108 protein-coding genes and 1 pseudogene (2 of these 109 only partly in view) are annotated in these 111975 nt (G+C 67.2%); 63 read left to right on the plus strand and 46 right to left on the minus strand.

Annotation, left to right across the window (positions count from 1 at the left end; all coding sequences use genetic code 11):
- From ACR9FL_RS10855 to ACR9FL_RS10890, 8 genes and pseudogenes are all read right to left on the minus strand, one after another.
- Positions 1 to 392, minus strand: the beginning of a protein-coding gene (locus tag ACR9FL_RS10855) for a YicC/YloC family endoribonuclease (protein WP_296177281.1). The gene continues 496 nt to the left of window position 1, outside the view; 392 of the gene's 888 nt are visible here — the first part of the coding sequence; its start codon is at positions 390 to 392; its stop codon lies off the left edge, out of view.
- Entirely contained in the window at positions 389 to 1588 is a 1200-nt protein-coding gene (gene mltG / locus ACR9FL_RS10860; RefSeq protein WP_436355584.1) for an endolytic transglycosylase MltG, read from the minus strand. Before mltG ends, ACR9FL_RS10855 begins: the two co-directional genes overlap by 4 nt.
- A gap of 1 nt (position 1589) precedes the next feature.
- Complete coding sequence (fabF, locus tag ACR9FL_RS10865) at positions 1590 to 2870, minus strand: beta-ketoacyl-ACP synthase II (RefSeq protein ID WP_436355585.1); 1281 nt, start codon at positions 2868 to 2870, stop codon at positions 1590 to 1592.
- 118 nt (positions 2871 to 2988) lie between these two features.
- Positions 2989 to 3228, minus strand: a complete 240-nt coding sequence (locus ACR9FL_RS10870) for an acyl carrier protein (protein ID WP_105564338.1) — start codon at positions 3226 to 3228, stop codon at positions 2989 to 2991.
- 183 nt (positions 3229 to 3411) lie between these two features.
- Entirely contained in the window at positions 3412 to 4152 is a 741-nt protein-coding gene (gene fabG / locus ACR9FL_RS10875; protein ID WP_297933777.1) for a 3-oxoacyl-[acyl-carrier-protein] reductase, read from the minus strand.
- Positions 4142 to 4219 (minus strand): annotated as a pseudogene (locus tag ACR9FL_RS10880) (methylated-DNA--[protein]-cysteine S-methyltransferase); the annotation flags it as partial. The pseudogene ACR9FL_RS10880 and the gene fabG, both read right to left, overlap by 11 nt.
- A 104-nt stretch (positions 4220 to 4323) precedes the next feature.
- Positions 4324 to 5268 (minus strand): ACP S-malonyltransferase, encoded by a 945-nt coding sequence (fabD, locus tag ACR9FL_RS10885; protein ID WP_436355586.1) that lies wholly within the window; start codon positions 5266 to 5268, stop codon positions 4324 to 4326.
- 86 nt (positions 5269 to 5354) lie between these two features.
- The gene (locus ACR9FL_RS10890) at positions 5355 to 6638 is read right to left on the minus strand and encodes an Nramp family divalent metal transporter (RefSeq protein ID WP_436355587.1); all 1284 of its coding nucleotides are present in this window, start codon (positions 6636 to 6638) and stop codon (positions 5355 to 5357) included.
- A 247-nt stretch (positions 6639 to 6885) separates the two neighbouring features.
- On the opposite strand from ACR9FL_RS10890, the gene rpsF reads away from it, so the two are divergent.
- The 9 genes from rpsF to alr all read left to right on the plus strand — a co-directional run bounded on the left by rpsF (position 6886) and on the right by alr (position 15291).
- Positions 6886 to 7266, plus strand: a complete 381-nt coding sequence (rpsF, locus tag ACR9FL_RS10895; RefSeq protein ID WP_296176949.1) for a 30S ribosomal protein S6 — start codon at positions 6886 to 6888, stop codon at positions 7264 to 7266.
- An 11-nt stretch (positions 7267 to 7277) separates the two neighbouring features.
- A complete protein-coding gene (gene rpsR / locus ACR9FL_RS10900) occupies positions 7278 to 7556 on the plus strand; it encodes a 30S ribosomal protein S18 (RefSeq protein ID WP_105564333.1) in 279 nt (92 codons plus the stop codon).
- Between the two features lies 1 nt (position 7557).
- The gene (rplI, locus tag ACR9FL_RS10905; protein ID WP_292082520.1) at positions 7558 to 8142 is read left to right on the plus strand and encodes a 50S ribosomal protein L9; all 585 of its coding nucleotides are present in this window, start codon (positions 7558 to 7560) and stop codon (positions 8140 to 8142) included.
- A 366-nt stretch (positions 8143 to 8508) separates the two neighbouring features.
- Positions 8509 to 10911 (plus strand): TonB-dependent receptor plug domain-containing protein, encoded by a 2403-nt coding sequence (locus ACR9FL_RS10910; protein ID WP_436355588.1) that lies wholly within the window; start codon positions 8509 to 8511, stop codon positions 10909 to 10911.
- Positions 10905 to 11549: a DOPA 4,5-dioxygenase family protein gene (locus ACR9FL_RS10915; protein ID WP_436355589.1), complete on the plus strand. Its 645-nt coding sequence runs from the start codon at positions 10905 to 10907 to the stop codon at positions 11547 to 11549. Before ACR9FL_RS10910 ends, ACR9FL_RS10915 begins: the two co-directional genes overlap by 7 nt.
- A gap of 71 nt (positions 11550 to 11620) precedes the next feature.
- Entirely contained in the window at positions 11621 to 11986 is a 366-nt protein-coding gene (locus tag ACR9FL_RS10920) for a hypothetical protein (protein ID WP_436355590.1), read from the plus strand.
- 101 nt (positions 11987 to 12087) lie between these two features.
- Positions 12088 to 12435: a hypothetical protein gene (locus ACR9FL_RS10925; protein ID WP_296176963.1), complete on the plus strand. Its 348-nt coding sequence runs from the start codon at positions 12088 to 12090 to the stop codon at positions 12433 to 12435.
- 119 nt (positions 12436 to 12554) lie between these two features.
- Complete coding sequence (locus ACR9FL_RS10930; protein ID WP_296176964.1) at positions 12555 to 14051, plus strand: replicative DNA helicase; 1497 nt, start codon at positions 12555 to 12557, stop codon at positions 14049 to 14051.
- A gap of 202 nt (positions 14052 to 14253) precedes the next feature.
- Positions 14254 to 15291: an alanine racemase gene (alr, locus tag ACR9FL_RS10935; protein WP_436355591.1), complete on the plus strand. Its 1038-nt coding sequence runs from the start codon at positions 14254 to 14256 to the stop codon at positions 15289 to 15291.
- Position 15292: 1 nt separating this feature from the next.
- Here alr and ACR9FL_RS10940 read toward each other — a convergent pair whose 3' ends face one another.
- A complete protein-coding gene (locus ACR9FL_RS10940) occupies positions 15293 to 15934 on the minus strand; it encodes a Yip1 family protein (protein ID WP_296176970.1) in 642 nt (213 codons plus the stop codon).
- Between the two features lie 161 nt (positions 15935 to 16095).
- On the opposite strand from ACR9FL_RS10940, the gene radA reads away from it, so the two are divergent.
- From radA to ACR9FL_RS10970, 6 genes are all read left to right on the plus strand, one after another.
- Positions 16096 to 17469, plus strand: coding sequence for a DNA repair protein RadA (gene radA, locus ACR9FL_RS10945; protein WP_436355592.1), 1374 nt, complete (start codon positions 16096 to 16098; stop codon positions 17467 to 17469).
- Between the two features lie 34 nt (positions 17470 to 17503).
- The gene (locus tag ACR9FL_RS10950; RefSeq protein WP_436355593.1) at positions 17504 to 18040 is read left to right on the plus strand and encodes a CvpA family protein; all 537 of its coding nucleotides are present in this window, start codon (positions 17504 to 17506) and stop codon (positions 18038 to 18040) included.
- A gap of 81 nt (positions 18041 to 18121) precedes the next feature.
- Entirely contained in the window at positions 18122 to 19627 is a 1506-nt protein-coding gene (purF, locus tag ACR9FL_RS10955) for an amidophosphoribosyltransferase (RefSeq protein WP_297933033.1), read from the plus strand.
- Between the two features lie 6 nt (positions 19628 to 19633).
- Positions 19634 to 19975: a VOC family protein gene (locus tag ACR9FL_RS10960; protein ID WP_436355594.1), complete on the plus strand. Its 342-nt coding sequence runs from the start codon at positions 19634 to 19636 to the stop codon at positions 19973 to 19975.
- A 43-nt stretch (positions 19976 to 20018) separates the two neighbouring features.
- Positions 20019 to 20780, plus strand: a complete 762-nt coding sequence (locus ACR9FL_RS10965) for an SDR family NAD(P)-dependent oxidoreductase (RefSeq protein WP_296175123.1) — start codon at positions 20019 to 20021, stop codon at positions 20778 to 20780.
- A 96-nt stretch (positions 20781 to 20876) separates the two neighbouring features.
- Positions 20877 to 22145 carry an O-antigen ligase family protein gene (locus tag ACR9FL_RS10970; protein ID WP_436355595.1) on the plus strand — a complete coding sequence of 423 codons (1269 nt, stop codon included), beginning with the start codon at positions 20877 to 20879 and terminating at the stop codon, positions 22143 to 22145.
- A 78-nt stretch (positions 22146 to 22223) separates the two neighbouring features.
- Here the strand turns inward: ACR9FL_RS10970 and der are convergent, their stop codons facing one another.
- The 6 genes from der to ACR9FL_RS11000 all read right to left on the minus strand — a co-directional run bounded on the left by der (position 22224) and on the right by ACR9FL_RS11000 (position 27623).
- Positions 22224 to 23852, minus strand: coding sequence for a ribosome biogenesis GTPase Der (gene der / locus ACR9FL_RS10975; protein ID WP_436355596.1), 1629 nt, complete (start codon positions 23850 to 23852; stop codon positions 22224 to 22226).
- A gap of 31 nt (positions 23853 to 23883) precedes the next feature.
- Positions 23884 to 25305 (minus strand): outer membrane protein assembly factor BamB family protein, encoded by a 1422-nt coding sequence (locus ACR9FL_RS10980; protein ID WP_436355597.1) that lies wholly within the window; start codon positions 25303 to 25305, stop codon positions 23884 to 23886.
- A 23-nt stretch (positions 25306 to 25328) separates the two neighbouring features.
- Positions 25329 to 26096 (minus strand): tetratricopeptide repeat protein, encoded by a 768-nt coding sequence (locus ACR9FL_RS10985; RefSeq protein ID WP_436355598.1) that lies wholly within the window; start codon positions 26094 to 26096, stop codon positions 25329 to 25331.
- Between the two features lie 145 nt (positions 26097 to 26241).
- Positions 26242 to 26667, minus strand: coding sequence for a hypothetical protein (locus tag ACR9FL_RS10990; RefSeq protein WP_436355599.1), 426 nt, complete (start codon positions 26665 to 26667; stop codon positions 26242 to 26244).
- Complete coding sequence (locus ACR9FL_RS10995; RefSeq protein ID WP_296175132.1) at positions 26657 to 27214, minus strand: RNA polymerase sigma factor; 558 nt, start codon at positions 27212 to 27214, stop codon at positions 26657 to 26659. Before ACR9FL_RS10995 ends, ACR9FL_RS10990 begins: the two co-directional genes overlap by 11 nt.
- A gap of 25 nt (positions 27215 to 27239) precedes the next feature.
- A complete protein-coding gene (locus ACR9FL_RS11000) occupies positions 27240 to 27623 on the minus strand; it encodes a DUF6249 domain-containing protein (RefSeq protein WP_292036253.1) in 384 nt (127 codons plus the stop codon).
- Positions 27624 to 27871: 248 nt separating this feature from the next.
- Here ACR9FL_RS11000 and ACR9FL_RS11005 point away from each other — a divergent pair, with 248 nt between their 5' ends.
- From ACR9FL_RS11005 to ACR9FL_RS11015, 3 genes are all read left to right on the plus strand, one after another.
- Positions 27872 to 28171, plus strand: coding sequence for a UrcA family protein (locus ACR9FL_RS11005; protein ID WP_296175136.1), 300 nt, complete (start codon positions 27872 to 27874; stop codon positions 28169 to 28171).
- Between the two features lie 110 nt (positions 28172 to 28281).
- Positions 28282 to 28776 (plus strand): hypothetical protein, encoded by a 495-nt coding sequence (locus ACR9FL_RS11010; protein WP_436355600.1) that lies wholly within the window; start codon positions 28282 to 28284, stop codon positions 28774 to 28776.
- Positions 28777 to 28786: 10 nt separating this feature from the next.
- On the plus strand, positions 28787 to 29026 hold the full coding sequence (locus tag ACR9FL_RS11015) for a DUF2188 domain-containing protein (RefSeq protein ID WP_436355601.1): 240 nt from the start codon (positions 28787 to 28789) through the stop codon (positions 29024 to 29026).
- On the opposite strand, the gene ACR9FL_RS11020 is transcribed toward ACR9FL_RS11015, so the two are convergent.
- Both ACR9FL_RS11020 and ACR9FL_RS11025 read right to left on the minus strand, forming a co-directional pair.
- Positions 29023 to 29376 carry an ArsC family reductase gene (locus tag ACR9FL_RS11020; RefSeq protein WP_436355602.1) on the minus strand — a complete coding sequence of 118 codons (354 nt, stop codon included), beginning with the start codon at positions 29374 to 29376 and terminating at the stop codon, positions 29023 to 29025. The two genes, ACR9FL_RS11015 and ACR9FL_RS11020, sit on opposite strands and share 4 nt — an antisense overlap.
- Positions 29377 to 29430: 54 nt before the next feature.
- Complete coding sequence (locus ACR9FL_RS11025) at positions 29431 to 29940, minus strand: hypothetical protein (RefSeq protein ID WP_436355603.1); 510 nt, start codon at positions 29938 to 29940, stop codon at positions 29431 to 29433.
- 31 nt (positions 29941 to 29971) lie between these two features.
- Here ACR9FL_RS11025 and ACR9FL_RS11030 point away from each other — a divergent pair, with 31 nt between their 5' ends.
- Positions 29972 to 30619 (plus strand): glutathione S-transferase family protein, encoded by a 648-nt coding sequence (locus ACR9FL_RS11030; protein WP_436355604.1) that lies wholly within the window; start codon positions 29972 to 29974, stop codon positions 30617 to 30619.
- Positions 30620 to 30782: 163 nt separating this feature from the next.
- On the opposite strand, the gene ACR9FL_RS11035 is transcribed toward ACR9FL_RS11030, so the two are convergent.
- Positions 30783 to 32102, minus strand: a complete 1320-nt coding sequence (locus ACR9FL_RS11035; RefSeq protein WP_436355605.1) for an Hsp70 family protein — start codon at positions 32100 to 32102, stop codon at positions 30783 to 30785.
- Positions 32103 to 32221: 119 nt separating this feature from the next.
- Here ACR9FL_RS11035 and ACR9FL_RS11040 point away from each other — a divergent pair, with 119 nt between their 5' ends.
- From ACR9FL_RS11040 to ACR9FL_RS11075, 8 genes are all read left to right on the plus strand, one after another.
- Positions 32222 to 33397: a DNA cytosine methyltransferase gene (locus ACR9FL_RS11040; RefSeq protein WP_436355606.1), complete on the plus strand. Its 1176-nt coding sequence runs from the start codon at positions 32222 to 32224 to the stop codon at positions 33395 to 33397.
- 311 nt (positions 33398 to 33708) lie between these two features.
- The gene (locus tag ACR9FL_RS11045; RefSeq protein WP_296175145.1) at positions 33709 to 34743 is read left to right on the plus strand and encodes a UDP-glucuronic acid decarboxylase family protein; all 1035 of its coding nucleotides are present in this window, start codon (positions 33709 to 33711) and stop codon (positions 34741 to 34743) included.
- 95 nt (positions 34744 to 34838) lie between these two features.
- The gene (locus ACR9FL_RS11050) at positions 34839 to 36281 is read left to right on the plus strand and encodes a glycosyltransferase family 2 protein (RefSeq protein ID WP_436355607.1); all 1443 of its coding nucleotides are present in this window, start codon (positions 34839 to 34841) and stop codon (positions 36279 to 36281) included.
- Positions 36282 to 36293: 12 nt separating this feature from the next.
- Positions 36294 to 37430: an NAD-dependent epimerase/dehydratase family protein gene (locus ACR9FL_RS11055; RefSeq protein WP_436355608.1), complete on the plus strand. Its 1137-nt coding sequence runs from the start codon at positions 36294 to 36296 to the stop codon at positions 37428 to 37430.
- Between the two features lie 93 nt (positions 37431 to 37523).
- The gene (bcsS, locus tag ACR9FL_RS11060) at positions 37524 to 38249 is read left to right on the plus strand and encodes a cellulose biosynthesis protein BcsS (RefSeq protein WP_436355609.1); all 726 of its coding nucleotides are present in this window, start codon (positions 37524 to 37526) and stop codon (positions 38247 to 38249) included.
- Positions 38250 to 38444: 195 nt separating this feature from the next.
- A complete protein-coding gene (locus ACR9FL_RS11065; RefSeq protein WP_436355610.1) occupies positions 38445 to 39587 on the plus strand; it encodes an endo-1,4-beta-xylanase in 1143 nt (380 codons plus the stop codon).
- A gap of 131 nt (positions 39588 to 39718) precedes the next feature.
- Positions 39719 to 41230 (plus strand): sensor histidine kinase, encoded by a 1512-nt coding sequence (locus ACR9FL_RS11070; protein WP_296175152.1) that lies wholly within the window; start codon positions 39719 to 39721, stop codon positions 41228 to 41230.
- Entirely contained in the window at positions 41227 to 41604 is a 378-nt protein-coding gene (locus ACR9FL_RS11075; RefSeq protein WP_296175153.1) for a response regulator, read from the plus strand. Before ACR9FL_RS11070 ends, ACR9FL_RS11075 begins: the two co-directional genes overlap by 4 nt.
- Here ACR9FL_RS11075 and ACR9FL_RS11080 read toward each other — a convergent pair.
- The 5 genes from ACR9FL_RS11080 to ACR9FL_RS11100 form a co-directional block, all read right to left on the minus strand.
- Positions 41591 to 43177 carry a phytoene desaturase family protein gene (locus tag ACR9FL_RS11080; protein WP_436355611.1) on the minus strand — a complete coding sequence of 529 codons (1587 nt, stop codon included), beginning with the start codon at positions 43175 to 43177 and terminating at the stop codon, positions 41591 to 41593. The two genes, ACR9FL_RS11075 and ACR9FL_RS11080, sit on opposite strands and share 14 nt — an antisense overlap.
- 36 nt (positions 43178 to 43213) lie before the next feature.
- Entirely contained in the window at positions 43214 to 46693 is a 3480-nt protein-coding gene (locus tag ACR9FL_RS11085) for a class I SAM-dependent DNA methyltransferase (RefSeq protein WP_436355612.1), read from the minus strand.
- 57 nt (positions 46694 to 46750) lie between these two features.
- Positions 46751 to 47965, minus strand: a complete 1215-nt coding sequence (gene hutI / locus ACR9FL_RS11090) for an imidazolonepropionase (protein ID WP_436355613.1) — start codon at positions 47963 to 47965, stop codon at positions 46751 to 46753.
- 199 nt (positions 47966 to 48164) lie between these two features.
- Positions 48165 to 49055, minus strand: coding sequence for an agmatinase family protein (locus ACR9FL_RS11095; protein WP_436355614.1), 891 nt, complete (start codon positions 49053 to 49055; stop codon positions 48165 to 48167).
- 5 nt (positions 49056 to 49060) lie between these two features.
- On the minus strand, positions 49061 to 49759 hold the full coding sequence (locus ACR9FL_RS11100; RefSeq protein WP_436355615.1) for a UTRA domain-containing protein: 699 nt from the start codon (positions 49757 to 49759) through the stop codon (positions 49061 to 49063).
- 83 nt (positions 49760 to 49842) lie between these two features.
- Between ACR9FL_RS11100 and hutU the strand changes: the two genes are divergently transcribed.
- The 3 genes from hutU to ACR9FL_RS11115 all read left to right on the plus strand — a co-directional run bounded on the left by hutU (position 49843) and on the right by ACR9FL_RS11115 (position 53782).
- Positions 49843 to 51507: a urocanate hydratase gene (gene hutU, locus ACR9FL_RS11105; RefSeq protein ID WP_436355616.1), complete on the plus strand. Its 1665-nt coding sequence runs from the start codon at positions 49843 to 49845 to the stop codon at positions 51505 to 51507.
- 161 nt (positions 51508 to 51668) lie between these two features.
- Positions 51669 to 53198 (plus strand): histidine ammonia-lyase, encoded by a 1530-nt coding sequence (hutH, locus tag ACR9FL_RS11110; RefSeq protein ID WP_436355617.1) that lies wholly within the window; start codon positions 51669 to 51671, stop codon positions 53196 to 53198.
- 95 nt (positions 53199 to 53293) lie between these two features.
- Positions 53294 to 53782, plus strand: a complete 489-nt coding sequence (locus ACR9FL_RS11115) for a hypothetical protein (RefSeq protein ID WP_436355618.1) — start codon at positions 53294 to 53296, stop codon at positions 53780 to 53782.
- Here ACR9FL_RS11115 and ACR9FL_RS11120 read toward each other — a convergent pair.
- The 3 genes from ACR9FL_RS11120 to ACR9FL_RS11130 all read right to left on the minus strand — a co-directional run bounded on the left by ACR9FL_RS11120 (position 53766) and on the right by ACR9FL_RS11130 (position 57476).
- On the minus strand, positions 53766 to 54527 hold the full coding sequence (locus ACR9FL_RS11120; RefSeq protein WP_296175435.1) for a peptidase: 762 nt from the start codon (positions 54525 to 54527) through the stop codon (positions 53766 to 53768). The genes ACR9FL_RS11115 and ACR9FL_RS11120 overlap by 17 nt on opposite strands.
- 63 nt (positions 54528 to 54590) lie before the next feature.
- The gene (gene fni, locus ACR9FL_RS11125; RefSeq protein ID WP_436355619.1) at positions 54591 to 55622 is read right to left on the minus strand and encodes a type 2 isopentenyl-diphosphate Delta-isomerase; all 1032 of its coding nucleotides are present in this window, start codon (positions 55620 to 55622) and stop codon (positions 54591 to 54593) included.
- An 18-nt stretch (positions 55623 to 55640) separates the two neighbouring features.
- Positions 55641 to 57476: a PPC domain-containing protein gene (locus ACR9FL_RS11130; RefSeq protein WP_436355620.1), complete on the minus strand. Its 1836-nt coding sequence runs from the start codon at positions 57474 to 57476 to the stop codon at positions 55641 to 55643.
- A 93-nt stretch (positions 57477 to 57569) separates the two neighbouring features.
- Here ACR9FL_RS11130 and folD point away from each other — a divergent pair, with 93 nt between their 5' ends.
- From folD to ACR9FL_RS11155, 5 genes are all read left to right on the plus strand, one after another.
- Positions 57570 to 58496 carry a bifunctional methylenetetrahydrofolate dehydrogenase/methenyltetrahydrofolate cyclohydrolase FolD gene (folD, locus tag ACR9FL_RS11135; protein WP_436355621.1) on the plus strand — a complete coding sequence of 309 codons (927 nt, stop codon included), beginning with the start codon at positions 57570 to 57572 and terminating at the stop codon, positions 58494 to 58496.
- Between the two features lie 111 nt (positions 58497 to 58607).
- Complete coding sequence (locus ACR9FL_RS11140; protein ID WP_436355622.1) at positions 58608 to 59282, plus strand: LemA family protein; 675 nt, start codon at positions 58608 to 58610, stop codon at positions 59280 to 59282.
- A 31-nt stretch (positions 59283 to 59313) separates the two neighbouring features.
- Positions 59314 to 60135 (plus strand): TPM domain-containing protein, encoded by an 822-nt coding sequence (locus ACR9FL_RS11145; RefSeq protein ID WP_436355623.1) that lies wholly within the window; start codon positions 59314 to 59316, stop codon positions 60133 to 60135.
- Positions 60135 to 60821 (plus strand): TPM domain-containing protein, encoded by a 687-nt coding sequence (locus tag ACR9FL_RS11150; RefSeq protein ID WP_436355624.1) that lies wholly within the window; start codon positions 60135 to 60137, stop codon positions 60819 to 60821. Before ACR9FL_RS11145 ends, ACR9FL_RS11150 begins: the two co-directional genes overlap by 1 nt.
- A gap of 44 nt (positions 60822 to 60865) precedes the next feature.
- The gene (locus ACR9FL_RS11155) at positions 60866 to 61606 is read left to right on the plus strand and encodes an endonuclease/exonuclease/phosphatase family protein (RefSeq protein WP_436355625.1); all 741 of its coding nucleotides are present in this window, start codon (positions 60866 to 60868) and stop codon (positions 61604 to 61606) included.
- Here the strand turns inward: ACR9FL_RS11155 and ACR9FL_RS11160 are convergent.
- Positions 61591 to 63075 carry a phospholipase D-like domain-containing protein gene (locus ACR9FL_RS11160; RefSeq protein WP_436355626.1) on the minus strand — a complete coding sequence of 495 codons (1485 nt, stop codon included), beginning with the start codon at positions 63073 to 63075 and terminating at the stop codon, positions 61591 to 61593. The genes ACR9FL_RS11155 and ACR9FL_RS11160 overlap by 16 nt on opposite strands.
- A gap of 137 nt (positions 63076 to 63212) precedes the next feature.
- Here ACR9FL_RS11160 and ACR9FL_RS11165 point away from each other — a divergent pair, with 137 nt between their 5' ends.
- The 3 genes from ACR9FL_RS11165 (at position 63213) to ACR9FL_RS11175 (ending at position 66831) form a co-directional block, all read left to right on the plus strand.
- A complete protein-coding gene (locus ACR9FL_RS11165; RefSeq protein ID WP_296175453.1) occupies positions 63213 to 63392 on the plus strand; it encodes a hypothetical protein in 180 nt (59 codons plus the stop codon).
- Positions 63393 to 63537: 145 nt separating this feature from the next.
- Positions 63538 to 66120, plus strand: coding sequence for a tipN (locus ACR9FL_RS11170; protein WP_436355627.1), 2583 nt, complete (start codon positions 63538 to 63540; stop codon positions 66118 to 66120).
- Positions 66121 to 66237: 117 nt separating this feature from the next.
- Entirely contained in the window at positions 66238 to 66831 is a 594-nt protein-coding gene (locus ACR9FL_RS11175) for a hypothetical protein (RefSeq protein ID WP_436358145.1), read from the plus strand.
- Positions 66832 to 66849: 18 nt separating this feature from the next.
- Here the strand turns inward: ACR9FL_RS11175 and ACR9FL_RS11180 are convergent, their stop codons facing one another.
- The gene (locus tag ACR9FL_RS11180; protein ID WP_436355628.1) at positions 66850 to 68016 is read right to left on the minus strand and encodes an MFS transporter; all 1167 of its coding nucleotides are present in this window, start codon (positions 68014 to 68016) and stop codon (positions 66850 to 66852) included.
- Positions 68017 to 68066: 50 nt separating this feature from the next.
- Here ACR9FL_RS11180 and ACR9FL_RS11185 point away from each other — a divergent pair, with 50 nt between their 5' ends.
- Together ACR9FL_RS11185 and pip are read left to right on the plus strand one after the other, a co-directional pair.
- On the plus strand, positions 68067 to 68438 hold the full coding sequence (locus ACR9FL_RS11185; RefSeq protein WP_296175459.1) for a DUF423 domain-containing protein: 372 nt from the start codon (positions 68067 to 68069) through the stop codon (positions 68436 to 68438).
- A gap of 31 nt (positions 68439 to 68469) precedes the next feature.
- Positions 68470 to 69444, plus strand: a complete 975-nt coding sequence (gene pip / locus ACR9FL_RS11190; RefSeq protein WP_436355629.1) for a prolyl aminopeptidase — start codon at positions 68470 to 68472, stop codon at positions 69442 to 69444.
- A 113-nt stretch (positions 69445 to 69557) separates the two neighbouring features.
- Here pip and ACR9FL_RS11195 read toward each other — a convergent pair whose 3' ends face one another.
- From ACR9FL_RS11195 to ACR9FL_RS11230, 8 genes are all read right to left on the minus strand, one after another.
- The gene (locus tag ACR9FL_RS11195; RefSeq protein ID WP_436355630.1) at positions 69558 to 70055 is read right to left on the minus strand and encodes a DUF6173 family protein; all 498 of its coding nucleotides are present in this window, start codon (positions 70053 to 70055) and stop codon (positions 69558 to 69560) included.
- A 28-nt stretch (positions 70056 to 70083) separates the two neighbouring features.
- Positions 70084 to 71241, minus strand: a complete 1158-nt coding sequence (rodA, locus tag ACR9FL_RS11200) for a rod shape-determining protein RodA (RefSeq protein ID WP_436355631.1) — start codon at positions 71239 to 71241, stop codon at positions 70084 to 70086.
- Positions 71238 to 73244, minus strand: a complete 2007-nt coding sequence (gene mrdA, locus ACR9FL_RS11205; RefSeq protein WP_436355632.1) for a penicillin-binding protein 2 — start codon at positions 73242 to 73244, stop codon at positions 71238 to 71240. Before mrdA ends, rodA begins: the two co-directional genes overlap by 4 nt.
- Complete coding sequence (locus ACR9FL_RS11210; RefSeq protein ID WP_436355633.1) at positions 73241 to 73759, minus strand: hypothetical protein; 519 nt, start codon at positions 73757 to 73759, stop codon at positions 73241 to 73243. The genes mrdA and ACR9FL_RS11210 overlap by 4 nt, the downstream gene beginning before the upstream one ends.
- Positions 73756 to 74976, minus strand: coding sequence for a rod shape-determining protein MreC (mreC, locus tag ACR9FL_RS11215; protein ID WP_436355634.1), 1221 nt, complete (start codon positions 74974 to 74976; stop codon positions 73756 to 73758). Before mreC ends, ACR9FL_RS11210 begins: the two co-directional genes overlap by 4 nt.
- Positions 74977 to 75091: 115 nt before the next feature.
- Positions 75092 to 76132, minus strand: a complete 1041-nt coding sequence (locus ACR9FL_RS11220; protein ID WP_105563262.1) for a rod shape-determining protein — start codon at positions 76130 to 76132, stop codon at positions 75092 to 75094.
- A 250-nt stretch (positions 76133 to 76382) separates the two neighbouring features.
- Positions 76383 to 76997 carry a glutathione S-transferase family protein gene (locus ACR9FL_RS11225; protein ID WP_436355635.1) on the minus strand — a complete coding sequence of 205 codons (615 nt, stop codon included), beginning with the start codon at positions 76995 to 76997 and terminating at the stop codon, positions 76383 to 76385.
- A 13-nt stretch (positions 76998 to 77010) separates the two neighbouring features.
- Positions 77011 to 77733 carry a TVP38/TMEM64 family protein gene (locus tag ACR9FL_RS11230; RefSeq protein WP_436355636.1) on the minus strand — a complete coding sequence of 241 codons (723 nt, stop codon included), beginning with the start codon at positions 77731 to 77733 and terminating at the stop codon, positions 77011 to 77013.
- A 121-nt stretch (positions 77734 to 77854) separates the two neighbouring features.
- Between ACR9FL_RS11230 and ACR9FL_RS11235 the strand changes: the two genes are divergently transcribed.
- Complete coding sequence (locus ACR9FL_RS11235) at positions 77855 to 79060, plus strand: pyridoxal phosphate-dependent aminotransferase (RefSeq protein WP_436355637.1); 1206 nt, start codon at positions 77855 to 77857, stop codon at positions 79058 to 79060.
- A 7-nt stretch (positions 79061 to 79067) separates the two neighbouring features.
- On the opposite strand, the gene ACR9FL_RS11240 is transcribed toward ACR9FL_RS11235, so the two are convergent.
- Both ACR9FL_RS11240 and ACR9FL_RS11245 read right to left on the minus strand, forming a co-directional pair.
- On the minus strand, positions 79068 to 79409 hold the full coding sequence (locus tag ACR9FL_RS11240) for a hypothetical protein (protein ID WP_436355638.1): 342 nt from the start codon (positions 79407 to 79409) through the stop codon (positions 79068 to 79070).
- A 65-nt stretch (positions 79410 to 79474) separates the two neighbouring features.
- Positions 79475 to 80449 (minus strand): polyprenyl synthetase family protein, encoded by a 975-nt coding sequence (locus ACR9FL_RS11245; protein ID WP_436358146.1) that lies wholly within the window; start codon positions 80447 to 80449, stop codon positions 79475 to 79477.
- Between the two features lie 143 nt (positions 80450 to 80592).
- Between ACR9FL_RS11245 and ACR9FL_RS11250 the strand changes: the two genes are divergently transcribed.
- From ACR9FL_RS11250 to ACR9FL_RS11260, 3 genes are all read left to right on the plus strand, one after another.
- Positions 80593 to 81363: a tRNA1(Val) (adenine(37)-N6)-methyltransferase gene (locus ACR9FL_RS11250; protein ID WP_436358147.1), complete on the plus strand. Its 771-nt coding sequence runs from the start codon at positions 80593 to 80595 to the stop codon at positions 81361 to 81363.
- A 144-nt stretch (positions 81364 to 81507) separates the two neighbouring features.
- Positions 81508 to 82119, plus strand: a complete 612-nt coding sequence (locus tag ACR9FL_RS11255; protein ID WP_436355639.1) for a TIGR02466 family protein — start codon at positions 81508 to 81510, stop codon at positions 82117 to 82119.
- A gap of 108 nt (positions 82120 to 82227) precedes the next feature.
- Positions 82228 to 83085, plus strand: a complete 858-nt coding sequence (locus tag ACR9FL_RS11260; RefSeq protein WP_436355640.1) for an alpha/beta hydrolase — start codon at positions 82228 to 82230, stop codon at positions 83083 to 83085.
- Here the strand turns inward: ACR9FL_RS11260 and ACR9FL_RS11265 are convergent.
- The gene (locus tag ACR9FL_RS11265; RefSeq protein ID WP_436355641.1) at positions 83082 to 84590 is read right to left on the minus strand and encodes a serine hydrolase; all 1509 of its coding nucleotides are present in this window, start codon (positions 84588 to 84590) and stop codon (positions 83082 to 83084) included. The genes ACR9FL_RS11260 and ACR9FL_RS11265 overlap by 4 nt on opposite strands.
- A gap of 177 nt (positions 84591 to 84767) precedes the next feature.
- Here ACR9FL_RS11265 and ettA point away from each other — a divergent pair, with 177 nt between their 5' ends.
- The 6 genes from ettA (at position 84768) to metH (ending at position 93627) form a co-directional block, all read left to right on the plus strand.
- On the plus strand, positions 84768 to 86435 hold the full coding sequence (gene ettA / locus ACR9FL_RS11270) for an energy-dependent translational throttle protein EttA (protein WP_436355642.1): 1668 nt from the start codon (positions 84768 to 84770) through the stop codon (positions 86433 to 86435).
- A gap of 269 nt (positions 86436 to 86704) precedes the next feature.
- The gene (locus ACR9FL_RS11275) at positions 86705 to 87634 is read left to right on the plus strand and encodes a 2-hydroxyacid dehydrogenase (RefSeq protein WP_436355643.1); all 930 of its coding nucleotides are present in this window, start codon (positions 86705 to 86707) and stop codon (positions 87632 to 87634) included.
- A 115-nt stretch (positions 87635 to 87749) separates the two neighbouring features.
- Positions 87750 to 88712, plus strand: a complete 963-nt coding sequence (locus tag ACR9FL_RS11280; RefSeq protein WP_436355644.1) for an ArsR/SmtB family transcription factor — start codon at positions 87750 to 87752, stop codon at positions 88710 to 88712.
- Positions 88712 to 89689, plus strand: coding sequence for a methylenetetrahydrofolate reductase [NAD(P)H] (gene metF / locus ACR9FL_RS11285; RefSeq protein ID WP_436355645.1), 978 nt, complete (start codon positions 88712 to 88714; stop codon positions 89687 to 89689). The genes ACR9FL_RS11280 and metF overlap by 1 nt, the downstream gene beginning before the upstream one ends.
- Before the next feature lie 189 nt (positions 89690 to 89878).
- Positions 89879 to 90961 (plus strand): homocysteine S-methyltransferase family protein, encoded by a 1083-nt coding sequence (locus tag ACR9FL_RS11290; RefSeq protein WP_436355646.1) that lies wholly within the window; start codon positions 89879 to 89881, stop codon positions 90959 to 90961.
- Complete coding sequence (gene metH, locus ACR9FL_RS11295; protein WP_436355647.1) at positions 90961 to 93627, plus strand: methionine synthase; 2667 nt, start codon at positions 90961 to 90963, stop codon at positions 93625 to 93627. Before ACR9FL_RS11290 ends, metH begins: the two co-directional genes overlap by 1 nt.
- Positions 93628 to 93849: 222 nt before the next feature.
- Here the strand turns inward: metH and ACR9FL_RS11300 are convergent, their stop codons facing one another.
- Positions 93850 to 96810, minus strand: a complete 2961-nt coding sequence (locus tag ACR9FL_RS11300; RefSeq protein ID WP_436355648.1) for a TonB-dependent receptor domain-containing protein — start codon at positions 96808 to 96810, stop codon at positions 93850 to 93852.
- Between the two features lie 268 nt (positions 96811 to 97078).
- Between ACR9FL_RS11300 and ACR9FL_RS11305 the strand changes: the two genes are divergently transcribed.
- Entirely contained in the window at positions 97079 to 97600 is a 522-nt protein-coding gene (locus ACR9FL_RS11305; RefSeq protein WP_436355649.1) for a hypothetical protein, read from the plus strand.
- Positions 97600 to 98004 (plus strand): TIGR01244 family sulfur transferase, encoded by a 405-nt coding sequence (locus tag ACR9FL_RS11310; RefSeq protein WP_296174323.1) that lies wholly within the window; start codon positions 97600 to 97602, stop codon positions 98002 to 98004. The genes ACR9FL_RS11305 and ACR9FL_RS11310 overlap by 1 nt, the downstream gene beginning before the upstream one ends.
- Here ACR9FL_RS11310 and ACR9FL_RS11315 read toward each other — a convergent pair.
- On the minus strand, positions 98001 to 98150 hold the full coding sequence (locus tag ACR9FL_RS11315; RefSeq protein WP_436355650.1) for a hypothetical protein: 150 nt from the start codon (positions 98148 to 98150) through the stop codon (positions 98001 to 98003). The two genes, ACR9FL_RS11310 and ACR9FL_RS11315, sit on opposite strands and share 4 nt — an antisense overlap.
- A gap of 101 nt (positions 98151 to 98251) precedes the next feature.
- Here ACR9FL_RS11315 and ACR9FL_RS11320 point away from each other — a divergent pair, with 101 nt between their 5' ends.
- The gene (locus tag ACR9FL_RS11320; RefSeq protein ID WP_296174321.1) at positions 98252 to 99160 is read left to right on the plus strand and encodes an MBL fold metallo-hydrolase; all 909 of its coding nucleotides are present in this window, start codon (positions 98252 to 98254) and stop codon (positions 99158 to 99160) included.
- Here ACR9FL_RS11320 and ACR9FL_RS11325 read toward each other — a convergent pair.
- Both ACR9FL_RS11325 and ACR9FL_RS11330 read right to left on the minus strand, forming a co-directional pair.
- Positions 99157 to 99852: a DUF1499 domain-containing protein gene (locus ACR9FL_RS11325; protein WP_436355651.1), complete on the minus strand. Its 696-nt coding sequence runs from the start codon at positions 99850 to 99852 to the stop codon at positions 99157 to 99159. The two genes, ACR9FL_RS11320 and ACR9FL_RS11325, sit on opposite strands and share 4 nt — an antisense overlap.
- Positions 99853 to 99869: 17 nt before the next feature.
- Positions 99870 to 101501 (minus strand): long-chain-fatty-acid--CoA ligase, encoded by a 1632-nt coding sequence (locus ACR9FL_RS11330; RefSeq protein ID WP_436355652.1) that lies wholly within the window; start codon positions 101499 to 101501, stop codon positions 99870 to 99872.
- 244 nt (positions 101502 to 101745) lie between these two features.
- On the opposite strand from ACR9FL_RS11330, the gene udk reads away from it, so the two are divergent.
- Complete coding sequence (gene udk, locus ACR9FL_RS11335; protein ID WP_296174315.1) at positions 101746 to 102390, plus strand: uridine kinase; 645 nt, start codon at positions 101746 to 101748, stop codon at positions 102388 to 102390.
- An 87-nt stretch (positions 102391 to 102477) separates the two neighbouring features.
- Entirely contained in the window at positions 102478 to 103092 is a 615-nt protein-coding gene (locus tag ACR9FL_RS11340) for a TetR/AcrR family transcriptional regulator (protein WP_296174313.1), read from the plus strand.
- A 9-nt stretch (positions 103093 to 103101) separates the two neighbouring features.
- Here ACR9FL_RS11340 and pdxH read toward each other — a convergent pair whose 3' ends face one another.
- Positions 103102 to 103764, minus strand: a complete 663-nt coding sequence (gene pdxH, locus ACR9FL_RS11345; RefSeq protein ID WP_436355653.1) for a pyridoxamine 5'-phosphate oxidase — start codon at positions 103762 to 103764, stop codon at positions 103102 to 103104.
- 142 nt (positions 103765 to 103906) lie between these two features.
- Between pdxH and ACR9FL_RS11350 the strand changes: the two genes are divergently transcribed.
- The 6 genes from ACR9FL_RS11350 (at position 103907) to ACR9FL_RS11375 (ending at position 108536) form a co-directional block, all read left to right on the plus strand.
- Positions 103907 to 104635, plus strand: a complete 729-nt coding sequence (locus tag ACR9FL_RS11350) for a DnaJ C-terminal domain-containing protein (RefSeq protein WP_436355654.1) — start codon at positions 103907 to 103909, stop codon at positions 104633 to 104635.
- A 10-nt stretch (positions 104636 to 104645) separates the two neighbouring features.
- Entirely contained in the window at positions 104646 to 105731 is a 1086-nt protein-coding gene (gene aroC / locus ACR9FL_RS11355; protein WP_436355655.1) for a chorismate synthase, read from the plus strand.
- Between the two features lie 220 nt (positions 105732 to 105951).
- A complete protein-coding gene (locus ACR9FL_RS11360; protein WP_436355656.1) occupies positions 105952 to 106647 on the plus strand; it encodes a pirin family protein in 696 nt (231 codons plus the stop codon).
- A gap of 200 nt (positions 106648 to 106847) precedes the next feature.
- On the plus strand, positions 106848 to 107120 hold the full coding sequence (locus tag ACR9FL_RS11365) for a hypothetical protein (protein WP_296174300.1): 273 nt from the start codon (positions 106848 to 106850) through the stop codon (positions 107118 to 107120).
- 93 nt (positions 107121 to 107213) lie between these two features.
- Positions 107214 to 107834 (plus strand): DJ-1/PfpI family protein, encoded by a 621-nt coding sequence (locus tag ACR9FL_RS11370; RefSeq protein WP_436355657.1) that lies wholly within the window; start codon positions 107214 to 107216, stop codon positions 107832 to 107834.
- 72 nt (positions 107835 to 107906) lie between these two features.
- Positions 107907 to 108536 (plus strand): hypothetical protein, encoded by a 630-nt coding sequence (locus ACR9FL_RS11375; RefSeq protein ID WP_436355658.1) that lies wholly within the window; start codon positions 107907 to 107909, stop codon positions 108534 to 108536.
- Positions 108537 to 108540: 4 nt separating this feature from the next.
- Here the strand turns inward: ACR9FL_RS11375 and queE are convergent, their stop codons facing one another.
- Together queE and queC are read right to left on the minus strand one after the other, a co-directional pair.
- Positions 108541 to 109176 carry a 7-carboxy-7-deazaguanine synthase gene (gene queE, locus ACR9FL_RS11380; protein WP_436358148.1) on the minus strand — a complete coding sequence of 212 codons (636 nt, stop codon included), beginning with the start codon at positions 109174 to 109176 and terminating at the stop codon, positions 108541 to 108543.
- Positions 109173 to 109892 carry a 7-cyano-7-deazaguanine synthase QueC gene (queC, locus tag ACR9FL_RS11385; protein WP_436358149.1) on the minus strand — a complete coding sequence of 240 codons (720 nt, stop codon included), beginning with the start codon at positions 109890 to 109892 and terminating at the stop codon, positions 109173 to 109175. The genes queE and queC overlap by 4 nt, the downstream gene beginning before the upstream one ends.
- 208 nt (positions 109893 to 110100) lie before the next feature.
- On the opposite strand from queC, the gene ACR9FL_RS11390 reads away from it, so the two are divergent.
- Together ACR9FL_RS11390 and ACR9FL_RS11395 are read left to right on the plus strand one after the other, a co-directional pair.
- The gene (locus ACR9FL_RS11390; RefSeq protein ID WP_436355659.1) at positions 110101 to 111717 is read left to right on the plus strand and encodes a response regulator; all 1617 of its coding nucleotides are present in this window, start codon (positions 110101 to 110103) and stop codon (positions 111715 to 111717) included.
- A 146-nt stretch (positions 111718 to 111863) separates the two neighbouring features.
- A protein-coding gene (locus tag ACR9FL_RS11395; RefSeq protein ID WP_296174293.1) for a PaaI family thioesterase crosses the window boundary here: on the plus strand, positions 111864 to 111975 show its beginning. It continues 371 nt past the right edge of the window; 112 of the gene's 483 nt are visible here — the first part of the coding sequence; the start codon lies at positions 111864 to 111866; its stop codon lies off the right edge, out of view.

The following is a 111975-nucleotide window of genomic DNA, read 5'->3' on the forward strand; positions in this document are numbered from 1 at the left end:
GCGTGGGCCTCGGGGTCCTCGACCGCCTCGGCCACTTCGATGACGCCGCGCAGGGACAGAAGCCCATCGGCCGAGGGCGGCGTCGCCCCCTCCTCAGCCAACTGGTTCGCCAGCTTCAGATAGGTGGCCAGGACGGCCTCATTGACGCGCGGGGCGGGCTCGGCGCCCTCGGCCCGCTTGGCCTGAACGCCGAGCGTCACCTGGCCCCGGTTCAGCCGTCCTTGAGCCGCCGCCTTGGTCAGCCGTTCCAGGTTCTCGAAGCTTCCAGGCCCGCGATAGCGGACCTCCAGCGAGCGCCCGTTGACCGAACGCGCCTCGACCGTCCAGGTCCAGCCGTCCAGCGCGCCATCGGCCCGCCCGAAGCCGGTCATGCCTGAAATGGAAGCGCTCATTGCGGCGCCGCCGGGGGCACCGAGATGACCTTGGCGCCCGGCGGGATGGCCACCGGCGCAGCCGCCGCCTCGCCCATCGGCGTCGGCGCCGCGCCGGGGACCGAGGCCGCCTGGCCGGGCGGCAGGCCCGCCTTGCGGCGCTCGATCTCGCGCCAGCGCGCCACGTTCAGCAAGTGCTCGGGATAGGTCCGCGCGAAGACGTGGCCGCCGGTGCCGTCGGCGACGAAGAAGACATAGTCCGAACGCGGCGGGTTCAGCACCGCCTTCAGCGCCTCTTCGCCCGGATTGGCGATGGGCGTCGGCGGCAGGCCGTCGATCAGATAGGTGTTCCACGGCGTCTGGGCGCGCAGTTCCGAGGCGCGGATGCCGCGGCCCAGCGGACGGCCCTTGGTCACGCCGTAGACGATGGTCGGGTCGCTCTCCAGCCGCATCCCCAGCCGCAGCCGGTTGGTGAAGACCGCCGCCACCTCGGGCCGTTCCGAGGCCAGGCCCGTCTCCTTCTCGACAATGGAGGCCAGGACCAGGGCTTCTTCCGGAGTGGTGACGATGCTGGCGGGCGAGCGCGTGGCCCACAGGGCGTCCAGCTTGGTCCGGGCGGCGCGCTGCATCCGGGCCACGACCGAGGCGCGGGTCTCGCCGCGCGAAACCTCATAGGTGTCGGGCCACAGGCTGCCTTCGACCGGCACCTCGACCTCGCCGGTCAGCACCGGTTGCTTCATCAGGATGTCGACCGCCTGGGCGCCGGACCAGCCTTCCGGCAGGGTCACGTAGTGGCGCACCGCTTTGCCGTCGACAAGCAGGCCGACCACGGTCGCCAGCGAGGCGCCCGACGGCACCTCATACTCGCCCGCGCGGATCTTGCGGTCGGCGCCGCTCAGGCTGACGGCGGCGCGGAACAGGTCGGTCGAGCGGATCACCCCCGCCGACTTCAGGCTCGCCGCGATGGCCGGCACGCCCGCGCCGGACGGCAGGGTGACTACGGTGGCGTCGCCCTCGACCGCCTTCGGCCCCGGTCCCCAATAGACCGCCCACAGGGCGATCAGGGCCGCGACCACGAACAGGCCCAGGGTCCCGGCGGCGGTGATCAGACCGACGCCGAGGCTGGACTTGCCGGCTCCGCCGCCGCCCCGCTTCGGCACGCGGTTCTTGGGAATGCGAACCTTGGGCGCGGAACGACGCGACGGAGCCTTGGCCAAATCAGTCGACCTTCTTGAAGATCACGGCCGCATTGGTGCCGCCGAAGCCGAAGCTGTTGGACATGGCGACATCGATCTTCATCGGCTTGCCCTTGTGCGGGACCAGATCGATCGGCGTCTCCATCTCCGGGTCGTCCAGGTTGATCGTCGGCGGCGCGATCTGGTCGCGGATGGCCAGAACCGAGAAGATGCTCTCGATCGCGCCTGCCGCGCCCAGCAGGTGGCCCGTCATCGACTTGGTCGAGGAGACGGCGACGTCCTTGGCGTGATCGCCGACCAGACGCTCGATGGCCTTCAGCTCGATCCAGTCGGCCATGGTCGAGGTGCCGTGGGCGTTGACGTAGTCCAGGTCCGACGGCTCCATCCCGGCGCGCTTCAGCGCCATCTTCATGGCCCGCAGGCCGCCGTCGCCGTCTTCCGACGGGGCGGTGATGTGATAGGCGTCGCCGCTCATGCCGTAGCCGACGACCTCGGCGTAGATCTTGGCGCCGCGCGCCTTGGCGTGTTCGTACTCTTCCAGCACCATGACGCCGGCGCCCTCGCCCATGATGAAGCCGGCGTGGCCGCGGTCATAGGGGCGCGACGCCTTCTCCGGCGTGTCGTTATAGGCGGTGCACAGGGCCTTGCAGGCCAGGAAGCCGGCGATGCCGATCGGCACGACCGAGCTTTCGGCGCCGCCCGCCACCATGACCTCGGCGTCGCCCAGGGCGATCATGCGGGCCGCGTCGCCGATGGCGTGGGCGCCGGTGGCGCAGGCGGTCACGACCGAGTGGTTCGGCCCCTTCAGGCCGTGGCGGATCGAGATCTGGCCCGAGGCCAGGTTGATCAGGGCCGAAGGGATGAAGAAGGGGCTGACACGGCGGACGCCCTGTTCCTTCAGCACGATGGCCGTGTCGGCGATGGGGCCGAGGCCGCCAATGCCGGAGCCGACCATGACGCCGGTGGCTTCCTTGTCGTCCTCGCTCTCCGGCTTCCAGTTCGCGTCGGCCAGGGCCTCGTCGGCGGCGGCGATGGCGTAGAGGATGAAGTCGTCGACCCGCTTGCGGTCCTTGGCCGACATCACCTGATCGGGGTCAAAGACGCCCGGCTGATCCGGCGCGCCGCGGCCACGGCCGTCCACCGACGGCACTTCCCCGGCGATGGTGCAGCCATAGCCCTCGGTGTCGAATGCGGTGATCGGACCGATGCCCGAGCGGCCCTCGACGATGCCTTGCCAGACATGCTCCACGCCCGAACCGAGCGGAGTGACAAGGCCGAGGCCCGTGATGACGACGCGGCGCATGGTTCGCGCTCCTTGGACTGCAGAATCGTGACCAAAAACAATAATGGCCGCCGGACGGTCCCGCTAGGGGCCCGTCACGGCGGCCATCACTTAGGAAGTGCGACGGATCGCAGCTGGATTAACCAGCCAGCTTCTCGTCGATGAACTTCACAGCGTCGCCGACGGTCTGGATGTGCTCAGCGGCGTCATCCGGGATCTCGACGTCGAATTCTTCTTCAAAGGCCATGACCAGTTCGACGTTGTCGAGCGAGTCGGCGCCCAGGTCGTCGATGAAGGAAGCCTTTTCCGTGACCTTGTCCGGATCGGCGTCCAGGTGGTCGATAACGATCTTGCGGACGCGTTCGAGGGTGTCGGACATGAGTGTCTCTCTGCCTGTTTGTTGGTCGCCGTGAAGGCGGGGTCTCAGTGTTCGCCGTGTCACGGCAGCCCCTTGGAAGCAAGACCCGAAGGGACTCACCGCCGCGAAGCGTTCCCGCCCTTTAGCACAGCCATCGGGGCGGGAAATAGATTGTTGCGCGTCGTGATCGCGACGCGCAACGCCTTAGATCATCGCCATGCCGCCGTTCACGTGCAGGGTTTGCCCCGTCACATAGGCGGCCTCGTCCGACGACAGATAGACAGCGGCGGCGGCGATTTCGTCGCCCGTGCCCAGACGGCCCGACGGAATCTTGGTCAGAATGGCCTCGCGCTGCTGGTCGTTCAGCACGTCGGTCATCGGCGAGGCGATAAAGCCCGGCGCGATGCAATTCACCGTGATCCCGCGCGAACCGACTTCCTGGGCCAGCGACTTGGAGAAGCCGATCATGCCCGCCTTGGACGCCGAATAGTTGGTCTGGCCGGGGTTGCCAGTCACGCCGACCACCGAGGTCACGCCGATGATGCGGCCCGAACGGCGCTTCATCATCCCCTTCACCGCCGCGCGGGTCAGGCGGAAATAGCTTTCCAGGTTGATCTGGACGACGGACTGGAAGTCCTCGTCCTTCATCCGCATCAGCAGGCCGTCCTTGGTGATGCCGGCGTTGGCGACCAGGATGTCCAGCGGGCCGCCGGCGGCTTCCTCGGCGCGCGCCACCAGACCGTCGACCGATTCCGCGTCCGACAGGTTGGCGGCGGCGAAGAAGGCGCGCTCCCCCAGTTCCTTGGCCAGATCAGCCAGCACGGCTTCGCGCGTGCCCGACAGCACTACGGTCGCGCCCTGAGCGTGCAGCGAGCGCGCGATGGCCCCGCCGATGCCGCCGGTCGCGCCGGTCACCAGGGCGATCTTTCCCGAAAGGTTGAACATCATGATCTCCTCTTCCTTCTCCCCTTGCGGGAGAAGGTGGCCCGAAGGGCCGGATGAGGGGTCGCACCGGACCCCACCACTATTAACTCCGAGAAGCTTCGTCGGACCCGTCCGTGAAACCCCTCATCCGTCTCGCTACGCGATCCACCTTCTCCCGCAAGGGGAGAAGGATCAAAGGCTTTTCGCGAAGGCTTCGAGGTCTTCCGGCGTGTTCAGCGCCAGGCTCTCGGCGTCAGGGGCGATGCGCTTGGCCATGCCGGTCAGGACCTTGCCCGAGCCGATCTCGGCGAAACGAGTCACGCCGCCCTCGCCTGCCATCCACTCCATGCTCTCGCGCCAGCGCACGCGGCCCGTGACCTGCTCGACCAGCAGGCGGCGGATCACCTCGGTGTCCGTTTCCGGGCGGGCGGTGACGTTGGCGACCACCGGCACGGCCGGGGCGAGGATCTTCGCGTCGGCCAGGGCGGCGGCCATCTCGTCGGCGGCGGGCTGCATCAGCGGGCAATGGAAGGGCGCCGAAACGTTCAGCGGAATGGCGCGTGCGCCCAGTTCCTTGGCCTTCTCGATAGCGCGGTCCACGGCGGCCTTGTCGCCCGAGATGACGACGTTGCCGTTGTTGTTGTCATTGGCGACAACGCAGACGCCGACTTCCGAACCCGCAGCAGCGGCGGCTTCGGCCAGGGCTAGGTCGGTCTTGGGGCCGATCAGCGAGGCCATCGCGCCCTTGCCCACCGGCACGGCGCGCTGCATGGCCTGACCGCGCAGCTTCAGCAGGCGGGCCGTGTCCGACAGGCTGATCGCCCCGACCGCCGCCAGGGCCGAATATTCGCCCAGCGAGTGACCGGCGACAAAGCCGGCCTTGGTCACGTCCACGCCGAACTCGACCTTCAGCACCCGCGCCGCCGCCGCCGAGACGGCCATCAGGGCCGGCTGGGCGTTTTCGGTCAGGGTCAGCTGGTCTTCCGGGCCTTCGCGCATCAGGTCGAACAGCTTCTGGTTCAGCGCGTCGTCGACCTCGGCGAAGACGTCGCGGGCGCTGGCGAAGGCCTCGGCCAGGGCTGCGCCCATGCCGACGCTCTGGCTGCCCTGACCGGGGAAGAGAAGCGCGAGGGTCATAGAGGAACGATCCGTGGTCCGTTGATTCAAGGCGCCGAGGGGTAGGCGAAACCCTCCCCTACGGCAAGCAGACGCTGACGGAAGGCTCAGAACAGGCCGATCAGCTCCTTGCCCGCCAGCACGGCGAACAGCAGGGCCGCCGCCGCCAACAGGGCGTTCGACAGGCCGTGGCTGCGCCATTCGCTCGGCACGCGGTCGCTGTTCAGCAGCCACAAAAGGGTCCCCGCCAGGAAGGGCATGAACAGGCTGCCCAGCACCCCATAGGCCACGATCAGACCGAACGGCCGCTCCATGAACAGCAGGGCCATCGGCGGGAAGGTCAGCCACAGGGCATAGGCGCGGAACGCCCGGCTCTTGTCGCCGCGCGCCGTCGGATCGTCGGAGCGGCCCCGCACATGGGCGGTGAAGTCGGCGAACATCAGGCTAACGCCCTGCCAGACGCCCAGCAGGCTGGAGAAGCTGGTGGCCCAGAAGCCGACCAGGAACAGGATGGAGACCGGCCGCCCGAAACGCTCCCGCAGCACCTGGTCCAGGTCCAGCAAGCCCCGGTCGCCGCTCTGCAGCGCGATGCCCGCCGCGTGCAGCAGTTCGGCCCCGACGATCAGCATGGCCACCACAAAGACCCCGGTGACGACGTAGGCGACCCGGTTGTCCAGCCGCATCACCGACATCCAGCCCGGCCCCTTCCAGCCCTTGGCGTTCAGCCAGTAGCCATAGGCCGCCATGGTGATGGTTCCGCCCACCCCGCCGATCAGACCCAGGGTATAGAAGACGGACCCCTGCGGCAGGGTCGGCCACAGGCCGGTCAACAGGACCGGAATATCCGGCGTCACGATCACGGCCAGACCGACCACGGTGACGAACATCACCCCGACGCAGGCCGTCATCACCTTCTCGAACAGGCCGTAGCCGCCGAACCAGACAAAGATCAGCCCGATGACGCCGCTCAACATCCCCCAGGCCTTCAGGTCCAGCACCGGGAACAGGGCCGCCAACGGCAGGGCCGTCGCCGTCATGGCCGCCGCGCCATAGACAAAGCCCCAGATGACGACATAGAGGCCGAAATAGAGCCCGGCCCAGTTCAGCCGCCCGCCGATCGCGCCGGGCAGCAGGCCCCGCCCCAGGCTGGACCAGCCGTCAAAGATGGTCCGCTCGCTGGCCAGGGTCCACCGCCCCACGGCCTCGGCCAGGGCGATCTTCAGAACCGTGCCGATGATGGCCGCCCACAACAGGGCATAGCCGAAGCGCGATCCGGCGATCAGGGTCGCCACCAGATCCCCCGCCCCTACGCCCGTCGCCGCCACGACGATGCCCGGCCCGATCAGGGACCAGCGCCTTTTCAGGGCGGCGTTCGGCTCGGACGAGGTCATGCGGCGTCTCCGGTCAGGCGGGAACCCTCCGCTGTTTCGGCCGCGCTTGGCAACACAGCCCGCCAGCCTTGCTCCGTCCTTGCTCTTTGGGGCTTTTTCGCCTATACGCGCCGCCTTTCCAGGGCTTCGGTCCTGTTGCGGAACGCCAAAGGGTTTCGGGAAGTCATCCCGGCCGCCGCTTCAGGAGCCATCGTGGACAGGACTACCCGGTCCCATTCACGCCGATGCCCACAAGGGAGACTACCGCATGGCTCTTTACGAGCACACGGTCATGACGCGCCAGGATATCTCGGCGCAACAGGCCGAAGCGCTGAACGACACCATCAAGGCTCTGATCGAAGAAGGCGGCGGCAGCGTCGCCAAGATCGAGTACTGGGGTCTGCGCAACCTGACCTACCGGGTCAAGAAGAACCGCAAGGCTCACTATTCCCTGCTCGCCATCGACGCCCCGGCCGCCGCCGTGGCCGAAGTCGAGCGTCAGCTGTCGCTGAACGAAGACGTCCTGCGTTGGCTGACCGTCCGCGTCGAGGAACTCGACCTGGAACTGTCGCCCCTGCTGGCTCGTCGTGAACGTGAGCGCGATCGCGATCGCGGCCCGCGCGCCGACGAAGCTGCGGCCTCGGAATAAGGAACCGGATCATGACCGACACCACCGCTCCCATCCCGGGCGCCCCGGCCGGCTCCGGCTCCGCCGGCCGTCGTCCCTTCTACCGTCGCCGCAAGGTCTGCCCGTTCTCGGGCGCCAATGCGCCGAAGATCGACTACAAGGACGTGAAGCTGCTGCAGCGTTACGTCTCCGAACGCGGCAAGATCGTGCCCTCGCGCATCACCGCCGTTTCCGCCAAGAAGCAACGCGAACTGGCCAAGGCCATCAAGCGCGCTCGCTACCTGGCCCTCCTGCCGTACGTGGTGAAGTAAGATGAAGGTCGTTCTGCTGGAACGCGTCGAGAACCTCGGCGCCATCGGCGACGTCGTCACCGTCAAGGACGGCTTCGCTCGTAACTACCTGCTGCCGCGCGACAAGGCTCGCCGCGCGACCTCGGCCAACCTGAAAGCGTTCGAACTCGACCGCGCGGCTATCGAAGCCCGCAACGAGAAGAACAAGGCCGAAGCTCAGAAGGTCGCCGACAAGATCGACGGCCAGACCTACGTCATGATCCGTCAGGCCGGTGAAACCGGTCACCTGTACGGCTCGGTCGCCGGTCGCGACGTGGCTGAAGTCATTCAGTCCGAAGGCGGCAAGGTCGAGCGTTCGCAAGTCGTTCTGAACGTCGCGATCAAGGCCCTGGGCGTCCACGAAGTGCCGGTTCGCCTGCACCCCGAGGTCCGCGCCACGGTCAAGATCAACATCGCGCGTTCGGCCGAAGAAGCCGAGCGTCAAGCCAAGGGCGAGGATGTCATCCGCGCCCAGTTCGACGACGAGCGTAACGCCGCCGAACAAGCCGCCCAAGAACTGATCGAGGGCGGCGCCGGTCAACAAGAAGGCTTCGGCGACGAAGCCTGATCTGTCGACTGACGGTATCGATCAAGGGGCGCGTCCTTCAGGACGCGCCCCTTTTTCTTTGGCCGGACCCTTTAGCTTTTCTACGTGTTCAGCGACATATTCTCGATATCCCGCGCCGTTTTCGCACCGCAATATCGTCACAGCTCATCCTCCTCGATGGGCGGGAGATGAAGATGCGAATGCGCCTTTACGCCACCACGCACCGCCCGGTCGTTCGACCGGCGCGATGTCCAGCCCGCCGCTGATAGCCCCCTGACCGGTCCGCCGCCGGCCCAGACCACCCAGACAATCGACGCCGCCTCCGCGACGCCGCCTGACGGCGTCGCCTGAGCCTGTGCGTCCAATCAGAAAAGCCGACCTCTCGAGATGACCTTCGCCTACCGTTCCAGTCTGTTCCTCGCGGCCTCCGGCGCCGCCCTGCTGATCGCCGGCGCGACCTCCGCCCAGGAAGCCCCCGCCGACGCCGACGCCACCTCCATCGACGACATTGTCGTCACCGGCAGCCGCGTGCCCAGCCGCTCGCGCCTCGACACCCTGGCCCCCGTCGATGTCGTGACCGCCGAGACCCTGTCCACCCGCGGCACCACCGAGTTCGCCGCCGCCCTGGCCCAGACCGTTCCATCGCTGACCTTCGCCCGCCCTTCGGTCGTGGACGGCACGGACTCCATCCGCCCGGCCACCCTGCGCGGCCTGTCGCCGGATCAGACCCTGGTGCTGCTGAACGGCACGCGCCGCCACGCCTCGGCCCTGGTCAACGTCAACGGCTCGATCGGACGCGGCTCGGCCGCCGTCGATCTGAACGCCATCCCGACGGGCGCCTTGGATAGGGTCGAGGTCCTGCGCGACGGCGCCTCGGCGCAATACGGTTCGGACGCCATCGCCGGGGTCATCAACCTGCGCCTGAAGGAAGCCCGCGAGGGCGGCGGCGCCAGCGTCACCTACGGCCAGTATTTCACCACGGTCGAGACCGCACGGGGCGAGCGTGACGAGACCGACGGCGGCACGGTCACCGCCTCGGCCTGGCAGGGATTCGGCCTCGGCTCGGACGGTTTCCTGACCCTGTCGGCCGAATACCTGAACCGCGAGCCGACCAACCGTTCGGACTATGATCCCCGCGTCACCCCGACAGCCATCACCGCCCGCGCCGGCGATCCCAAGGTCGAACAGTGGACCGTCTTCGCCAACGCCGGCAAGCCGCTGAATGCGGATTGGGAAGCCTACGGCTGGGCCGGCTATCAGGACCGCGACAGCCAAAGCGCCGCCTTCCCGCGTCTGGCCAACAACGCCAACAACGTGCCCGCCGTCTATCCCAACGGCTTCCTGCCCAAGATCGCCGTCAACTCGCAGGACCTGTCGCTGGCGGGCGGCGTGAAGGGCGAGATCGCCGGCTGGAGCGCCGACATCAGCCTGGTCTATGGCCGCAACGCCCTGGACTTCCGCACCGAGGATTCACTGAACTCGACCTATGGGGCGGCTTCCCCGACCAGCTTCGATTCCGGCGGCCTGACCTATGACCAACTGGTCTTCGGCGCCGACTTCGCCCGTCAGTTCGAGGTCGGCCTCAGCGGCCCGCTGAACTTCGCCTGGGGTCTGGAAGCCCGTCGCGAAGGCTACAAGATCGACGCCGGTCAGCCGGAGTCCTGGAACCGCGGTCCGCTAGGCGCCAACACCGCCCTGGCTGGCGGCGCGCAAGGCTTCGTCGGCTTCCAGCCTTCGAACGAGGTAGACGAGGACCGCGACGCCGTCGCCCTCTACGCCGATGTGGAAATCCCCCTGACCGAGAAGTTCACGGTCGAGGGCGCCTTGCGCATCGAGGACTATTCCGACTTCGGCGACGCCCAGACGGGCAAGCTGGCGGCGCGCTACGATTTCAGCCCCAACTTCGCCTTGCGCGGCTCGGTCTCAACCGGCTTCCGCGCCCCGTCCCTGCAACAGAGCTTCTTCACCTCGACCTCGTCGGTGATCCAGAACGGCGCCGTGGTCGAGACCGGCACCTTCCCGGCCACCAGCGCCGTCGCCACAGCCCTGGGCGCGCGTCCGCTGAAGCCCGAGACCTCGACCAACTATTCACTGGGCGCGGTCATTCGTCTGGGCGATTTCGACCTGACGGTGGACGCCTACCGCATCGAGATCGAGGACCAGATCGTCCTGTCCGAGCTGATCAACCGCAGCTTCTCGCCCCAGGTCGCCGGTCTTCTGGACCCGCTGGGCGTTCAGGCGGCCCGCTTCTTCCTGAACGGGGTGACGACCGAGACCGAAGGTGTCGACATCGTCGGCCGTTATCGCCTGCGCACCGAAGGCGCCGGGAACTGGGACTTCACCGTCGCCGCCAACGTCAACGACGTCAGCGTGACCAAGCTGCCGACCTCGTCGTCGGTGCTGAACCCGGTGCCGACCCTGTTCGCCCGCAGCCGTATCCTGACCATCGAGGAGGGAACGCCGGACACCAAGGTCTCGACCTCGGCCGACTGGAGCCTGGGCCGCTGGGGCGCGACGGCGCGGGCGACCTACTACGCCGACGTGCTGCAGCCTGGCTCGACGGCGGCCAGCGACTACTCGACCGGGGCCAAGACCACGGTCGATCTGGAAGGCCGCTTCCAGGTCACGGATCGGATCGGCGTCGCCGTGGGCGTGGACAACGTCTTCGACGAATACCCGGACTTCGTCCCCGAGGCGCTGAACAGCAACGGGGTTCTGGGCTTCCCCTACTACTCTCCGTTCGGCTTCAACGGGCGCTATGGCTACGCCCGTCTGAGCGTGAAGTGGTGACGGCGGCAGGGGCCGGGTGCGAGGGAGCTCTCCTCTCCGCGTCGCGCCGGGCCCTGCTGGTCGGGGGCGGCGTGGCGGCTGCGGCGGCGACCGCCGCGGCCGCTGCGTCCCGTCCGGCAGAGGCGGCGGTTCAGGTAGGCGACGAGAGCACCCTCAGCCCCTGGGGCGCTCGCCCCAAGGGACCGCCCCAGCCCCTCCCGCGCGGGATCGACCTTCCCGCCGATCCGCGCGCCTATACCGAGATCAGCAGCTATCACGCCCATATCTATTTCAACGAGGACACGGCCTATCGCGCGGCCCAGTTGCGCGACTGGGTGATCCATCGCTTCAAGGTCGAGCTGGGCGAGTGGAACGAGGGGCCGCGCGGCCCGCACACCACGCCCTCCTTCTATTTCGGCTTCGCCAACGAGCTGGTCCCGATGGTCATTCCCTGGCTGATGCTGAACCATCTGGGACTGAAGATCCTGATCCACCCCAACACCGACGATCCTTACGCCGACCACCTGATCAACGCCCTGTGGATCGGCGAGACCCAGCCGGTGAACGCCTTCCGCATGGCGCGCTCGGCCACGGCGGCGGGCGGCGACATCGAGCGGATCTATCCCAACACCCTGCCGACGGTTCCACTGGAGACCTGACCGCGTTCGGCGGCCATTGTTCCGCCACAGCCGCCAAGGCAAGCTGGGCCGTTTCCATCGGAGGGGCCCGCATGAAGAAGACCACGCTCATCCTCGCCGCCGCCGCCAGCCTGTGGGCGAGCGGGGCCAGCGCCATGACGGTTCAGGAGTTCCTGACCTCGGCCAATCGTATCCCGCGCAATCCTACCGCCCTGCTGCGGTCGGACACGCGGCGGCTGATGAACGAGGTGAAGCAGGCCTTCTCGACCGTTCGCAGCGACCAGACGGCGGCTCAGGCCGCAGGGCGCCGCCCGGCCACCTGCATGCCTGAAAAGGTCAGCCTGTCCGCAGACGCCCTTCTGGCCCGCTTCAACGCCATCCCGGCGGCGCGCCGCAACATCAGCGTGACCCAGGCGGTGCGCGAATGGATGGCGGCGGAGCATCCCTGCCCGGTTTGACCCCGCCGCCCCCGAACAGCCTTGCGTAACGGCCCGAGGCGGCACATCTAGCCCCCATGTTCCGTGCCCCTGCATTCTGCGCTGTGCTGGCTGGCGTCGTGATGACGCTCGCCGTTCCCCACCCGGCCCTGGCGGCGGACATGACCGTGCAGCAGTTCCTGAACCTCGGCGCCAATGTACCGCGCAATCGCGTCGCCGCCATGCTGCGACCCGAAACGCGTCGCCTGATCGGAGAGGTCACCGGCGCCGTCAGCACGGTCAAGGCCGAACAGGCCGAGGCCGTCTCTTCGGGGCGTCGCCCTGCCCACTGCATCCCCCCGTCCGGCACCGGCATCACGCCGGAAAGCCTGGTCGTGCGCTTTGAATCCCTGCCTCAGGCGCAGCGGAGCCTGACCGTCACCCAGGCTGTCCGCAACTGGATGGTCGAGCGTTACCCCTGCCGCAACTGATCCGCCGCCACTGATCGGACAGCGCTTTTCCGGACGGTCCACAGACGCGCGGCGATGGTCCACGGACAAGGCGGCGCCCGCGTCTGACGCAGACCGCGCTTAGGGCTATGCCTATTTCAATGAACGCCTTTGCTCCCATGCCCTACGGAAACGATCAGGTCTCCGTCTCGTCCATGCCCCACAACCTGGAGGCGGAGCAGGCGCTGCTGGGCTCGCTGATGTTCGACAACGCCGTGTTCGAGCGGCTGTCGGACCGTCTGCGCGGCTCGCACATGTACGAGCCCTTCCATCAGCGGCTGTTCGAGGCGATCGAGGATCACATCCGCCAGGGCCTGCTGGCCGAGCCGACCATCCTGATGGAGCGTTTCAAGCAGGACCCGGCGTTTCACGAGTTCGGCGGCTTGCGCTACCTGGCCGATCTGGTGGACCGCGCGCCTCCGGCCGCCAATGCGCCCGACTATGCTCGCGTCATCTATGACCTGGCGCTGCGCCGCGACCTGATCCGCATCGGCGGCGAGATGATCAAGGAGGCGCCCAACCCCGATACGCCCGCCGACGAGCAGATCGAACAGGCCGAACAGACCCTCTATTCCCTGGCCGAGACGGGCAAGCCTTCGTCGGGCTTCGTCAACTTCTCCACCGCCCTGGCCGGCGCCGTGGAAATGGCGGGCGAGGCCTATCAGCGCGAGGGCAAGCTGGCTGGTCTGGCCACCGGCCTGATCGACCTGGATCGCAAGCTGGGCGGCCTGCACCCGTCCGACCTTCTGATCCTCGCCGGCCGTCCGTCGATGGGTAAGACCGCCCTGGCCACCAACATGGCCTTCAACGTGGCCCGCGCCTATCAGTGGGAACCGACGCCGGAGGGCCGCAAGACGGTCAACGGCGGGGTCGTGGCCTTTTACTCTCTGGAAATGAGCGCCGAACAGCTGGCCATGCGTATCCTGGCCGACGCGTCCGGCGTGTCCTCGGACAAGCTGCGCAAGGGCGAGATCGACGCCTCGGACTTCGGCAAGCTGCGCGACGCGGCGGTCGAGATCGGCGAGAGCCCGCTTTATATCGACGCCACCGGCGGCATCTCCATCTCCAAGCTAGCGGCGCGTGCGCGACGCCTGAAGCGGATGGAACACGGCCTGGACCTGATCATCGTCGACTACCTGCAGCTGGTGACGACGGGCGAAGGCGGCGGCCAGAAGAACCGCGTGCAGGAAGTGTCCGAGATCACCGGCGGTCTGAAGGCTCTGGCCAAGGAACTGGGCGTGCCGATCATAGCCCTGTCGCAGCTGTCGCGTCAGGTCGAGCAGCGCGAAGACAAGCGCCCGCAACTGTCCGACCTGCGGGAATCCGGCTCGATCGAGCAGGATGCCGACTGCGTCATGTTCGTCTATCGCGAGAGCTACTATCTGGGCCGGGCCGAGCCGCGCGAAGGCACCGAAGAGCACCTGCAGTGGCAGCAGGACATGGACCGCCTGCAAGGTCAGGCCGAGGTCGTCATCGGCAAGCAGCGTCACGGCCCCATCGGCATCGTCAAGCTAGCCTTCGACGCGGACACCGTCCGCTTCGGCAACCTGGCCCACGACGGTCGCTATGGCGACGCCTTCGCGGATATTCCCGAGTAATTCGGCTCAACACGCCGTAGCCTCGCGCTTCGTCATCCTCGGGCTTGACCCGAGGATCGGGCGATCCGCCTGCTCGACGGCAGAAAGCGCCAGCGCGCCGCTACACTCGATCCTCGGGTTAAGCCCGAGGATGACGGCGGGAAGCTAGCGCAGGGCCACAAAAGCCGCTGGCGCCGCACGAAACTTGCGGCATAAGGGCTCCATGTCCCTCCCCGCCTCCCTCACCGTCGATCTCGGCGCGCTTGCGCGCAATTTCCACACCCTGCAGGGCCTGATCGGCGTGCCGGTCAATCCGGTCGTCAAGGCCGACGGCTACGGCCTGGGCGCCGCCGCCGTGGCCAAGCGGCTGATGGCTGAAGGGGCGCGGACCTTCTTCGTGGCGCGGGCGGCCGAGGGCGTGCTGCTACGCGAGGCCATCGGGCCTGAGCCGGTCATCTATGTGCTGGACGGCTGCCACGGCCAATCGGCGGCCATGATCAAGGCGGCCAACCTGCGCCCCGTGCTGAACCAGCCGAGTCAAATCGAAGCCTGGACGGCGGCGGGCGGCGGCGCCTGCGGCCTGCAACTGGACACCGGCATGAACCGCCTGGGCTTCCGCGTCGAGGACGCGCCCGAGCCGTTCGAGGGGCTTGAGCTGGTCATGACCCATCTGGCCTGCGCCGACGAACCGTCCAATCCGCTGAACCGCGCCCAGCGCGACGCCTATGCGGCGGCGGTCACGCGCTATCCGGGCGTGACGCGGTCCTTCGCCAACTCGGGCGGCTGTTTCCTCGGACCCGACTTCGCCTTCGACGTGGCGCGCCCCGGCATCTGCCTGTTCGGCGGCGGCCCCGAGGGCAGGCCCGACAGCCGCATCGTCCCGGTGGCGACCCTGAACGCCCAGATCATGCAGGTGCGCGACGTGCCGGCGGGCGAGACGGTCGGCTATTCGCAAGGCTATCGCGCCGAGGCGCCGATCCGCGTGGCCACCTGCGGCACCGGCTATGCCGACGGCGTCATGCGCAGCAACAGCCCGCGCGGTCAGGTCTGGGTGGCGGGCGAGCTTCGCCCCATCATCGGGCGGGTGTCGATGGACGTGCTGGCGGTCGACGTCACCGGCCTGGACGTGGCGGCCGGCGACACGGTCGAGATCTTCGGCGCCAACCGTCTGGTGGACGACGCGGCGACGGCGGCGGGAACCATCAGCTATGAAATGCTGACCTCGATCACGCCGCGCGTGCCGCGCCTCTACGTCGGTTGAGTTAGCTCAGAGCCATCGCGCTCATGCCGATCGCGCCGACCACGAAGCTGGCGACCACGGCGGCGGCGATGGCGCTGACCACCATCCACAGCACAATGGCCGAGATGACAACGACGGCGGTGTAACCCAAGGCCTTGTCCTGCGGCGCCTTCATCACGGTCGGCAGGCCCAGATACAGCAGGTAGAAACCGTAGAGGCCCAGCAAGCCGCCCAGCCAGGCCAGAGCCGGGAACAGATTGAAGATGGATGCGACCCAGGCCGCCGTCATCGAGTAGACGGCGACCTTCATCGACTGCACCTTGTCCTTGGTTCCGTTGAAGGTCGGGGCCAGGGCGTCGATGATCAGGCCCAGCACGAAGACCGACACCAGCGACAGGCCCCAGGTGACGATGGCGCCCAAGAGGCCGCCCACCATCGGAGTGCGCATCACCGAGCCGAAGATGGCGATCGGGAACAACTGTCCGCCGATCAGGCCGGCGACCGGACCGATGGCGGCCAGGATCATGGCGTAGCGGGCGAACAGGCTGCGCGGCGTGGCGTATTCGGCCTCGATGACCGGCCATTCCAGCTTGGGTCGCATCAGAATGTTCTGCACGCGGGCGACGAGGCCCGGATCGATGGCGGGCGGGTTCGGAGCGGTCATGAAGGCCTCGGGCGGGGGTGAGTCGTAACGACGCTATAGCTTGGCAGGATGACGGGCATATGAGGGCCAATGCAACCCGTCCGCGCCACCCTGCGTCAGACCCGGACGCAGGGTGCTGCATGCCCCCTCGCCCGCGCCGCGATTCCTGCTAGGTCAGGGTCATGGCGCGCGACACTCTTCTCTATGTCTGTCAGTCCTGCGGGGCGGTTCACAACAAGTGGGCGGGGCAATGCTCGGCCTGCGGCGAATGGAACAGCCTGGCCGAGGAATCGAAATCGGCGCCGCCCGGCGCGATGAAGCCCGCCTCGACGGCGCGCGGACGCGGCCTGCAGTTCGAAACCCTGCAGTCGGACACGCCCGAGCCGCCGCGCATCGTCACCGGCGTCACCGAGTTCGACCGCGTCTGCGGCGGCGGCGTGGTGCCGGGCTCGGCCATCCTGCTGGGCGGGGACCCTGGCGTGGGCAAGTCCACCCTGCTGCTGGAGGTCACGGCCAAGGCCGCCAGAAACGGCGCCCGCGTGGCCTATATCTCAGGCGAAGAAGCCATCGAGCAGATCCGCGCCCGCGCCAAGCGCATGGGGGTGGCCGACGCCGCCGTGTCGTTGGCCTCCGCAACGGCCCTGCGCGAAATCCTGACCACGCTGAAGCGCGACAAGTTCGACATCGTCATCATCGATTCCATCCAGACCCTGTGGTCCGACGCCCACGAGGCCGGGCCGGGCTCCGTGACGCAGGTGCGAGCCTGCGCCGCCGAACTGGTGCGGCTGGCCAAGGACGGCGGCCCGGCCATCATCCTGGTCGGCCACGTCACCAAGGACGGCCAGATCGCCGGGCCGCGCGTGGTCGAACACATGGTCGACGCCGTCCTCAGTTTCGAGGGCGAGCGCGGCTATCCCTTCCGCATCCTGCGCGCGGGCAAGAACCGTTTCGGCGCGACGGACGAGATCGGCGTGTTCGAGATGAGCGACGTCGGCCTGCGCGAAGTGACCAACCCGTCTGCCCTCTTCCTCGGCGAAGGCAAGGACCGCGCGCCGGGCGCCGCCGTCTTCGCGGGCATCGAGGGATCACGCCCCGTTCTGGTGGAGATCCAGGCCCTGGTCGCGCCTTCTGCATACGGCACGCCTCGACGTGCGGTCGTGGGCTGGGACAATGGCCGTCTGGCCATGCTGTTGGCCGTGCTGGAGGCGCGCTGCGGCCTCGGCTTCGGCGACAAGGATGTCTATCTGAACATCGCCGGGGGCCTTCGTATCAACGAGCCGGCCGCCGATCTCGCCGCCGCCGCCGCCCTGATATCCTCGGCCCTGGACAAGCCCCTGCCCCAGGGCTGCGTCGTCTTCGGCGAGATCGGCCTTTCGGGCGAGGTCCGCGCCGTCAATCGCGCCGAGGCGCGGCTGAGAGAGGCGAAGAAGCTCGGCTTCGACCGCGCCCTGGCCCCAGCCCAGGCCAAGGACAAGGTCAAGAAGGGTGACGTGGCCCTGACAACCGCCAGCCTGCTGACCGAAGTGGTCGAGCGAATCTCGCAAAACCGCTATTGAGGCGGCCTCTCTGGCTTCAACGATTGCAACGCGCGTGACCGGCTACGACGTCTTCGTCATCCTTGTCCTTCTGGCCTCCGGCGCCGCCGGCTGGTTCCGGGGCGGCGTGCGCGAGCTGACGGCCTTTTTCAGCTTCTTCCTGGCGGGCTTGCTGGCCCTGATCACCCTGCCCTGGACCGCGCCGTTCGGACGGTCGCTGGTCGATCCCGACTGGGCCGGGTCGGTGCTGGCCGTGGGGCTGACCTTTCTGATTCTCTATTTCGGCCTGCGCTTCCTCGGCGCCGCCATTTCCAAGGGCGCGCGGGGCAATGCGCTCGGCGCCTTCGACCAGACCTTCGGCCTGGCGCTGGGCGCGGTGCGAGCCCTTGCCCTGATCGGAGCGGTTCACCTGATCATCATGGGCGCCATGTCGGACAATCCCCCGCGCTGGCTGACGGGAGCGGCCCTGTCGCCCGTCAGCGAAGGCTCTGCCAAGGCCATTCAGGTCGTTCTGCCGACGCTCGGAAAGGGCGCGGACGCCCTGACGCCGGTCGTCGGTTCTTCCGTCCGCGAAGGGTTTTCCGATCAATGAGCCTTGCCCTCGACGCAATGGCGGACTACGTGCGCGGCGCCGCCGCCTGAGTTATCCTGTCCCGGTCATCGGAGCCTGACGATGCGCCACCATATCGCCGATCCCATCGTTCACCGCGAACACTGGCGCGAGCCGGAGGATGACCAGCTGCGGCTGGAATGCGGCGTCTGCGGCGTCTGGGGCGCGCCTGAGAACGAGGCCTCTTCCATCGTCGCGCTCGGCCTGCACGCTCTGCAGCATCGCGGCCAGGAAGCCTGCGGCATCGCCAGCGTCAGCGACGAACGCTTCTACACCGAGCGCCATCAGGGCCTCGTCGGCGAGGCCTTCGGCAACGCCGAGCTGACCACCCGCCTGCCCGGCGGCGCCGCGGTCGGCCACACCCGCTATTCCACCGCCGGCGGCAGCTTCCTGCGCAACATCCAGCCGATGTTCGCCGATCTGGACCAGGGCGGCATCGCCATCGCCCACAACGGCAACCTGACGAATTTCAAATACCTGCACAGCCAACTGGTCTCGGAAGGCGCGATCTTCCAGTCCACTTCGGACTCCGAGGCCATCCTTCACCTGATCGCCCGGAGCCGTAAGGCCAAGATCGTCGAACGCTTCATCGACGCCCTGGGCCGGATCGAGGGCGGCTACGCCCTGGTGGCGCAGACCCGTTACAAGATGATCGGCGCGCGCGACCCGCTGGGCATCCGCCCCCTGGTGCTGGGCAAGGTCGGCGAGGCTTGGGTGCTGGCGTCCGAGACCTGCGCCCTGGACACCATCGGCGCCACCTTCATTCGCGATGTCGAACACGGCGAAGTGGTCGTGATCGACGAGGACGGCCTGACCTCGCTCAAGCCCTTCCCGGCCCGCGCCGCCCGCCCCTGCCTGTTCGAGTATGTCTACTTCGCCCGCCCCGACAGCGTGGTGAACGGCCGCTCGGTCTATAACGTCCGCAAGGAAATGGGCCGCCGCCTGGCGCGCGAGTTTGAGGTCGAGGCCGACATCGTGGTGCCGGTGCCGGACTCCGGCGTGCCCGCGGCCCTGGGCTATGCCCAGGAAAGCGGCATCCCCTACGAAGTCGGCATCATCCGCAGCCACTATCTGGGCCGCACCTTCATCCAGCCCAGCCAGGGCGCCCGGCAGAAGGGCGTGCGCATGAAGCACAGCCCCAACCGCTCGGCCCTGGAAGGCAAGCGCGTGGTGCTGATCGACGATTCGATCGTGCGCGGCACTACCTCGCTGAAGCTGGTCCGCGCCGTGCGAGCGGCGGGCGCCAAGGAGGTTCACCTGCGCTCGGCCAGTCCGCAGATCCTCTTCCCCGACTTCTACGGCATCGACATGCCCGAGCGGACGCAGCTGATGGCCGCGACCCACACCATGGACGAGATGCGCGCCATCCTGGAGGTCGACTCCCTGGGCTTCCTGTCCATCGACGGCCTCTATGACGCCATGGGCGCCGGCCCGCGCGATCCGGCCCAGCCCCAGTTCACGGACCACTACTTCACCGGCGACTATCCGACCCGGCTGCTGGACCGCGAAATCGCCGAGGGCGGCCGTGACGCCAAGGGCGGGCAACTTTCCCTGCTGGTGACCGCTTAAGGCGGTATGATCCAGCTCGGCTACTTCACGCTCGACACGCCCGACATCGAAAAGGCCCGCGTCTTCTACGCGGGTCTGTTCGGCTGGACCTACGACGAAGCCGCCTCGCACCCGACCTACGCCCACGTCAGCGGGTCCGATCCCGCCTTCGGCATCACCAAGGGCGAGCACCGGGCCTATCCGCATCTCTACTTCCGTGTGGACGACATTCACGCGACCTGCGCCCGTGTGAGAGAACTGGGCGGACACGCCGCCATGCCGGCGCAAAGCCCCTCCGGCCTGTCCGTCGTCGTCGCCGACGACCAGGGCGTCAGCTTCAGCCTGTGGCAGGCCGCGCCGGGGTATTGAACTGAGCCTTTCGTCCGACGACGGGGCGCGCTATCAGCGCACCATGTCCGAACACGCTTCCCTTCCCCTCGCCAACCGTATTGCTCTGGTCGTCGGCGCCTCGCGCGGCATCGGCTATGAGACCGCCCTGGCCCTGGCCAAGGCCGGCGCCCACGTCGTGGCGACCGCCCGCACGCAGGGCGGCCTGGAAGAACTGGACGACGCCATCTTCGCGGCCACCGGCCAGCACGCCACCCTGGTCCCGTTCGACCTGGTGGACGGCGGCGCCATCGACCGTCTGGGCGGCGCCCTGTTCGAGCGTTTCGGCAAGCTGGACATCTGGGTTCAGGCCGCCGCCACCATGGGACCGTCGGGGCTGACGCCGGTGGCCCACGCCGAGCCGCGCGAGTTCGCCAAGATCGAGAAGATCAACTTCACCGGCGTCTATCGCCTGATCCGCTCGCTGGAGCCGCTGCTGCGCGCCTCGGACGCCGGTCGCGCCGTCTATCTGACCACCAGCGTCGCGGCCAACCCGCGCGCCTTCTGGGGCATGTATGCGGCGACCAAGGCGGGCGCCGAGGCCCTGGTCAAATGCTGGGCCGACGAGATCGAGAGCACCCCGGTCCGCGCCGCCATCGTCGATCCGGGCCGCATGCGCACCCAGTTGCGCGCCCAGGCCTTTCCGGGCGAAGATCCCGAAGTCCTGCCTCACCCTTCGGAGATCGGCCCCCTGATGGTCGAACTGGCCCGCCCCGACCTCACGCCGCCCCTGACCGTCAGCTTCAAGGATTGGAAGCAGGGTCTGTCGGCGGAAGCCGCCGCCTAAGATCCCATGTCGATCCAGTCGCCGGGGGGCCGACTTTCAGGACCGACGACACAAACCGTTCGCACGACGGCAGACCGGACCGCGCGCTCCGGCCCGGTGACGCGCGCGACGCCCTATGCGGATATTCTGGCCTTCGCCGCCTCGGTGCTGCTGGTCCTGATCTACTCGCAGTCATGGGCCGCGCCGATGACCGGCTATGGCCAGCGCTCGGCCGACTTCCTGCTCAACTTCTTCTATCCTGCCTATGCCCTGGCGGTGGGACTGGTCCTGACCCGTCCCGGCACGGCCTTGCAGGCCCTGGCCCGATCGCCCTTGCTGCTGGCGCTGCTGGCGTTGGCGGCGCTGTCCTTCGTGTGGTCGATCAATCCGGACGTCACCCTGAGGCGCGTGATGGCCCTGCTGTTCACAACCCTGGGCGGGGTCGCCCTGGCCGTGCGCTGGCGCTGGACGACGCTGACCGAGATCTTCGCCACGGCCATGGCGATCATGATGATCGCCTCGCTCCTTCTGGCCGTCCTGGCGCCCGACCTGGGCCGGATGCAGACCATCTTCCCCGGCGCCTGGCGAGGTCTCTGGCTCGAGAAGAACTCTCTGGGCGAGAACATGGGCCTGGCCGCCATCTTCATGGTCGCCGCCGCCATCATGGTCCCCAAACGTCGGAGATTGTGGCTGGTGTTCGCGGCCGTCGCGGCGGCGCTGGTGGTCATGTCCACGTCAAAGACCGGCCTTGTTGTGCTGATCCTCGCGATGGCCAGCATGGTGTTCGTCGCCCTGGTGAAGGCCGGACGCGTGCGCGCGATCCTGGGCACCTGGATCACGGTCGTCGTCATCTGCGCCGCCCTGGTCGTCATCGCGACCCGTAGCGACCTGCTGTTCGAGCTTCTGGGCAAGGACGCCACCCTGACAGGCCGCACCGAGATCTGGTCCGGCATCCTGCGTCAGGTCGAGCATCGCCCGTGGACCGGGTTCGGCTATGGCGCGGTCTGGACCGACACCTCGCCGGGCGGACCGCAGTCCTGGATCGCCTATGAGGCCCGGTTCTCGGCCGCCCACGCCCACAGCGGCTGGCTGGAGGTCTATCTCAGCCTCGGTATTCCCGGCCTGATCCTGCTGGCCGCCTGGATGATCGAAATGTGGGCGCGGTCGTTCTGGGCCGCCTACACCCGCCTGTCCGGCTGGCTGCTCATCCCCATGATGACGGCCTATACCCTGACCATGTTGACTGAAAGCATCACCATGAACTGGCACAGCCTGCGCTGGGTGCTGTTCGTGACCCTGGCCCTCAAGGCGGTGATCGGCGATCAGGACGCCCCGGCCAAGGTCGTCACCCCCTTCGCCCGTACACGACGGCCGCGACCGCTCTAGGCGGTCCCGAAAAGCAAAAGGGCGGATCCGTCGTCGTCGACGGCTCCGCCCTTCAACCTGGCTGCCTGCAAAGGCGGCCTACTTCTTCGGCGCGTGCTTCTGGCCCGTGCGGATACGGCCCGAGCGCGACACCTGACGGGCGCCGCCGCGAGCGCCCTTTTGCACGGCGATGCTCTGACCGGCCTTCTTGCTGGAGCCGGCCTTGAGCCCGCCCAGGGCCTTCACCTTGGGCTTGATGCCCGACTTCTTCTGCTCCAGCGCCTTGCCGGGCAGGTTGGACAGGGCCTCGGCGGCCTTCTCGGCCTTCAGCACCTTGCGCGGCGCGGTCTTGGCGTCGCCCTTGTAGCGTTCGGGACCGGACTTGGAGCCGCCCTCGGCATAGGGGTTCGAGGTGCTGCTGGACTTGACCGTCAGGCGGATCGGCGTGCCCGGCAGGTCGAAGCTTTCGCGCAGGCTGTTCACCAGATAGCGCTGATAGTGCTCGGGCATGTCCGAGGCGCGGCTGGCCATCAGGACGAAGGTCGGCGGACGGGCCTTGGTCTGGGCCATGTATTTCGGCTTCACGCGCTTGCCGTTGACGGCGGGCGGCGGGTGCCTCTGGGTGGCCATGGACAGCCAGGTGTTCAGGTCCTTGGTCTTGACCTTCACCGACCAGGTTTCATAGGCCTTGATGATGGCCGGCATCAGCCGCTCGACGCCGCGTCCGTTGTGCGACGACAGGGCGACGAAGGGCGAGCCCTTCAACTGCGGCAGCTTGTCCTCGGCCAGGCGCTTCAACTCGGCCATCTTGGACTGGGGTTCTTCTTCCAGGTCCCACTTGGAGGCGACATAGACCAGGGCGCGGCCCTCGCGCTCGACCAGGTCGGCCAGTTGCAGGTCCTGGGTGTCGAAGGCGTCGTCCTTGTCCATCACCAGCACGACCACCTCGGCGAAGGTGATCGCGCGGATGGTGTCGGCGACCGACAGCTTTTCCAGCTTCTCCTGGACGCGGGCCTTGCGGCGCATCCCGGCGGTGTCGACAAAGCGGATCGCCTTGCCTTCGTATTCCCAGTCGACCGAGATGGAGTCGCGGGTGATGCCGGCCTCGGGGCCTGTCAGCAGCCGGTCTTCACCCAGCACGCGGTTGATCAGGGTCGACTTGCCCGCATTGGGGCGACCGATGATGGCGATGCGGATCGGCTTGTCCGGCTCGTCGATCTCTTCGACGAAGATGTCGGCGGAAGCCTCGACCAGCGCCTGATACAGGTCGGCCATGCCCTCGCCGTGCTCGGCCGAGATGGCCACCGGTTCGCCGAAGCCCAGGGCGTGAGCTTCACCCACGCCGCCGCCGCTTTCGCGGCTCTCGGACTTGTTGGCCAGCAGGATGATCGGCTTGTGCACCTTGCGTAGACGTTCGGCGAAGATGCGGTCCAGCGACGTCACGCCGTCGCGGGCGTCCATCATGAACATGACGACTTCGGCGTCGTCCAGCGCGGCCTCGGTCTGCTCGCGCATCCGGGCTTCCAGGCTGTCGTCGGTGACGTCTTCGTAGCCGGCCGTGTCGATCAGCGTCAGATCCATGTCGCCGATATTGCCGTCGGCATAGCGACGGTCACGGGTCACGCCCGGGCGGTCATCGACAAGCGCCAAACGCTTGCCGACGAGTCGGTTGAACAGTGTCGACTTGCCCACATTGGGCCGGCCGACGATGGCGACTTTTAGAGCCATGTCGGCTTTCTAACTCAAATCAAAGAAAAGATCAGCGGATGCTGACCAGTTGGCCCTTGTCGGTGAGGACGTAAAGGGCGCCGTTGTAGGCGGCCGGAGCGATGAAGGCCGCCCCGCCCAGCTTCAGGCTGGATTGCTGCGCGCCGGTCTTCGGGTCAAAGGCCACGACCTCGCCGTCCGAATTCACCAGCACCAGACGGTTGGAGGCCAGGATCGGGCCCGACCAGACAGGGCGGACCGTCTTGGAGCCGAAGCCCAGAACGCCGCCTTCTTTGCGAACACGGCCCTCGTTCAGATCGCGGGTCCAATAGACCTGGCCGCTGTCGCGATTGACCACGGTCAGTTCACCGGCCTTGGACACCACATAGACCACGTCGCCGACCGGCAGAGGCGCGTTGACGCCCGCGACCGGCAGGGACCATTTCGGCTGACCCGAACGGATGTCCATCGACTGAAGGACGCCCGACTGGCTGACGGCATAGACGAAGCCGCGGCTGATGACCGGACGACCGGCGATGTCGCGGATCTCGGACAGGGCGCTGGTGCGGCTGGTCCGCGACAGGACTTCCTGCCAGACCGGCTGGCCGTTCGAGGCGCGCAGCGCCACCAGTTCACCCGAGGAGAAGGGCGCGATGACGGTGTCGCCGCTGACCGCCGGGCTGGAGGCGCGCATGACGCGCGCGGGCTCGGTGATGCCGCGATAGGACCAGTCCTGACGACCCGTATTGACGTTGAAGGCCACCAGTTGGTTGTCGACGTCGATGACATAGACGCGCTGGCCGGCGACCGTCGGGGCGCCATGGATCGGGAGATCGACGGACGTCTTCCACAGTTCGGCGCCCGTCGCGGCGTCCAGCGCCGTCATGGTGCGATAGCCCGAGGAAACGAAGACCTTGCCTCCGCCGACGGCCACGCCGCCGCCGAAGCCGCCGCCGGCCGCGCCGCCGCCGAAGCCGATGCCCAGGATGCGAGAGCCGCGATCATGCTCGTCGACCTTGACGTTGGCCTTCCACAGGACCGAGCCGGTGCCGGCGTCCACCGCCGTCACGCCGGCCTCGCCGTCCAGAACGAAGATCTTGCCGCCGTCCGCGACGACCGGAGCCATCACCTGACGGGTGCGGCTGGAGCCGGCGCCGATGTCGCGGCGCCAGGCGATCGAGAACTCAGGCGCCGCGATGACATGCTCGACCGAGTTGTCGGCGTTGCCGCCCGGCTGGGTCCAGGCGGTGGCCGCCTGGGGACCCGGCAGGAAGAAGTCACGGCCAGACAGGGCCGCCGACGGCGCCAGCTGCTGCTCGAACTCCAGGATCGAGATGCGTTGCCCGTCGGTCGCCTTGGCGACGTCTTCCTTCTGGCCGCCCAGGCCGAAAGGCAGGGCGCTGCGCACGGTGCCGCAGGACGCGACGGTCATGGCCAGACCGCACAACAGGGCGACTTTCAGCGTTCGGTTCATGCGGGGCGTCCTGAAAGCGTCAATTACGGGCGAGCGGCGGCAGGCGCCGCTTCGGCTTGAGCGGGAGCCGCAACAGCGGCGGCGGGCGCGGCGGCCGGCGACGGCAGGGCGACGGCGGCGCGAACAATGGCGGCCAGACCGGCGGCCGTGCCCGAATCGATCGCCTGAACGCCGGCCTGGGCGCGCTGACGGACGTCGTCCGGCACGTCCTGCCCCAGTTGCAGCTGGACGAAGGCCTGACGCGCTTCGGCGGTCTTGCCGTGCTGCAGTTGCGCCATGGCCAGGGCTTCCTGCGCGAAGGCGTGCAGCGGGCGCTTGTCGTCAGCCAGGGGCTCAAGACGTTTCTGAATGTCTTCCAGCGAGGCCGTGTCCATCAGCAGGAAGGCGGCCTTGATGGCGGCGGCGTCGGCGATGATCGGATCACCGGCGGCCTTGGCGGCGTCGTCGAACAGCTTGACCGCGTCCTGGGTCTTGTTCGCCGTCACGGCGATTCCGGCCTGTTGCATCAGGGCCAGGGCCTTGTAGGCGCCGTTGCCCGACTTGGCCGCCTCGGCGAAGGCGGCGTCCGCGCCCGACGGGTTGTTGGCCTGAAGAGCCTCCATGCCGCGATCATAGGCGGCCGAGGCCTTGTCAGCCTGATTGGTCACATAGCTCTGCCAGCCCCACCAGCCCAGGGCGGCGACCAGGGCGACGACCAACAGGCCGGCCCCGATCGGCAGCCAGGTGCGGGCCATACGCTTGTATCGATCGGAGCGAAGCTCCTCCTCGACCTGTTCGAAGACATCAACCACGAAACGTCGCCCCAAAAACCGCTGCCAAGACTGGTCGCTAAACCGGCGCGACCCTAGAGGGTCGTCGTCCTGCCCGCAACGCAGGCGTTCGCGCCGCGACCTGAAATTTCAGCAGTAGGTCGCGACTTCGGCAGGAAAACGGCGCTCAGATTTCCTGCGACAGCTTCACAACCCCGGCCGCCAGCAAGGCGACCAGAACCCCTGCCGTGGCCCAGAACAGCTGCATTCCGCCCATGGAGCTCATGTCGAACCCGCTCAGCCCCAGCCTATCCAGCAAGGACTGAACTGCCTGAGCGCCGTCCACGCCCGCCATGCTCAGCCCCTGCGCGACAGGTTGAGAGCCCGTCGATGCGGACGCTGACGACTCGGTGAAGTTGAAGTTGACGTTCAGGACCTCGCGCACGGCGATGACGCCGCCGATCAGGCCCGCGCCGGACAGGGCCACCGTGCGGAAGCGTGAGGTTTTCGACAATTTCGCCGCCACCCCGGCCTCGAACTGGGCCGAATCGGCAAAGCTCGGCGCGCGTGCGAACAGACGCTCGATGGCAGGGTCGAACTCATCAACCGACATGGGACGCGCTCCCGTGAGCAACCGGTTCCGGCTGGAGCCGGGCCCGAAGTTTATCCAGACCACGCTTGACATGAGATTTCACCGTTCCAAGCGGCAAATTGATGGCGGCCGCGATTTCGGGATGGGACAGGCCCGCCCCGTGACACAGGGAGACGCACAGGCGCTCCGGCTCGGTCAGGCCCTTCATCGCCTCGTCCAGGTCCATGCGACCGGCGCTGTCAACATTGGGCGCGACCTCGTCGTTCTCGACCTCGGCCACATAGCGAGCGTCCTTCGAGCGGCGCTTCAGATAGATGCGTGCGGCGATCCGCTTGATCCAGGCGCCGAAGGTCCCCTCGCCGCGAAACTCGGCGCACTTCTCGAACGCCAGCAGAAAGGCGTCCTGGGCCACGTCGTCGGCCAGGGCGGGTTGCGCCCCCATCCGACGCAGCAGTCCGCGCACCGCCGGGCTGTGGCGACGCACCAGCTCCCCGAACTCGCGACGCCCGCCCGCCGCCGACAGGGCGGCGAGCTCGACATCGTGCAGATCGCGTAAAGGCTTGGCCATGACGGTTTCCCCTCCCCGTCGCCCCTCAGCCCTTGTTCTTGTTGAAGAAGCTCAGGACAATGAAGGCCAGACCGATCATGCCGGGGATCGCGGCGATGCCGCTGATCGGATAGAAGGCGTCCATCTCGGCGAAGCTGACCGCATAACCGAAGATGGCGATGCCCAGGCTGACCGCCAGCAGGATGACGCCGACCCGCAGGTCGCGCGCGGCCGTCGCCGGCGGCTTGATGTTGTCCTTGCTGAGCGAGTCGATCACTTCCGGCGGCAGCGGCTGACCTTTTTCAATCGCCGAGCGCAGGGTGGCCTGCATCTCCTTGCGCTCCTTGCTCTTCAGCCAGGCCGGCACGACCACGATCGCGATGATCATGATGAATGGCGCCAGAGGAATGAGAACTTCGAGTCCGTCCATGGGTGTCGCCCCTTCTTGAATACTGGAGCCGAGCGTGACGCTGCGGCCTTCTGATCACAAGAGGCGTTGATCGGCTCGATCAGATGCAGGATCGCGCATGAACTCTTTGTAAGGCGCGATTTTCCGGCCCGACCGGCGTTTCAGGCCCAGGGCATGACCGCGATTTAACAAGCGCTGCCGTAACTGCGCGCGCTTTGCGCCGTCTTCTTCCCTCGCCCGGCTTCGCCGGAACCCAGGGAGACACCATCATGATCATCGCCAGCCTCGCCCTCGCCCTATCGGCCGCCGCCGCGCCCGCGCCGGAGCTGAGGGTCCAGATAGCCGATCTGGATTTCAGCCGCCCCGAGCAGGCCAGGGTCTTTGTCCAACGCGTCAACGCCGCCGCCGACGCCTTCTGCGATCAGCATCGGGCCGTCGTCACGCCGCCCAGCCTGCAGGGAACCAAGGTCTGCGAGACGGAGATGCGCCGCTTCGCCATCAACCGCCTGGATCGCGAGCGCTGGACCGCCGCCCACCGCGCCGCCCTGGAGCTGCGTCGGGCGCGCTGACGTCACCACAGCGTGACTCGACAGCGGCTTCGGGTCGATCAACGGTGACGGTGCGACGTTGTTCGCGCGTGCAGTGGCCTTGATCCTTCCTCCTGACCTGAGGTGTCGCCATGCTGCCCCAACTGTCTGCGCTGGGCTGGTTTCATACGCTCGGCAGCCTGCCCGCCGTGCCCATCGGCCTGATCCTGCTGCTGATGCACGGCCGGATCGATCCCGCCACACGGCTGGGCAAGGCCTATCTGGTCTTCATGTTCATCGGCGCGATCTCGGCCATCTTCGTCATCAAGACCCCGCCGGGCGCCGCCGTGGCGGCGCTCAGCCTGATCTCGCTGACGGTCGGAGCGACGGTCGGCTTCATCAGGCCCCTGGCCCGCTATCGCTGGTCGATCGAGACCATCGCCCTCAGCGTCTCCTACTTCACCCTGCTGCTGCCCAGCGTCACCGAGACCCTGACCCGACTGCCGGCGGGCGATCCCGTCGCCTCGGGCGTCGAGGACCCTCTGGTCGTCGGTTTCCAGCTGACTGTCCTGGCCCTGCTGATCCTGGGCGTGACCCTGCAACTACTCTCCCGCCGTCGTCGCCTGTCGGCGGCGGCCCTCGCGTAAAGGAAACCGCGTGACCCGCATCATCTATCGCATCGTTCCGCACGACGGCGGCTGGGCCTACAAGCTGGGCGACAGCTTCTCCGAGACCTTCACCACCCACGACGCCGCGCGAGCCGCCGCCGTCGCCGTGTCGCGCGAGCAGCAGGTCCCCGACCGCACCTCGTGGATCGAGTTCGAGGACAGCGCGGGCCAGTGGATCACCGAACGCGCCGACGGCCACGACCGCCCGGAAACCGCCGTCGAAGATTAGACGGCGAAGGCCTCGGCGTAGCGCTCGGGCTTGAACCCCACCAGGGTCCGCCCGTCGCCCAGGTCCAGCACCGGCCGCTTGATCATCGACGGCTGGGCCAGCATCAGGGCGACGGCCTTGTCGGCGTTCAGGTCGGCCTTGTCGGCGTCCGACAGCTTGCGGAAGGTGGTCCCGGCGCGGTTCAGCACCGTCTCCCAGCCATGCTCCGCGATCCAGCGTTCCAGATCGGCCTTGTTCGCCCCCGCGACCTTGTAGTCATGAAAGGCGTAGTCCACACCCTGCCCGTCCAGCCAGACGCGCGCCTTCTTCATCGTGTCACAGGCCTTGATGCCGTACAGGGTGATGGTCATGGAGCGCTCCCTCGCTTGCTGAGGGCCGCGATCTGGCATCGGGAGGCGGAGGGGTCAAATTTCGGCTTCGCGTGGGCGCAAAATCTGTCTCGACGACCTCGGCAGAGTGGCCATCCAGAGGCCAAGACAAGCGATAGACAGCGTCAGGGCGTAATCTGCAAGCCAGGATGCAAGCAGCCACGGATACATTGAAGGCTGCGCAAAATAGGCCCAGAATTCGCCATCTTGGCCGCCCCCGAACCTATGGAAAAGCTCCAAAGCCAGCCAACAGATAGGCGTAACCGCAAGGATCACTACGGAGGCGTAGCCAATGAGCGTTCCTCGACCGCGAAGGAGGAACGCCACGACACTAGTAATGGTGAGAAACAGCCTGAAAATGTGAAAACCATCGTCCGTGGCGATGCTCATCCTCCACGCCGTCGCCAATAGTGGGGGATGCTCGGAGAACGAGGCGACAAAACCCAGGAAGGCCGCAAAGAGGACCAAGAATCCAATGGCCGCGATGCGATGGACAGTTCTAAATGCAACCATTCGCAAATCTAACATACCGACGATCTTCAACATAGATCGATCTCACCGCAGAAGAGCCCCCCGCATGAAGCTCTACGCCCACCCCTTCTCGTCCTTCTGCCAGAAAGCGCTGATCGCGCTGTATGAGAACGAGACGCCGTTCGAGTTTCGGCTGCTGGAGGGCGAGGCCGCCTTCGCCGAGTTGACGGCTCTGTGGCCGGTGCGCAAGTTCCCGGTCTTGCAGGACGGCGACCGCACTGTCGTCGAGGCCACGGCCATCATCGAGCATCTGGCCGTGCATCATCCCGGCCCGGTGCAGCTGATCCCCGCCGATCCCGCCATCGCCGTCGAGGTGCGGATGATGGACCGGGTGTTCGACCACTATGTCTCGAGCTCGCAACAGAAACTGGTGGCCGACGCCCTGCGGCCCGAGGGCGACCGCGATCCCTATGGCGTGGCCGAAGCGAAGCGGATGCTGGACACGGCCTATGCCTGGCTGGACGAACGGCTGGCGGGGCGGGAGTGGGCCACCGACCACGGCTTCAACCTGGCCGACTGCGCCGCGGCGCCCGCACTTTTCTATGCTGACTGGTCGCATCCGATCGAGGATCGGTTCGCGACGCTGAAGGCCTATCGCGCCCGGCTGCTGGCCCGGCCGTCGATGGCGCGCGCGGTGGACGAGGCTCGGCCCTACCGCGCCTATTTCCCGTTGGGCGCGCCGGATCGGGATTAGCGCCGCCGCCCAAACACCCGTCACCCTCAGGCCTGTCCCGAGGGCCCATCTTTCCGAATGCTCTTCGGTTCGCAACGGAGCCGGCGCGCTCGGTGCGTCATCATTCGTTCTTAGAGCTGCCCTGGCCCCTCGGGACAAGCCCGAGGGTGACGAGCGTTGAGGATCAGGCCGCCTTCTGGCTCCACAGGTCCAGATCGGCCTCACGCCCGATCAGAGCCAGGCCCGAGGCGATGGATTCGAACTCGCCGCCGGTCTCGATGCGGTCGGCGCCGAAGCGGCGGATGAAGATGTCGCGCACCGCCGGGACGAAGGAAGTGCCCCCGGTCAGGAAGACGCGGTCGATCTGCGTCCCGTCCAGACCCGACTGGGTCATGGCCTCGTCGACGGCGGCCTCCATGGCCTGAAGCTCGGGCGCGATCCAGCCCTCGAAGTCCGTACGCTTGACCGGCTTCTCGATCCGCACCGATCCGGCGAGAAAGGAGAAGACCGCCTCCCCATCCCGCGACAAGGCCTCTTTCAGACCCGAGACGGCGCGATAGAGGGCGTAGCCGTGGTTGTCGTCCAGCACCTCGATCAGGCGCTCGATCTTCTCCGGCTCCAGCGCCGTCGTGGCCAGGCCGCGAATGTCGCGCATGTCCTTGGATGCGCGCAGCAGGGCCAGCTGATCCCAGCGCGCGAAGGCGCTGTAGTAGCGCTGCGGGATCGGCAAGCGGTTGTCGAAGGCGCGGTACAGGCTCCCCTTGCCCAGTTCCGGCGACACCAGCTGGTCGATGATCCGATAGTCGAAGGCGTCGCCCGCCACGCCCACGCCCGACCGGGCCAGCGGCGTGGACTTCAGCGCGCCGTCAGCCCGCTCGAACCGCACGATGGAGAAGTCGCTGGTGCCGCCGCCGAAGTCGGCGACCAGGACATTGGCGTCATGTTTCAGTTCGCGCGCAAAGAAGAAGGCCGCGCCGACGGGTTCGTAGGCATAGCGGATGTCGGTGAAGCCCAGGCGCGCGAAGGCCGCTTCATACCGCTCCAGCGCCAGGGCCTCGTTCGGATTGCCGCCCGCGAAGGTCACGGGCCGACCGACGATGATGCGCGGCGGCAGGTCGTCCATCGCCCCGTCCGCATGGTGCTTCAGCCGCAGCAGGAAGGCCGACAAAAGGTCCTCGAACCGATAGCGACGGTTGTCGATGCGCGTCTCGGTGAAGGCGGCGCTGGCGGCGAAGGTCTTGAACGACTGGATGAAGCGGGTCTCCAGCGGGTCCTCGACATAGGATTCGATGGCCCAGGGCCCCGCCTCGATGACGCGCTCGGGCGAGCCGCCGTCGCGCGCCTCGTGCAACTGGAAACTCAGCGCCGAGCGGAAGGCGAACAGGTCCTTCTCCTCGACCTGGAACCGCACCAGGGTCGCGGGGCCGTCGCCGTGGGTCAGCGACACCACCGTATTGGTCGTGCCGAAGTCGATGCCGATGGTGGCGGGCGTCGCGGACGTCATGGGGAAAACCTGCGGGGAGAGGGGCCGGGGTTCGTAGTCCCCTGCCCGCTCACGTCAAGGCCGTGCATGACTTGTCGCGGCAAATGGACCGCGCGGCCCGCCTGCGTCACAGTCGTCCCATGCGCGATTCGTCTCCTTCGGCCCCCAGCTTCTACGAGTTCTTCGCCGGCGGCGGCATGGTTCGCGCCGGCCTAGGCGCCGAATGGACCTGCCTATTCGCCAATGATTTCGACGCCAAGAAGGGCTTCTCCTATCAGGCCAACTGGGGCACGGGCGGCGAGCTGACGGTCGGCGACATTCGCGCGCTGGACGCCGCGCAGTTGCCGGGCGCCGCCGACATGATGTGGGGCTCCTTTCCCTGTCAGGACCTGTCTCTGGCGGGCGCCGGGGCGGGCTTGAAGGGCGAGCGGTCCGGCACCTTCTACGCCTTCTGGGACCTGATCCACGGCCTGATCAAGGACAAGCGTGCGCCGCGCATGGTGGCGGTCGAGAACGTCTGCGGCGCCCTGACCTCGCACGGCGGCAAGGATTTCGAGGCCATCTGCCGGACCTTCGCCGAGGCCGGCTATCGCTATGGCGCCCTGGTCATCAACGCCGACCTGTTCGTGCCCCAGTCGCGTCCGCGCCTGTTCGTCATCGGCGTCCGCGCCGACGTGGATGTCGCGCCCGACCTGCTGTCGCCCGAGCCCATCGAGCCCTTCCACACCCGCGCCCTGCGCCGTGCGGTCGGCAACCTGCCCGAGGACGTGCGCGAGCACCTGCTGTGGTGGAACGTGCCGACGCCCGAGCGGCGCATCGCCACCTTCGCCGACATCATCGAGGACCGCCCGACCAGCGTCGCCTGGCACACCCAGGCAGAGACCAGGAAGCTGCTCGACATGATGTCGCCGGTCCATCTGGCCAAGGTCGCGGCCGCCAAGCGCGCCGGGCGCCGCATGGTCGGCGGCGTCTATCGCCGGACCCGGATCGACGAAACCGGCGCCAAGGTCCAGCGCGCCGAGGTCCGCTTTGACGACGTGGCCGGTTGCCTGCGCACGCCGTCCGGCGGGTCCAGCCGTCAGGTCATTCTGGTGGTCGAGGGACGCCGCATCCGTTCACGCCTGATCTCGGCGCGCGAGACCGCGCGGCTGATGGGGTTGAAGGACAGCTATGTCCTGCCCCGGCAATACAGCGACGCCTATCACCTGACCGGCGACGGGGTGGCGGCGCCGGTGGTGCGGCACCTGGCCGAGCATGTCTTCGAGCCGCTGGCTCTCGGCGTTGTCGCCGCCGTCGACGGCGTTCAGGCCGCCTGATCCTCATTCGCTTCTAGGACGTCCAATCGTGGATGCGCGGCGTCCTGGCGCTGCCCCTATTCGCTTGGTCGATGCGCGCCGATGCGTCTTGCCGCTCGGCCGAGGCGGCGCTCGCGCCAAGGGCGAATGCGAGGCCGCCGCGAAGCTTCGCCGCATTTCCGTCCAATTGCAAAGGAACCCAAGGTCGCACCATTGGTTAACAGGGTCTTAACGCGCCGCTTACGCTTTTCGAAATTCCCGCGCCGGATGAATGCAGTCGTTACCGTGAACCAAACAGACTAAAACTACGTGATCATTTAGGATCGTAAGAGATGGTTGAAAATCGTCATTTCTACAATCGTCATGATGACTTTGGCGATACGCCTAATGCAACAATCATTGTTGCTGGCGGTGCTGGATTTCTTGGATCCCACCTATGCACTCGATTGATCGAAAATGGACACTTCGTCATCTGCGTCGATAACTTCCACACTGGAAGACCACAGAACGTCGCGCACCTGGAATCCTCTGGACGATTTTCCCTTCTCAACCACGACATCAACGCGCCGCTTCCGAACGACCTTCCCAAGGTCGATCAAATATACAATCTGGCCTGTCCTGCGTCTCCGGTTCACTATCAGTATGATCGCGTCAAGACGGCGCTGACATGCTCACTGGGAACGCTCAATCTTCTGAACAGGGCGGCTACAGACAGGGCGCGTTTCTTCCAGGCTTCTACGTCAGAGATCTACGGCGACCCCGAAGTTCATCCTCAGACCGAAAACTACCGGGGAAACGTCAACACGGTCGGCCCACGCTCCTGCTATGACGAGGGCAAACGGTTCGCGGAGACCCTGGTCACGGACTTCGGCGCCCAGCATGGGCTGACGACGCGGATCGTGCGCATTTTCAACACCTATGGTCCGCGCATGCACCCCGACGACGGGCGCGTGGTCTCCAACTTCATCGTCCAGGCCCTGATGGGCGAAGACATCACCATCTACGGCAGCGGCGAGCAGACCCGCTCCTTCTGCTTCGTCGATGACCTGGTCGAAGGCTTCATCCGCCTGATGAACGCCGGCGAGGACATCGACGGGCCGATCAATATCGGCAACCCGAACGAAACCACCGTCAAGCAACTGGCCGAGCAGATTCTGGCGATGGCCAAGTCCCGATCCAAGATCGTCTATCATCCGCTTCCGGTGGACGATCCTCGCCGGCGCAAGCCCGATATTTCGCGCGCCCTGGCGCGGCTGAACTGGTCGCCGCAGGTGCCTCTGCACGACGGACTCTCCCGAACCATCGCCTACTTCACCGAAGAAATGAAAAACAGCGGGCGCAGCTCGACCAGCGCGCTCGCCTCCTGAGAACAAAGAAACCCAAGACCGAGAAGACGACAGAAGACGACAGAAGACGAATGTAAGACGACGACTTAACACGGATATTCTGGGCGGGACATTCGATGCAAACCTACGACAGCGGCCTTCCAACCCTTCTCGTGTGGCTGTTCGCCATATCCCAGATTCTCTACCTGGGCTGCTTCATGCTGGAGATGTATTTCCGCACCCTCAAGGTGAACAGCGTGGACATGGACGACCCCCTGCCCGCGACAGAGGCCGAACTGCCCTTCATCGTCCTGCTCTATCCGGTCCTGCGCGAACTTGAGCGGACGATGGAGACGACCTTCACCTCCTTGGCCAAGCTCGACTATCCGCGCAGCCGCTATCGGGTCGTGGCCATTCCCAACGCCAACGACGCCGAGACCATCGCCAGCCTGCAACGGCTGACGCAGGCCTTTCCCTTCGTCGAGATCCTGGAGGTGCCCGCCACCACCGACCCGCGCTGGGACGTGGTCTGGAACGCCTGGGACGCCAACCCCAAGGCCTATTGGTGGCACAAGGGCAAGCGCGCCGGGTCCAAGGACCTGCCGCCCAAGAAGACGCGGCAGTTGATCTACGCCCTGTATCAGGTCGCCGAAACGCATCGCGACAAGACCAATCTGACGATCGATTACATCGACGCCGACAGTTGCCCCCCGGCCGACCACTTCAAGGCCGCCGCCATCGGCCTGCAGAAGTATGACGTGCTTCAGGCTCGCAACGTCGCCGGCAACCTGAACGCCAGCCTGGCCGCCGCCTTCCACGCCTTCGACCACATGACCTGGGACGGCGCCAAATACGGCCACCTGTCGGACCCGAAACAGCCCTTCTGGGTGCTGGGCAAGGGACTATTCTTCAAGGTCGACGACCTGGTCGCCCTGGGCGGCTTCCACCCCTGGATCACCATCGAGGACCCTGAGGTCGGCGAGCGGTTCTGGAAGAACGGCAAGACTCTGGGCATCATCGACAGTTCGCTGATCGAAGAAGTGCCCGAGACCTTCGGAGAAGGCGTCACGCAACGGAAGCGCTGGGTCGCCGGCTTCTTCCAGAGCCTGGGTTCGCCGCTCAAGGAAATGGATTTCACCTTCGGCGAACGCGTCCGCGCCTGGATGAACTTCCTGCCCTGCATGTCGCTGTGGGTGAACACCCTGGGCATCCCCCTGGGTATCTGGGCGGCCTGGCGGTTCTTCACCGGCGACAACGCCCTGCCCATGTGGCTGGTGGTGCTGTCGGTGTTCAACATCATCGCCTTCACCATGCTGATCGTCGGCCTCTACATGCGGACCTGGACGCGCACCGGACTGGTGCTGGAGCGCACCACCGATCGCATCGGCTACATGCTGATGGTCAATCCGGTCTTCGTCATGATCTGGTGGTGCGTCTGGATCATTCCGCTGACGCTGGGCTTCGTCATATATCTGAAGGACAGTGGTCAGGTCTGGCAACGCACCGAGAAGATCGACGCCAACAATACGCTCGTGCGGTCCAAACTGGATCAGTACGGCGTCCTCCGTCACGACCATTGAGCGGATGCGGTCATGGACAAGCATATTCTGATCACGGGCGGCGCCGGTTTCATCGGCTCCCATCTGGTCGACGCCATGCTGGCGCGCGGCTATCGCGTCAGCATCCTCGACAGCCTGTCGCCCCAGGTTCACGGCGACGGGGAAATGGATGCCGACGGCTGGCCCATCTACCTCGACCCGCGCGCGCGCCGCATCAGGGGCGACATCCTGGACGAAGGCGTGTTCGAGGCCGCGCTGGACGGCGTGACCCACCTGGCCCACCTGGCCGCCTCGGTCGGGGTCGGCCAGAGCATGACCAATATCGTCGACTATACGCGCAACAACGTCATGGCCGCCGCCGTCATGCTGGAGGTGCTGTCGCAGAAACCGCATAAGGTTCAGCGCATCGCCGTCGCTTCGTCCATGTCCATCTATGGCGAGGGTGACTACGTCCGCCCCTCGACCCACGCCCACGTCACCGCCGATGTCCGCCCCCATGCTCAACTGGAGGCGCGCCAGTGGGAGGTCATGATCGACGGCGAGGAACTGGAACCCGTCCCCACGGCGGAAGACAAGCTGCTGCAGCCCAACTCCATCTATGCGGTCAACAAGCGCGACCATGAGGAGATGTTCCTCTCGGTCGGGCGGGCGCTGCAAATCCCCACCGTGGCGCTGCGCCTGTTCAACGCCTATGGCTCGCGCCAGGCGCTCAGCAACCCCTACACCGGGGTCGCCGCCATCTTCATATCGCGGCTGCTGAACGACCAACCGCCGCTGGTGTTCGAAGACGGCCGCCAGATGCGTGACTTCGTCCACGTCCAGGACGTGGCCCGCGCCTTCACCACCGTTCTGGATAGCGACCGCGAGACGTGGGACGTGTTCAACGTCGGCAGCGGCGCTCCGATCTCAGTCAATGAGATCGCCGGGGTTCTGGCCCGCCTGCTGGGCAAGAACATCGCCCCCGAGGTGCTCAACAAATACCGCGTCGGCGACATCCGGCATTGCTTCGGCGACATCTCCAAGATCGAGCGCACCTATGGCTTCAAGCCTGAACGCGACATGGACACCGGCATGGAGGAACTGATCGCCTGGGTGTCGCGGACCAAGGCGCCGGTGGATCGCAGCGCTGAGTGCCTGGCCGAACTGGCGAGAGGAAAACTGGTCGTCTGAAAGTATTAACCAAAATGATCCAGCTTAGCTGAAGCGCCTTCCTCGGCGTCGCCGGCAAGGCGACGCGATCGATACTATCGTTAGGGAATGTTCATGACCGACCAACCGCGTCGCCTTGCATCGAAAACCTCATTCGCCGCCGCCCTGATCGCGCTGGGCGCGAGCGGATGGGCCGGAACCGCCGCGGCGCAGAGCGACGTGACGGTTTTCGCCGGTGGCAAGCTGGACGTCGCGGACTCCGCCTACGTCGGCGCCACGGTCGGCCTGCCCGGCCCGGTCGACGGCAAGGGCTGGGCCGTGCGCGGCGTGGTCTATACCGGCGGCTATGACTACCAGAATGGCCCGGTCACCATCGACGCGGACTTCACCGGGGCCCAGGCGGAACTTGTCTATCGCTTCGGCTCAGGTCCGACCTGGGGCAGCGTGGGCCTGGGCTATCGCTACGTCGACACCGACCTCAGCCCCGGCGACCCCGGCAACCGCCGCGACGGCGGTCAGGGCGAGATGATGGTCAGCCTGGACGGCGGCCATGTGTCCGGCCCCTGGCGGGTCGACTGGTACGGCGCCTATGGCTTCCAACTGGACGACTACGACGCGCAGGCCAGCCTGACGCATACGGTCGGGTCATCGGGCCGGGTCCGCGCGGGCCTCGAGATCGGGGCCGACGGCGATTCCAACTACAGCGCCTACCGCATCGGCCCCGTGTTGGGCGTGAAGGTCGGCGAACAGGCGGAGTTCCAGATCTCAGCCGGCTTCAGCGACGGGGACGACCGGGATTCCGACGGCTATGTCCGCGTCGGCTTCTATCGCAGCTTCTAGTTCTGGATCGAGCGGCAGTCCCGTCAGGCGAACCGCCGACAGAACACCCACAAGCTTCACCTTAAGAGGCAGCCCGAAGACAACTGCATTCCCGCCTTAAAATCACCCATCAGCAATCGTTAACTCCGCATTATCTTCGGAGGCCTAACGAATAGCGCTTGTTCTTCTCCGTAGCTTGAGAAGGTTGAGCGCAGTATGCTGACGCTTCCGTCACGACGGTCCATATTGACCGGCCTTGCGCTGGTTCCGGCCCTGTCCGTTACGCCCCACGGGGTCTGGGCGAGGCCCGAGGGGGAAGGCGCCGCCCTGCCCGACGCATCCGCTTCCGTCCCGTCCCTGTCCCGCGCCGCCCGCAGCGGCGGCCGCTACTTCGGCGCCGCCGCCCGCGCCGACCATCTGCGTCAGGACAAGGCCCTGCGCGCCGCCGTGCTACGCGACTGCGAGGTCCTGACCCCCGAGATCCATCTGAAATGGAACTCGCTGGAATGGCGCAAGGGGCAGTTCAACTTCAGCCCTGTCGATGATCTTCTGACCTTCTCCGATGAAAACGGCCTGCGGGTGCGTGGCCATACCCTGCTGTGGGACCAAAGCACGCCCGATTGGGCCAAACGCGAAATGCTGAGCCAGCGCGACTGGCGGCTGATGTCCGAACACTTCTCGCGCGTGCTGGGCCGATACGGTTCGCGCATCGAGGAATGGGACGTGATCAACGAACCCATCGACACCGAGGCGGGCGCGCGCAACCTGCGCCGCAACACCTTCTTCCGCGCCTTTGGACCCACCTACATCGAGCGGGCGATGGAGGAGGCGCGGGCGCACGCCCCCAACGCCCACCTGGTCATCAACGACTACGGCTTCGAATACGGCAACCCGGTCGACAAGGCGCGCCGGCAGGCCTTCGTCGCCCTGGCCCGTCGCCTGCGCGCCGCCGACGTCCCGCTGGACGGCGTCGGGGTTCAGGCCCACCTCGACCTGTCCAAGGGGCCGCTCGACACCGCCGGCCTGCAGGACATGACCAAGGCCCTGATCGACCTGGGCCTGGACATCACCGTGACTGAACTGGACGTCAAGGAAACGGACGCCGCCCACACGACGGCCGCCCGCGACCAGAAGGTGGCCGACGAGACCCGGCGCTATCTCGACGTCATGCTGGCCTTCCCCGAGGTGCGCGGCGTCGTGACCTGGGGCCTGACGGACAAGTTCTCCTGGCTGACTGAACAGGTCGACAGCCATGTCAGGGCCGCCCGCGGCGTCAACCGGGGCCTGCCCTATGACGACGCCTACAGCCCCAAGCCCATGTATTGGACCCTGGCGGACAGCCTCGGCGCCAGCGCCTAAAGAGGCGCCGCAGAAAACGTTCGTTTTCACAATGAGGCGCCACCGCTAGACATTCCCTGATTTTTCGCGGCAGGAACACGCACCCTTTGCGCGTGGCCGGCGTTAGGGTCGATGAATGCTGGGGGACGGGATTGCGTACACTCGCCAAGACAATCGATCTGGTCGCAGCGTTCGACGCCTCGCCCAACCCCTACATGCTGCTGGACGCGCAGTTGCGCTATGCCGGAATGAACCAGGCTTATCTGGACGTGACCCATCGCCGCCGCGAGGATCTGCTGGGCCAGCCGGTGATGCAGGCCTTCGACGCCGGGCCGGGCGAGGAAGCGCCCGAAAACGCCCGCCAACTGGCCGCATCGTTCGATAAGGTCCTGACGACGGGGCAACCGGACAATCTGGCGGTGCTCCACTACCCGATCCCGATCGAGCAGGACGACGGCTCGATCCTGTATGACGACCGCTACTGGAGTTGCACCCACACACCAATCAAGGATGCGTCCGGTAAGGTCACCCATATCCTGCAACACACCAGCGACATCACGGAACTGGAACGGCTGCGTCGCCAGGTCGGTCGGCTGCGACCGGAAGACGACTCCTCGGCCCTGGACAGCCTGATCGGCGGCGGCATGTTCCGTCGCGCCATGAGCGTTCAGGCGGACAATCGTCGGCTGGAGACAGAACGACGGCAACTGCTGGACATGTTCATGCAGACGCCGGGCTTCGTCGCCGTCCTGAACGGCCCGCAGCATGTCATCCAGCTTCACAACGGCGCCTATGGCCAGTTGATCGGTCGCCGCGATGTGATCGGCAAACCCATTCGCGAGGCCCTGCCTGAGCTGGCGGGTCAGGGCTATTACGACTTCCTCGACGAGGTCCTGGCGACGGGCGAGCCCTTCCAGGGACGCCAGAGTCCCGTGCAGTTGCAGCAGACGCCCAACGGCCTGCTGGCGACCCGCTATCTCAACTTCATCTACCAGCCGATCCGCAACGACGGCGGAGAGATCGTCGGCGTCTTCGTCCAGGGGCATGACGTCACCGACACCGTTCTGGCCGCCGAGCGTCAGAAGTTGATGATCGACGAGTTGAACCACCGGGTGAAGAACACCCTGGCCACGGTCCAGTCCATCGCCATGCAGACGGCGCGCTCGCACGAGGACCCGCGCTCCTTCGCCGAAACCTTCCAGTCGCGCATCCTGTCGCTGTCGCACACCCATGACCTGCTGACCCGCAGCCATTGGGAAGGCGCCGACCTGCGCGAGGTGCTGGAGCACGAAACCACGGCCCACGGCCTGCACCGGCTGACCCTGAACGGCCCAAACGTAGCGTTGGACCCGGCCATGGCCGTGTCCTTGGGCATGATCTTCCACGAGTTGGCCACCAACGCCGCCAAGTATGGCGCCCTGTCACCCGGCGACGGGCGCGTGCTGGTCGACTGGTCCGTGGCCGACCTGAATGATCCGCACCTCGGCATCGTCTGGCGTGAGACCGGAGGCCCATCTGTAGCGCAGCCGGAACGTCGGGGCTTCGGCAGCCGTTTGATCGAACGGAATGTGCGGCACGATCTGGCGGGCACCGTCCAGATGCACTACCGCGATGACGGCTTCACCGCCGAAATCACCATTCCGCTGAACAAGGAAGCCGCATGACCAACGCTTTGCAGGGCCGTCGCGTGCTGGTGATCGAAGACGAGTCCCTGGTGGCCATGTTGCTGGAGACCATTCTCGAGGACATGGGCTGCGCCGTGGTCGGGCCGGAATCCAATATCGACGACGGCTTGGTCGCCGCCACGACGGAGGCGTCGCTGGATGCCGCCCTGCTGGATGTCAATGTCGCCGGCCGCGAGGTCTTTCCGGTCGCCGAGGCCTTGAAGGCGCGCGGCGTGCCCTTCGTATTCTCCACGGGTTATGGCGAGGCCGGTCTGCCCGAGCACTGGCGCGGCAACCCCACAATCCAGAAACCTTTTACCGACCGCGCCATCCGCGACGCCCTGATGAAGGCGCTGAACATCAGCCTGGCTTGATGTCCTTCAGCACGGCGCGCGCCGCATTGTGGCCCGGCGCGCCCGTCACCCCACCGCCGGGATGGGCGCCAGAGCCGCAAAGATAGAGCCCGGGAACCGGCATCCGGTGATCGGCGTGGCCCAGCACCGGTCGGGCGCTGAACAGCTGATCCAGCGTCAGCCGCCCGTGGAAGATGTCGCCGCCGACCAGGCCGAAGCGCCGCTCCAGATCACGCGGTCCCAGGGCCAACCGCCCGACCACCGAGGCCTTGAAGCCCGGCGCATGGGCTTCGACCGTCGCGATCATCAGGTCGGCCACCGTGTCCCGATGCTCGTCCGCCAGATCGGGCGCGACGTGCTGGCAGAACAGGCTGGCGACGTGCTGGCCCGCGGGGGCTAGGCTGTCGTCCAGGGTCGAGGGGATCAGCATCTCGACGATGGGCTTTGACGACCAGCCGTTCAGGCGCGCCTCGGCGTGGGCGCGGTCCATATAGGCGAGCGTCGGCGCGATGATGATACCGGCTGTCAGGTGGTCGCCCGCCCCCGGCAGGGCGGTGAAGCGCGGCAGTTCCGACAGGGCGACATTCATGCGGAAGGTGCCGGAGCCGGAAGCGTAGCGGCTCATCCGCTCGGTGAAGTCCGCCGGGACCACGGCCGGATCGACCAAGCGGTCGAACAACAGGCGCGGGTGCAGGTTGGAGACGACAGCGCGGGCGCGGATCACGTCGCCCGCCTCGGTCACGGCCCCAACCGCCCTGCCCTTTTCCGTCAGCACCTCGGCGACCGGCGCGTCCAGCCGGATATCGACGCCCTGCTCTGCGCAGGCGGCGGCCATGGCATGAGTAATCGCCCCCATGCCGCCGATGGCGTGGCCCCAGGCGCCCTTCTTGCCGTTCACCTCGCCGAAGACGTGGTGCAGCAGGACATAGGCCGAGCCGGGGGTATAGGGGCTGGCGTAGTTGCCGACGACGCTGTCGAAGCCGAACAGGGCCTTGATCGGATCGCTCTCGAACCAGCCGTCCAGCCAGTCGCCCGCCGACTTGGCGAACAGGTCCAGCAGGTCACGCTGTGCGGCCAGGCCCAGCCCCGAGACGCGCCGCCCCAGCGACGCCGCCTTCAGCATCTCCGGCAGGGCCGCCAGCCAGCCGCCCTCAACCACGTTCGGCGGGGGGGTCAGGATCAGGTCGCGCAGGATGGCGGCGACCGCCTCCAGCCGCGCCTCATAGTCAGGCAGGCGTTCGGCGTCTCGGACCGAGAACTTGGCCACCTCGGCCTGGGTCCGCCCCTCGCAGGTCAGCAGATAGCGGCCGTCATCAAAGGGCAGGAAGTTGGCCGCGCGACGCTCGACCACGCGCAGGCCGTGGCGCGCCAGCTCCATTTCGGCGATGACGCGCGGGTTCAGCAGGCTGACGGTGTAGCTGGCGGTCGAGTTGCGGAAACCGGGATGGAACTCCTCGGTCACCGCCGCTCCGCCGACGACGCCGCGCCGCTCCAGCACCGTGACCTTCAGCCCGGCCCGCGCCAGATAGAAGGCGCAGACCAGACCGTTATGGCCGCCCCCCAGAATGACGACGTCCGTCTGTGATTGCGCCATGCCGCCCGCCCCCGATTCCAGAAGCCGACGCTAACATCAGACGCGACGTGGCGTGAACCAGCCCGTGTCCGTGCGCTGCACCGACCCGGCCACGGCCAGGACCGCCAGGGTCTGTTCGATGCGATCCTCCATGCGCCGACCTCGGCGCCCGCCGAAGCGCGCCGCCAGATCACGCGGGTTGACCGGGACGCCTTCCTGCCTAAGCGCATGCAAGAGGGCCGAAGCCATCGGCCCCGGCGCATCCGGCAAGGACGGCAGCTTGGCGGCGACGTCCAGGTTCGCCTCGACCTGAACAGGACGGTGCGAAGTCTTGACCCGACCCAGCTGGAAGTCTGGACGCAGGAAGCGCACCTCGCCACGCGCCTCCTCGTTGGCGCGCTCACGATTCAAAGCCACCAAGCGCGCCACGGCTTCCTGTGCCGGCAGGTTTGCAGGCCAGCCATAGGCGGACAGGACCGCCCCATCCAGCCGCTGATGCAGGTGATCCAGCAGACCGATACAGCCAGCATCATGGACCGCGCGATCGGCCTCGCACAGAGCAGCACCTGCGGCCAACCGGACCCGCGCGTTGTAGAGGCCGGTCATCGAGAGGAAGCCGTGCTGCGCAATGACCCTGGCCCTCAGCCCGTCGATCTCATCCGCCAGGACAGCGATCTCGGCGCCGGCTCGGCCTGACAGATCAGGAAAGGGAAAGGCGTCGAAACAGGCCCCCTTCACATAGACGGCGTCGCCGTCATAGACGCCGATCCGCGCCGAATTGGCCACGAACCACTGCTGATGCAGGCGCGACGACAGGACGCCCAGAATGGCCGCGTCGTCGCTGGCGATCACAACCAGCTTGTTGTCGGGCAAGATGTCCGCGTCGAGGAACCGGAACCACCGATGCTTGGCCGTCTCGACCGTGGCGATGTAGCGGCGCAGCCCCTCCAGCGCCGGACGCAACTCGCGGCGCGGTTCGCCAAAGATCCACCAGTTGTCACGATAGGAGGCCCGATTGTTGCGATCCCGTTCGGGCTTCACCGTTTCCAGAACGTGCTGAAAGATGGCCGGGTGCCGCCGTCGCACCTCGGCCTCCTCCCAGCCGAACAGGTCGATGACCTTCACCCCGCGGGGACGATCCGCCAGATCACGGCCGTTGCGATAGGCGCGGATGGGCAAGGCCGCTTCCGGCTCTGACGCCGACAGCAGGGCCGCCGCCCGATCCGGCGCGACGATGAAGCCCGCGCCCATCAGTTGCACCCCCCGCATGGCCAAGGCGGCGTTGGCTTTCAGCGGCACGGCGTCAGACACTGGCGCATTGACCGACAGGTCCGCCGAGATCGTCCCCCGCTCCTCGCTGAAGACAATCTCCGGCGCGTCGGTATGCAGCCCCGCCTCGGACACCACGCTTAGCAGCCGCCCCTGCCCGTCCGGCTCGCCGCGCTCGGCCACCGTCATGGCGATGCGGACGGCGGCGCTGTCGCCGCCCTTGATCCAGGGGTGATCCGGCACGGCGAAGACCAGCCGCATCGGCGGCTCGCCCTTCAGGTGATGTTCCAGCACCCGTCGGGAAAAGGTCTGGGTGATCGAGTTGGTGGTGATGAAGCCGAAGCGGCGCAGATTCGACCCCTTGGCCGTCAGGATGTCCGCCGCCCGGTCCCACCAGGCCGTAACCAGATCGGCGGACCGGAACCGCCCCTGCCGGACCTGCCACAGGGCGTCGACATAGCCGTCGCCCAGTTCGCGCCTCAGGTCCTTGCCGCCGATGAAGGGCGGGTTGCCGATGATGAAGTGAACGTCCGGCCACGGCGTCGGACGCGGGTCGATCAAGCGGACCACCTCACGCTCCTCGACCACCGGAAACAGAACGGGCGCGTCGCCGTCCTTGCGCCGCAGCCGGGCGCGCGTGATCGGCCGCCCCACGGCGTCGCGCACCAACTCCTCGCGCGACCAGGACAGCAGGGCGTCGGTTTGCCGTATCTTCTCGAAATTGCGCAGGATCGGCTCGGACGGTTTGGCGTCGCCATAGACGCGGAAATGCCATTGCAGATAGCCAATCCACATCACCATCTCGGCGATCCAGGCGGCGTAGGCGTTCTTCTCCAGCCCCCAGAACTGTTCTGGGCTGACCGTGTGTCCGTCCAGAGCCAGCGAGCCTTGCGCCTCGCCCATCTCGGACAGGACCGCCAGGACCTCGCCTTCCAACTCCTTCATCATCCCCATGGCGACATAGAGGAAGTTACCGGTGCCGCAGGCCGGGTCCAGCACGCGGACATGACACAGGTCATGATGGAACCGACGCACCATCTGGCGCGCCCCCTTGTGGTCGCCGGCCATGAACAGGCCAATGGCGCTAGCCTCAGCGGCCTCCCAGTCGGCGCGCAAGGGCTCCATCAGCGTCGGCTCAACCAGCCGCTCCACATAGATGCGCGGCGTATAGTGGGCGCCCAGTTCCGCGCGCTCGTCCGGGGCCAGGGCCTGTTCCAGCAGGGCGCCGAAGATGGCCGGCTCGACCGAGGCCCAGTCGCGCTGGGCAGCGGCTATCAGAGCCTCCAGTTCATCCTCGGTGATCGGCAGGGCGGCGACATGGCGGAACAGGCCGCCGTTGAACCGACGCAGGGTTTGGCGGATGGCCGAGCAGTGCCCGCCCTCGTCCATGCGCCGGAAGAAGTCGCCCGCGCCCAGATGAAACTGGTCGGCGTGGCCGCGATAGCTTTCCAGAAAGCGCCGGAAGCCCTTGTCCTCGATCAGGCCCACGCTGTCAGCGAACATGGCGAAGATGCACTGCATGACGAACAGAGCCGTCTGATTGGCTCGCGCCGCCTTGGCGACCGGGTCCGGGCGTCCATCCGCGCCGATGGCGACGCGTCCGCCGATAGAACGCACCAGCCAGGCCAGGCGGGCGGCGATGTCGGTCGTGACCTCGGCCACGCGGGCGGCCGGGTCCAGGCTCAGCGGATCGGACCAGACACGCCTTAGCCGATCACGCACAGCCTCATCGCGCAGATCCGCCATTTCGATGCGATGGCGGGCGCGGTCGGGGAAAGGGACATAGGCCTTGCCCTGCCGCCCAAAGTCGGACCACAGCTCGATGGCCCGTCCCACATCCACGACGACAATGAAGGGCGGCCATTCGTCGAGGGCCTTGGCGTAGTTCTCGGCCTGGCGCTTGGCGTTGCGCATCAGGGTTTCCAGCGTGCTGGACGACAGCGGCGCGACCTTGCGACCCTTGCCGCCGAACAAGGCCAGCTGAGGCTGCGGGTCCAGTGCCCCGCCCGCCCCGCGCTTGCCCGACTGCTTGGCCTCCAGCACGAAGGCGCCGCGCCGGTAGCAGTCGATGTAGCCGGGGTGGCTGCCCCCGTCCTCGTGCAGAAACTTCACCGGGCGCTCGAAACAGTAGTCGAGATCGCCGGTCCGCTCGTCATCCGGCGCCGCGACGCCGATCAAGCGGCACAACTGGGCGATGAAGGTTTGATAGTGGGCGCGCTCGCTGATCGGCGCCTCGGACCAGCGGCGAATGAAGTCGTCTGCATCCATGGATTGTCGGCCTCCCCGCCAACAACCCTAGATTAGGATAACTATGAAATGCAACTTTTAGATGATTTCACCACCGAGGTAGCGTCGATGCAGCAGGGGCGCGCCCAGCCAGTAGCAGAGCTCGGCGGGGCGGGTGATGTCCCAGACGGCGAGGTCGGCGGCCTTGCTGGCTTCCACGGTTCCGACCTCGTCCTGCAAGCCCAGGGCGCGGGCGGCTTGGCGGGTGGCGCCGGCGATGGCTTCTTCCGGGGTCAGGCGGAACTGGACGCAGGCCAGGTTCAGCGCCGCCGTCATCGAGGCGACGGGCGAGGTGCCGGGGTTGCAGTCGGTGGCCACCGCCATGCGAACGCCGTGCTGGCGCAGCAGGGCGACGGGCGGGGCTTTCGTTTCGCGGAGCATCAGGAAGGCGCCGGGCAGAAGGACCGCCACCACGCCCGCCTCGGCCATGGCCTGAACGCCCGGCTCGGTCGTGTGCTCGATGTGATCGGCGGACAGGGCGTGATAGCGGGCGGCAAGCGCCGCGCCGCCGCCGTCCGACAACTGGTCGGCGTGCAGCTTGACCGGCAGCCCCAGAGCCTCAGCCTTGTCGAACAGGCGGGCGACCTCGTCCGTGGTGAAGGCGATGGGCTCGCAATAGGCGTCCACGGCGTCGACCAGCCCCTCGGCGTGGGCGGCGGGCAGGATTTGATCCACAGCCTTGTCCACATAGGCCGTGCGGTCGGCCTTATGCTCCGGCGGGACGGCGTGCAGGCCCAGGTAGGAGGTGCGGACCCGCACCCCGGCGTCCTTCCCGATGCGGCGGGCGACGCGCAGCATCTTCAGTTCGCTGTCGTGGTCCAGACCATAGCCGGACTTGATCTCGACCGTGGTCACGCCCGTGGCCTTCAGCCCCTCCAGACGCTTGCAGGCCGAGGCGTAGAGCTCGTCCTCGCTCGCCTCGCGGGTCGCCTTGACCGAGGAGACGATGCCGCCCCCGGCCCGAGCGATCTCTTCATAGGTCGCGCCCTCCAGCCGCCGCTCGAACTCGCCTGAGCGGTCGCCGCCGAAGACCAGATGGGTGTGGCAATCGATCAGACCCGGCGTGACCCAGCGGCCGCTTAAGGCATCGGTTTCCACAGCCTTGTGCACAGGCATGTCGGCGCGCGGCCCGACCCAGGCGATGCGCCCGTCCTTGGTCAGAATGGCGGCGTCCTCGATCGCGCCATAGGGGGCGCCGCCCTCGGTCATGGCGGCGACGTGGCAGTCGGTGATGAGGCGGTCAGCGAGGATCATCGAACGTTCCAGTCAAAAACAGAAAGCCCTCCCCCCTCGAGGGGGAGGGTTGGGAGGGGGTGCATGCAGGCGCTTTCAAACACGACGCAGGAGACGCCGACAGCCACACCGCCTCCCGAGCTCGAATGGCCGACGAGGTGGCTCCACCCCCATCCCCGGCCCTTCCCCCCTCGAGGGGGAAGGGAGCAGGAAGGGGAGATCATCGCGCAGCCACGCCGCTCAGGATTTCGCAGAACCAGCGCCCGGCGGTCAGGGAGCTGAGGTCGCCGACTTCCAGCGAGGGGTCGTATTCGGTCAGGTCGACGGCGCCGACCTTGGGATGAGCGCCAATCGCTCGGGCGGCGTCGAAGAAGTCGTGGACCGAGACCCCGCCGGGGCGGGCGCCGGGGCTGGCGGGCCACTGGCTGCGGTCGATGACGTCGATGTCGAAGTCGACGTAGATGACCTCGCACAGGGACGACAGGCGCTCCAACTCCTCGACCACCACAGTCGTCAAACCGCGCTGGCGGCACTCGCGGGCGGTGCGGACGCTGATGCCCGCCGCCTCGGCCTTTTCATGGGCGCGGCGGGTATTGGCGAAGGGGGCGAGGCCCACCTGGCTGATCCGATGGCCGTCTAGCCCATCGTCCAGCAGGGCCTGAATCGGATTGCCGTTGGTCAGGCCCTGATCCGTGTCGCGCAGGTCGAAATGGGCGTCCAGCGTCAGGACGCCGACGCGCTCCAACCCGAGGGCATGAACGCCCGGCCGGGTGATGGCGTTGTTGCCGCCGACAAGGATGGTCAGGGCGCGGTGGGCCTGAGCCGCGACCGCGTCGCGCACCGGCTCGAAGGCGTCAAACGGCGAGACGGCCTTCAGCGCCACATCGCCCGCGTCGTGCACCAGCACATCCAGTTCGAGCCCCGTCTCGACGTCATAGGTGGACAGGCGCGGCAGGACGCCGCGCAGGGCTTTGGGGCCGAGGTCGCAGCGACCCGGCGTCAGCGACCGCTCGTTCAGCGGCGCGCCGATCAGCGCAACGGGGGCGTCGGGATGGTTCCCCACCAGATCGCCGACGGAACGCCAGCCCAGGGCTTCAGACGGTTGGCTCATCGGGGTCATCCTTTGGTGGGCGAGAAACGCGCGACCAGATCATAGGCCGCGCCGGGGAAGGTCTGCCACGCCCAGGTCACGCCCTGACCGTCGCGCCAGGTCCGGCGCTCCAGCCGCAGACAAGCTGCGCCGTCGGCCAGACCCAGATGGGTCGCGGTCTCGGGATCAGCGCCGACGGCGGAGATGCGATGCTCGGCCTCGGTCCAGGGCATGTGGGCCAGAAGCCAGCCGCCGGGCGGCTGGGCGGTGAAGTCGGCGGCCTCGGCCTCGGGCGCGGCGCTCAGCGAGATCAGGCGGCGCTCAAAGACGAAGGGCAGGTCGTCGGCCAGATGCAGGGTCTCCAGCTCGATCACCCGCTCGCCCAGACCTTCATCGGCGCGCGCGGGGCGGACGATGCGGCCCAACAGGCGGTGGGCATAGGCCAGTCCCCTGCCCTCGACCTCGGACTGGATATCGGGGATGGCGACCAGAGCCGACGAATGCACCGGCGGGTGGGCCACGACCGTCCCGGCGCGGCGACGTCGCACCACCAGGGCCCGCGCCGACAGGTCGGTCATGGCGCGCGACACCGTCATGCGGGCGCAGCCGTATTCGGCCATCAGCTCGGCCTCGGTCGGGATGCGGAAACCGGGCCGCCACTCGCCCGAGGCGATGCGGCGCTCGATGTCGCCGGCGATCCGTCGATGAAGCGGTTCCTGATCCATGAATCGAAACTGCCTCTTGCGCGCAATAATGTCTAGACATAACACTCCCCCCGAACGACGGCAGACGCCGCATGGAGGAATCGATGAGCGCCACGCCCAACACCCGCATCATTCGCAGCCCGCACGGGTCTGAGAAAACCGCCAAAACCTGGGCCGCCGAGGCGGCCATGCGGATGCTGATGAACAACCTCGACCCCGAGGTGGCCGAGCGCCCCGAAGACCTGGTCGTCTATGGCGGCATCGGCAAGGCGGCCCGCAACTGGCAGGCCTTCGACACCATCGTCGAGCAACTGCAGAAGCTGGAAGCCGACGAGACCCTGCTGGTCCAGTCGGGCAAGCCGGTCGGCGTCTTCCGCACCCACGAAGACGCCCCGCGCGTCCTGATCGCCAACTCCAACCTGGTGCCCAAGTGGGCGACCTGGGAGCATTTCAACGAACTGGATAAGAAGGGCCTGGCCATGTACGGCCAGATGACCGCCGGGTCGTGGATCTACATCGGCACCCAGGGCATCGTTCAGGGCACCTATGAGACCTTCATGGAGGCGGGTCGCCAGCACTATGGCGGCGACTGGTCGGGCAAGTGGATCCTGACGGCGGGCCTCGGCGGCATGGGCGGCGCGCAACCGCTGGCCGCGACCATGGCCGGGGCGTCGTGCATCACCATCGAGTGCCAGCGCAGCCGCATCGAGTTCCGCCTGCGCACCCGCTATGTCGACGTCATGGCCGAGACCCTGGACGAGGCCCTGGCCCTGCTGGAGCAGTCGTTCAAGGACAAAAAACCCTTGTCGATCGGTCTCTTGGGCAACGTGGCTGACCTTCTGCCTGAAATGGTCAAGCGCGGCGTCCGCCCCGATTTGGTGACGGATCAGACCAGCGCCCACGACCCCGTCAACGGCTACCTGCCCTCGGGCTGGACCGTCGCCGAGTGGGAAGAAAAGCGCGTCAGCGACCCCGCCGCCGTCGAGGCCGCCGCTCGGAAATCCATGGCCGTCCACGTTCAGGCCATGCTGGACTTCCACGCCATGGGCGTTCCCACCACCGACTATGGCAACAACATCCGTCAGGTCGCCTTCGATCAGGGCGTGAGCAACGCCTTCGACTTCCCCGGCTTCGTGCCCGCCTATATCCGCCCTCTGTTCTGCCGCGGCATCGGCCCGTTCCGCTGGGCCGCCCTGTCGGGTGATCCAGAGGACATCCGCAAGACGGATGAGGCGATGAAGAAGCTCTTCCCGGACAACGCCGGCCTGCACCGCTGGCTGCACATGGCGGGCGAGCGCATCGCCTTCCAGGGCCTGCCGGCGCGCATCTGCTGGATCGGTCTGGGCGACCGTCACCGCGCGGGCCTGATGTTCAACGAAATGGTGGCCTCGGGCGAACTGAGCGCCCCCATCGTCATCGGCCGTGACCATCTGGACAGCGGCTCCGTCGCCAGCCCGAACCGCGAGACGGAGGCCATGATGGACGGCTCGGACGCCGTGTCCGACTGGCCCCTGCTGAACGCCCTGCTGAACACGGCGTCGGGCGCTTCGTGGGTGTCTCTGCACCACGGCGGCGGGGTCGGCATGGGCTATAGCCAGCACTCTGGCGTCGTCATCGTCGCCGACGGCACGCCGGAAGCGGCCAAGCGGCTGGAGCGCGTCCTGTGGAACGACCCGGCCACCGGCGTCATGCGCCACGCCGACGCCGGATACGACATCGCCAAGGACGCCGCGCGCGAACACGGCCTCAATCTGCCGAGCCTGACCTAAGAGCCCTCCCCCTCGAGGGGGGAGGGTTGGGTGGGGGTGCAACCTCCGCCCTTTCCTTGAATGGCTCTAGAGGCGCCGCCTCCTGCGCTCTGATTTCAGGCGAACTGCCTACACCCCATCCCCGGCCCTTCCCCCTCGAGGGGAAGGGAGGAGAAGAAGAAATGACGAAGATCCTTATCGGCCAAGAGCCGCTGACTCTTAATCAGTTGCGCCAAGCCCTGAACGGACCCGTTCAGGTCGAACTCACGCCCGCCGCCTGGGCCAATGTTGAAAAGGGGGCGGCGGTCGTCGCCGCCATCCTGGCCGAGGGCCGCACGGTCTATGGCATCAACACCGGCTTCGGCCTGCTGGCCAACACCAGCATTGCGCCGGAAGATCTTGAAACTCTTCAGAAAAACCTAGTGCTCAGCCACGCCTGCGGCGTTAGCGAACCACTGAACGAGAACGTCACCCGCCTGCTGATGGTGCTGAAGATCGCCAGCCTGTCGAAGGGCGCATCCGGCGTTCGGCGGCACACGCTGGAGACCCTGATCGGCATGGTCAACGCCGAGGTCCTGCCGCTGATTCCGTCCAAGGGCTCGGTCGGCGCCTCGGGCGATCTGGCGCCGCTGGCCCACATGTCCTGCGTCCTGATCGGCGTCGGCGAGGCCCGCTATCAGGGTCAGACCTTGGATGCCGTGACCGCCCTGGCCAAGGCCGGGCTGAAGCCGGTCGTTCTGGGTCCCAAGGAGGGTCTGGCCCTGCTGAACGGCACCCAGTGCTCGACGGCCCTGGCCCTGGCCGGTCTGTTCGCGACCGAGGACGTCTTCGCCGCCGCCGTCGCCGCCGGCGCCCTGTCGGTCGACGCCCTGCTGGGTTCGGACGCGCCGTTCGATCACCGCATCCACGCCCTGCGCGGCCAGCCCGGTCAGATCGACGTGGCCCGTCGTCTGCGCGAACTGCTGACCGGCAGCGCCATCCGCGACAGCCACCGCCACGACTGCGCCAAGGTGCAGGACCCCTACTCGCTGCGCTGCCAGCCGCAGGTCATGGGCGCGACGCTGGATGTGCTGCGCAACGCCGCCGCCATGCTGGAGCGTGAAGCCAACGCCGTGACCGACAATCCGCTGGTATTCATCGAAGACGGCGATGTCATCTCGGGCGGCAACTTCCACGCGGAACCCGTTGCTTATGCAGCGGATCAGATCGCCATGGTCCTGTGCGAGATCGGCAATATCAGTGAGCGCCGCACCTCCATCCTGGTCGACCCCAAGATGACCGACCTGCCCGCCTTCCTGGTCAAGGACAGCGGCGTCAACTCGGGCTTCATGATCGCCCAGGTGACCGCGGCGGCTCTGGTGGCCGAGAACCGCATGGTCGCCCATCCCTGTGTCATCGACACCGTGCCGACCAGCGCCAATCAGGAGGACCACGTCTCGATGGCCACCCACGGCGCGCGTCGCCTGCTGGACATGGCCGCCAATACGGCGACCGTGGTCGGCATCGAACTGCTGGCCGCGGCGCAGGGCATCGACTTCCGTCGTCCGCTGACCTCGTCGCCGGAACTGGAGCAGACCTACGCCATCGTGCGCGAGGCGGCCCCGGCCTATGATCAGGACCGCTATTTCGCGCCTGACATCGCGCGGGCGACGGACGGGGTGCGGGCCGGTCGTTACCGCGCCTTTGCCCGCGACCTGCTGCCCTCGGTCTGATCGTGCCGCAAGGGGGAGGAAGCTGTTCCTCCCCTACTCTTCCTGCAACGGGTGAACCGCATCGGCCATTCATGCGCTTCACAGCAGGACACGTCATGAACAGGCGGATGACGATGAAGGCGACGACGGCGACAATCGCGGCGATAGGCCTCGCGGCCATGATCGGCGGCGGCTGGATGCTGTGGCGCTCGACGTCGATCGCCCACGGCCCGGCGGCTGACGGCCCTTCAATCCATGTGGAGGTGGTGGCCCCGGTCGAACCGGAGTTAGCCCCCAGCCCCATCCTGGCGGTGGGCGAGCTTAGCGACGGCTATGAGCATGATCCGGAACGGTTGCTGCCGCCCGCGCCCCTGGGAGCCGACGAGATGGCGTTGGACAGCGCCTGGCTGGAGCCGACGCCGCCTCTGCCCTCGCCGCCCCTCATCGTGATTGGGGAGCCGATGCCGCCGCCCGCGCCGCGGGTCGTGCGGCTGGAGCCCGACGACTACAGTTTCGGCTTCGACCGCCCCTTGCCGGAAGCGGTCGCGGAGACGGCCCCGATCGATCCGACCGAGGCCGCCGCCGACATCAACGGCGCGAGGTGACGCTGAGGGTGTAGTCGCCTTCTTCCGACGCCCCGAGCGTATTGGCGCGGATCGAATAGGTCCCCGGACGCAGGGTCTGCACGATCTGAGCGCTGGTGCCGCCGCCGCTGTCGTCGTCGGTGGCGAGAGAGTCGCCGTCGCACTGAGGCCCTTCATAGAGGCCCAGGTAGGCGTCGAAGTCGCCGGAATCGAGACGGACGGCGACGCTGCCCGCGCGCGCAATGGTCAGGGCGTAGCAGTCATAGAAGGAACCGTCGTCAGCGCGGCGGTCGCTGAACTCCAGACGGCCCGAACGGCTTTCACCGACGGCGATGGGCAGGACCTGGGTGGTCGGACGGATGCGCTCGCCCGCCGAGACACGCAGCTCATATCGGCCGGTCTCGCCCTCGCTCAGGGTATTGGCCTTGATGATCCACAGCCCCCCGCTGGAGGCGAAGCGCACCTGCGAATTGGTGCCCATGTCGGGGCCGTCGTCGTTGGACACCGAGGTGTCGTCGCAGTCCGCGCCCGCCCCGGCCGACAGGAAGGTGTCGAAGTCAGACGAGCTGAGCGTGACCGTATAGGCCTCGTCCGGGTTGGTCTGGATGACGTAGCAACGGTAGTGCGAACCATCGCCCATACGGGCGTCCTTAGCGGTGAAATTGCCCTGGATGGTCTGGCCGGGGCGGATGCTGCTCTGGGCCGAGGCGGCGCCGGCGACCGCCAGGGTCGAGGCCAGGACCGTTGTCATCAGAAGGGTGCGCATAGAGGGGGAGTCTCCGTGGATGTTCCGAACCAGCGCCCTAAACCGAGCGCCTAAACAGTTGATTTATTTTACACTTAGCAAGGGAACACGTTTCAAGGCCGCCACGCTGGCGGCATTGGTGCAAAAGCAGACGGTGCGCAGTTGCCGGATCACCGTCTGGAAGTGGGCGACCACAGACTCGGTGGATTCAGTAGCGGCCTGAATGACGCCGGAGGCCATGCCGACCACATCGGCGCCTAGGCGGACGGCCTTGGCCACATCGACCCCGTCGCGAACGCCGCCCGAGCCGATGATCAGAGCCTCAGGCAGAGCGTTTCGGGCCTCGGCGATGGCGCGGGCGCTGGGGATGCCCCAGGCGGCGAAAGCGGCGGCGTGGGCCTTGTCCGCCGGATCGGTCGCACGCTCGCCCTCGATCAGGCCCCAGTTGGCCCCGCCCGCTCCAGCCACGTCCACGCCCGCCGCCCCCATGGCGATCAGACGCTGGGCGGTGACGGCCGATATGCCCGCCCCCGTCTCCTTGACGATGACCGGCGCGTCCAGATCACGGATCAGGGCCTGAAGCGCGGCGCCGACACCCCACCAGTCGCGGTCGCCCTCGGGCTGACAGGCTTCCTGCAGAGGGTTCAGATGCACCACCAGGGCGTCGGCCCCGATCATGTCCAGCGCCCGTTTGGCCTGCTCGACGCCGAAACCGCGCGTCAGCTGAGCCGCGCCGATATTGGCCAGTATCGGCGTGTCGGGCGCTCGGTCACGCAAGGCGCGATCCAGCCCGCCGCTGGCCCCGCCTTCGATGGCCGCGCGCTGCGATCCGACCGCCAGGGCGATGCCCAGATGCTGGGCCGCCTCGGCCAGACGGGCGTTGATCGCCTCGGCGCGCGCCGGGCCGCCGGTCATGGCGCTGATCAACAGGGGGGCCTGAAGGCGCCGACCGAGAAAGTCAGCCCCCAGGTCGATCTTGGCGTGGTCCAGATCCGGCAAGGCTTCATGCACGAAGCGCCAGTCGTCGAAGCCCGACGACCGGGCGTGACGCCCGCCGCCGGACAGCACTACATCGAGGTGCTGGTCCTTGCGGCCCAGGATCAGGTCGTCGCTCATCGCGCCCTCCCCCAGCCGTCAGGGCTGGCGCTCGACCGTCAGCACATAGTCGCCGGTCGAGGCCGCGGCGAAGCTGCGGGCGCGCACCACATAGGTCCCGTCGCGTGGCGCGGTCCAGTCGAGACGGGCATGGGTGTCCGACAGGCTGTCGTCGTCCTCTTCCAGGCTGCGGAAATCGCCGTCCTTGTCCTCGCCCACCTCGACCACGGCGTCGAAAGCGGCGGAAATCATGGTGAAGCGCAGCTTCTCGTCCGCCTTGGCCTTGAAGATGTAGGCGTCAAAGGAAATCCCGTCGTCATCCATGGCGTCGGCTTCGGACAGGCTACCGCGCGCGGTCGAGCCGACTAGCAGACTGCCCGGACCCGGCTCGGGCCCACGGTCCGCGAACTCCAGCGAATACAGCCCCTTGCCGCTGCTCGAATAAGGCAGGGCGCGAAGAACATAGTCGCCGTCTTCCGGCAGGGTGAAGGTCAGGCGCGCGTCCGTGCCCTGACGCAGGCCGTCATCGTCCGAGGCCAGTTCCTCGAACTCCTCGCCCGCCTTGCTGACCTGCAGCAGGGCGTCGAAATCGCCCGAGCGCATGATGGCCTGAACGCGCTGCCCCTCCGTCCCGCTAAAGGCGTAACCGTCATAGAGGCGGCCTTCGTCATCGATCGCCCCCCCCTGCTTCAACTCGCCCTGAACCGTCTGGCCAAAGCTGAGCGCGGTCGGCGGCGGCGGCGGCGCCACCTCCTCGACCTTCAGATCATAGCTGCCCGAAGCGTCCGAGAAGCCGCGCGCCTCGATCAGATAGTCGCCGTCCTCGGGCAGGACGAAGGTCAGCCGGGCGTTCAGTTCGCCGCCGCTGTCGTCGTCGGTGGCCAGGCTGTTGTGATTGACGTCGAACAGCTCGAGATAGCTGTCGAAATCGTCGGCCTTCAGGCTGATGGCCACGCGCTGACCGGCGCGGCCGGTGAAGCGGTAGAGGTCGGCAGAGGAGCCAGAATCGCTCTTGGGACTGTCTTCGTTCAACCGACCGCTGACCTCATCGCCGATCGCGATGCTGCGCGCCTCGGGCGCCGGGGGGCCCTGCTCCAGCGTCAGACGGTAGTCGCCCTCGCTGTCGCCGCTGACCGAAGTCGTCTGGATGACGTATTCGCCGGCCTGAGGCGCGGTGAAGACGAGGTAGGAGTTCAGCCCCTTGCCGTCGCCGTCGTCGTTCTGGGCCGCCTGCACGAAGGAGCCGCCGACCATGCGTCCGACACGGACCAGAGGATCGAAGTCGTCGGATTCCAGCAGGATCGCCACCCGATCCCCGGCGTTGGCCCGGAAGGCGTAGGCGTCGAAGGTCTTGCCGTCTTCGTCCTCGGCGTCGCCGCTGGTCAGACGGCCGTTGGCGTAGTCGCCGACCGAGATGCGGCCGGGACGCGGCTGGCGCGGGGCCACGCGCTCGCTGAGCGCCAGGGTGTAGGCGCCGGTCTCCAGACCGGAATAGGGGCGCGCGCGGACGATATAGACGCCGTCCGTCTCGGGCGTGAAGCGCAGGCGGGCGTTCATGCCACTTCCGGCGCCGTCATCGTCGGACGCGAGCGGCTCGCCCGTGGTGCGGCCTTCGGCATAGACCGCCAGATAGGCGTCGAAGTCGCTGCTGCGCAGTTCAGCCTGCAGCCGCTGGCCAGCGCGGAGCTGAACGCGATAGTCGTCATAGCGATAGGCCTCGTTTCCGCGCGTGCGGGCGTCGCCCTCCTCCAGCCGTCCGCGAACCTCGGCGCCTATGCGGATGTCGGTCGCGGTCTGGGCGGAAACGGAGCCGGACGACAGCAGGGCGATAACGCTGACCGCCCCGAACAGGGCCGCGAACTGAGAATGACGCATGAAAACCTCTTTGCTGGCGCTATCATAGACGCCGAACCGCAGCGGCTGTAAATCGCGGCCACGCTTTCCAGTTCCCGACGAATGGAGCCGATTATGGCTGACGAACCCGCACGCGCCTCTCTCATCGACGGCAAGGCCTTCTCGCAGACCCTGGTCGAGCGCGTCGCCGCCGCCGCCGCGCGGCTGGAAGCGGCCCACGGCGTCAAGCCTGGCCTGGCCGTGGTCATCGTCGGCGAGGACCCCGCCAGCCAGCTCTATGTCCGCAACAAGGGCGAGACGACGCTGAAGGCCGGGATGCGCTCGGACACCCACCGCCTGCCCGACACGACCACGCAGGCCGAACTTCTGGCCCTGATCGCCGCGCTGAACGCCGACGCGGGCATCCACGGCATCCTGGTGCAACTACCTCTGCCCAAGCACATTGATTCGGCCGCCGTCCTGGGCGCCATCGACCCGGACAAGGACGTGGACGGCTTCCACGTGGTCAACGTCGGGCGTCTCGCCGTCGGCCTGCCGGGCATGATCCCCTGCACCCCCCTGGGCAGCCTGATGATGCTCAAGGACCAACTCGGCGACCTGTCGGGGCTGAACGCCGTCATCGTCGGCCGCTCCAACATCGTCGGCAAGCCGATGGCGCAACTGCTGCTGGGCGAAAGCTGCACCGTCACCATCGCCCACTCGCGCACCCGCGACCTGCCCGCCCTGTGCCGCACGGCCGACATTCTGGTAGCCGCCGTCGGCCGTCCCGAGATGATCAAGGGCGACTGGATCAAGCCCGGCGCCACCGTCATCGACGTGGGCATCAACCGCGTCCCGTCGCGCGATCCGGTCAAGGCGGCCGAGGGCAAGACCCGCGTGGTCGGCGACGTGGACTTCAACGAAGCGGTCGAGGTCGCCGGGCGCATCACCCCGGTCCCCGGCGGCGTCGGCCCCATGACCATCGCCTGCCTGCTGGCCAACACCTACACCGCCGCCTGCCGCGCGGCGGGCGTGGAGCCGGAAGACCTGAACCAGGCCTAAGCCCTCCCCCTCGAGGGAGATTGTTGTCAAAAATCCAGCCTTGAAGCGGAGCCTTTCCGCTCCGATAGTCTTTACCGGATCAGCGGTCATCATGGCCGCCGGAGGAGCTTCATGGCTGGATTCTCGCCCCGTCTCGCGGCCGTCGCCGCCGTCGTCGTCCTGACCCCCGCCGTGGCGGGTTGCGGCTACAACACCATTCCGACCAAGCAGGAACGGGCCGAAGCCGCCTGGGCCGATGTCCAGAGCCAGTATCAGCGCCGTTCGGACCTGGTGCCGAACCTGGTCGCGACGGTTCAGGGCGCGGCCATCCAGGAACGCACCACCCTGACTCAAGTCATCGAGGCCCGCGCCAAGGCCACCAGCGTCAACATCGACGCCTCGAACCTCGATAACGCCGCCGCTTTCCAGCAGTACCAACAGGCTCAGGGCGAGCTGTCGTCCGCCCTGTCGCGCCTGCTGGTGACGGTCGAGGCCTATCCCCAGCTTCAGGCCAATCAGAACTTCCTGACCCTGCAGTCGCAACTGGAAGGCACCGAGAACCGCATCGCCGTGGCGCGCCGCGACTACAATGAGGCCGTGCGCGACTACAACACCACCCTGCGCACCTTCCCGAGCGTGATTTGGGCCAAGACCCTGCACGGCGGCTCCAAGCCCATGCAGTTGTTCACCGCCACCGCAGAGGCCCAGAGCGCGCCAAGCGTGAACTTCAACCTCGGCGTTCCGGGCGCACAGCCGGGGGGCGCCGCGCCGGGTTCGACCCCGCCGGCGGCGGCTCCGGCGGCCTGATCCGCTCGACATGACCCCTTCCGCCCTCACCATGAGGGACAGACGCGCGCCGGGACTGATCCCGGCGCTGCTGGTCGGCCTCGCCCTGTGGCTGGCGGCCCTGCCCACTCTGGCCGCCGAGATCCAGTTCCCGGCCCTGACCGGGCGAGTGGTCGATGACGCCCAACTGCTGAGCCCGGAACAGGAACAGACCCTGACCGGCAAGCTGGCGACGTTGGAACAGCAGACCGGCGATCAACTGGTCGTCGTCACCCTGCCCTCGCTGCAGGATCAGGAGATCGAGGACTTCGGCTATCAGCTGGGTCGTCACTGGGGCATCGGTCAGAAGGAAAACGACGGCGGCGCCCTGCTGATCGTCGCGCCAAACGAGCGCAAGGTGCGGATCGAGGTCGGCTATGGCCTGGAGGGCGTCCTGACCGACGCCTATTCATCCCTGATCATCCGCAACGACATCCTTCCGGCCTTCCGGCAAGGCGACTACGCCGCCGGCATCATCGCCGGGACCGACGCCGTAATCGCCCAACTGACCGCCGATCCCGCCGAGGCCCAGGCCCGCGCGGCCGAGGCCAAGAGCGCGGCCAGCGAGCGCGAGAAGCCGATCCTGCCCGCCATCATCATCTTCCTGATCTTCTTCTTCCTCTTCATCAGCCTGGTCGGAGCCGCGGCGGGCGGCAAACGGCGTCGCGGCGGCAAGGGCGGCGACGGCCTGACCCCCATCCTGATCTGGGCCGCCAGCGAGGCGCTGAAGAACCAGGGTCGCGGGGGTGGACGCGGCGGCTGGGGCGGCGGAGGCGGTGGATTTGGCGGAGGCGGCGGCGGCTTCGGCGGCGGCGGCGCCTCGGGGGGATGGTGATGCAGTTCACAACAGACGACCACGCCCGCGTCGCCGAGGCCATCGCCCGCGCCGAGGAAAACACCTCGGGCGAGATCTTCTGCGTCGTGGCGCGACAGGTGTCCTCCTATCGCGACGTCAGTCTGGCCTGGGCGGCGGCGGCGGCCCTGCTGCTGCCGCTTGGCCTGATCCCGCTGGGCTTCGGCGCCCACTGGCTGCCGGGTCTCGGATCTGATTGGCAGGCGGCCCACGTCGCCGCGCGCGAGGTCGAGATCAGCCAGACCCTGGCCGCCTATGCCCTGGTGCAGGCGGCGGTCTTCCTCGGCGTCTTTCTGTTGAGCCTGATCCCGGTCGTGCGGCGATTGCTGACCCCCGCTCCCCTGCGCCGCACCCGCGTCCGCCGCGCCGCCATGCAGCAGTTCCTGGCCCACGGTCTGCACGTCACCCAGGCGCGGACCGGGGTACTGATCTTCGCCGCCCTGGCTGATCATCAGGTCGAGGTCATCGCCGACGAGGGCATCCACGCCTGCGTCAGTCCTGAGGTCTGGGCCGACGCCGTCGCCGCCTTGACGGCTGGCCTACGCCGCGATCAACCGGTCGAGGGCATGCAACAGGCCATCGCCCTGTGCGGTCAGGTTCTGGCGGAACGGTTTCCGCCCCGGCCCGCTGATATCAATGAGGTCCCCGACCGTCTGGTTGTCATCTAGACCGGCTAGACAGGCGGCGGGATCGACCGCGCCGACAAGGACTCATGCCCAGACTCGTCACCTATAATGTGCACCGCTGCGTCGGCGTCGACCGCAAGCTGGACGTGGCCCGCATCGCCGCCGTCATCGCCGAGCTGGAGCCGGACATCGTCTGTCTGCAGGAACTGGATGTCGGCCGCGCCCGCACCAACGGCGTCGATCAGGCCCACGCCATCGCCGAGCGCCTGTCGATGGGCTTCCGCTTCCATCCGGCCATGACCATAGAGGCGGAGCTGTATGGCGACGCCATCCTGACGGCGCGGCCCGAGCGGCTGATCCGCGCCGCCGCCCTGCCGACCCTGCCCAACCTGAGGGGGTTGGAGCCGCGCGGCGCCCTGTGGTCGGCTATCGACTTCGACGGCATCACCCTCAACGTCTTCAACACCCACCTGGGCCTGGTGCCGCGTGAGCAGAGACTTCAGGCGGCGGCCCTGGTTGGACGCGACTGGCTGGGCGATCCGGCCTGCACGGGGCCGACCATCCTGACCGGGGACTTCAACGCCACCTCGATCACCCGCCCCTATCACGCCCTGACGCGGCGGCTGGCCGACGCCCAGCGCGAGCTGGGGCTGAAGCCCTCGGTGAAGACCTTCCCCTCCAGCTTCCCCGCCATCCGTATCGACCACTGCTTCATCAGCCCGGAAATCCGGGTGACGGGCGCCATGACCCCGCTGCACCCGCTGGCGCGCACGGCCTCGGATCACCTGCCCCTGGCCATCGATTTCGAGTTTCAGGCCCCCGCCTGAGTTTCCGCCTCAGATCCCGTCAGCCTGGGCCGGTGCGAGCGGTTCAACCGTTTCCACGGCCGCCAGGCGTCCATCGACGAAGCCGGATCGCCCAACTGCCATTCGGCGATCATCCGCTCGACGGCTGACGGCGGCGTCGAGCCCAGCAGGGTCATCCGGTCAGAGCCGAAGGTCAGGACCGCCTGCCCGACCGAGCCCATGATCGCCTCGGCCTGAGCGAAGTCCTCGCCCGAGACGCCGATGAAGTGGCCGATCGAGCGCTGGCGGAAGCGGCGCACCACCTCGCACCCCGCCTCGGTCGTCGGCTCGGCGGCCACGTCGCACTCGGTGTCCAGACCCTGGGATCGGTTGTTCAGATTGGTCGAGCCGATGCGCAGCAGCCGGTCGTCGATGATCGACATCTTGGCGTGAACGATGATGCGCTCGCCCTCCAGTGTCCGCGGGCTGAAGGCGAAGAAGCGGTTGTAGCGATCGGCCTGCTCTAGCCGATACAGGACCTCGGCGCGGGCCGTGTCCATGGTCAGGCCGTCGAACCAGCTGGGACTGCGGCCGGTCGAGACCAGGACGATCTCCGGCCCATCCGGCTCGGCCAGGCGCTCGGCCAGGGCGGCGGCGATGACGGGCGAGGTGAAATACTGGTTCTCAAGGTAGATCAGCCGCTTGGCCCGGCGGATAGATTCCAGATGCAGGGCCTCGTTCTCGCGCACCTCGGGTCGACCGCGCACGCGAGGCTCAGTGCGGACGATGCCGACGGATACGTCGGTCAGGGTCGGCTCCACGCCATCAGGCCAGGGATCGTCGTCAGTTTCATCCGGAACAGTGCGTTCCCAGGTGGCGCGGAACCAGCGTTCGCGCGCCAGGTCCCCCAGGGCGCGGGCCGCCGCTCCGTCCATGACGCTCATCACCTCGTGCCGGGGGGCGCTGAACAGACCCGAGGGCTGGCAACGGCGCGGGTCGTTGTCCAGATGGTCGGACGTGTCCCAGCGATCCGTGGCGATGTCGCCCCCACCGCAGAAGGCCACCTTGTCGTCGATGACGATGACCTTCTGGTGGTGACAGGCGCCGAGTATCCCCGGCTTGTCGAGGCGGAACTCAACCGTGCGCTTCCTGAACCACCGCTGCGCCCGGTGCGGATAGAAGCCCTGGGAGGCGGCGATCAACAGCGGCGACTTCCAGATCAACAGCCGCACATCCAGATCCGGCTTCTCGCGCACCAGCATCCGCAGTTGATGGCCGATTTCTCCCCGATGGTCGGTCAATGGGGATTCCGGGTCCAGCCGCGTTCGGGGATCGAACTGCCAACCCAGAACGACGATCGACTTCTTCGCCTTGCGCAGCGACGAAGCGAGCGCGTCGAAATAGGCGTCGTTTTCCATCAGGGGCGTAAAGCGGTCCGCCGTCGCCACGCGCCAGCAATCGCGCCCCGGTTCGAGCAGGCTGCCGTCATAGGTGTCGCCCGATTGGTGCATTCCGCCATAGCTGTCTGATTCGCGTGACGATCCGCTACGCGCCCGTTGATACAGTGACGCTCCAGCGGTTTTCGTTCCACCAACTCTACTCAATGGCGACGCTTCACAATGAGGCCCCATTCTGTCATGGTGGGCTTATGCAAATGCTGCTGGATATGCTGGCTGGCCTGATTGCGATGCTCGCTGCGGCGGCGTTGTCGCAATTCGGCGTCGATTTGCATGCTCCGCGCCATGCCGAACGCGAAATTCAGCGCGTGCAGGACTGCAAGGAAGCGCCCGCCTCGACCATCGCGGTCGCGGCCCCCAGCGACTGCTGAAGGGGCGATCGCCAGGCGATCATCCCCGTCCTTCCCATGAAATCCCTCGCCGCCAGCCTTTGCGCGACCGGATCAAGCCGTTAGGGTCCAGTCTCCGCGCGCCCTCGCCGCGTATCCGGCGAATAGTGAACGAGATCGACGCCCCATGAAGTCCAGCCATCGGCCGCCGCTCAACCTGACCGACCCGGAACCGGGCGAAGGTCTCGAAGAGTCCGCCCCCATCGTCGGCGCGGACGACGAACGCCTGAACGAGACGCCCGTCGAATTCGACGCTGAACTTTCGCTGCCGCCCGCGCCTGAAAAGCCGATGTCCGAGCGCCGCCGCCGTCGCCTGCTGGAAGAACAGCGCCTGGCCGATGAGCGCGCCGCCGCCCTGCTCCAGGCCGAACACGCGCCCGACCTGCCGCCCCTGGCCGTGTCCGCCGACGCGCCCCCCGCCGTGGTCGAGGACGCCCCGCCGCCGGCTTCCCTTGCTTCTCGCCGCGCACCCGCGCTGAAATCCGGCGGCAACGCCTATCTGATCGCCGGTCTGGCCTCGGCCCTGTGGATTGGCGGCGTCGCCTCCTGGTTCGCCTATGAGTTCGGATCGGGCGCGGTCCAACTGGAGCCTCTGCGTCTGGCCGTTTACGCCCTGATCGCCCTGGCCCCGGCTGGCCTGGCCATCATGCTGGCGCACGCCGTGCGTCAGGGCGCCAGCCTGGCGCAGGAAACCCGCCGCGCCCGCGACATGGCCGAAGCCCTGGTCGGCCCGACCGCCCTGGCGGCGCACCAGACTGGACAGGTGCTGACCAGCCTGCGCGGCGACATCGATCAGGCCGCCCTGGCCGCCGAGCGCGCCCGCAACGACATGGCCCTGCTGCGCGAGGCCCTGGCCCAGGAAACCGTTCGTCTGAATGAAGCCGCCGAGAGCGCGGGCCGCACCGCCCGTCGCCTGACCGATCAACTGGGCCGCGAGCGCGAGCAGATGGGCGCCCTCGGCGTGCAACTGGACAGTCAGGCAACCGGCGTCGTCGACGCCGTCGAGCGCCAGTCGCGGATGGTGGTGGACGCCTCCGACCTGGCCCAGACCCAACTGCGCGAGGCCGAAGCCGCTCTGGCCGCCCGCGCCGCCGATCTGGCCGCCGCCGCCAGCGAGGCCCAGGACGCCGCCCGCGCCGCCGCCGACGACCTGGCCCGCCAGACCCTGCGTCTGGAAACCGCCGGCTCTGGCGTCGCCGAACAGATCCAGTCGGTCGAGGAAGGCCTGAGCCAGCAGCGCGCCTCGCTGGTCACCGCCGCCTACGCCCTGCGCACCGACCAGGAAGACTTCTCGGCCCAGATCGAGAGTCAGCGCGCCCAGTTCACCGAGCAGTTGTCCCTGACCCGCAGCGCCGCCGGCGAATTGAACCAGACGACGGGCGACATCAGCGACGCCCTGAAGGCCCAGGTCGAGGCCGTGACCGATCAGTTCCGCGCCCTGGTGGACCTGTCGCAACGCGAGGCCGACGGTTTCGACCACGCCACCAAGCTGGCGCTGGACCGCTTCGAGGCCCTGGCCGCCGAGGCCCGCGATCTGCTGGTCGAGGAGACCCGTCGCGCCCTGTCGGCCCTGCAGGCCACCGCCGAGGAACAGCGCGCCGCCGCCGCCGCCGCCATCGAACAGGCCCAGATCCGCGCCGACCGCCTGGGCGAATCCCTGTTCGACGCCGCCCAGAAGGCCGATGAAGCCGCCGAGGCCCGCATCGACGGCGCGCGCAAGATCGTCAATCAGACCGCCGACATGGTCGACCTGACCGGCGAGAAGGTCGTTGAGCGGCTGGAAGGCACCCTGGAACGCATGACCGCCGCCTTGAGCCAGGTCGAACACGCCGTGGCCGAAATGGACGCGCGCGCCGATCGCCTGCCCCAGGAGGCCGCCGCCCGTGTGGACGCCGTGCGCGCTTCGGTCGAGCACGGCCTGGCCGCCCTGTCCGCCGCCTCGAAAAAGGCCGCCGAGGACACCGAGGCCCTGGAGTCCGGCTTCCAGGATCGCGTGCGCCGCAACTACGAAATGCTGACCGAGGCCGTCCGCGTCATGGGCGTGGTCTCGGGCGACACGCCCGCCAGCCGCCGCCGCGAGCCCCTGTTGAGCGCCGCCGCGCCCGAGACGCCGCGCTACAAACCGCGCGCCGTTGAACCCAGGCCTGGGCCCAAGCCGGAACCCAAGCCCGCGGACGACCGCGGCTTCGGACTGCGCGGACGCCTGAGGCTGGAGCCGACCGAGGATGCGCCGCCCCCGCCCGCCAAGGACGAGCCGCTGGACTGGAACGACCTGGGCGAGACGGTCGAGGGCCACGAAGCGCCGCTGGAACTGGACGCCCCCGTGCCCGTCTCTGTGGCCGCGCCCGTGGACGCCGCCGCCCTGGCCAACCGCGTCACGGCCGCCATCCGCCGCATGGGGGTCGATCCCAACGCCCTGCTGCCGCGCGCCCGCATCGAGGAAGCCGCCCGCGCCCTGGCGCTGCAGGAACCGGACCGCGCCCGCCAGATCGTGCGCCGCGTCGCGCCCGCCGCCGTGCGCAGCGTCTCCCGCCGCATTCTGGCCGACGCCGACCTGCGCGCCGACGCGGACGCCTATGTCCGCGCCTTCGGGGTGGAAATGCAGGATCATGCGCGTCGGGGCGACGCCCATGACGTCCAGGCCCGTCTGGCCACGGACGAAGGCCGCGCCTTCATGCTGCTGGACGCCGCCATCGGCGATCTGGGCTAAGGCCTGCCGCAAAGCTGTCGTATTTCATCCCGGCGGGCTTGACCTTCCGCCGGGTTTGACCGCACCGTTCCGGCCGCCGTCGCGTTAGTGTCACACAGGGTGGATTCCTTGCAGGATATGGAAACCGGGCCTCGCCCCGATCGACGTCCCGCCATCGCCATCTGCGCCTGGGACCCGAACTTCACCGCCTGGGACCCGGTCGAGGACCTGTCCGGCGATCCGTGGAACCCCGTCGGCGCCCGCACCCTGCCTGTGCCGGGCTCAAGCTCGACCGAGACCCTGGCCGCGCAACTCAGCGCCATGATCGCCAGCGGAGAATGCGGGGCGCTATTGTTGGTCGGCCGCACCGCCCACCCCGGCGCCTTCCGTCTTCAAATGCGGGCGGAGAACCGCTGTCTCGACCGCAGCGACCGGCTGGACCACACTGGACCCGGCGTCGTGCGCGCCACCGCCCCCACCGCCGAAATCGTGCGCGACCTGGCTGCCGGGGGACTGAACGCCCTGGCCGCCTCGGACGCCGAGGAGGATGCGGGCAGCTATATCCTGTATCGCATCCTGAACGACCTGCCGGACGGCGCGGCTTCTCCCGCCATCGGCCTGATCCGCGCGCCATCCGACGCGCCCGACGCCAAGGTGCAGGCGGCGGTCAAGACGGCGGCCTCGGTCATTGCGCGCCACCTGGCGCCCCTGCCCCGCTCCAGCGCCGCATGACCCTCTAGGCCTACCCCTCTAGGCCTGGGCGTTCGACAGCCGCGACTGCAGAACCAACCCCGCCAACCCGCCGGCGCACGCCAAGCCGGCCATCGCCAGATAGCCCTTGAGCCCGAAGGCGTCATATAGCGGGCCCGAAGCCGCCGTCGCCAATCCGATCAGCACTCCGGCCGACACCACGGAACTCAGCGTCTGGGCCGCTGTGTGATTATCCGGCGGCGATAGGCGTTCGACGATCTGGACCCCCGCCAGATATGTGGCGGCGAAACTCAGCGCATGCAGGGTCTGCAAGGGCCACAGCGCCCACAGCGGCGGCGCGAACGCCATCAGGGTCCAGCGCACCACCGCCGCGCTGGCCCCAACCGACAGCATCAGCCACGGCCCGATCCCCATGCGCCGCCGCCACGGTTCGACCACCCACATGAAGGCGATCTCGACCACGACGGAAAAGGCCCACAAAAGGCCGGTCACGCTCTCGGGGATGCCCTGCGCCTTCCAGGCGATGGCCGAGAAGCCATAGTAGAAGGCGTGGGCCGCCTGCACTGCACCGACGGCGAAGATAGCGGTCATGAAGACCGGATCGACCACCAGCCGTCCCAGGCCCTTGAAACGCTCGAGCCCAGGCATGCGGGGACCGTCGGTGACCGACTCGCTCGGCAGGACACGCCAGGCCGTCACGGCGATCAGCAGCGCCGCCGTGCCGATCCAGACAATGATGGCGTCGGGCGAAGCCCGCGTCAGCAGCGCTCCCATGCCCACGTTCGCCACCACGAAGGCCGCCGAGCCGCAGCCGCGCGGCAGCGAGAAATCAAAGCCGGCGCGTTTGGCCACCCGCAGCGTCATGACGTCGCTGAGCGGGATCAGCGCCGCCGCCGCCGTGGCCCCGACGAACCAGCAGACGGCCCAGGCGGCGAACCCCTGAACCAGACCCGCCCCGCCATAACCCAGCGCCATGGCCAGCCCCAGCAGGGCGATCGGCGTGCGCCTGTATTGGAACCCGTCCGCCCAAACCGCCAGCAGCGGCCCGGTGACGACCCGCCCCAGCATGGGAATGGCCAGAAGGGCGCCGATCTCGGCCCCGCTCACCCCCTGCGCGCGAAACCACAGTCCCGCGAACGGCAGCGTTACCCCGCTGGCGCCGAACAGCAGGACGTATTGCAGGGCCATGCGGGGGGCGGATTTCATCGCCGTTGCGATAGCAGACTCCCGCAAAGTTGTAGTCTAGACATTAGGCCATGAGACTCGATCGCAACCTGCTCGTCTTCGCCGCCTTCAATGGGGCCATGGCCGTCGCGCTAGGCGCCTTCGCCGCCCACGGCGCCAGTCCCTCGGTCAAGAGCCTGCTGACCACCGGCGCCCAGTATCAGATGGTCCACGCCGTCCTGGCCGTGGCCTGCGCCATATGGTCGAGCGGCGGCAAGGTCGCGCGGATCGCCGGCTGGCTGGCCGCCGGCGGGGGACTGATCTTCTGCCTGGCCCTGGCCATGATCGGCCTGTTGAGCCTGCCCGTCATGGGCGCCGTCGCCCCGGTCGGCGGAACCCTGATGATCGCCGGTTGGATCGTGCTGGCTGTCGCCGCGTTCCGCTCACACATCGTCAACGCCTGAGCGGCCAATCTGAAAACCTCCATTTCCTGACATGGCATTTCCTGTGACCGACACCCTGCGCCGCGACCTCTACCCCGAGTTGGAAGCCTATGCCTCGGGCTGGATGCAAACCGACAGCATCCATGAGATCTACTACGAGGAAAGCGGCAACCCGCACGGCGTGCCGGTCATCGTCCTGCACGGCGGCCCCGGTGGGGCGGTCAATCCCGGGATGCGCCGCTACTTCGATCCGGCTAAGTATCGCATCGTCATGTTCGACCAGCGCGGCTGCGGCCTGTCGCGGCCCAACGCCTCGCTGGAAAACAACACCACCTGGGATCTGGTGGCCGACATCGAGCGCCTGCGTGAAATGCTGGGCATCGACAAGTGGGTCGTCTTTGGCGGGTCGTGGGGTTCGACCCTGTCGATGACCTACGCCATCAAGCACCCGGATCGCTGTCTGGCCCTGATCCTGCGCGGCATCTTCCTGCTGACCCGGAAAGAGTTGCACTGGTTCTATCAGGACGGCGCCTCGATGATCTTCCCCGACGCCTGGGAGCGTTTCCTGGCCCCCATCCCCGAAGCGGAACGCGGCGACCTGATGACCGCCTACAACAAGCGCCTGCTGGGCGATGACATCGAGGAGCGCAATCGCTGCGCCGTGGCCTGGTCCACCTGGGAGGGCGAGACGGTCAGCGTCCAGGGTCCCTCAGGCAAGCCGGACAAGTTCGCCGATCCCGAGTTCGCCGTGGCCTTCGCCCGGATCGAGAACTGGTATTTCACCAACGGCGGCTTCTTCGACAGCGAGAACTGGATTCTCGAGAACATCGAGACCATTCGTCATATCCCCTGCTGGATCGCCCAGGGCCGCTTTGACGTGGTGACGCCGATCTCGGGCGCCTGGGCCCTGCATCGCGCCTGGCCCGAGGCCAAGCTGGACATCGTCGGGGACGCCGGCCACGCCTCCAGCGAGCCCGGCATCATCGACAGCCTGATCAAGGGCACGGACTGGGCGGCGACTTTGTAAGCCCGTCATCCCGGCCCAGCGGCGAAGCCGCGCCGAGCCGGGACCGCCCAAGGCGCCGACGCTTCCTGCGGTCCCGGATAACGGCTACGCCGTTTCCGGGATGACGGACAGGTTCAGGCGCCCGCTGGCGAAGGATTGGTCTTCATCACCATTTCGTTGAGCTGGAAGCCGATGCGGCGCGCCTCGCGCTCCTCCGGCTTCTTGATCGCGGCCAGGACGACGTTGATCTGGGTGTAGTGCTGGATCAGGCGCACCGGCTTGCCGTCGGCGTTGCGGCCGAAGAAGATGATCAGGTCCGGCCCCCAGAAGCCGACATCGACGATCTGCATCGTCCCCTCGCCAGGCAGACCGACCACGCGGGCGCCGATCTCCTCATCCTTGTCCAGCTTGGCCTCGAACTCCTCGATCAGCTTGGACAGGCGGACGAAGGCCCATTCGGCGGGGTTGTTGCGCATGCGCACCCCCTCGGTCAGGGCCGCCGCCTCGTTCTTGGGGTCGGTCATGACCGGCTGCGGACAGGGCGTGTCGCCGCAGTCCGAAAACATGGCGGGATCGGCCTTGGGAACAGGATCGGGGGAAACGGCGGCGGGTTCAGGCGCTTTGTCGGTCATGAACTCAGCCTAACGCCTGAAACCGCAATCAGAACAGTCCCTGCCCCTTCGGCAGTTCGACATAGCGGTGCACATGGGTCGACAGGATCAGGCCGAAGCCGATCATCACCGTCATCATGGTCGAGCCGCCATAGGACAGCAGCGGCATCGGCACGCCGACGACCGGCGCCAGACCCATGACCATGGCCCCGTTAATCAGGACGAACAGGGCCAGGAAGGCCGTCATGCCCGCCGCGCTGATGCGGCCGAAATGGCTGTGCGACAGGGCCGCGATCCGCAGCGAGATCAGGATCAGGGCCGTGTAGCAGGCCAGGACGGTGAAGGAGCCGACGAAGCCGAACTCTTCGGACACGGTCGAGAAGATGAAGTCGGTGTGGCGTTCCGGCAGGAACTCCAACTGGCTCTGACTGCCCAGGCCATAGCCCTTGCCCAGCAGACCGCCCGAACCGAGCGCGATCTTGGACTGGATGATGTTGTAGCCGGTGCCCGAAGGATCAGCCTCGGGGTTGAGGAAGGTCAGGACGCGGTTGCGCTGATAGTCGTGCATGACGAACATGACGAAGGGCGGGATCACCGCCACGGCGGCGGCGGCGGCGGCGGCGATCACCCGCCAGCTCAGACCGGCCATGAACATGACGGCGGCCCCGGTCAGGCCGATGATCATGGCCGAACCCAGGTCAGGCTGCTTGGCCACCAGCAGGAAGGGCACGCCGATCATGCCCAAGGGGAAGAGCAGCTTCCACGACCAGCGCGCGTCCTGAGCCGAGTGGCCGTGATACCAACGGGCCAGCGCCAGAACGAGACCGATCTTCATGAACTCGGCCGGCTGGATGCGGATAAAGCCCAGGTTCAGCCAGTTCTTGGCGCCCCCGGCCACATAGCCCATGGGCGTGAACTCGATCAGCAGCACCATGAACAGCAACAGGCCGTAAACCGGATAGGCGGCGTGAAACCACCACTTGGGATGGACCATGGCCAGGCCGATCATGGCCACCAGCAGCACGCCGAAGCGCAGCAGGTGCTTCCACGCCCAAGGCGACCAACTGCCGCCCGCGATGGAATAGAGCATGGCCGTGCCGATGCCGGCCAGGACGCACAACAGGCCGATGACGCGCCAGTCCAGCTCGGCCAGCTTGCTGGAAATCCGGTCGCGTTCGCCGGGACGGGTCAGGGCGGAGGCGGTCACTGGGTAGGCTCCGGCGGAGGCGCGGTGACGTCGACTGCGGGCGTTTCAAGGGGCAGAGCATCGACGGGCTCGCCGCGCGCCTCGGCCTCGCGGGCGCCGGCGTCCTCGGGAGCCTCGAACCCGGCCTGTTCAATGCGGGCGCGGATCTCGGGGTCCTTCAGCAGGGCGACCTTCATCACTTCACGGGCGCGCGGGGCGCCGGCCGTGCCGCCGCCCAGGCCGCCGTGCTGAACGATCACCGACACCGCATAGCGCGGATTGTCGGTCGGGGCATAGGCGATGAAGAGGTTGTGGTCCTTCTGGGCCCAGGGGCGGCCCGCGCCCTTGCGCGACCCGGCGCCATAGTTCTGGGCCTGGGCCGTGCCGGTCTTGCCCGCCATGCGAACGGCGCCGAGGCCCAGTTGGCTGTTGCGGAAGCCGGTGCCGCCGATGTCGGTCACCGCCTCCATGCCGTCGCGCAGCACCTTCAACAGGGCGGGATCAAACGGCAGGTCGGCGAAGGCCGTGCCGGAGGTCTGTTCCACGCCGCCGATCGACTTGATCAGGCGCGGCGTCACCGCCTTCTGTCCGTTGGCGATGCGGGCCGTATAGACCGCCAATTGCAGCGCATTGACGTTCAGGGCGCCCTGACCGATGCCGTAGCTGGGCGTTTCGCCGGGATACCACTTGCCGTCGCCGCGCACCGGGTTCCGCCGACGCCATTCGCGGTCCGGGACCAGACCCGTTTTCTGCCCCGTCAGGCCGATGTCGAAGCTCTGGCCAAAGCCCATTTCCCGCGCCGTTTCGGCGATGGCGTCCGGCCCGAACTCGGTCGCGATGGTCATGAAATAGACGTTGCAAGAAGCCTTGATGGCGCCGCGCAGGTCCAACGCCCCGTGCCGCCCCAGGCAGGCGAAGCGCCGCCCCAGGAAAAAGCTGCCGTTGCAGACCACGCGCCGGTTGGGGTCCCAGCCCCGCTTCATGGCCGCCAAGCCCACGACCGGCTTGAAGGTCGAGCCCGGCGCGAAGGTGCCGCCCAGCGCCTTGTCCAGCAGCGGGCGGCGCTCATAGTCGGCCAGGGCGCGATAGACCTTGGACGGGACGCCCGAGACGAACAGGTTGGGATCGAACGACGGCGACGACACCATGGCCAGGATGTCGCCGTTGCGCACGTCCATGACGACGCAGCTGCCGGCTTCCTCGCCAAAAACCTCCAGCGCGCGGTTCTGGACGTCGTTGTCCAGAGTCAGCATGACCTCGGAGCCCTGGATGGGGGCCTTGGACCCCGCCGCATCCTCGGCCACGACCCGGCCCCGCACATCGACCTCAACCCGCTTGCCGCCGGCCTCGCCGCGCAGATCGGTGTCCAGCGCCTTTTCGATGCCCTGACGACCGATGCGGAAACCGGGGTTGAACAGGATGGAGGGCGGCTGCTCGCCCTTGTCGCGGATCGCCTTGACGTCGCGATCCGACACCTTGGCCACATAGCCGATCACATGGGCGTAGGCCCCGGCGAAGGGATAATAACGAGCCTCGTTCATGTCGGCCATGACGCCCGGCAGTTCGGCGGCGTGCAGATTGACCTTGGAGAACTCCTCCCAGGTCAGGTCGCTCTTGACCGGAACCGGCGAGAAGCGCGGCGCCGCGTTGACCTCACGGATGATGGTGCGACGACGCTCCAGCGTGTCCGGCAGCAGTTGGCCCAGCAGGTCCAGCGTCTGGTCCAGGTCCTTGGTCTCGTCCCGGACCACCAGGACCCGGAAACTGGGCCGGTTGCCGGCGATGGTGACGCCGTTGCGATCCTTGATCAGGCCGCGTGGCGGCGGGACTAGACGGAAGTTGAACTGGTTGTTGGTGGCCAGAGTGGCGTATTCCTCGGCCTTGACGATCTGCAGCTGCGCCAGCCGCCCGACCAGGGCCACGGTCCCCAGCGCCATCCCGCCGCCCAGCAGGAAGGTGCGCCGCAGGAAGGAGCCCTGCCGCTCATTGACGTCCGAGAAGAAGATATGGGGTTCGCTGCTCATCGGAACCGCACGTCGGCGTCGTCAAAACGCTGGATCAGCCAGTCGGCCAGAGGGAAAAGAAGCAGCGTCGGCACGACCTGACCCAGAACGGCGAGGATGCTCGGCGCATTCCCCAGGCTCAAGGTAGTGATCATGTAGGCCAGGAAGAAGGCGAAGCCCGTCGAGGCGACGTAGAGGGCGAACAGCACAATGGTCGCCTGCCCCGCCAGGAAGTTCGAGGCCAGCAGGATTGCGCCATAGACAGCCAGCAGGCTGAGCGGCCACAGCCCCAGGGTCCCGCCCCAGAACAGGTCCAGAAACAGACCCAGGCCGAACAGCACCAAGGGCGCCAGCATGGACGGCCGGATCAGCGGCCAGGCGAAGGCCAGAACGATCGGCAGAACCGGCTCGGGCAGGTTCAGGCCGAACAGCCGGAAGGGAATGGCCAGCAGCACCGTCACCAAGATCGCGGTCAGGGCCGGATAGACGATCCATTGCAGCGGGCCGACGACGCGGACCGTGATCGCCCGTCTCACTCTGCGGCTCCAGCAGGCGTGGGCTCGACATCAGGCGCCGGGGCGACAGGCTGCGGCGACGGGACTGCGGGTCGAGGGGCTGCGGCTCGAGGGGCGGCGGGACGCGGTTGAGGTGTCGCCGGACGGGCGGCGGCCGGGCGAGCCGCGGTCGCTGTCGGCGTTCGGGCTGAGACGGCGGTCGTTGCGGCCGGTGCGGTGACCGGCGCGGGCGGCGGCGCGGCGTTGGCGGCGCGCACCCGCTCCGCAGTCGCAGCCGCCGCAGCGGCGCGGCGAGTCGCCACATCCTGAATGGCGGCGGCCTGGGCCGGGGTGGGCGGCGGCGCGGCGGCCAGGCTGGCCAGCGGCGCCGCGTTCAGGGCGTTCTGATCGGCCAGTTGGCTGAAGTCTTGGAACAGCAGAACGCGGACATAATCTATAGCGCTGCGGTCGCTGAACAGCTTGACGCGCCAGGTCCCGTCGACGCCCTTGGCGGCCACGCCGATGGGCAGGCCGCGCGGGAAACCGCCGCCGTCGCCCGAGGTCATGATGCGGTCGCCTTCCTGCACAGATCCAGCGCCGCGGATATAGTCCAGACGCGGGCTGCCGCTGCCATCGCCGGTCAGCATGGCGCGGGCGTCGGTGCGCTCCACCAGGACCGGGGTGCGCGAGGCCACATCGGTCAGCAGCAACATCCGGCTGTTGCCCGCTGACGCGCCCATGATGCGACCGACCAGGCCGTGCTCGCTCAGCACCGGGTTACCGACGCGAATGCCCTTGGCGGCGCCGATATTCAACAGGCGCGAACGGGCGAAGGGACCGCGCGCGTCGGTGATGGCCAGGCCCGTCACCATGGGAATGGGCGGCTCAGTCTTGACGCCCAGCATCTGCTCGTAGCGGCCGTTGACGTTCTTCAGCGCCAGGGCATCGTCGCGCCAGGCGTTCAATTCGACGATCTCGGCGCGCAGGCGACGGTTCTCCGACACCGCGAAGAAGTAGCCCTTGACGTAGTCGACAGCGTTCCCGGTCCAGCGGACAGGCGCGGACAGAACCCCGCCGACCGGCGCGGCGCCGGCTTCAAAACCAGCCCTGGCCGGCGCGTAGCCATTGGCGTTGCGAGACTGGCGGCTGTCGCCAAGCAGAAGCATGACCGCGCCGATGATGCCGACGATGACCACGACCGCGGCCGTCCAGGCCAGCGGCACCTTGATGTTCTCGAACGGTCCGTCGCGAAACGCCACGGCCAGCCTTCCTACCTAGAGATCCGGGACCGGCGAGCCTCGCTCGTCGGCGGTGAGAGCCTATCGCAAAAACCGATTCCCGAAGAACGCGGCCCTTACGACAGGCTGTTCAGCCTCAGAGCGAGGACTCGAGGACGCCCTTCATCCACGACGGGTGCTCCAGCACCTTGCCGCAGCCGATGGCGACGCAGGACAGGGGATCGTCAGCGACCTGAACCGGCAGACCGGTATGGTCGCGGATCTCGACGTCCAGGCCGCGCAGCAGGGCGCCGCCGCCCGTCAGCATGATGCCCTTGTCGGCGATGTCGGCGGCCAGTTCCGGCGGCGTGGCTTCCAGGGCGACCTTCACGGCCTCGACGATCTGCGAGACCGGCTCAGCCAGGGCCTCGGCGGCCTGGCGCTCGCTCATCTTCACTTCGCGCGGCACGCCCTGCATCAGGTCGCGGCCCTTGACCTCGATCGACAGGCCTTCGCCGTCGGCCGGGACGCGGGCGGTGCCGATGTCCTTCTTGATGCGCTCGGCGGTCGTTTCACCGATCAGCAGGTTATGGTTGCGGCGCATGTAGCTGATGATGGCGTCGTCCATCATGTCGCCGCCGACGCGGACCGAACGCGAATAGACGATGCCCGACAGCGACAGGACGGCGACCTCGGTCGTGCCGCCGCCGATGTCGACGACCATCGAACCGGTCGGCTCGTGGATCGGCAGACCGGCGCCGATCGCGGCGGCCATGGGCTCGTCGATCAGGCCGACGCGGCGGGCCGAGGCGTTCAGGCAGGAATCATTGATGGCGCGGCGTTCGACGGCCGTGGCGCCCGAGGGGACGCAGACGATCATCTTGGGGTTCACGAAGCCCTTGCGGTTATGAACCTTGCGGATGAAGTGCTTGATCATCTCTTCGGCGACCTCGAAGTCGGCGATGACCCCGTCGCGCATCGGACGGATGGCTTCCATGTGGCCGGGCGTGCGGCCCAGCATCTGCTTGGCTTCCAGGCCGACGGCGTGGACGATCTTGCGGCCGCCGACGTTGCGCAGGGCGACGACCGAAGGCTCGTTCAGGACGATGCCCTTGCCGCGCATGTAGATCAGGGTGTTGGCCGTCCCCAGATCCATTGCGATGTCATTGGAGATCATGCCGAAGAGGGGAGAAAGCATGGGCGTCGGTTACCGCTTGTTCGGGCCTGCTAGGGCGTGAGTCTTGTTCGTCCGCTTGGCGACGCCCCTGCCCCGCGCACCCATGTGCGCCGAACCATCCTGATCGTCCTCGCCTGGCCGACTACAGGCCCGTTTGCCCTCATGCCGCGTCGATTGCAAGCGCCTATGACTCGTCGATCACAGCCTTGTCACGGCAAGGCTTGAAAGCCCATCCGCTCAAGCTTTCCGGCCCCGCTTGCGGGTGAAGACGTCAGATCGCCGACAGCCCCTCGAGCGCGAGCGCTCGTTGAACGGCGGGACGTGATTGCACCCGGTCCAGATGCGCGTTCAGACCGGGGAAGCGGGCCTTGTCCAACAGGTCGGCCTGACGCGCCCAGCGGGTGAAGACCATCAGGTATCCGTCCGTGACCGAATGATCCGCCCCCAGCGCCCAGGGACCGACCAGCAGATGCTGCTCGGCCAGATCATACTTGGCCAGAGCTTGCTCCAGCGCCTCGTCTCGGGCCGCGCCCTCCAGCGGCGGACGCGAGAACAGCACCTTGCCGATGGCGGGATGCAGGGACGAGGCCAGCCAGGCGTTGAAGGCCTGCATCCGGGCGAAGGCGTAGGCCTGGGTCGGCGCCAGGCCGGCTTGTGGATGGGTCTGGGCCACATAGGCCAGTATGGCGACGTTCTGGGTGATGACGCCCTGCTCGGTCGCCAGAGCCGGGGTCACGCCCGCCGGATTGATCGCCAGATACTCCGGCGTTCGCTGCTCGCCCTGCCGCAGGTCGATCTTCTGGAGGTCGTAGTCGGCGCCCGTCTCTTCCAGGGCGATGTGCGAGGCCATGGCGCAGGCGCCGGGCGAATAATAGAGCTTCAGCATTGTCGTCTCCGGTTCAATCCAGGTCTGAAATTCGCGCCGCTTCGCGACGTTTGACCACTTCGCGCACGGCCATCATCAGCGCCAGCCAGACTACGGCCACCCCGGCCAGGATCAATGAGGTCCAGACCCCGTCGCCGGACACCGCCGCCATGAAGGAGCCGCCAAAGAAGGCGACCAGGGCGGTCTTGGGCAGGACGCCCAGGGCGCACCCGGCCAGGAACCCCGGAAACGAGGCCCTGACCGCGCCAAAAGCCATGTTGACGACGATAAAGGGCGCCGAAGGCACGTTCCTGATGATGAAGCTGGCCGAAAAGGCGTTGCGGCCGACAAAGCGCTGCAAGCGTTCCGCCGCCCCGCCGCCGAACCGCTCCAACGCCCGCGCCGTGGGACCACGCCCCAGCCAATAGGTGACCGCCGCCGAGACTACCGTGGCGATCCAGCTGTAGAGGAAGCCGAACCACGGCCCGAAGGCCACCACGCAGGCGGCGATCAGGATGAACTGGGGAATGCCGACAAAGGCCGAGACGGTGAAGACCACGATGGCGGCGACCAGTCCCCACGGCCCGACCCGGTAACCGGCCAGCCAGGCCTCCAGCTTCTCTTCCGCGCCCAGGGTGAAATGACTTTTGCCGAAGGCGAACAGGGCGATGATTCCCCCGAGCAGCAGCAGGCTGACCAGCAGGGTCCGCCACCGCTGGGCCTCCATATTCAGCAGGAAATCGACGATCCGCCGCATTAATTTCGCCCAAATCGCCTTTTGATCGTCCGCAAGGCGCACAAACGTTGTGCGCCCGCGCCGGGTTGCGTATCAAGCCTCGCCTCCCCGGCTCTCTTCACATCCTCCAGACGGGATAGACATGTCCAGCCTTCAGTCCGCCTCCCTCGCCCGCGTCAAGCCTTCGGCCACCCTGGCCGTGACCGCTCAGGCGCGTGAGCTGAAACGTCAGGGCCGCGACGTCATCGGCCTGGGCGCCGGCGAGCCGGACTTCGACACCCCGGACAACATCAAGGCCGCCGCCATCGAGGCCATCAAGCGCGGCGAGACGAAATACACCGACGCCGACGGCATGCCTGAGCTGAAGGCGGCCATCGTCGCCAAGTTCGCGCGCGAAAACGGCCTGACCTACGAAACCAATCAGATCCACGTCGCCTCGGGCGGCAAGCCGGTGATCTACAACGCCTTCGTGGCCACGCTGAACCCCGGCGACGAGGTCATCGTGCCGGCGCCCTACTGGGTGTCCTACCCCGACATGGTGCTGCTGGCCGGTGGCGAGCCGGTCACCGTGATCGGCGAGGAAGCCGACGGCTTCAAGCTGCGCCCTGAGGTTCTGGACGCCGCCATCACGCCCAAGACCAAGTGGCTGATCCTCAACTCGCCGTCGAACCCGACCGGGGCCGCCTATACCCGCGCCGAGCTGGAAGCCCTGGCCGTAGTGCTGCGCAAGCACCCGCAGGTCTGGATCCTGACCGACGACATGTACGAGCACCTCGTCTATGGCGGCTTCGACTACGTCACCATCGCCCAGGTCGCGCCGGACCTCTATGACCGCACCCTGACCTGCAACGGCGTGTCCAAGGCCTATGCCATGACCGGCTGGCGCATCGGCTATGCGGGCGGCCCCAAGCCCCTGATCGACCTGATGCGCAAGGTGGCCAGCCAGACGACGTCCAACCCCTCGTCCATCAGCCAGTGGGCCGCCGTCGAGGCCCTGAACGGCCCGCAGGACTTCCTGGCCGAACGCTCGGCCGCCTTCGAGAAGCGTCGGGACCTGGTCGTGTCGATGCTGAACCAGGCGACGGGCATCCGCTGCCCCACGCCGGAAGGCGCCTTCTACGTCTATCCCTCGATCGAGGGCGTGATCGGCAAGACGACCGAAACGGGCGTGGTCATCACCGACGACGAGGTCTTCACCGCCGAACTGCTGAACGCCGAGGGCGTGGCCGTGGTTCAGGGCGCCGCCTTCGGCCTCAGCCCCTATTTCCGCATCAGCTACGCCACTTCAGAGGCCGTGCTGGAAGAAGGCTGCCGCCGCATCCAGAAGTTCTGCGCCTCGCTGAAGTAAGAACCGCCTAGAGCGGCGCCGGCGGAATGTTCAACGTCGGCGCCGTCTTCAGGATGAAGGATAGGCACCATTCCGTCGCCCGCTGCGAGTTGTCGTGATCGCCGTCGGCGGTGCGCGTCAGCAGACAGGCCGCATCGACGCGATGCTCGCTGGAAGGCCCGGCGTAAAGCACCAGGCCCGCGCCCGGCCCCGTCGCCCGACGATAGGCCATCTTCAGGGCGCCGGATTTCTTGAGATTGAAGGCCTCCGCCTCGCCTCCGCCCAGCAGATCGCGGACCTGGGCGTCGGCGTCGCCGGGCGCCAGTCGGAACAGCTCCGCCTTCAGGGCGTCGCCCGGCTCCGACGTCATGGTGAATCGCGGCGCATCCTGAGGGACGCCTGCCAGCAGCCCCGCCATGACGACCGCAACCAACATCAGGCCGCGCGGCTGACCGCGAAGTCAGCCAGGTCTTCCAGCGCCGAGCGCCAGTCGCTGGCCGGCAGGACCGACAGCGCCGCCTTGGCCCGGTCGGCATAGTCGCCGGCGGCGTCCAGCGTCGCCTCGACCGCGCCCGTGCCCAGGATCAGTTCGCGGGCGCGGGTGAAGTCCTCGGGCGTGCGTTCGCCCTTGGTGATGACGCGGTCCCAGAACAGGTCTTCCTTGCCCTTGGTGCGCTGGACGGCCAGCAGCAGCGGCAGGGTGGCCTTGCCCTCGTTGAAGTCATCGCCCGCGTTTTTGCCCAGCGTCGCGGTGTCGCTGCCGTAATCCAAAGCGTCGTCGGCCAGTTGGAAGGCGATGCCCAGGGCCATGCCGTAGTCCCGCAGAGCCTCGACCTGTTCCTCGGTCGCGCCCGCGCCCACCGCGCCCGACTCGGCGGCGGCGGCGAACAGTTCGGCGGTCTTGGCGCGGATGATCTGCAGATAGGTGGCCTGATCCAGGTTCAGGTCGTGGGCGCGCGTCAGTTGCAGCACCTCGCCCTCGGCGATCACGCTGGACGCCGTGGCCAGAATGCCGAGCGCGCGCAGCGAATCCGTCTCGACCATCAGCTCAAAGGCGCGCGCGAACAGGAAGTCGCCGACCAGCACCGACGAGGCCGCGCCCCAGATCAGATGCGCCGCCACCTTGCCGCGCCGCATTTCCGAACCGTCAACGATGTCGTCGTGCAACAGGGTGGCGGTGTGGATGAACTCAACCGAGGCGGCCAGCTTCGTGGCGGCGGCGATGTCGCCCTGAGCCCCGATGGCGCGCGCGGCGGCGACGGTCATCAGGGGACGCAGGCGCTTGCCGCCTGCCGAGATCAAATGCTCGGCCAGCATGGGGATCACCGGCACATCGGATTGCATCCGGGCGATGATCAAGGCGTCAACCGCCGCCATGTCGTCCTTTGCCAGACGAACAAGAGCGTCCACATCGCCCTTGGGGCGGGGAGCGGCGACGAGAGCTGCGTCCACGAAAATCTCTTTCAACTCAGGGGGCGAAGGGGGAGATTCGCCCGGAAATCACACGCATCCGCTTGCCCGAACGCGATGCGGCGCACAATGGTGGCGGCGTCATGATGGGTCAAGCCGGGTCAACCCTTACTGCCGCAGCGGATGTTGCGGAATCCGCCCTGCTGGGCGGTCGCGTCCGGCTGCGCCAACCGGTGAAAGGCTATCGCGCCGGGATGGACGCCGCCCTGCTGGCCGCCGCCGTGGACGCCAAACCCGGCGAGCGGCTGATCGAGGCGGGCTGCGGCGCGGGCGCGGTGCTGATGCAGGTGGCGGCGCGACGCCCCGGCGTGACCCTGACCGGACTGGAGCGCGATGCGAACGCCGCCGGGCTGGCGCGCGAAAACGCCGCGCTGAACGGCGTCGAGGATCGCACCACCATTATCAGCGGCGACGTGGCCAAGGGATTCCGAGCGCTGGACCTGCTGACCTTCGACTGGGCCGTCAGCAATCCGCCCTTCTTCGACGACCCTGGCGCTCTGCGGGCGCCCGGCCCCGGCAAGATGGGGGCCTGGATGGCCGATGACGGACTGAAGGCCTGGACCGGCTTTCTGCTGAAGGCCGTCCGCGAGGGGGGCAAGATCGTGGTCATCCACCGCGCCGACCGCCTGGCCGACCTGCTGGCCCTGCTGGGCGACAAGGCCGGCTCCTTCGCCATCCGCCCCATCCAGCCCTACGCCGACCAGCCCGCCAAGCGGGTGCTGGTCCAGGCCATCAAGACCGGCAAGGCGCCCTTACGCCTGCTGCCGCCGCTGGTCCTGCACGACCGCACCGAGGCCAAGCACAGCCCCGAAGCCGAAGCCATCCTGCGCGGCGAGGCGGCTCTGCCTTTCTAATCCTTCCCTTCTCCCCTTGTGGGAGAAGGTGGCCGAGCGACGCGAGGTCGGATGAGGGGTCTCTCCGACGGTTGCAAAACCCCTCATCCGTCTGCCTTCGGCAGCCACCTTCTCCCACAAGGGGAGAAGGGCTATTGCAACTCCATGTCCCTGCGCCCCCTCTTCCCGACCCAGGTTTACGAAGCTTCGCTGGCCGCCGCGCCTGCCTGGCCCGAACTGCACGAGGAAATCCTCGACCTCTGCCTGGTCATGGCCGAGGAGGACGAGGCCGGGATCGAATGGTGCAAGGCCAACCACTATCCGGGCTACACCTCCTATGGCTCGATCAACGACCTGCCGCACCGCTTCCCCGAGTTCGCCGAACTGAAACGGCTGCTGGACAAGCACGCCGCCGCCTACGCCAAGGCCCTGCACTTCGACCTGGCGAGGAAGCCCAAGCTGGACAATCTGTGGGTCAACGTCCTGATGCCCGGCGGCGGCCACACCGGCCACATCCACCCGCACGCCATCATTTCCGGCACCATCTATATCCACGTCCCCGACGGAGCCTCGTCGCTGAAGATCGAGGACCCGCGCCTGGTCATGATGATGGCCCGCCCCGGCCTGACCACCGAGGCGACCGAGGCCGAGAAACCCTTCGTCTATCTGAAGCCCGCCTCAGGCACGATCCTGATGTGGGAAAGCTGGCTGCGCCACGAGGTCCCGGCCAACCGCGCCGAGGAACAGCGCATCTCGATCAGCTTCAACTACGCCTAAGACAACCTTGGCCGCCCTTTCCTCGCCCCATTTGCCCTGAAGTCTGTCCTTCTGGTGAAGCTTGAGGGGGCCTCCATGCGGGCAATAGGACTGGCGACGATTTTAGTGGTGGCGAGCCTCGCTGCGGGCTGCGGCGAACGGGCGGACGCTCAAACCACCGCCACCCCCGCTGCCGAGGGCGCGCCCTATGTGCTGAAGGGCACCCAGGTCTGGTCGGTGCCTGATCCGGTCTCTACCCGCGACTACGAGGTCTTCGTCAGCCTGCCCGCCAGCTACGCGGACCAGCCGAACCGTCGCTACCCGGTCCTCTATGTCACCGACGCCGACTACGCCTTCCCCATCATTCGCCAGATCGCCCGGCGCGTGAATCTGGATGGGCCGGTGATCGAGGAGTTCATCCTGGTCGGCCTGTCCTACGCCAAGGGCGAAGGCGGCATGAGCAGCCGCACCCGCGACTACACCCCTGTCCGCATCAATGACCGCACAGGCGGCGGCGTGGCCTATCAGGCCTATCTGAAGTCTCAGGTCCTGCCCTTCATCGAGGATCGCTTTCGGGCGGATCCAGCGCGTCGCGTCCTGCTGGGCCATTCCTATGGCGGGCTTCTGGGCGCGCAGATCCTGTTCAGCGAGCCCGAGTTGTTCGACGGCTACATCCTGGGCAGCCCGTCCTTCTGGTTCGGCGACCATGCGATGATGCGGACTGAAGCGGACTATGCCCGCGCCCACACGGACCTTCCCGCGCGGGTCCATATGTATATCGGCGAGCATGAGTTTCCGGGGTCCGGTCGTCTCAACACTCGCTACGACATGGTCGGAGACAACGCCCGTTTCGAGGAGCGCCTCCGGTCGCGCAACTATCAGGGCCTGACCCTGACCAGCGAAGTGTTGGACGACGAGGACCACCTGACGGTCGCGCCAAGCGGCTTCACCAGGGGGCTTATGGCAGTCTTGCCCGCCAAACCTTAGCGCCGCTCGAAGACCACGTCCTGATAGGTCAGCGCGGTCGGACGGCCTTCGGCGTCCAGCTTGAACAACAGGCCCTCACCCCGGAACGGGGTCAGCTCGACGCGCAGCCCCTCCGGCTCGGTCAGGTACTCGGCCAGGGCCTGTTGCACGCCGATAGCGACCGATAGACGCTCGCCCGCCTCACGGATCTTCAGAGTTCCATAGGCCGGATTCACGTAGTCCCCGACATAGGCGGCGTTGTCCAGCGACAGGGTGCGCGGCCGCTTGGCCCGCGCCTCCACGGCGCCGGCGATGCCTGTGCGGCGGCGGTCGCGCTCGGCGATCAGGGCGTCGAGCCTGGCGTCATAGACGGCGTCAATCTCGGGCAGACCGGCGAACCAGTCATAGGCGTAGTTGGCGACTACGTCGGCCAGATCGCCGGCGAAGGCGTCCTCGTTGACCATGACCGCCACGCCCAGACGACGCTCGGGCATGAAGGAGACATGGGCGCGCGAGCCTGAGAAGTTGCCAAAGTGGTGGATCAACACGTCGTCGCCATAGCGCCCGACCTGCCAGCCCAGACCATAGCCGGTGCGGACATAGGGGCCGAAGGTCGCCTCCTGCGCCACCCGCGATGCATGGGTCGAGGCGACCAGTCCCGCCGGAAACACCTGCCGCCCGCCGACCCGGCCGTCGTTGATCTGGGCCTCCAGCCACAGGGCCATGTCGCTGGCGGTCGAGATCAGCCCGCCCGCCGACTGCATGGTCGCGTCGGTCTTCTGCAACGGCGACCGCTCGGGCTGGCCGGGGATGCGTCCGAAGTGACCGGCGGCGACCACCGCGCCCGACGCGCGGGCTTCATCGATGCGCGCAGTCGTGGCCCTCATCCCCAAAGGCGTCAGCACCTCGTCCTCGACCATCTCGCGCCAGTCCCGGCCCCAGCGGCGCTCCGCCAGCACGGTGGCCAGGTTGTAGCCCGCGTTGGCATAGACGAACTGGCCATAGGGGGTGTCGCGCGGCTGCGTCTCCGCCGTCAGCCGCCACAGAACCTCAGGCGTCCAGTCCCCGGAATAGGCGACACGGAAGGCGATAGGGTCATTGTCGACGCCCGAACGATGACTCAGCAAGTCGGTCAGGGTGATCCGCGCAGCGATGTCCGTCGGAACGCCGGACGGCGGCGCCCAGTCGGCTAGCGGCGCATCCAGATCCACCTCGCCCCGCCGCGCCATGGCGGCCAGCGACAGGGCGGTGAAGGACTTGGTGGCCGAGGCGATGTAGAATCGCGTGTCCGTCGTGACTGGCGCGCCCGTCGCCACATCCGCCACGCCGAAGCCGGCCGCGTGGACCAGCCCGTCCTTGTCCACCACAGCGACAGCCATTCCCGGCGCCGCCTCGATCCGCTGCATCGCCCGGGTCGCAAAGGCGTCCATCGCCGCGCCGAACGCCGCGCGGTCCTGCGCGCTCGCCCAGCCCGCCGTGCAGGCCAGCGCCACCGCCAGCAGCGCCCCTATCGACTGTGATCTCATGAAGTCGCTCCCCTGCCCTCTGCGGGCTGACGGGTAGAGGCCGCGAGGGGCCGGAACGGATGCAGCGCCTTCAAACCGCCCCGCGTTACGTCTAGAGATTTGCCCAAAGGGTTCGCGACCGCTACATCCCGCGCCAACCTCCCCATCAGATCAGACGACAGGGCGAAACCGCACCTCATGGCGCAGCAATATATTTTCCAGATGCAGGGTCTGACCAAGACCTTCCCCGGCGGCAAGAAGATCTTCGAGAACATCTGGCTGAGCTTCTACAACGACGCCAAGATCGGCGTCGTCGGGGTCAACGGCTCGGGTAAGTCCACCCTGCTGAAGATCATGGCCGGCCTGGACAGCGAGTTCCAGGGCGAGGCTCGCGCCGCCGATGGCGTCAAGCGCGGCTATCTGGAGCAGGAGCCCCACCTCGATCCGGCGCTGAACGTGCGCCAGAACGTCGAGGCCTGGTGCGAAGAGAAGCAGTGGGTCAACCGCTTCAACGAAGTCGCCAACGAGCTGGGTGAAAACTACACCGACGAGTTGATGGAGGAGATGACCGCCCTCCAGGAGAAGATCGACGCCGGCGACGTCTGGGACATCGACAGCCGCATCGACCAGGCCATGGGCGCCCTGCGTTGCCCGCCGGACGACTGGGAAGTCGCCAACCTGTCGGGTGGTGAAAAGCGCCGCGTGGCCCTGGCCCGCCTGCTGCTGTCCAAACCCGACATGCTGTTGATGGACGAACCGACCAACCACCTGGACGCCGAATCCGTCGCCTGGCTGCAGCACCACCTGGAGAACTTCCCGGGCTGCGTCATCCTGGTCACCCACGACCGCTACTTCCTGGATCAGGTCACCAAGTGGACCCTGGAGCTGGACCGCGGCAAGGGCCACCCGCACGAGGGCAACTACTCCTCGTGGCTGGAAGCCAAGCAGAAGCGCGTTGTTCAGGAGCAGTCGGAATCGGAAGCCCGCCAGCGCGCCCTCACCCGCGAACTGGAATGGGTCCGTTCGGGCGCCAAGGCCCGTCAGGCCAAGTCCAAGGCCCGTCTGGCCGCCTACGAGAAAATGGTCTCGGAGCAGGAAAACAGCCGCCAGGCCCAGTCCTTCGCCGTCATCCAGATCCCGCCCGGCCCGCGCCTGGGCAATGTCGTGCTGGAAGTCGAGGGCCTGAAGAAGTCCTATGGCGACAAGACCCTGTTCGACAACCTGACCTTCAAGCTGCCGCCCAACGGCATCGTCGGCGTCATCGGCCCCAACGGCGCCGGCAAGTCGACCATGTTCAAGCTGATCACCGGCCAGGAAGCGCCAGACGGCGGCTCCATCAAGGTCGGAGAGACGGTCAAGCTGGCCTATGTCGACCAGTCGCGCGACGACCTGAAGCCGGACGAAACCATCTGGCAAGCCATCTCGGGCGGCACCGACGTGATGATGGTCGGCAAGCGCGAGATCAACACCCGCGCCTATGTCGGCAGCTTCAACTTCAAGGGCGGCGACCAACAGAAGAAGGTCGGCCAACTGTCCGGCGGTGAGCGCAACCGCGTCCACCTGGCCAAGACCCTGGCCACCGGCGGCAACCTGATCCTGCTCGACGAACCGACCAACGACCTGGACATCGAAACCCTGCAGAACCTCGAAGAGGCTCTGGAAGAGTTCGCCGGCTGCGCCGTGGTCATCTCCCACGACCGCTGGTTCCTGGACCGTCTGGCCACCCACATCCTCGCCTTCGAAGGCGACGGCCACGTGGAATGGTTCGAGGGCAATTTCGAAGCCTACGAACAGGACAAGATGCGCCGCCTGGGTGCGGACAGCATCATTCCCAAACGTATCCAGCACCAGAAGTTCGGTCGCTGATCCGACGCTAGCCTGACAAGACGGCCCACCGAGCGATCGGGGGGCCGTTTTTCTTTGGCTCAGCCCCTTTCTGTCATTCCGGGGCGCGAAGCGAACCCGGAACCCAGGCGCCTGATGGGTCTCCGTCCATGTCATTGAAGCCGCAGCCTGGACCCCGGATCGTCCCTGCAGGCCGTCCGGGGTGACGGCGAAGGGGGCGAGCACGAGCGCGCCGAGGCTTGCTCTTTTGCCCGCTGGCGCTCCGGCGGAACCGGGTTAATCTGAGGTCCATGACCCAGCGCCCCGCCATCCTGATCATGCAGCGGCACCTCGCGCCGCTCAGCGTCTTCCTCGAAGGCGCCTATGACGTCTATCGCTTCTGGGAGGGGCCGCCGATCGAGGCCGCCGCCGACGTGCGCGTCCTGGTCGTGGCGGGTGAGTTCGAACTGGACAAGGACCTGATCGGACGTCTGCCCAACCTGTCGCTGATCGCCTGTTTCACCTCGGGCTACGATGGCATTGACGTGGACTGGTGCCGCGCGCGCGGTCTGCCCGTCACCCATGCCCCGGCCATCAACCACGAAGATGTCGCCGACCACGCCGTCGGCCTGATCCTGGCGGCGCGCCGTCAGATCACCGAGGGCGACCGTCAACTGCGCGCTGGCGACTGGACCCCGGCGTCCAAGACCATCACCCCGTCCCTGGGCGGACAGACCCTGGGCGTCGTCGGCCTGGGCGCCATCGGCGAGGCCGTGGCCCGCCGCGCCGAGGTCATGCGCATGAATATCCAGTGGTGGGCGCCGCGCGCCAAGGACGCCGCCTGGCCCCGCGCCGACAGCCTGCTCGACCTGGCTCGCGCTTCCGATGTTCTAGTCGTCGCCTGCCGCGCGGATGAGACCAATCGCGGCCTGATCTCGGCCGAGGTGATCGAGGCCCTGGGCCCCACCGGCCTGCTGGTCAATGTCGCGCGCGGCCAACTGGTGGACGAAGACGCTGTCATCGCCGCCCTGCGCGACGGGCGCCTCGGCGGAGCCGCTCTCGACGTGTTCGAAACCGAGCCGACCGACGCCGCGCGCTGGGCCGCCGTGCCGAACACCGTCCTGACGCCCCACACCGCCGGGGCCACGACCGAGGCGGTGCAAGGCATGCTGATGCTGCTGTTGCAGAACCTGACGGCCCATTTCGCGGGCGATCCGCTGAAGACGCCCGTCACGACCTGAGTCGGCATGATTTCATGGGTCGTCGAACGATCCATGCGGCTTGACCGTCGCATCGCGCCCGCTTGCGGTCAGTTTTTGCTTGCATAATCGTATAAGGATATCTTTATACGATCTCATGACCCTGACTGCTGACCAGACTGTCGAGGCCCTGCGCGCTGCGGGCGAACCCACTCGTTTGCGGGTGCTGTCGCTGCTGGCCGCCGAGGAACTGTCGGTCATGGAGCTGTCGCGGGTTCTGGACCAGAGCCAGCCGCGCGTGTCGCGTCACCTGAAGCTGATGGCCGACGCCGGCCTGATCGAACGATTCCCCGATGGGGCGCGCGTCTTCTACCGCCTGTCGCACGACGCCCTGTCGCGCCGCCTGATCGACACGGTGCTGGACCTGCTGGACGACGCGGAAGGCGAGGCCGACCATCGCCGTCTGGACGAGGTGCGCAAGGAGCGCGCCATCGACGCCGCCCGCTATTTCGAACAGGTCGCGCCCCAGTGGGACCAGATGCGCAGCCTCTATGTCTGCGAGAGCGCGGTCGAGACCGCCGTCGAACAAGCGGCCGGCCCAGGCCCGTTCGAGCGCGTCGTCGATCTGGGCACCGGCTCGGGCCGGATGCTGACCCTGTTCGGCAAGAAGGCGAAGATGTCGGTAGGCCTCGACCTGTCGCAGAACATGCTGAACATCGCCCGCGCCAATGTCGCCAAGGCCGGGTTGGACAAGGTCGAATTGCGCCACGGCGACATCTTCTCGACCCGCCTGCCGCATGGCAGCGCCGATTTGGTGATCGTGCATCAGGTCCTGCACTACCTGGCCGATCCCGCCGCCGCCGTGGCCGAGGCCGCGCGTCTGGTCATGCCGGGCGGCAGGCTGCTGATCGTCGACTTCGCCCCCCACAAGCTGGAACAGCTGCGCGAGGCGCATCAGCACCGCCGCCTGGGGTTCGCCGACGACGAAATCCAGGGCTGGCTGGCCGACGCGGGCCTGACCGCCGACGCCCCCATCGCCCTGCCGCCCGACACCGAGGGCCTGACCGTCCACATCTGGACCGGCGAACGCGCCGCCGTCCCCGCTCGAAAGACCGCCTGATGGCCTCCCCCGCCTCCCCGTCCTCGCTCAATCTGGCCGAAGCCCGCGCCCTGCTGCTGTCGCCGCTGGGCCCCGTCGCCCGCGCCGGCTCCAACCGCAACGCCGTCAACGTCTCCTTCGAGTTCTTCCCGCCCAAGTCGGACGAGGCCGAGGCCAATCTGTGGTCCGCCATCCGCCGGCTGGAGCCGCTGAACCCGGCCTTCGTCTCGGTCACCTATGGCGCGGGCGGCTCGACGCGCGAGCGCACCCACCGCACGGTTCAGAGGATCATCAGCGAGACCACCCTGCGTCCCGCCGCCCACCTGACCTGCGTCGAGGCCAGCCGCGACGAGGTCGATGAGGTCATCGAGGGCTACAAAGCCATCGGCGTCGACCACATCGTCGCCCTGCGCGGCGACCCGCCGGGCGGACATGATAATTCTGGGGGCATCGGCGGCGCCTATGCCCCGCGCGCCGACGGCTACGCCAACGCCACCGAACTGTCTCGGGCAATCAACAAGGTCGGCGGCTTCGACATCACCGTCGGCGCCTATCCCGAACGCCACCCGGAAAGTCCGTCGATCGACCATGACATCGAGGTGTTGCAGGCCAAGGTGGACGCGGGCGCGACCCGCGCGGTGACCCAGTTCTTCTTCGACATCGAGGCCTTCCTGCGCTTCCGCGACCGGGTGCGGGCGGCGGGCGTGACCATCCCCCTGATCCCCGGCATCATGCCCGTGTCCAACTTCAAGGGCCTTAGCCGCATGAGCGCGGCCTGCGGCGCCTCCATCCCCGACTGGCTGGCGGCCCACTTCGACGGCCTGGACGACGACCCCGAGACCCGCAAGCTGCTGGCCGCCTCCATCGCCGCCGAGACCTGCGCGCGACTGCAGGAAGAGGGCTTCTCGGACTTCCACTTCTACACCCTGAACCGCGCCGAGCTGGTCTATGCCATCTGCCGGGTGCTGGGCGTGCGTGAGGCGAAGGCCGATGCCTAGTCAAACAGAGCTCCCCTTCCCCTCGAGGGGGAAGGGGCCGGGGGATGGGGTGATCGCGCGCCGCTTTCAGCCCATGGCGCTTGAGGCGCCGCCCGCGCTGCGTCTCCCACTGGTCAAAACCACGACCGCCGTCCACACCCCCACCCAACCCTCCCCCCTCGAGGGGGAGGGCTTCGGAAGAGTCCGCGTATGACCCGCCAAGACCGCATCACCGCCCTGCACGCGGCGGCCAAGGAACGCATCCTGGTCCTCGACGGATCCTGGGGCGTCATGATCCAGCGACGCGGGCTGGAGGAGGCCGACTTCCGCGGTGATCGCTTCATCGCGGCCAACGGCTATGACGAAAAGGAGCAGATGAAGGGGAACAACGACATCCTCTGCATCACCCGCCCCGACGTCATTTCCGACCTGCACGACCAGTATTTCGGCGCGGGCGCCGACATCAGCGAGACCAACACCTTCTCGGCCACCGTCATCGCCCAGGACGACTATAAACTGGACGCCCAGGCGGTCTGGGACATCAATCTGGAAGGCGCCAGGCTGGCCCGCGCTTCGGCCGACCGCTGGACGGCCAAGGAACCGCACAAGCCCCGCTTCGCCGCCGGCTCCATCGGCCCGCTGAACAAGATGCTGTCCATGTCGTCGGACGTGAACGACCCCGGCGCGCGACTGGTGACGTTCGATGAGGTCTATGAGGCCTATCGCCATCAGGTGAAGGCCCTGAACGAGGGCGGCGTCGACCTCTATCTGATCGAAACCATCACCGACACGCTGAATTGCAAGGCCTGTATCAAGGCCATCAAGGACCTTGAGGACGAGGGCCTGCCCGCCCTGCCCATCTGGATTTCCGGCACCATCACCGACCGTTCGGGCCGGACCCTGTCGGGCCAGACCGCCGAGGCCTTCTGGAACTCCGTGCGCCACGCCAAGCCCTTTGCGGTGGGCTTCAACTGCGCCCTCGGCGCCGACCTGATGCGGCCCTTCATCGCCGAGTTGAGCCGCGTGGCCGACACCCTGGTCGCCGCCTACCCCAACGCCGGCCTGCCCAACGCCATGGGCCAGTACGACGAACAGCCGCACGAAACCGCCCACTTCATCGAGGAATGGGCCGCCTCCGGTCTGGTCAACATCGTCGGCGGCTGCTGCGGCACCACCCCCGACCACATCAAACATGTCGCCGAAGAGGTCGCGCCGCTGAAACCGCGCGAAATCCCCGAGCGCCCTGTGGCCATGCGCCTGGCGGGGCTGGAACCCTTCGAGCTGGTGGCCTGATGCGCCCGATCTTCATCAACGTCGGTGAGCGGACCAATGTCACCGGCTCGGCCAAGTTCCGTAAGCTGGTGGTGGACGGGGACTACACCGCCGCCCTCGACGTCGCGCGCCAGCAGGTCGAGGCGGGCGCCCAGGTCATCGACATCAACATGGACGAGGGCCTGCTGGACGGCGCCGTCGCCATGCGCACCTTCCTCAACCTGATCGCCGCCGAGCCCGACATCGCCCGCGTCCCGGTCATGATCGACAGCTCCAAGTGGGAGGTGATCGAGGCGGGCCTGAAGTGCGTTCAGGGCAAGCCGATCGTCAACTCGATCAGCATGAAGGAAGGCGAGGCCGCCTTCCGCGAGCACGCGATCAAATGCATGCGCTACGGCGCCGCCGTCGTGGTCATGGCCTTTGACGAAGTGGGTCAGGCCGACACCGCCGCGCGCAAGATCGAGATCTGCACTCGCGCCTACAATATCCTGGTCAACGAGGTCGGCTTCCCGCCCGAGGACATCATCTTTGACCCCAATATCTTCGCCGTGGCGACGGGGATCGAGGAGCACGACAACTACGCCGTCGACTTCATCGAGGCGGTCAAGGTCATCAAGGCCACCCTGCCCTACGCCCGCATCTCGGGCGGGGTGTCGAACGTCTCGTTCAGCTTCCGCGGCAACGAGCCGGTGCGCCGGGCCATCCACAGCGTCTTCCTGTACCACGCCATCAACGCCGGCATGGACATGGGCATCGTCAACGCCGGCGACCTACCGGTCTATGACGACATCGACCCGGTGCTGCGCGAAGCCGTCGAGGACGTGATCCTGAACCGGCCGCAGCGGACCAATGTGTCCAACACCGAGCGGCTGGTGGACATGGCCCCCACCTACAAGGGCGAAAAGGGCGCGGCGCGGGTCGTAGATCTGACCTGGCGCGAGCAGCCGGTCGCGGCCCGCATCGCCCACGCCCTGGTCCACGGCATCACGGAGTTCATCGAGGCCGACACCGAGGAGGCCCGCCTGTCGGTCGAGCGCCCCCTGCACGTCATCGAAGGTCCGCTGATGGACGGGATGAACGTGGTCGGCGACCTGTTCGGCTCGGGCAAGATGTTCCTGCCGCAGGTGGTGAAATCGGCCCGCGTGATGAAGCAGGCCGTCGCCTGGCTGGAACCCTTCATGGAGGCCGAAAAGGCCGGCAAGCCGCGCGAGCAGGCGGGCCGCATCCTGATGGCCACGGTCAAGGGCGACGTCCACGACATCGGCAAGAACATCGTCGGCGTCGTGCTTCAGTGTAACAACTACGAGGTCATCGACCTGGGCGTCATGGTCCCGGCCGACCGCATCCTGGACGCCGCCATCGAGCACAAGGTCGACATCATCGGCCTGTCCGGCCTGATCACCCCCTCGCTGGACGAGATGGTCTTCGTCGCGCGCGAGATGGAGCGGCGCGGCTTCGACATTCCCCTGCTGATCGGCGGGGCCACGACCAGCCGCACCCATACTGCGGTCAAGATCGAGCCGGGCTATCGCAAGGGCTCGACCACCTATGTCATCGACGCCAGCCGCGCCGTCGGTGTGGTCTCGGGCCTGCTGTCGCCCACCGAAAAGGCCAAGAACGAGGCCGCCACCCGCGACGAATACATCCGTATCCGCGAGCAGTACGCGCGCGGCCAGGAGGTCAAGGCCCGCGCCACGCTGCAGCAGGCGCGTGAGAACCGCTTCCAGCCCGATCCGGCCGCGACCATGCCGGGCAAGCCCTCCTTCCTCGGCGTGCGTTCGTTCGACGCCTGGGATCTGGCCGATCTGGCCGACCACATCGACTGGACGCCCTTCTTCGCCAGCTGGGAGCTGATCGGCCGCTATCCGCTGATTCTGGAGGACGAGATCGTCGGCGAGGCGGCCAAGGACCTGTTCCGCGACGCCCAGGCCATGCTGAAGCGGATCATCGACGAGAAGTGGTTCACGGCCAAGGGCGTCGTCGGCTTCTGGCCCGCTCAGGCCGTGGGCGACGACATCGCCGTCTATGCCGACGAGGACCGCGCCGAGGAAATCGCCCGCTTCCACACCCTGCGTCAGCAGATCAAGAAGTCGAACGGCAAGCCCAACCTGGCCCTGTCCGACTTCATCGCTGAGGAAAGTTCTGACTACATCGGCGCCTTCGCGGTCACGGCGGGTCATGGCGAACTGGAAATCGCCAAGCGCTTCAAGGACGCCGGCGACGACTATTCCTCGATCATGGCCACGGCCCTGGCCGACCGCCTGGCCGAAGCCTTCGCCGAGGCCCTGCACAAGAAGGTGCGGACCGAGCTGTGGGGCTACGCCGCAGACGAAGTCACGACCACCCAGGACCTGATCGAAGAGAAGTATCAGGGCATCCGCCCCGCTCCCGGCTATCCGGCCCAGCCCGACCACACGGAAAAAGCCACCCTGTTCCGTCTGCTGGACGCCGGCGCCAACGCGGGCATGGCCCTGACCGAAAGCTACGCCATGACGCCGCCGGCCTCGGTCAGCGGCCTCTATTTCGGCCATCCGGGCAGCCACTATTTCGGCGTCGGCAAGATCGACCGCGATCAGATCGAGGACTACGCAGCCCGCAAGGGTTGGGACGTCGAGACCGCCGAACGCTGGCTGGCCCCTATCCTCAACTACGACCCCGGCGCGATCGCGCGCGACACCGCCGCCTGAGATCCGTCAGGCGGCGGCGCCAGAGCCGTCCCGACCTCAGCCTCTTTGCCAAGGCAGCCTTCGCAGGCGGCTGGCGGTCGCGCGCGTGCGCATCCTCCTCTGACCAAGACGGGCCGTCGGCTGGCCCACGCTTGCCGCAACCTGCCACCTGTCACTGAGTTGAATAGAAAAAGGGCGGCGGACCCGAAAGTCCGCCGCCCCAATCTGACAATCTGACGTCGCTTAGAAGCGAGCGGTCAGACCGACGAAATAACGACGACCCAGGATGTCATAGGTCGACGGGTCGGTGTTCGCCTGAATGCCAGGGTTCCACGTGCGCGGCTCCTGGTCGGCGATGTTGTTGACGCCCGCGCGCAGCGACACGGTGTCGTTGACCGCCCAGGTTCCGCTCAGGTCGAAGTAGTGGATCGGCTCCAGAACGTTGTCCGAACCATAGACGGTCATCTCGCCAACCCGACGCCAGCGCGCCGTCGCCGTGAACGGACCATGAGCCCAGTTCACCGAAACCAGCGACTTCCATTCCGGGAAGGTGTTGCCGAAATCGTCCGAGATCGTGCCCTTGCGGTCCGTGAAGGAGCCGCCGGCCACGATGCTGTCTTCGCGTTCAGCCAGCCAGCCGACCACGGCGTTGACGCCCAGGGTGCCCCAATCCGGCGCACCGACGTCCACCAGATCGATGCTCCAGTCGACTTGCAGGTCGACGCCCGAAGTCTTCAGGACGCCCAGGTTGTCCAGGTTTTCGATCGCATCGATGATCGAGCCGTTGTCCGGGTCGCGCGAGAACAGCTGGCAGTAGGAGTTGTTCGGATCATAGTCCGGGTTTTCACCCGTGCCGTTGAAGCAGCCGTTCAGGGCGTCAGAGATCGAGATCTCCGAGATCACGTCTTCGATTTCGATGCTGTAGTAGTCCAGCGATGCCGACAGACGCGACAGCCAGGGCGACTGGAACTGCGACTGGTAAACCAGACCGACCGAGAAGGAGTCAGCGGTTTCTTCTTCCAGGTTGATGTTGCCGCCCGAGAAGCCGTTCACCTGATCGTTGGCGAAGTCATAGGTGTCGATGACGACGGGCGAGATGCCCTGCGCCAGGCAGAGCGCCTTGACCTTGGCCGCATCCGGACCATTGCGGAAGAAGCCGTTGACATCGCAGGGGTCGCCGCCCGGCGCGTTGGCGCTGGCATCGCCGATCGCCGGGAAGTTCACGTTCGCCGGCGAGAACAGTTCACCGATCGAAGGCGCACGCACAGCGCGGTTGTAACCGCCGCGAACGCGCAGACCGTCCACGATGGTCCAGTCCAGGTCAGCGCGGTAGGCCGTCGTGCCGCCAACCGAGCTGTAGTCCGAGTAGCGATAGCCGAGCGTCAGATCGAGCGCCTGAATGAAGGGCAGATCCGACAGAATCGGGATCAGCGCTTCACCGAACAGGTCGACGGTGTTGACGCTGCCGTTGACCGAGTCAGCGCCGTTGAAGCCGGCGATTTCCACGCCGCCGATGGTGCCGCCGTCGGGGTTGCCGTTGATGTCGAGGTGAGGCGTACGCGGGTTCATGCGAGCCAGCGACGGGTCAGCAGCGTAGCTGAAGGTGTTTTCGCGATACTGGACGCCCAGGGCGACGCGAACTTCACCAGCCGGCAGGTCGAAAGCCTTGCCTTGCAGGGTGCCTTCAATAACGCTTTGCTCGACCGTGGTGATCGTGCGCGACGTACGGCCGATGTAGGACAGGCACTCAGCCGAGACGCCGTTGTCGCCGAACGGGTTGAAGCCGCCTTCACAGATGCTGACGCCGCCGTCCGGTGCATCCAGCAGTTCCTGGACCGAAGAACGCGACACGTTGCCGGTCTGGGTCTCGATGTTGCTGACGCGGCCGTATTGGGCATACAGGTCGTAGGTCCAGGAGCTCTTCGGCACCTGACCGCGAATGCCGCCCGTCAGTTGATAGACGCTGTAATCGTACTCAGCGTGACGGCCGCCCAGGTCGGTGAAGCGCTTGTTGAGCTGGAACGAGGCGTTCGGGTTAGCACGCGAGTTCAGGAAGGCCTTCAGGTCGGCCGGGATGAACGGGTTGGTCGACGGGGCGCGGAAACCGGTCGTCGAAGCCGCCGGCGTCGCCGCCAGTTCTTGGCTGGCCGTGTACTGGTTGAACAGGGCGTCGCCATAGAACTCGACGTTGTCGTTCAACGTGTAACGGGCGCTCGAGAAGACGTTCCAGCGCTCCATCGGCAGCGACAGGTAGTTCAGCGCGCCGGTGTTGAAGGCGTAGTTGCCGCCCGGCGTGACGAAGCCGTCCCACTGGATGCCGCCCGGGCTCTTGAAGTTAAGCGTCCGCGTGTGGCTGAAGATGGTGCCGTCGTTGTTGAAGCCGAAGGCGCCGTTCAGCGGCAGGGTCGTGTCGCCGAAGTAGGCGCGAACGACGTCAGCGTCAGGCAGGTTGGTGCTGTCGAAGACGGCCGAACCCAGCGGGGTGGTGCCCGAGGCGCCCGAAACAGCCGAGAACTCACGCGCCGAGTTGTAGATCAGCTCGCGGGTCGAGCGGTTGATCGAGATCACCGCATTACCCTTGTCGTCGGCGAAGTTGCCGCCAACCGTCAAGGTGTAGCTCTGGGTCGTGCCGTCGTCGCGGTCGGTCTGACCGTACTGGGCGTCGATCTGAGCGCCTTCGAAGCGGTCGTTCAGGATGAAGTTGGCCACGCCGGCGATGGCGTCCGAACCATAGGCGGCCGAGGCGCCGCCCGAGATGGTTTCAACGTTACGGATCAGGGCGGTCGGGATCAGGTTGACGTCGGCCGAACCATCGCTGTTCGACGGCACCAGACGACGGCCGTTCACCAGAACCAGGGTCCGCTTGGGCGTCAGGCTGCGCAGGTCAAGGTTGGCCTGACCGCCGTTCGACGGGTTGTTCGAGGTCGACGAAATCGACGGGGTGAACTGCGGCAGATCGTTCATCAGGCTGTCGATGGTCACCGACCCGGTCGCCTGGATGTCCTGAGCGTCAACGGTGACGATCGGGCTGCTGGAACGATAGTCCTGACGCGCGATGCGCGAACCGGTGACGACGATTTCGTCGATCTGGGTCGCTTCTCCGGTTTGCTCTTGTGCAATGGCCGGCATGGCGAAACCGGCCAGAGCCGCGCCTGCGATCATCGTCGTCGCGAGCCAACGCTCGCGCTTATCGATCAACTTCAAGGTTTAATCCTCCAAATGCGGGGTGGCACAGTCGAGATAGTCACCTGTTCCCGCTCCCCATCCTAAATCTGCCGCCGCCGACTCGAGCGAAGCGTAGATTGACCGAACTCATACGCTGCCCCGCGCCACTTCACCGCTGAAAACGGCGAGGAGTAATCAGATGGGCACGACAATGTCGCAAAATCGCCACGGTATGACTGCGCCAAGAGGCGTTAAACTTGCTCAACCGCTCAATCTGAAATAGTCGTTACTGCGAGGAAGTCACCAAATGAGAGCAATTCGTTCCGCATACCTCTGTTTTGCCGTATCTTTTTTCAGCGTGACAGCAGTGTCAGCGCAAGATTTTTCCCAGCCCCGCGCACCGGCCCTTCAGAGCCTCATGGAGTGCCGCTCGATCGCCGATTCCGGCGCGCGCCTGAACTGTTTCGACTCTGCTACAGCCTCCCTCGAGACAGCCGAGCGGCAGGGCGAAGTGGTGGTGGTGGAACGTCAACGACTTCAGGAAGCGCGACGAGCCATCTTCGGTTTCACCGCCCCCCAACTGCCCGACTTCATCACAGGCGACAGGCAGGATCAGATCGAGTCGATTGAAACGACTCTTGTCAGCGCGACCCAGAACAATGGCTGGACCCTCCATCTGGCCGACGGCTCCGTCTGGAAACAGGTTGACGCCATGCCGGTCAGTTTCAGGGTAAAGGAAGGAACTCCCGTGCGGGTGCGCCGGGCCGCCATGGGCAGTTATCTTCTGGCCGTCGGACGCAGCCCCGCCATGCGCGTAAGAAGGCAATGATGATGACCACCGCACAACTCGCCCCCGGCGTCTGGATCTCTGGACAGGTGCGCGCCGAGGAGCTGGCCTCGGCCTGCCGCGCGATCGGCGCCCGCAGAGTGATCAACAACCGCCCCGACCATGAAGAGCCCGGCCAGCCGACCAGCGCCGAAATGCAGGCGGCGGCCGAGGCGGCGGGCCTGGACTATGTCGAGGCCCCGGTCAGCGGCATGCCGGATCCGGTCACGACGGCGCGCGTCGGCGAATGCCTGGCGGATCAGACCCCGACCCTGCTCTTCTGTCGCTCGGGCATGCGCTCGGCGGCGATCTGGGCCATGGCCGAACGCGCACGCGGGGCCGACGCCGACACGCTGCGCGCCCAGGCGGCGGCGGCCGGCTACGACCTCAGCCGTCTGCCGCTTTAACGGACGACGGCGACGCGGGCGGCATAGGGCGTGGCTGGCTCCGGCGTGCAGGAGGCCACGGCTGCCTGCGCCGCCACGAGACAGGCCAGGACGGCGACCATGGCCCAAGCCCGATTTGGCACAGGAAAAACAGCGGTTCGGATCACGGCGACGGCTCCCGAATAGGTTACAGGCGTTGAACGCAAGGTCGGCGCCGCGCCGATCGCCGCCGCTCGCCGCCTGCACCGCCCACCAAGGACGCCCGCCTGTGATCCCCTATGTCCGCCAGTTCGACTTCACCTATGGCCATCGTGACCAGGTCTCGCCGCTGATCCAGCGGGTCATCGCCGATAATCCGGGGCCGTTCACCTTCACCGGCACCGGAACCTATATCGTCGGGCGCGACATGCCGGGCGCCAGCGTGGCGGTGATCGACCCCGGCCCCGAGGACGAGGCCCACCTGCACGCCCTGCTGCGCGCGGTGAAGGGCCGGACCGTCAGCCATATCCTGGTGACCCACACCCACCGCGACCACGCCCCCCTGGCCCGCCCCATCGCCGAGGCGGTCGGCGGGCCCCCGATCCTGGCCGCCCGCCCCCCGGCGCGGATCACCCACGCCTCAGCCGCCCTGGATGAGGACGACGACGCCGACTTCGCGCCAGACATCGTCTTGACGGGGGGCGAGATGATCGAGGGCGACGGCTGGACGATCGAGGCTCTGGCCACGCCGGGTCACGCCTCCAACCACATGGCCTTCGTTCTGAGAGACGAGAACGCCCTGTTCAGCGGCGATCACGTCATGGGCTGGTCGACCACGGTCGTCGCCCCGCCCGACGGCGACATGGCGGCCTATATGGACAGTCTGGAGCGGGTGCTGGCGCGCGGCTTCTCGACCATCTGGCCGACACACGGCCCGGCCATCACCCAGGTCGCGCCCTTCCTGAAGGCCTATCGCGATCACCGGCTGGAACGAGAGGCGCAGATCCTGGCCCGGCTGGCGGCGGGCGATGCGACCATCGCGGACATGGTCCCGGCCCTCTACGCCGCGGTGGATCAGCGCCTATGGCCGGCGGCCAGCCTGTCGGTGCTGTCGCATCTGATCAAGCTGGCGAGAGAAGGGCGCGTCGCCGCCGATCCCGAACCGACGATGGCCGCGCGCTACGGGCTGGTCGACTAGGACTGCAATTCGGTCATGACCGCGCGGGCCAGGCGGCAAGCTTCGTCGCCGACCATGACGCCTTCACGCTGGGCCACGCGGACGTCGGTGCGGCCCGGACGGATGCGGATGGCGGCGTCATAGGTCACACCGAACCAGAAGCCCTCCTTGGCCCCGTCCGCCCGGAAGGGCGCCGCGCCGCGCACGGTAAAGCCCGCCGCCGACAGCGCCGCCGCCGCCGTTTCCGGCGCGACCTGACGCGACACCGAGACCAGACCGGGACAGGCGACCGACGCGCTTGCCTCCCCCTGCCCGCCGCGCATGGCCAGCACCGCGCGCGAGAAAGCCGGCGCCTCGGCGGCGTCGGTCGTGACGTCGTTGGCGGCAGGAACGGCGAACCGCTGTCCCTGAACCGCAAACAGGGCCACGGTCGCGCCCGCCACCACCAGCGACACAGCCGCATAGAGCCCGCGACGCCGCATGTCCTTGAACGCGATCAGCACCGCGACCAGGGCCGCCGCCAGACCCGCAAAGGCCAGGATGCGGGCGATCTTCAGCGTCAGGATCTCCAGGCCGAAGCTCGCGCTCCACAGGCCGAACCGGGTCCCAAAGACCGCGATCAACACCAGCAGAGGCGCCAGGCACGCCGCCAGGGTCAGCCAGCGCAGACGGATCTCCGCCGCGCGCGCCTGGGTCCGGGTCGGTTCAGCCATGCGGCCCTCCTGAAAGATCAGCCTGCGGTCGGCAGACGATAATCCTTCATCTGCTCGCGCAGCAGCTTCTTGTCGATCTTGCCCGTGGCGCCCAGCGGAATATCGGCCATGAAGACCACATCGTCGGGCATCCACCACTTGGCGATCTTGCCCTGCAGGAAGTCCAGATGTTCCTGCTTGTTCTCGGTCTCGCCGTCCTTGAGCTTGATCAGCAGGACCGGCCGCTCGTCCCATTTCGGATGGGCCGCGCCGATGACGGCGGCCAGGGCGACCTTGGGATGGCCGACCGCCAGGTTCTCGATCTCGATGGAGCTGATCCATTCGCCGCCGGACTTGATGACGTCCTTGGCCCGGTCAGTGATCTGCATGAAGCCGTGATCGTCAATGGTCGAGACATCGCCGGTGTCGAAGAAGCCCTCGTTGTCCAGGATCTCGCCGCCCTCGTCGCGGAAGTAGGCGCGGGCGATGGTCGGGCCCTTGATCATCAGTCGGCCATAGGTCGAGCCGTCGTGCGGCATCTCCTGACCGGCGTAGTTCTTCAGCTTCAGCTCGACGCCCAGCGGCGGCGTGCCCTGCTTGACCCGCCATTTCAACTGCTCCTCGAACGGCAGGGCGGCCAGTTCCGGCGTCATATTGGACAGAGTGCCGATGGGCGAGGTCTCGGTCATGCCCCAGCCCTGCAACACCTCGACGCCGAACTCGTCGTTGAAGGCGCGGATCATGCTTTCCGGCACGGCGGCGCCGCCGATCAGCACGCGCGTCACGGTCGAGAGCTTCAGCTTGTTCTCGCGCAGGTGGTTCAGCAGCCCCTGCCAGACGGTCGGCACGGCGGCCGAGAAGGTGACGCCCTCGGTCTCCAGCAGTTCATAGATAGCCGGGCCGTCCATGCGGGCGCCGGGCATGACCAGCTTGGACCCCGCCGCAGGCCCGCCGAAGGCGATGCCCCAGGCGTTGGCGTGGAACATGGGCACCACCGGCAGGATGACTTCCTTGGGCGTCGCGCCCAGGACGGTCGACTGCAGACCCAGCAGGGTATGGATGAAGTTCGAGCGGTGCGAATAAAGCACCCCCTTGGGGTTTCCCGTCGTGCCCGAGGTGTAGCACAGGCCGCAGGCCGTCTGTTCGTCGAAGCCGCCCCATTCCACGTCTTCCGACGACTGCTCCAGCACGGTCTCATAGCAGTCGATCACCGGCAGCTTGGTCTGCGGCATGTGGTCGGGATCGGTCATGATCACGACGCGCTCGACCGATGGGCAGTGCGGCAGGATGGCGTCCAGCAAAGGCACGAAGGTCAGATCGACGAAGATGATCCGATCGCCCGCGTGGTTGATGATATAAACCAGTTGTTCCGGGAACAGGCGCGGATTCAGGGTGTGGCACACGGCGCCGATGCCCATGATGCCGTACCAGGTCTCGATGTGGTCTGAGGTGTTCCAGGCCAGGGTGGCGACACGGTCGCCCGGATGCACGCCCCAGGCCTTCAGCGCGTTCGACACCCGCTTGGCGCGACCATGAATGGCCCCATAGGTGGTGCGCTCGATCGGCCCCTCGACGGAGCGAGTCACGACCTCGCGGTTCGGGTGCCAATTCTTGGCGTGATCGAGAATCTTGTCGACCGTCAGCGGCCAGTCCTGCATCAAACCCAGCATCGCATTCCCTCGTCTTGCACCCTCTAAAACGTGGCGCTTTTCCAGACGCTATCGAGGTAAATGGCGATAAGCAACGTGCCGTTAGGGAAACAAGGTCGCAGTCTCGACCCTGGCATTTCACCGCGCCCTGCATGAATTCGCCGTCGGTTCCGACGCCCCGGAAACCTCGCGCTTCGCCCTTCTACGACATGGTCAATCGCACCTCGGCCGCCTAGAAAGCCGCCGGAACAGCCGGAGACCGCCCATGACCATTCTCATCGCCATCACCGGGGGCTCCGGCTCCGGCAAGAGCACCCTGGCCGAGGCCCTGGTCGCCTCCCTGCCCGCCGGTGTCGCCGTGCTGATGCGCGAGGACTCCTATTATCTGGATGCCGCCAGCGTGCCGGGCTTCGACGCTGACACCCACGACTTCGACGACGTGGCCGCGCGCGATCACGACCTGCTGATCGAGCACCTGTCGCAGTTGAAGGCCGGGCGTCCGGTCGTGGCCCCCCTCTATTCCTTTATTCACCACGGCCGCGATCCGGGCGGCGAACCCATCCCCGCGGCCGAAGTGGTGGTGGTCGAAGGCGCCCATGTCCTATGCACCCCCGCTCTGACGGCCCTGTTCGACCTCAAGGTCTTCGTCGACACCCCGGCCGACATCCGCTTCATCCGCCGCCTGCTGCGCGATCAGACCGAGCGCGGGCGCACCGCCGAATCCGTCATCCACCAGTATCTGCTGACCGTTCGCCCCGGACACGAACGCTGGACCGAGCCCTCGCGCACCCACGCCGACTTCATCGTCGCCGACGCCACGGCGGCGGTGCGGCTGGAAGATCCCCAGGCGGTCGTTCGTCTGGCCGCGCCGGTCCTGGCCCATCCGCTTCTAGCGACTTGGCATCGCTAGTTGATTTGCATTCGCAAAACTATGTTACATGTTGCAATCAAGGCATTTTAAAGGCACGTTATCCATACTCTTTCCGGGTATGTACTGATGACCGCACTGGTCCACGATCTCGACGATCCTCGGCGCTCCGCCATTGTGCGACAGGCGCGATTACACTTCATCAACGAGGGTTATGCCGGCACGCGCATGGAGCCTATCGCGCGAGAGGCGGGGGTTTCGACCGCGACACTTTACGCCTTCTTCGACAGCAAGGCCGTCCTGTTTGAAGCGGTGATCGACAATGCTTCCGAAGACTTCGCCAGTCACATGGCGGCGGTGCACACGACGTCGGGCACGCCGCGCGAACGCCTGAACGAATTCATCGGCGGCTATGCCGAATTCATGAGCAACAGCTTCGTCCGATCGGTCTTTCGGTTGGTCCTGGCCGAGCGGCCTCGATTCGAGGCGATCGCCATGCGCTTCTTCGAACGCGGCCGTTCCGATTTCGGCGCCATCCTGATCGGCATGCTGGTCGAGATGACGGCCGCCGGACAGATGAAGGTGGACAAGCCCTCCTGGGCCGCCGGCCAGTTGATGGGCATGATCGAGCACCCGGTCTTCTTCGTCCCCCTGGTGACCGGCGACGACGTCGTAGCCGAACGGACGCCCCGCGCCATCGCCGAGGATGCGGTCGAAACCTTCCTGGCCCGCTACGCGGTCTAGCGTCCCCGCCTAGGGCCAGAGGCGCGTCCGCAGCCAGGCGTCGCCGTCGCGGTCAAAACGCAAACGATCATGCAGCCGGAAGGCGCGATCGCGCCAGAACTCGATCTGTTGCGGCACGACCCGCCAGCCGCTCCAGTGATCGGGGCGCGGCACGTCCTGCCCGTCGAAACCCGCCGCCTGCTCGGCCACGCGCGCCTCCAGCACGGCGCGGCTGTCCAGCGGTCGCGACTGGTCCGAGGCCCAGGCGCCGATACGGCTTTCGCGCGCCCGGCTGGCGAAATAGGCGTCCGCCTCGGCGGAACTGACGGGTTCGACCACGCCGCGCACCCGAACCTGACGGCGCAGGCTCTTCCAGTGAAAGACCAGGGCCGCCGCCGGATGGGCCCAAAGCTGCTCGCCCTTGGCGCTCTCCTGATTGGAGAAGAAGGTGAAGCCGCGCGCATCCACATCCTTCAGCAGGACAATGCGCGCGTCCGGCATCCCCTCGGCGTCCAGCGTCGCCAGAGTCATGGCGTTGGCGTCGTTCGGCTCGGCCGCCTTGGCCGCCTCCAGCCACTCGGCGAACAGGCCGAAAGGCTCCGAACGCTCGAACATGGTCTCATCCGCATTGGCCGCCAGTTGCGCGGCATAGTCCTGGGCAGACGGGCTGGGCGGGATCAAGGGCTGGGTCATGGCTGATTCTCTACACCCGCATTTCCCCTACGTCATCAGCTGTGGACTAGGGCTCAACGGCAAGCTTCACCATAAGCTGAAATTTTCCTTTCCGTCGACAGGGTTAACCCGGCCTTGACCATATTGGCCCGAGGCTAACCTCATGCGCACGGACACCCTCACTCTTGAAAACGCCCGGTCGCTTCTGGGCCTGACCGGCCCGGTCGGCGCCGAGGGCCTGGTCGCGGCCTTCCGCGTGGCGGTCAAGGCCGCGCGCCCCGACGCGCCCGGCGGCGACGCCGAGACGTTCCGCCGCGTCATCGCCGCCTATCGCCTGTTGCAGGCCCAGACCCTGGCCCTGCCCGCGCCCACGAACGCAAGACCTTTCGTTCAGCCGCCCGCCCCCGCGCCGCTTCTGACCCTGACGCCCATGCAGGCAATCAGCGGCGGTTGCGTTCGCGTGGTGGTTGGCGCTCGCACCCTGCTGGTCCACGCTCCGCCCGGCGTTCGCACCGGCGATAAAATCCGGCTGAAGCGCGGCGGCGGCGACGGGGCCGACCTGCTGTTGCCCGTCCTGATCCGCCCCGCCGACGGCCTGTCGGTTCTGGGCGGCGATCTGTTCATGACCTGGGCCGTGCCGCAGCGGATGATGGACGACGGCGGCCGTATCGAGATCATGACCCACGCCGGTCTGCGCTCGTCCTGGCTGGTGCCCGACATGGTCGAACCGGTGCGTCTGCGCCTCAAGGGCCTCGGCCTGCCCGCGCGTGGCAAGCGCCCCGCCGGCGACCTGTTCGTCAAGCTGGAGGCCTCGGCCGACCTGCCCTCGGCCGCAGAAGACCTGCTGCTTCGCTTCACGCGGGTCTGGACGCCGGAGCGCATCGCGGCTTAAGCGGTAAGCCATGTCGCACAATACCTTCGGTCATCTGTTCCGCGTCACCACCTGGGGCGAAAGCCACGGCCCGGCCATCGGCTGCGTCGTCGACGGCTGCCCGCCGCTGATCCCGCTGACCGAGGCCGACATCCAGCCCCTGCTCGACCTGAGGAAGCCCGGCGGCAGCCGCTTCGTCACCCAGCGGCAGGAGGCCGATCAGGTCCGCATCCTGTCCGGCGTCTTCGACGACGGAAACGGCCCGGTCACCACTGGCACGCCCATCAGTCTGATGATCGAGAACACCGACCAGCGCTCCAAGGATTACGGCGAGATCGCCCGCGCCTTCCGCCCCGGCCACGCCGACTACGCCTATCAGGCCAAGTACGGCGTGCGCGACCACCGCGGCGGCGGGCGTTCGTCCGCCCGCGAAACGGCAAGCCGCGTCGCCGCGGGCGCCGTGGCCCGCAAGGTCCTGGGCGAAAACATCCGCATCCGCGCCGGCGTGGTCCAGATCGGCCCCCACCGCATCCCTGACGACGCGATCGACTTCGACGCCGTCTATGACAACGCCCTGTTCGCCGCCTCGGCCGAGGTCGTCCCTGCGTGGGAGACCTATCTGGACGGCGTCCGCAAGGCCGGCTCCTCCATCGGCGCCGTCGTGGCGCTGGAGGTCACAGGCGTTCCCGCCGGCTGGGGCGCGCCGCTCTACGCCAAGCTGGACGCCGAACTGGCCTCGGGCCTCATGTCCATCAACGCCGTCAAGGGCGTCGAGATCGGTGCGGGCTTCGGCGCCGCCGAACTGTCGGGCGAGGACAACGCCGACGAAATGCGCCTGGGCGACGACGGCCTGCCGGTCTTCCTGTCGAACAAGGCGGGCGGGGTCCTGGGCGGCATCTCCACCGGCCAGCCGCTGACGGCGCGGGTGGCGTTCAAGCCCACCTCCTCCATCCTGACCATGCGCCAGACCATCAACCGTGACGGCGCCGAAGTCGATCTGCGCACCAAGGGCCGCCACGACCCCTGCGTCGCCCTGCGCGGCGTCCCTGTGGTCGAGGCCATGGCCGCCATCGTCCTGGCCGACGCCATGCTGCGGCATAGGGCGCAGGTGGGGTGAGGCCCCACAGCCGTCATCCCGGACGGCCGACAGGCCGATCCGGGACCCAGACGCCAAATCCCGCCCGGCCCTGCCCATACAGACCGCCTGGGTTCCGGGTTCGCTCTGCGAGCGCCCCGGAATGACGGCGTGAAACAACACCCCTTTTCGCAACAGTCATTGTTACCTATATAGGTCTCGAACGGCGCGGCATAGGCTGCAGCCACAGGGAGACCGCACCATGATCGACGTCAGACCTTTCAACACCCTCGGCGGCGCCAACCACGGCTGGCTGAACGCCAGGCACCACTTCTCGTTCGCCAACTATTACGATCCCAAGCGCATGGGCTGGGGCCGTCTGCGCGTCTGGAACGACGACGAGATCGGCGCCCGCTCGGGCTTCCCTCCCCACCCCCACGCCGACATGGAGATCATCACCTATGTCCGCGCCGGCGCCGTCACCCACGAGGACTCGATGGGCAACAAGGGCCGCACCGGCGCGGGCGACGTTCAGGTGATGAGCGCCGGCACGGGCGTGCGTCACTCCGAGTTCAACCTCGAGAACGAGACGACCACCCTGTTCCAGATCTGGATCGAGACGGACAAGCCGGGCGCTCCGCCGTCCTGGGGCCAGCGCGACTTCCCCAAGAGCGACCGCTCGGGCCGCTTCACCGTCGTCGCCTCGGGCGATCCGGCGGACGAGGCCCTGACGATCAACGCCGACGCCAAGGTTCTGGCCGCGACGCTGAAGGCGGGCGAGAGCCTGACCTATGACCTGGCCGCCGGTCGCCGCGCCTATCTGGTCCCCGCCGTCGGTCGCGTGGACGTCAACGGCACCGCTCTGAACGCCCGCGACGGCGCCGGCATCGTTGACGAGGCCGTCATCACCATCACGGCCAGCGAAGACGCTGAACTGGTCATGGTCGACAGTTTGTAACCCTCTCCGTCATCCCGGAAACGGCGCAAGCCGTTATCCGGGATCCAGACGTCGGCTCTTGTCGCCCCTCAGCCTCCACCACCTGGGTCCCGGGTTCCGCTTCGCGGCCCCGGGATGACGGCAGAAGGATGCGGGTCATGATCCCGCCGTCAGCCTCTGTTCACTTCCGTCGCACAGAATGGGCGCCTCGGGAGATTATCATGACCAAGTCCTTCACGCGGGCGACCGCCCTTCTGGCCGTCGTCGGCGGCTCGCTGTTGCTGCAGGGGTGCGTCGTCGGGGCCGTGGTCGGCGCCGGCGCAGCCGTCGTCGGCGGCACGGCCAAGGCGACGGGTGCGGTCGTCGGGGCCGGCTTCGACGCCGTCACCACCTCGGACGAGGAAACCAAGGCCAAGCGCGAGCGTGAACAGCGTGAACACGAACGCGAACAGCGCCGCTGCGAGCAACGCCAGCGCCAGGGCAAGGACTGCTAGCAAGGACGGCTAAGGCCGCTCACGCGCCAACCGGCCCTGTCGAACTGCGCCATTCTCGTCCAGGGTGCGCCTTCCTCCCCTGACGAGCCCGCCATGCAGATCGCCATCCTGACCCTCGACGGCTTCAACGAGCTGGACAGCTTCATCGCCGCGGGCATCCTGAACCGGATGAAATCGCAGGGCTGGGCGGCGCACATCACCTGCCCCACGCCCGAAGTTACTTCGATGGCCGGCGTCACCATCCAGCGCCAGAAGCCGCTGGAATTCCTGGCCGAGGCCGACGCCGTCCTGATCGGCAGCGGGATCAAGACCCGCGACTACGCCGCCGACCCCGCCTTCCTGTCGCGCCTGAAACTGGACCCGTCGCGCCAGCTGATCGGCGCCCAGTGTTCAGGCACATTGCTGCTGGCCAAGCTGGGCCTGATCGGCAACCTGCCCGCCTGCACAGACCTGACCACCAAGCCCTGGGTCATCGAGGCCGGCGTCAATGTCGTGGACGCCCCCTTCGTCGCCCACGGCAATGTCGCCACGGCCGGCGGTTGCCTCGCCTCCCAATACCTCGCCGCCTGGATGATCGCCCGCCTGGCCACGGTTCAAGACGCCGAAGACGCCATCCACTACGTCGCCCCCGTGGGCGAGAAGGCGGAATACGTCGCGCGCGCGATGGCGGCGGTGGGGCCGTATCTAGCGGATGGCGCGACGCTGGCGGCCTAGGTCTGCATTCGCCCCGATAGCAACGTTCCCTACTTATCGCTAAGTTGGACGCGCAGGCGAACAGGGGCGCAAATGGATTGGGAGAGATCGCAGTTAAGTGCTGAGTCTCTAGAAGAGCGCCTAAACGCGCTTCCGGAGCTTTTTGGCCCGCTAAAAAAAGTGATGCTTGCTGCAGGAGCCTCGGGGGCTTGGATTGAAGGTAAAGGCAACGGCCCGCTCCTGGCCGGGCCGCGCCCCGACCTGGGCACACACGCATACGACATTGTTCTTTTTTCGCCGCTGCCGGCCGATGCCCTGGCCGCTTATCAGGCGCTTCATGGCTTCGAATTGTCAGACGCGATCCTGCAACTCCTCCGCCACTTGAATGGCTGCGTCCTATTCGGCCTGAAGCTCTACGGCGTTCCTCCTTCAATGGCGCGAAACCCTCCTCTGCTGGATCGTTCCGGGCGCGCCCCGTTGGACATCGCCAGTGGGCGATTTTGGCGCGTGGGTTACGCCGAAGCGGCTCCCGAAGACACTCTGTTCGCGTCTCGAAATGTCGGAGACAGCGGCCAAGTCGGTTACTTCATGAGCCCTGAAGGGCGCATCTCGGGCCGAGGCAACAGGAGCCCCGAGGCTCCAGAACGTTGCGGCCCATGGACCAACCTAGCGGATTGGCTCGTCGAAGAGTTGGCCTATCTCAGCAACACAAGCATCCGCTAGCCCCCTACCTTACCCCGATATACTTGTGCGTCTGGACGCTCAGCCGCCATTGCGGATGGGTCAGGCAGTATTCGATGGCGGCGGCGGTGTTGGCGGCCTGGTCGGGGCCGTCCATGGGCTGGAGCCAGAAGCGCTCAAAATCGAGGCCCTCGAACCGATCCGGCATGGCCAGCGGCTGAGGGAAGACCAGCTTCAGCTCCTGACCCGAGGTCTGGACCACCGGCGCGTCGGCCTTGGGACTGATGCAGATCCAGTCGACGCCATCGGGTGCGGTCAGGGTGCCGTTGCTCTCGATGGCGACCTCGAACCCGCGCGCGTGCAGGGCCTCGATCAGGGGCGCGTCCAACTGCATCAGCGGCTCGCCGCCGGTGCAGACCACCAGTTTCGGATCACCCTCTCGACCCCGCCACATGCCGGCGACATGGTCGGCCATCAGGTCGGCGGTCCTGAACTTGCCGCCCCCGTCGCCGTTCACGCCGACGAAGTCCGTGTCGCAGAAGCTGCAGACGGCGGTGGCGCGGTCCCGCTCCAGCCCGCTCCACAGATTGCAGCCGGCGAAACGCAGGAAGACGGCGGGCCGCCCGGCCTGACCGCCCTCGCCCTGCACCGTCAGAAAGACCTCCTTGGCCGAATAGGTCACGCGCGCGCCGCCCATTCGCCATAGCCCGCCGCGCGCAGCTCGCAGGCCGGGCAGGTTCCGCAGCCGTAACCCCAGTCGTGGCGATGGGTCCGGTCGCCCAGGTAGCAGGTGTGGCTGGCCTCCACGATCATCTCCACCAGAGCCGCTCCGCCGATCCGCTCGGCCAGGGCCCAGGTCTCGGCCTTGGTCAGGAACATCAGCGGCGTCTCGATGGGCGACGGCTTGGCCAGCCCCAGGGTCAGGGCCTGACTCATGGCCTGGATGGTGTCGTTGCGGCAGTCGGGATAGCCTGAGAAGTCCGTCTCGCACATGCCGCCGACCAGGACGTCCAGCCCCCGGCGATCCGCCAGCGCCGCCGCCGCCACCAGAAAGATCAGGTTGCGTCCCGGCACAAAGGTGTTGGGCAGGCCGCGCGCGTCGGCCTCGATGGCGCGATCCGTGGTCATGGCCGTCTCGCCGATGGCGCCGAAGCCGGTCAGATCAACCACGTGATCCGGCCCCAGCCGGTCGGCCCATTGCGGCAGAACGTTCACCATCTGCTCGCGCACGGTCTGACGCGCCGACATCTCGACCGCGTGACGCTGGCCATAGTCGAAGCCCACGGTCTCTACCCGCTCATGCCGCTCCAGCGCCCAGGCCAGGCAGGTGGCGCTGTCCTGCCCGCCCGAAAACAGGACAAGAGCAGAGGTTTCAGAGGCTTGCGGCGTAACGCTCATGACGAACCTGCGGTCGGCCAAGGGCCGCGCGCATCCAGGGAGGAACAGGGAAAAGATCGGATCAGAGCGCTCTATACGCCAGTCGGCGGCGCGCCGCAAAACACGACCACTCATCCCTTTTCGTCAGAGTGAGCAAATTCGGTTCGGCTTTAACGCTTTCGCAAAGCGTTTTCATCAAATGTAAAACCGAAATTGGAGTGCCGGCCGTATGCCGACGATCGAAGTGCTGACCGAGCGCGTAGAGCCGGTGACCGCCACCACCATGGCGGCCGAGGTCTTCGCGCGCTTTGAGCGCGAGCCGGACACCCTGGTCATTCCCGTCGTCGACGGCGAGCGACCGCTCGGCCTGATCGAGCGCAGCGACTTCCTGATGAAGCTGGCGGGGCCTCTGGGCCAGAGCCTGTACGGCGCCCGTGAAGTCGTTCACATCATGGACGAAGAACCGGCCGTGGTTGAAGCGGGCGTCCGCATCGACGCCTTCTCCGACATCATCCTGAAGAGCGGCCCCGGCGCCCTGCTGCGCGGCTTCATTGTCACCCGCAACGGCGCCTATCGCGGCGTCGGCACGGCGGTAGCCCTGCTCCGCGCCGTCAACGACACCCAGCGTCAGCAGAACCGCGACCTCGCCGATCAGGTGCGCGCCCTGAGCGACGTCAAGGTTCAGGCCGCCGCGGCCGCCCGCGCCAAGAGCCAATTCATGGGGCTGATGAGTCAGGAACTACGCACGCCGATGAACGGCGTCCTGGCGGTCGGCGAACTGCTGCTGCGCCAGCCGCTGAACGACGCGGCCCTGGCCCACGTCCAGACCATCATCGATTCCTCCGAAACCCTGCTCGACACCTTGCAGGACGCCCTGGACCTGGCGCGCGCCGAGGCCGGCGAACTGGAGCTTGCGCCCGCGCCCACCCCGCTGCGCGCCGTGATGGACCAGGTCCAGACCCTGTGGACGCCGCGCGCGACCCAGGACGGCGTGACCCTGATGGTCGGTTATGAGGGCGACACCGAACTGGCCGGAGTCCTCGACGGCCCGCGCCTGACCCAGGTCTTCAACACCCTGATCGGCCACGCCCTGAAATTCGCCCGCAACGGCATGGTCGAAGCCAGCCTGAAGGCCGTGGTCATCGGCGATCAGGTCCGCCTGGAGGCCCGCGTCCGCGACGACGGACCCGGCATCGACCCCACCCGTCTGGACCAGCTTTTCGACCACGTCGCCGGACCCGACGGCGGCGGCCTGGGCCTGTCCATTTGCCGCCATGTCGTCGAGCAGATGAACGGTCGGATCTGGGCCGAAAACAATGTCGGACGCGGCGCCACCTTCGCTTTCGATCTGTCGGCCCCGCGCGCCGTCATCCAGCACGATGAACCGTCCAATGTCGCCAGCCTGGACGACCTGGACCTGCAGGCCCGCCCCCACGTCCTGATCGCCGACGACAACGCCACCAACCGCGTCGTGGCCCAGGCCCTGTGCGAGATGTTCGGTTGCACCTCCGAAACCGTCGAGGACGGTCAGGAAGCGCTGGAGGCCGTGCAGGCCCGCCCGTTCGACCTGATCCTGATGGACATCAAGATGCCGCGCCTGGACGGGGTTCAGGCGACCCAGGCCATTCGCGCCCTGCCCGGCGACAGCCGCAACATTCCCATCGTGGCCCTGACCGCCAACGCCGACCCCGACGACGCCAAGCACTATCTCGCCGTCGGCATGGCCGCCGTGGTGGAGAAGCCGATCAAGCCGGAACGTCTGCGCATGGCCATGAACGCGGCTCTCGCGGCCCCGGCCGCGGTCGCCGCCCCGGCGCCTGACACGCGCAAACGCCCCGCCGCCTGACCCGACGTCAGCTTCGACGCGTCACGCCGCCCGACTGGTCGAGGCGGCCTTTGCGCTATGGACAGCCCTCACGGCGCGCGCCACCAAAGGCGGGCGCTGCGGCGATCTGAGCGACCGCAGACGGCCCTTAGCCAAAGGACGTCTTGATGACGGATCAGTTCCTGACCACCCTGCTGCCGCAACTCGCCTCGGGTGCGGCGCACACCCACGCCCTGGGGTTTCAGTATGAGGGGCTCGACGGCGACCGGGTTCGCCTCA

This window comes from Brevundimonas sp. CEF1, assembly GCF_051353055.1.
In the GTDB taxonomy this organism is placed as follows: domain Bacteria; phylum Pseudomonadota; class Alphaproteobacteria; order Caulobacterales; family Caulobacteraceae; genus Brevundimonas.

What these genes read in the sequence shown, in the direction of transcription:
- fabF (WP_436355585.1), bottom strand. Translation starts at nt 2,870, where the DNA reads ATGCGCCGCGTCGTCATCACGGGCCTCGGCCTTGTCACTCCGCTCGGT.
- ACR9FL_RS10870 (WP_105564338.1), bottom strand. Translation starts at nt 3,228, where the DNA reads ATGTCCGACACCCTCGAACGCGTCCGCAAGATCGTTATCGACCACCTG.
- fabG (WP_297933777.1), bottom strand. Translation starts at nt 4,152, where the DNA reads ATGTTCAACCTTTCGGGAAAGATCGCCCTGGTGACCGGCGCGACCGGC.
- fabD (WP_436355586.1), bottom strand. Translation starts at nt 5,268, where the DNA reads ATGACCCTCGCGCTTCTCTTCCCCGGTCAGGGCAGCCAGAGCGTCGGC.
- ACR9FL_RS10890 (WP_436355587.1), bottom strand. Translation starts at nt 6,638, where the DNA reads ATGACCTCGTCCGAGCCGAACGCCGCCCTGAAAAGGCGCTGGTCCCTG.
- rpsF (WP_296176949.1), top strand. Translation starts at nt 6,886, where the DNA reads ATGGCTCTTTACGAGCACACGGTCATGACGCGCCAGGATATCTCGGCG.
- rpsR (WP_105564333.1), top strand. Translation starts at nt 7,278, where the DNA reads ATGACCGACACCACCGCTCCCATCCCGGGCGCCCCGGCCGGCTCCGGC.
- rplI (WP_292082520.1), top strand. Translation starts at nt 7,558, where the DNA reads ATGAAGGTCGTTCTGCTGGAACGCGTCGAGAACCTCGGCGCCATCGGC.
- ACR9FL_RS10910 (WP_436355588.1), top strand. Translation starts at nt 8,509, where the DNA reads ATGACCTTCGCCTACCGTTCCAGTCTGTTCCTCGCGGCCTCCGGCGCC.
- ACR9FL_RS10920 (WP_436355590.1), top strand. Translation starts at nt 11,621, where the DNA reads ATGAAGAAGACCACGCTCATCCTCGCCGCCGCCGCCAGCCTGTGGGCG.
- ACR9FL_RS10925 (WP_296176963.1), top strand. Translation starts at nt 12,088, where the DNA reads ATGACGCTCGCCGTTCCCCACCCGGCCCTGGCGGCGGACATGACCGTG.
- ACR9FL_RS10930 (WP_296176964.1), top strand. Translation starts at nt 12,555, where the DNA reads ATGAACGCCTTTGCTCCCATGCCCTACGGAAACGATCAGGTCTCCGTC.
- alr (WP_436355591.1), top strand. Translation starts at nt 14,254, where the DNA reads ATGTCCCTCCCCGCCTCCCTCACCGTCGATCTCGGCGCGCTTGCGCGC.
- ACR9FL_RS10940 (WP_296176970.1), bottom strand. Translation starts at nt 15,934, where the DNA reads ATGACCGCTCCGAACCCGCCCGCCATCGATCCGGGCCTCGTCGCCCGC.
- radA (WP_436355592.1), top strand. Translation starts at nt 16,096, where the DNA reads ATGGCGCGCGACACTCTTCTCTATGTCTGTCAGTCCTGCGGGGCGGTT.
- purF (WP_297933033.1), top strand. Translation starts at nt 18,122, where the DNA reads ATGCGCCACCATATCGCCGATCCCATCGTTCACCGCGAACACTGGCGC.
- ACR9FL_RS10960 (WP_436355594.1), top strand. Translation starts at nt 19,634, where the DNA reads ATGATCCAGCTCGGCTACTTCACGCTCGACACGCCCGACATCGAAAAG.
- ACR9FL_RS10965 (WP_296175123.1), top strand. Translation starts at nt 20,019, where the DNA reads ATGTCCGAACACGCTTCCCTTCCCCTCGCCAACCGTATTGCTCTGGTC.
- der (WP_436355596.1), bottom strand. Translation starts at nt 23,852, where the DNA reads ATGGCTCTAAAAGTCGCCATCGTCGGCCGGCCCAATGTGGGCAAGTCG.
- ACR9FL_RS10980 (WP_436355597.1), bottom strand. Translation starts at nt 25,305, where the DNA reads ATGAACCGAACGCTGAAAGTCGCCCTGTTGTGCGGTCTGGCCATGACC.
- ACR9FL_RS10990 (WP_436355599.1), bottom strand. Translation starts at nt 26,667, where the DNA reads ATGTCGGTTGATGAGTTCGACCCTGCCATCGAGCGTCTGTTCGCACGC.
- ACR9FL_RS10995 (WP_296175132.1), bottom strand. Translation starts at nt 27,214, where the DNA reads ATGGCCAAGCCTTTACGCGATCTGCACGATGTCGAGCTCGCCGCCCTG.
- ACR9FL_RS11000 (WP_292036253.1), bottom strand. Translation starts at nt 27,623, where the DNA reads ATGGACGGACTCGAAGTTCTCATTCCTCTGGCGCCATTCATCATGATC.
- ACR9FL_RS11005 (WP_296175136.1), top strand. Translation starts at nt 27,872, where the DNA reads ATGATCATCGCCAGCCTCGCCCTCGCCCTATCGGCCGCCGCCGCGCCC.
- ACR9FL_RS11010 (WP_436355600.1), top strand. Translation starts at nt 28,282, where the DNA reads ATGCTGCCCCAACTGTCTGCGCTGGGCTGGTTTCATACGCTCGGCAGC.
- ACR9FL_RS11020 (WP_436355602.1), bottom strand. Translation starts at nt 29,376, where the DNA reads ATGACCATCACCCTGTACGGCATCAAGGCCTGTGACACGATGAAGAAG.
- ACR9FL_RS11025 (WP_436355603.1), bottom strand. Translation starts at nt 29,940, where the DNA reads ATGTTGAAGATCGTCGGTATGTTAGATTTGCGAATGGTTGCATTTAGA.
- ACR9FL_RS11030 (WP_436355604.1), top strand. Translation starts at nt 29,972, where the DNA reads ATGAAGCTCTACGCCCACCCCTTCTCGTCCTTCTGCCAGAAAGCGCTG.
- ACR9FL_RS11035 (WP_436355605.1), bottom strand. Translation starts at nt 32,102, where the DNA reads ATGACGTCCGCGACGCCCGCCACCATCGGCATCGACTTCGGCACGACC.
- ACR9FL_RS11040 (WP_436355606.1), top strand. Translation starts at nt 32,222, where the DNA reads ATGCGCGATTCGTCTCCTTCGGCCCCCAGCTTCTACGAGTTCTTCGCC.
- ACR9FL_RS11045 (WP_296175145.1), top strand. Translation starts at nt 33,709, where the DNA reads ATGGTTGAAAATCGTCATTTCTACAATCGTCATGATGACTTTGGCGAT.
- ACR9FL_RS11050 (WP_436355607.1), top strand. Translation starts at nt 34,839, where the DNA reads ATGCAAACCTACGACAGCGGCCTTCCAACCCTTCTCGTGTGGCTGTTC.
- ACR9FL_RS11055 (WP_436355608.1), top strand. Translation starts at nt 36,294, where the DNA reads ATGGACAAGCATATTCTGATCACGGGCGGCGCCGGTTTCATCGGCTCC.
- bcsS (WP_436355609.1), top strand. Translation starts at nt 37,524, where the DNA reads ATGACCGACCAACCGCGTCGCCTTGCATCGAAAACCTCATTCGCCGCC.
- ACR9FL_RS11065 (WP_436355610.1), top strand. Translation starts at nt 38,445, where the DNA reads ATGCTGACGCTTCCGTCACGACGGTCCATATTGACCGGCCTTGCGCTG.
- ACR9FL_RS11075 (WP_296175153.1), top strand. Translation starts at nt 41,227, where the DNA reads ATGACCAACGCTTTGCAGGGCCGTCGCGTGCTGGTGATCGAAGACGAG.
- ACR9FL_RS11080 (WP_436355611.1), bottom strand. Translation starts at nt 43,177, where the DNA reads ATGGCGCAATCACAGACGGACGTCGTCATTCTGGGGGGCGGCCATAAC.
- ACR9FL_RS11085 (WP_436355612.1), bottom strand. Translation starts at nt 46,693, where the DNA reads ATGGATGCAGACGACTTCATTCGCCGCTGGTCCGAGGCGCCGATCAGC.
- hutI (WP_436355613.1), bottom strand. Translation starts at nt 47,965, where the DNA reads ATGATCCTCGCTGACCGCCTCATCACCGACTGCCACGTCGCCGCCATG.
- ACR9FL_RS11095 (WP_436355614.1), bottom strand. Translation starts at nt 49,055, where the DNA reads ATGAGCCAACCGTCTGAAGCCCTGGGCTGGCGTTCCGTCGGCGATCTG.
- ACR9FL_RS11100 (WP_436355615.1), bottom strand. Translation starts at nt 49,759, where the DNA reads ATGGATCAGGAACCGCTTCATCGACGGATCGCCGGCGACATCGAGCGC.
- hutU (WP_436355616.1), top strand. Translation starts at nt 49,843, where the DNA reads ATGAGCGCCACGCCCAACACCCGCATCATTCGCAGCCCGCACGGGTCT.
- hutH (WP_436355617.1), top strand. Translation starts at nt 51,669, where the DNA reads ATGACGAAGATCCTTATCGGCCAAGAGCCGCTGACTCTTAATCAGTTG.
- ACR9FL_RS11115 (WP_436355618.1), top strand. Translation starts at nt 53,294, where the DNA reads ATGAACAGGCGGATGACGATGAAGGCGACGACGGCGACAATCGCGGCG.
- ACR9FL_RS11120 (WP_296175435.1), bottom strand. Translation starts at nt 54,527, where the DNA reads ATGCGCACCCTTCTGATGACAACGGTCCTGGCCTCGACCCTGGCGGTC.
- fni (WP_436355619.1), bottom strand. Translation starts at nt 55,622, where the DNA reads ATGAGCGACGACCTGATCCTGGGCCGCAAGGACCAGCACCTCGATGTA.
- ACR9FL_RS11130 (WP_436355620.1), bottom strand. Translation starts at nt 57,476, where the DNA reads ATGCGTCATTCTCAGTTCGCGGCCCTGTTCGGGGCGGTCAGCGTTATC.
- folD (WP_436355621.1), top strand. Translation starts at nt 57,570, where the DNA reads ATGGCTGACGAACCCGCACGCGCCTCTCTCATCGACGGCAAGGCCTTC.
- ACR9FL_RS11140 (WP_436355622.1), top strand. Translation starts at nt 58,608, where the DNA reads ATGGCTGGATTCTCGCCCCGTCTCGCGGCCGTCGCCGCCGTCGTCGTC.
- ACR9FL_RS11145 (WP_436355623.1), top strand. Translation starts at nt 59,314, where the DNA reads ATGAGGGACAGACGCGCGCCGGGACTGATCCCGGCGCTGCTGGTCGGC.
- ACR9FL_RS11150 (WP_436355624.1), top strand. Translation starts at nt 60,135, where the DNA reads ATGCAGTTCACAACAGACGACCACGCCCGCGTCGCCGAGGCCATCGCC.
- ACR9FL_RS11155 (WP_436355625.1), top strand. Translation starts at nt 60,866, where the DNA reads ATGCCCAGACTCGTCACCTATAATGTGCACCGCTGCGTCGGCGTCGAC.
- ACR9FL_RS11160 (WP_436355626.1), bottom strand. Translation starts at nt 63,075, where the DNA reads ATGCACCAATCGGGCGACACCTATGACGGCAGCCTGCTCGAACCGGGG.
- ACR9FL_RS11165 (WP_296175453.1), top strand. Translation starts at nt 63,213, where the DNA reads ATGCAAATGCTGCTGGATATGCTGGCTGGCCTGATTGCGATGCTCGCT.
- ACR9FL_RS11170 (WP_436355627.1), top strand. Translation starts at nt 63,538, where the DNA reads ATGAAGTCCAGCCATCGGCCGCCGCTCAACCTGACCGACCCGGAACCG.
- ACR9FL_RS11175 (WP_436358145.1), top strand. Translation starts at nt 66,238, where the DNA reads ATGGAAACCGGGCCTCGCCCCGATCGACGTCCCGCCATCGCCATCTGC.
- ACR9FL_RS11180 (WP_436355628.1), bottom strand. Translation starts at nt 68,016, where the DNA reads ATGAAATCCGCCCCCCGCATGGCCCTGCAATACGTCCTGCTGTTCGGC.
- ACR9FL_RS11185 (WP_296175459.1), top strand. Translation starts at nt 68,067, where the DNA reads ATGAGACTCGATCGCAACCTGCTCGTCTTCGCCGCCTTCAATGGGGCC.
- pip (WP_436355629.1), top strand. Translation starts at nt 68,470, where the DNA reads ATGGCATTTCCTGTGACCGACACCCTGCGCCGCGACCTCTACCCCGAG.
- ACR9FL_RS11195 (WP_436355630.1), bottom strand. Translation starts at nt 70,055, where the DNA reads ATGACCGACAAAGCGCCTGAACCCGCCGCCGTTTCCCCCGATCCTGTT.
- mrdA (WP_436355632.1), bottom strand. Translation starts at nt 73,244, where the DNA reads ATGAGCAGCGAACCCCATATCTTCTTCTCGGACGTCAATGAGCGGCAG.
- ACR9FL_RS11220 (WP_105563262.1), bottom strand. Translation starts at nt 76,132, where the DNA reads ATGCTTTCTCCCCTCTTCGGCATGATCTCCAATGACATCGCAATGGAT.
- ACR9FL_RS11225 (WP_436355635.1), bottom strand. Translation starts at nt 76,997, where the DNA reads ATGCTGAAGCTCTATTATTCGCCCGGCGCCTGCGCCATGGCCTCGCAC.
- ACR9FL_RS11230 (WP_436355636.1), bottom strand. Translation starts at nt 77,733, where the DNA reads ATGCGGCGGATCGTCGATTTCCTGCTGAATATGGAGGCCCAGCGGTGG.
- ACR9FL_RS11235 (WP_436355637.1), top strand. Translation starts at nt 77,855, where the DNA reads ATGTCCAGCCTTCAGTCCGCCTCCCTCGCCCGCGTCAAGCCTTCGGCC.
- ACR9FL_RS11240 (WP_436355638.1), bottom strand. Translation starts at nt 79,409, where the DNA reads ATGACGTCGGAGCCGGGCGACGCCCTGAAGGCGGAGCTGTTCCGACTG.
- ACR9FL_RS11250 (WP_436358147.1), top strand. Translation starts at nt 80,593, where the DNA reads ATGATGGGTCAAGCCGGGTCAACCCTTACTGCCGCAGCGGATGTTGCG.
- ACR9FL_RS11255 (WP_436355639.1), top strand. Translation starts at nt 81,508, where the DNA reads ATGTCCCTGCGCCCCCTCTTCCCGACCCAGGTTTACGAAGCTTCGCTG.
- ACR9FL_RS11265 (WP_436355641.1), bottom strand. Translation starts at nt 84,590, where the DNA reads ATGAGATCACAGTCGATAGGGGCGCTGCTGGCGGTGGCGCTGGCCTGC.
- ettA (WP_436355642.1), top strand. Translation starts at nt 84,768, where the DNA reads ATGGCGCAGCAATATATTTTCCAGATGCAGGGTCTGACCAAGACCTTC.
- ACR9FL_RS11275 (WP_436355643.1), top strand. Translation starts at nt 86,705, where the DNA reads ATGACCCAGCGCCCCGCCATCCTGATCATGCAGCGGCACCTCGCGCCG.
- ACR9FL_RS11280 (WP_436355644.1), top strand. Translation starts at nt 87,750, where the DNA reads ATGACCCTGACTGCTGACCAGACTGTCGAGGCCCTGCGCGCTGCGGGC.
- metF (WP_436355645.1), top strand. Translation starts at nt 88,712, where the DNA reads ATGGCCTCCCCCGCCTCCCCGTCCTCGCTCAATCTGGCCGAAGCCCGC.
- ACR9FL_RS11290 (WP_436355646.1), top strand. Translation starts at nt 89,879, where the DNA reads ATGACCCGCCAAGACCGCATCACCGCCCTGCACGCGGCGGCCAAGGAA.
- metH (WP_436355647.1), top strand. Translation starts at nt 90,961, where the DNA reads ATGCGCCCGATCTTCATCAACGTCGGTGAGCGGACCAATGTCACCGGC.
- ACR9FL_RS11305 (WP_436355649.1), top strand. Translation starts at nt 97,079, where the DNA reads ATGAGAGCAATTCGTTCCGCATACCTCTGTTTTGCCGTATCTTTTTTC.
- ACR9FL_RS11310 (WP_296174323.1), top strand. Translation starts at nt 97,600, where the DNA reads ATGATGACCACCGCACAACTCGCCCCCGGCGTCTGGATCTCTGGACAG.
- ACR9FL_RS11325 (WP_436355651.1), bottom strand. Translation starts at nt 99,852, where the DNA reads ATGGCTGAACCGACCCGGACCCAGGCGCGCGCGGCGGAGATCCGTCTG.
- ACR9FL_RS11330 (WP_436355652.1), bottom strand. Translation starts at nt 101,501, where the DNA reads ATGCTGGGTTTGATGCAGGACTGGCCGCTGACGGTCGACAAGATTCTC.
- udk (WP_296174315.1), top strand. Translation starts at nt 101,746, where the DNA reads ATGACCATTCTCATCGCCATCACCGGGGGCTCCGGCTCCGGCAAGAGC.
- ACR9FL_RS11340 (WP_296174313.1), top strand. Translation starts at nt 102,478, where the DNA reads ATGACCGCACTGGTCCACGATCTCGACGATCCTCGGCGCTCCGCCATT.
- pdxH (WP_436355653.1), bottom strand. Translation starts at nt 103,764, where the DNA reads ATGACCCAGCCCTTGATCCCGCCCAGCCCGTCTGCCCAGGACTATGCC.
- ACR9FL_RS11350 (WP_436355654.1), top strand. Translation starts at nt 103,907, where the DNA reads ATGCGCACGGACACCCTCACTCTTGAAAACGCCCGGTCGCTTCTGGGC.
- aroC (WP_436355655.1), top strand. Translation starts at nt 104,646, where the DNA reads ATGTCGCACAATACCTTCGGTCATCTGTTCCGCGTCACCACCTGGGGC.
- ACR9FL_RS11360 (WP_436355656.1), top strand. Translation starts at nt 105,952, where the DNA reads ATGATCGACGTCAGACCTTTCAACACCCTCGGCGGCGCCAACCACGGC.
- ACR9FL_RS11365 (WP_296174300.1), top strand. Translation starts at nt 106,848, where the DNA reads ATGACCAAGTCCTTCACGCGGGCGACCGCCCTTCTGGCCGTCGTCGGC.
- ACR9FL_RS11370 (WP_436355657.1), top strand. Translation starts at nt 107,214, where the DNA reads ATGCAGATCGCCATCCTGACCCTCGACGGCTTCAACGAGCTGGACAGC.
- ACR9FL_RS11375 (WP_436355658.1), top strand. Translation starts at nt 107,907, where the DNA reads ATGGATTGGGAGAGATCGCAGTTAAGTGCTGAGTCTCTAGAAGAGCGC.
- queC (WP_436358149.1), bottom strand. Translation starts at nt 109,892, where the DNA reads ATGAGCGTTACGCCGCAAGCCTCTGAAACCTCTGCTCTTGTCCTGTTT.
- ACR9FL_RS11390 (WP_436355659.1), top strand. Translation starts at nt 110,101, where the DNA reads ATGCCGACGATCGAAGTGCTGACCGAGCGCGTAGAGCCGGTGACCGCC.